The sequence below is a fragment of the Vibrio sp. Vb1980 genome (assembly GCF_033338615.1).
Classification (GTDB): Bacteria; Pseudomonadota; Gammaproteobacteria; order Enterobacterales; family Vibrionaceae; genus Vibrio; species Vibrio alginolyticus.
The window spans coordinates 56,146-171,488 of the sequence record NZ_JAWOSZ010000001.1 but is presented as its reverse complement, the minus strand read 5'-3'; the positions used below and the strand labels follow the sequence as shown (position 1 = coordinate 171,488).

107 protein-coding genes and 1 pseudogene (2 of these 108 only partly in view) are annotated in these 115,343 nt (G+C 45.2%); 58 read left to right on the top strand and 50 right to left on the bottom strand.

The genetic code is table 11. From position 1 onward, the window contains the following. The 3 genes from R7F64_RS00830 to R7F64_RS00820 all read left to right on the top strand — a co-directional run. Window positions 1-1,009: the 3' end of an ABC transporter permease gene (locus R7F64_RS00830; protein WP_318071371.1), read on the top strand. Its footprint begins 1,523 nt before the window's first position; the window shows 1,009 of its 2,532 coding nt (coding positions 1,524-2,532); its start codon lies beyond the left edge, outside the window; it ends in the stop codon at window positions 1,007-1,009. After that, a complete protein-coding gene (locus tag R7F64_RS00825) occupies window positions 1,009-2,118 on the top strand; it encodes a lipocalin-like domain-containing protein (protein ID WP_318071370.1) in 1,110 nt (369 codons plus the stop codon). Before R7F64_RS00830 ends, R7F64_RS00825 begins: the two co-directional genes overlap by 1 nt. Window positions 2,119-2,221: 103 nt before the next feature. Next, window positions 2,222-2,488, top strand: a complete 267-nt coding sequence (locus R7F64_RS00820; RefSeq protein WP_004746427.1) for a DUF2999 family protein — start codon at window positions 2,222-2,224, stop codon at window positions 2,486-2,488. A gap of 110 nt (window positions 2,489-2,598) precedes the next feature. Here R7F64_RS00820 and R7F64_RS00815 read toward each other — a convergent pair whose 3' ends face one another. Together R7F64_RS00815 and R7F64_RS00810 are read right to left on the bottom strand one after the other, a co-directional pair. Then, a complete protein-coding gene (locus tag R7F64_RS00815) occupies window positions 2,599-3,186 on the bottom strand; it encodes a GNAT family N-acetyltransferase (protein ID WP_258458134.1) in 588 nt (195 codons plus the stop codon). Window positions 3,187-3,277: 91 nt separating this feature from the next. Next, window positions 3,278-4,140 (bottom strand): annotated as a pseudogene (locus R7F64_RS00810) (helix-turn-helix domain-containing protein). Between the two features lie 184 nt (window positions 4,141-4,324). On the opposite strand from R7F64_RS00810, the gene R7F64_RS00805 reads away from it, so the two are divergent. Both R7F64_RS00805 and R7F64_RS00800 read left to right on the top strand, forming a co-directional pair. Continuing rightward, entirely contained in the window at window positions 4,325-5,224 is a 900-nt protein-coding gene (locus R7F64_RS00805; protein ID WP_020195560.1) for an AraC family transcriptional regulator, read from the top strand. 298 nt (window positions 5,225-5,522) lie between these two features. Further along, window positions 5,523-6,620 (top strand): YdcF family protein, encoded by a 1,098-nt coding sequence (locus tag R7F64_RS00800; protein WP_318071369.1) that lies wholly within the window; start codon window positions 5,523-5,525, stop codon window positions 6,618-6,620. Between the two features lie 53 nt (window positions 6,621-6,673). On the opposite strand, the gene R7F64_RS00795 is transcribed toward R7F64_RS00800, so the two are convergent. From R7F64_RS00795 to R7F64_RS00785, 3 genes are all read right to left on the bottom strand, one after another. Next, window positions 6,674-7,009, bottom strand: coding sequence for a type II toxin-antitoxin system RelE/ParE family toxin (locus R7F64_RS00795; RefSeq protein WP_132936218.1), 336 nt, complete (start codon window positions 7,007-7,009; stop codon window positions 6,674-6,676). 13 nt (window positions 7,010-7,022) lie between these two features. Beyond that, window positions 7,023-7,265 carry a type II toxin-antitoxin system Phd/YefM family antitoxin gene (locus R7F64_RS00790; protein ID WP_005383516.1) on the bottom strand — a complete coding sequence of 81 codons (243 nt, stop codon included), beginning with the start codon at window positions 7,263-7,265 and terminating at the stop codon, window positions 7,023-7,025. A 264-nt stretch (window positions 7,266-7,529) separates the two neighbouring features. Continuing rightward, a complete protein-coding gene (locus tag R7F64_RS00785; protein WP_239932323.1) occupies window positions 7,530-7,952 on the bottom strand; it encodes an organic hydroperoxide resistance protein in 423 nt (140 codons plus the stop codon). Window positions 7,953-8,089: 137 nt separating this feature from the next. On the opposite strand from R7F64_RS00785, the gene R7F64_RS00780 reads away from it, so the two are divergent. The 4 genes from R7F64_RS00780 (at window position 8,090) to R7F64_RS00765 (ending at window position 12,654) form a co-directional block, all read left to right on the top strand. Further along, entirely contained in the window at window positions 8,090-8,548 is a 459-nt protein-coding gene (locus R7F64_RS00780; RefSeq protein WP_318071368.1) for a MarR family winged helix-turn-helix transcriptional regulator, read from the top strand. A gap of 304 nt (window positions 8,549-8,852) precedes the next feature. Further along, a complete protein-coding gene (gene ahpC / locus R7F64_RS00775) occupies window positions 8,853-9,410 on the top strand; it encodes an alkyl hydroperoxide reductase subunit C (RefSeq protein WP_005374632.1) in 558 nt (185 codons plus the stop codon). 335 nt (window positions 9,411-9,745) lie between these two features. After that, window positions 9,746-11,314 carry an alkyl hydroperoxide reductase subunit F gene (gene ahpF, locus R7F64_RS00770; protein WP_045406638.1) on the top strand — a complete coding sequence of 523 codons (1,569 nt, stop codon included), beginning with the start codon at window positions 9,746-9,748 and terminating at the stop codon, window positions 11,312-11,314. A gap of 920 nt (window positions 11,315-12,234) precedes the next feature. Further along, window positions 12,235-12,654, top strand: coding sequence for a VOC family protein (locus R7F64_RS00765; protein WP_005374615.1), 420 nt, complete (start codon window positions 12,235-12,237; stop codon window positions 12,652-12,654). A gap of 77 nt (window positions 12,655-12,731) precedes the next feature. Here the strand turns inward: R7F64_RS00765 and R7F64_RS00760 are convergent, their stop codons facing one another. Then, complete coding sequence (locus R7F64_RS00760; protein WP_169644596.1) at window positions 12,732-13,271, bottom strand: CAP domain-containing protein; 540 nt, start codon at window positions 13,269-13,271, stop codon at window positions 12,732-12,734. A gap of 127 nt (window positions 13,272-13,398) precedes the next feature. Beyond that, window positions 13,399-14,355, bottom strand: a complete 957-nt coding sequence (locus R7F64_RS00755) for a LysR family transcriptional regulator (RefSeq protein WP_017634524.1) — start codon at window positions 14,353-14,355, stop codon at window positions 13,399-13,401. Between the two features lie 126 nt (window positions 14,356-14,481). On the opposite strand from R7F64_RS00755, the gene R7F64_RS00750 reads away from it, so the two are divergent. The 3 genes from R7F64_RS00750 (at window position 14,482) to R7F64_RS00740 (ending at window position 16,681) form a co-directional block, all read left to right on the top strand. Continuing rightward, a complete protein-coding gene (locus R7F64_RS00750; RefSeq protein ID WP_005374612.1) occupies window positions 14,482-15,168 on the top strand; it encodes a DJ-1/PfpI family protein in 687 nt (228 codons plus the stop codon). 120 nt (window positions 15,169-15,288) lie between these two features. Further along, a complete protein-coding gene (locus tag R7F64_RS00745; protein WP_255209459.1) occupies window positions 15,289-15,819 on the top strand; it encodes a sigma-70 family RNA polymerase sigma factor in 531 nt (176 codons plus the stop codon). 166 nt (window positions 15,820-15,985) lie between these two features. Further along, window positions 15,986-16,681 (top strand): VC0807 family protein, encoded by a 696-nt coding sequence (locus R7F64_RS00740; protein ID WP_005383527.1) that lies wholly within the window; start codon window positions 15,986-15,988, stop codon window positions 16,679-16,681. Between the two features lie 73 nt (window positions 16,682-16,754). Here R7F64_RS00740 and R7F64_RS00735 read toward each other — a convergent pair whose 3' ends face one another. Then, the gene (locus R7F64_RS00735; protein WP_054575377.1) at window positions 16,755-17,747 is read right to left on the bottom strand and encodes a zinc-dependent alcohol dehydrogenase family protein; all 993 of its coding nucleotides are present in this window, start codon (window positions 17,745-17,747) and stop codon (window positions 16,755-16,757) included. Between the two features lie 88 nt (window positions 17,748-17,835). Next, window positions 17,836-18,651: an AraC family transcriptional regulator gene (locus R7F64_RS00730; RefSeq protein WP_054575376.1), complete on the bottom strand. Its 816-nt coding sequence runs from the start codon at window positions 18,649-18,651 to the stop codon at window positions 17,836-17,838. Between the two features lie 111 nt (window positions 18,652-18,762). Between R7F64_RS00730 and R7F64_RS00725 the strand changes: the two genes are divergently transcribed. Then, window positions 18,763-19,455, top strand: coding sequence for an MOSC domain-containing protein (locus tag R7F64_RS00725; RefSeq protein WP_318071367.1), 693 nt, complete (start codon window positions 18,763-18,765; stop codon window positions 19,453-19,455). A gap of 66 nt (window positions 19,456-19,521) precedes the next feature. Here R7F64_RS00725 and R7F64_RS00720 read toward each other — a convergent pair whose 3' ends face one another. Together R7F64_RS00720 and R7F64_RS00715 are read right to left on the bottom strand one after the other, a co-directional pair. After that, on the bottom strand, window positions 19,522-20,760 hold the full coding sequence (locus R7F64_RS00720) for a DEAD/DEAH box helicase (protein WP_054575374.1): 1,239 nt from the start codon (window positions 20,758-20,760) through the stop codon (window positions 19,522-19,524). A 264-nt stretch (window positions 20,761-21,024) separates the two neighbouring features. After that, a complete protein-coding gene (locus R7F64_RS00715) occupies window positions 21,025-22,026 on the bottom strand; it encodes an arginine deiminase-related protein (protein WP_033906610.1) in 1,002 nt (333 codons plus the stop codon). A 404-nt stretch (window positions 22,027-22,430) separates the two neighbouring features. Here R7F64_RS00715 and R7F64_RS00710 point away from each other — a divergent pair, with 404 nt between their 5' ends. Further along, complete coding sequence (locus R7F64_RS00710) at window positions 22,431-24,281, top strand: ABC transporter ATP-binding protein (RefSeq protein WP_054578587.1); 1,851 nt, start codon at window positions 22,431-22,433, stop codon at window positions 24,279-24,281. Window positions 24,282-24,873: 592 nt separating this feature from the next. Beyond that, entirely contained in the window at window positions 24,874-25,581 is a 708-nt protein-coding gene (locus R7F64_RS00705) for a DUF445 domain-containing protein (protein ID WP_005374596.1), read from the top strand. A 103-nt stretch (window positions 25,582-25,684) separates the two neighbouring features. On the opposite strand, the gene R7F64_RS00700 is transcribed toward R7F64_RS00705, so the two are convergent. Together R7F64_RS00700 and R7F64_RS00695 are read right to left on the bottom strand one after the other, a co-directional pair. Continuing rightward, window positions 25,685-26,161: an Lrp/AsnC family transcriptional regulator gene (locus R7F64_RS00700; protein WP_005374595.1), complete on the bottom strand. Its 477-nt coding sequence runs from the start codon at window positions 26,159-26,161 to the stop codon at window positions 25,685-25,687. A 292-nt stretch (window positions 26,162-26,453) separates the two neighbouring features. Next, the gene (locus R7F64_RS00695) at window positions 26,454-26,702 is read right to left on the bottom strand and encodes a hypothetical protein (RefSeq protein WP_005374593.1); all 249 of its coding nucleotides are present in this window, start codon (window positions 26,700-26,702) and stop codon (window positions 26,454-26,456) included. Window positions 26,703-27,060: 358 nt separating this feature from the next. Between R7F64_RS00695 and R7F64_RS00690 the strand changes: the two genes are divergently transcribed. Together R7F64_RS00690 and R7F64_RS00685 are read left to right on the top strand one after the other, a co-directional pair. Beyond that, complete coding sequence (locus R7F64_RS00690; protein WP_085569453.1) at window positions 27,061-27,594, top strand: GNAT family N-acetyltransferase; 534 nt, start codon at window positions 27,061-27,063, stop codon at window positions 27,592-27,594. A gap of 18 nt (window positions 27,595-27,612) precedes the next feature. Then, window positions 27,613-28,047 (top strand): hypothetical protein, encoded by a 435-nt coding sequence (locus R7F64_RS00685; RefSeq protein WP_017820067.1) that lies wholly within the window; start codon window positions 27,613-27,615, stop codon window positions 28,045-28,047. Between the two features lie 91 nt (window positions 28,048-28,138). Here the strand turns inward: R7F64_RS00685 and R7F64_RS00680 are convergent, their stop codons facing one another. Continuing rightward, a complete protein-coding gene (locus R7F64_RS00680) occupies window positions 28,139-28,378 on the bottom strand; it encodes an RNA recognition motif domain-containing protein (protein WP_005374587.1) in 240 nt (79 codons plus the stop codon). A 148-nt stretch (window positions 28,379-28,526) separates the two neighbouring features. Here R7F64_RS00680 and R7F64_RS00675 point away from each other — a divergent pair, with 148 nt between their 5' ends. Further along, window positions 28,527-29,060, top strand: a complete 534-nt coding sequence (locus tag R7F64_RS00675) for a GNAT family N-acetyltransferase (protein ID WP_042522265.1) — start codon at window positions 28,527-28,529, stop codon at window positions 29,058-29,060. Window positions 29,061-29,184: 124 nt separating this feature from the next. Here the strand turns inward: R7F64_RS00675 and putP are convergent, their stop codons facing one another. The 4 genes from putP to R7F64_RS00655 all read right to left on the bottom strand — a co-directional run bounded on the left by putP (window position 29,185) and on the right by R7F64_RS00655 (window position 35,884). Beyond that, the gene (putP, locus tag R7F64_RS00670) at window positions 29,185-30,678 is read right to left on the bottom strand and encodes a sodium/proline symporter PutP (RefSeq protein WP_005374582.1); all 1,494 of its coding nucleotides are present in this window, start codon (window positions 30,676-30,678) and stop codon (window positions 29,185-29,187) included. A gap of 136 nt (window positions 30,679-30,814) precedes the next feature. Further along, window positions 30,815-31,522 carry a 1-pyrroline-5-carboxylate dehydrogenase gene (locus tag R7F64_RS00665; RefSeq protein WP_005383557.1) on the bottom strand — a complete coding sequence of 236 codons (708 nt, stop codon included), beginning with the start codon at window positions 31,520-31,522 and terminating at the stop codon, window positions 30,815-30,817. Between the two features lie 11 nt (window positions 31,523-31,533). After that, window positions 31,534-34,665, bottom strand: a complete 3,132-nt coding sequence (putA, locus tag R7F64_RS00660) for a bifunctional proline dehydrogenase/L-glutamate gamma-semialdehyde dehydrogenase PutA (RefSeq protein WP_158155584.1) — start codon at window positions 34,663-34,665, stop codon at window positions 31,534-31,536. Between the two features lie 406 nt (window positions 34,666-35,071). Further along, window positions 35,072-35,884: an AraC family transcriptional regulator gene (locus tag R7F64_RS00655; RefSeq protein ID WP_025768702.1), complete on the bottom strand. Its 813-nt coding sequence runs from the start codon at window positions 35,882-35,884 to the stop codon at window positions 35,072-35,074. Window positions 35,885-36,856: 972 nt separating this feature from the next. Here R7F64_RS00655 and R7F64_RS00650 point away from each other — a divergent pair. Then, complete coding sequence (locus tag R7F64_RS00650) at window positions 36,857-37,576, top strand: PAS domain-containing protein (RefSeq protein ID WP_017820063.1); 720 nt, start codon at window positions 36,857-36,859, stop codon at window positions 37,574-37,576. A 73-nt stretch (window positions 37,577-37,649) separates the two neighbouring features. Here R7F64_RS00650 and pdxH read toward each other — a convergent pair whose 3' ends face one another. Next, window positions 37,650-38,285, bottom strand: coding sequence for a pyridoxamine 5'-phosphate oxidase (pdxH, locus tag R7F64_RS00645; protein WP_005374570.1), 636 nt, complete (start codon window positions 38,283-38,285; stop codon window positions 37,650-37,652). A gap of 115 nt (window positions 38,286-38,400) precedes the next feature. Between pdxH and R7F64_RS00640 the strand changes: the two genes are divergently transcribed. The 8 genes from R7F64_RS00640 (at window position 38,401) to R7F64_RS00605 (ending at window position 49,710) form a co-directional block, all read left to right on the top strand. Continuing rightward, on the top strand, window positions 38,401-40,275 hold the full coding sequence (locus R7F64_RS00640) for a sensor histidine kinase (RefSeq protein WP_318071366.1): 1,875 nt from the start codon (window positions 38,401-38,403) through the stop codon (window positions 40,273-40,275). Next, window positions 40,268-41,491 carry a sigma-54-dependent transcriptional regulator gene (locus R7F64_RS00635; protein ID WP_053308003.1) on the top strand — a complete coding sequence of 408 codons (1,224 nt, stop codon included), beginning with the start codon at window positions 40,268-40,270 and terminating at the stop codon, window positions 41,489-41,491. Before R7F64_RS00640 ends, R7F64_RS00635 begins: the two co-directional genes overlap by 8 nt. Window positions 41,492-41,664: 173 nt before the next feature. Next, window positions 41,665-43,056 carry an HlyD family type I secretion periplasmic adaptor subunit gene (locus R7F64_RS00630; RefSeq protein ID WP_005374562.1) on the top strand — a complete coding sequence of 464 codons (1,392 nt, stop codon included), beginning with the start codon at window positions 41,665-41,667 and terminating at the stop codon, window positions 43,054-43,056. Window positions 43,057-43,170: 114 nt separating this feature from the next. Beyond that, a complete protein-coding gene (locus R7F64_RS00625) occupies window positions 43,171-43,854 on the top strand; it encodes a transglutaminase-like cysteine peptidase (RefSeq protein WP_005374561.1) in 684 nt (227 codons plus the stop codon). A gap of 5 nt (window positions 43,855-43,859) precedes the next feature. Then, window positions 43,860-45,773, top strand: coding sequence for an EAL domain-containing protein (locus R7F64_RS00620; RefSeq protein ID WP_005383568.1), 1,914 nt, complete (start codon window positions 43,860-43,862; stop codon window positions 45,771-45,773). Window positions 45,774-45,788: 15 nt separating this feature from the next. Then, a complete protein-coding gene (locus R7F64_RS00615; protein ID WP_005374556.1) occupies window positions 45,789-47,903 on the top strand; it encodes a type I secretion system permease/ATPase in 2,115 nt (704 codons plus the stop codon). A 492-nt stretch (window positions 47,904-48,395) separates the two neighbouring features. Next, a complete protein-coding gene (locus R7F64_RS00610) occupies window positions 48,396-48,989 on the top strand; it encodes a mechanosensitive ion channel family protein (protein WP_318071365.1) in 594 nt (197 codons plus the stop codon). 136 nt (window positions 48,990-49,125) lie between these two features. Continuing rightward, complete coding sequence (locus R7F64_RS00605; protein ID WP_017821885.1) at window positions 49,126-49,710, top strand: flavodoxin family protein; 585 nt, start codon at window positions 49,126-49,128, stop codon at window positions 49,708-49,710. A gap of 62 nt (window positions 49,711-49,772) precedes the next feature. Here the strand turns inward: R7F64_RS00605 and R7F64_RS00600 are convergent, their stop codons facing one another. Beyond that, window positions 49,773-51,398, bottom strand: a complete 1,626-nt coding sequence (locus tag R7F64_RS00600; RefSeq protein WP_318071364.1) for an ABC transporter substrate-binding protein — start codon at window positions 51,396-51,398, stop codon at window positions 49,773-49,775. Window positions 51,399-51,539: 141 nt separating this feature from the next. Here R7F64_RS00600 and mpaA point away from each other — a divergent pair, with 141 nt between their 5' ends. Further along, window positions 51,540-52,250 carry a murein tripeptide amidase MpaA gene (gene mpaA, locus R7F64_RS00595; protein WP_176311376.1) on the top strand — a complete coding sequence of 237 codons (711 nt, stop codon included), beginning with the start codon at window positions 51,540-51,542 and terminating at the stop codon, window positions 52,248-52,250. A gap of 19 nt (window positions 52,251-52,269) precedes the next feature. Here mpaA and R7F64_RS00590 read toward each other — a convergent pair whose 3' ends face one another. After that, window positions 52,270-53,121: an SIS domain-containing protein gene (locus R7F64_RS00590; RefSeq protein WP_005383578.1), complete on the bottom strand. Its 852-nt coding sequence runs from the start codon at window positions 53,119-53,121 to the stop codon at window positions 52,270-52,272. A 242-nt stretch (window positions 53,122-53,363) separates the two neighbouring features. Here R7F64_RS00590 and murQ point away from each other — a divergent pair, with 242 nt between their 5' ends. From murQ to R7F64_RS00575, 3 genes are all read left to right on the top strand, one after another. Then, the gene (murQ, locus tag R7F64_RS00585; RefSeq protein ID WP_017635657.1) at window positions 53,364-54,266 is read left to right on the top strand and encodes an N-acetylmuramic acid 6-phosphate etherase; all 903 of its coding nucleotides are present in this window, start codon (window positions 53,364-53,366) and stop codon (window positions 54,264-54,266) included. Between the two features lie 77 nt (window positions 54,267-54,343). Further along, window positions 54,344-55,762 carry a PTS N-acetylmuramic acid transporter subunit IIBC gene (gene murP / locus R7F64_RS00580; RefSeq protein WP_318071457.1) on the top strand — a complete coding sequence of 473 codons (1,419 nt, stop codon included), beginning with the start codon at window positions 54,344-54,346 and terminating at the stop codon, window positions 55,760-55,762. A gap of 148 nt (window positions 55,763-55,910) precedes the next feature. Next, window positions 55,911-56,966 (top strand): porin, encoded by a 1,056-nt coding sequence (locus R7F64_RS00575; protein WP_318071363.1) that lies wholly within the window; start codon window positions 55,911-55,913, stop codon window positions 56,964-56,966. 89 nt (window positions 56,967-57,055) lie between these two features. Here the strand turns inward: R7F64_RS00575 and R7F64_RS00570 are convergent, their stop codons facing one another. Together R7F64_RS00570 and R7F64_RS00565 are read right to left on the bottom strand one after the other, a co-directional pair. Beyond that, window positions 57,056-57,721: a peptidase E gene (locus R7F64_RS00570; protein WP_318071362.1), complete on the bottom strand. Its 666-nt coding sequence runs from the start codon at window positions 57,719-57,721 to the stop codon at window positions 57,056-57,058. Window positions 57,722-57,758: 37 nt separating this feature from the next. Further along, entirely contained in the window at window positions 57,759-58,670 is a 912-nt protein-coding gene (locus tag R7F64_RS00565) for a LysR family transcriptional regulator (protein ID WP_318071361.1), read from the bottom strand. An 88-nt stretch (window positions 58,671-58,758) separates the two neighbouring features. On the opposite strand from R7F64_RS00565, the gene catC reads away from it, so the two are divergent. Continuing rightward, a complete protein-coding gene (gene catC / locus R7F64_RS00560; RefSeq protein WP_025516497.1) occupies window positions 58,759-59,418 on the top strand; it encodes a type C chloramphenicol O-acetyltransferase in 660 nt (219 codons plus the stop codon). 56 nt (window positions 59,419-59,474) lie between these two features. Here catC and R7F64_RS00555 read toward each other — a convergent pair whose 3' ends face one another. The 4 genes from R7F64_RS00555 to R7F64_RS00540 all read right to left on the bottom strand — a co-directional run bounded on the left by R7F64_RS00555 (window position 59,475) and on the right by R7F64_RS00540 (window position 65,738). Then, a complete protein-coding gene (locus R7F64_RS00555; RefSeq protein ID WP_167415796.1) occupies window positions 59,475-61,154 on the bottom strand; it encodes a DUF342 domain-containing protein in 1,680 nt (559 codons plus the stop codon). Between the two features lie 251 nt (window positions 61,155-61,405). Continuing rightward, window positions 61,406-63,433 (bottom strand): tRNA(Met) cytidine acetyltransferase TmcA, encoded by a 2,028-nt coding sequence (locus tag R7F64_RS00550; protein ID WP_225495784.1) that lies wholly within the window; start codon window positions 63,431-63,433, stop codon window positions 61,406-61,408. A gap of 105 nt (window positions 63,434-63,538) precedes the next feature. Continuing rightward, window positions 63,539-64,513 carry a ParB/RepB/Spo0J family partition protein gene (locus R7F64_RS00545; RefSeq protein WP_005374504.1) on the bottom strand — a complete coding sequence of 325 codons (975 nt, stop codon included), beginning with the start codon at window positions 64,511-64,513 and terminating at the stop codon, window positions 63,539-63,541. Window positions 64,514-64,520: 7 nt separating this feature from the next. Then, window positions 64,521-65,738: an AAA family ATPase gene (locus tag R7F64_RS00540; protein WP_005374503.1), complete on the bottom strand. Its 1,218-nt coding sequence runs from the start codon at window positions 65,736-65,738 to the stop codon at window positions 64,521-64,523. A gap of 1,238 nt (window positions 65,739-66,976) precedes the next feature. On the opposite strand from R7F64_RS00540, the gene R7F64_RS00535 reads away from it, so the two are divergent. After that, window positions 66,977-68,947 (top strand): replication initiator protein RctB domain-containing protein, encoded by a 1,971-nt coding sequence (locus tag R7F64_RS00535; protein ID WP_053308016.1) that lies wholly within the window; start codon window positions 66,977-66,979, stop codon window positions 68,945-68,947. Window positions 68,948-69,236: 289 nt separating this feature from the next. On the opposite strand, the gene R7F64_RS00530 is transcribed toward R7F64_RS00535, so the two are convergent. Genes R7F64_RS00530 through R7F64_RS00520 form a run of 3 tightly spaced genes read right to left on the bottom strand, consistent with a single transcriptional unit; the run spans window position 69,237 to window position 71,487 of the window. Further along, entirely contained in the window at window positions 69,237-69,704 is a 468-nt protein-coding gene (locus R7F64_RS00530; RefSeq protein WP_047102478.1) for a hypothetical protein, read from the bottom strand. Then, window positions 69,704-70,636: an ATP-binding cassette domain-containing protein gene (locus R7F64_RS00525; protein ID WP_017821873.1), complete on the bottom strand. Its 933-nt coding sequence runs from the start codon at window positions 70,634-70,636 to the stop codon at window positions 69,704-69,706. The genes R7F64_RS00530 and R7F64_RS00525 overlap by 1 nt, the downstream gene beginning before the upstream one ends. Before the next feature lie 2 nt (window positions 70,637-70,638). Further along, window positions 70,639-71,487 (bottom strand): ABC transporter ATP-binding protein, encoded by an 849-nt coding sequence (locus tag R7F64_RS00520; RefSeq protein WP_005374497.1) that lies wholly within the window; start codon window positions 71,485-71,487, stop codon window positions 70,639-70,641. Window positions 71,488-71,848: 361 nt separating this feature from the next. Between R7F64_RS00520 and R7F64_RS00515 the strand changes: the two genes are divergently transcribed. Next, window positions 71,849-72,046, top strand: a complete 198-nt coding sequence (locus R7F64_RS00515) for a PA3496 family putative envelope integrity protein (protein WP_005374493.1) — start codon at window positions 71,849-71,851, stop codon at window positions 72,044-72,046. A gap of 238 nt (window positions 72,047-72,284) precedes the next feature. After that, window positions 72,285-73,346: a GTP cyclohydrolase II gene (gene ribA / locus R7F64_RS00510; RefSeq protein ID WP_005374492.1), complete on the top strand. Its 1,062-nt coding sequence runs from the start codon at window positions 72,285-72,287 to the stop codon at window positions 73,344-73,346. Window positions 73,347-73,414: 68 nt separating this feature from the next. Here the strand turns inward: ribA and R7F64_RS00505 are convergent, their stop codons facing one another. After that, window positions 73,415-74,170: a substrate-binding periplasmic protein gene (locus R7F64_RS00505; RefSeq protein WP_005383196.1), complete on the bottom strand. Its 756-nt coding sequence runs from the start codon at window positions 74,168-74,170 to the stop codon at window positions 73,415-73,417. A gap of 68 nt (window positions 74,171-74,238) precedes the next feature. On the opposite strand from R7F64_RS00505, the gene R7F64_RS00500 reads away from it, so the two are divergent. The 3 genes from R7F64_RS00500 to R7F64_RS00490 all read left to right on the top strand — a co-directional run bounded on the left by R7F64_RS00500 (window position 74,239) and on the right by R7F64_RS00490 (window position 77,299). After that, window positions 74,239-76,137, top strand: coding sequence for an ATP-binding protein (locus tag R7F64_RS00500; RefSeq protein ID WP_042522309.1), 1,899 nt, complete (start codon window positions 74,239-74,241; stop codon window positions 76,135-76,137). A gap of 100 nt (window positions 76,138-76,237) precedes the next feature. Continuing rightward, window positions 76,238-76,447: a DUF3283 family protein gene (locus R7F64_RS00495; protein WP_005374484.1), complete on the top strand. Its 210-nt coding sequence runs from the start codon at window positions 76,238-76,240 to the stop codon at window positions 76,445-76,447. A gap of 135 nt (window positions 76,448-76,582) precedes the next feature. After that, window positions 76,583-77,299, top strand: a complete 717-nt coding sequence (locus R7F64_RS00490; RefSeq protein WP_005374482.1) for a YebC/PmpR family DNA-binding transcriptional regulator — start codon at window positions 76,583-76,585, stop codon at window positions 77,297-77,299. 72 nt (window positions 77,300-77,371) lie between these two features. On the opposite strand, the gene rodA is transcribed toward R7F64_RS00490, so the two are convergent. Next, a complete protein-coding gene (gene rodA / locus R7F64_RS00485) occupies window positions 77,372-78,454 on the bottom strand; it encodes a rod shape-determining protein RodA (RefSeq protein ID WP_017821057.1) in 1,083 nt (360 codons plus the stop codon). A gap of 393 nt (window positions 78,455-78,847) precedes the next feature. Between rodA and R7F64_RS00480 the strand changes: the two genes are divergently transcribed. The 7 genes from R7F64_RS00480 to R7F64_RS00450 are packed head-to-tail and all read left to right on the top strand — an operon-like array spanning window position 78,848 to window position 85,480. Further along, window positions 78,848-79,516, top strand: coding sequence for a hypothetical protein (locus tag R7F64_RS00480; RefSeq protein ID WP_005383200.1), 669 nt, complete (start codon window positions 78,848-78,850; stop codon window positions 79,514-79,516). Between the two features lie 9 nt (window positions 79,517-79,525). Beyond that, the gene (locus R7F64_RS00475) at window positions 79,526-80,224 is read left to right on the top strand and encodes an ABC transporter ATP-binding protein (protein ID WP_005374479.1); all 699 of its coding nucleotides are present in this window, start codon (window positions 79,526-79,528) and stop codon (window positions 80,222-80,224) included. Next, on the top strand, window positions 80,212-81,480 hold the full coding sequence (locus R7F64_RS00470; protein WP_017821056.1) for an ABC transporter permease: 1,269 nt from the start codon (window positions 80,212-80,214) through the stop codon (window positions 81,478-81,480). The genes R7F64_RS00475 and R7F64_RS00470 overlap by 13 nt, the downstream gene beginning before the upstream one ends. Then, on the top strand, window positions 81,473-82,258 hold the full coding sequence (locus R7F64_RS00465; RefSeq protein ID WP_017821055.1) for an outer membrane lipoprotein-sorting protein: 786 nt from the start codon (window positions 81,473-81,475) through the stop codon (window positions 82,256-82,258). The genes R7F64_RS00470 and R7F64_RS00465 overlap by 8 nt, the downstream gene beginning before the upstream one ends. Window positions 82,259-82,303: 45 nt before the next feature. After that, complete coding sequence (locus R7F64_RS00460; protein ID WP_318071360.1) at window positions 82,304-83,650, top strand: hypothetical protein; 1,347 nt, start codon at window positions 82,304-82,306, stop codon at window positions 83,648-83,650. Beyond that, window positions 83,651-84,673 (top strand): sensor histidine kinase, encoded by a 1,023-nt coding sequence (locus tag R7F64_RS00455; protein ID WP_017821053.1) that lies wholly within the window; start codon window positions 83,651-83,653, stop codon window positions 84,671-84,673. A gap of 15 nt (window positions 84,674-84,688) precedes the next feature. After that, entirely contained in the window at window positions 84,689-85,480 is a 792-nt protein-coding gene (locus tag R7F64_RS00450) for a LytR/AlgR family response regulator transcription factor (protein ID WP_047102486.1), read from the top strand. 140 nt (window positions 85,481-85,620) lie between these two features. Here R7F64_RS00450 and R7F64_RS00445 read toward each other — a convergent pair whose 3' ends face one another. The 4 genes from R7F64_RS00445 to R7F64_RS00430 all read right to left on the bottom strand — a co-directional run bounded on the left by R7F64_RS00445 (window position 85,621) and on the right by R7F64_RS00430 (window position 89,279). Continuing rightward, window positions 85,621-86,115 carry a peptidylprolyl isomerase gene (locus tag R7F64_RS00445; protein ID WP_005374458.1) on the bottom strand — a complete coding sequence of 165 codons (495 nt, stop codon included), beginning with the start codon at window positions 86,113-86,115 and terminating at the stop codon, window positions 85,621-85,623. Between the two features lie 121 nt (window positions 86,116-86,236). Then, window positions 86,237-87,898 (bottom strand): methyl-accepting chemotaxis protein, encoded by a 1,662-nt coding sequence (locus R7F64_RS00440; protein WP_318071359.1) that lies wholly within the window; start codon window positions 87,896-87,898, stop codon window positions 86,237-86,239. A gap of 175 nt (window positions 87,899-88,073) precedes the next feature. Beyond that, on the bottom strand, window positions 88,074-88,460 hold the full coding sequence (locus R7F64_RS00435) for a thiol-disulfide oxidoreductase DCC family protein (protein WP_213969214.1): 387 nt from the start codon (window positions 88,458-88,460) through the stop codon (window positions 88,074-88,076). A gap of 24 nt (window positions 88,461-88,484) precedes the next feature. After that, window positions 88,485-89,279 (bottom strand): DUF4344 domain-containing metallopeptidase, encoded by a 795-nt coding sequence (locus R7F64_RS00430; RefSeq protein ID WP_053303983.1) that lies wholly within the window; start codon window positions 89,277-89,279, stop codon window positions 88,485-88,487. 862 nt (window positions 89,280-90,141) lie between these two features. On the opposite strand from R7F64_RS00430, the gene gltS (R7F64_RS00425) reads away from it, so the two are divergent. Continuing rightward, the gene (gene gltS / locus R7F64_RS00425) at window positions 90,142-91,377 is read left to right on the top strand and encodes a sodium/glutamate symporter (protein WP_005374448.1); all 1,236 of its coding nucleotides are present in this window, start codon (window positions 90,142-90,144) and stop codon (window positions 91,375-91,377) included. A gap of 99 nt (window positions 91,378-91,476) precedes the next feature. On the opposite strand, the gene R7F64_RS00420 is transcribed toward gltS (R7F64_RS00425), so the two are convergent. Genes R7F64_RS00420 through R7F64_RS00410 form a run of 3 tightly spaced genes read right to left on the bottom strand, consistent with a single transcriptional unit; the run spans window position 91,477 to window position 93,532 of the window. After that, window positions 91,477-92,307, bottom strand: coding sequence for a hypothetical protein (locus tag R7F64_RS00420; protein ID WP_318071358.1), 831 nt, complete (start codon window positions 92,305-92,307; stop codon window positions 91,477-91,479). Beyond that, window positions 92,307-93,164, bottom strand: coding sequence for an ABC transporter ATP-binding protein (locus R7F64_RS00415; protein WP_005383221.1), 858 nt, complete (start codon window positions 93,162-93,164; stop codon window positions 92,307-92,309). Before R7F64_RS00415 ends, R7F64_RS00420 begins: the two co-directional genes overlap by 1 nt. Continuing rightward, the gene (locus R7F64_RS00410) at window positions 93,161-93,532 is read right to left on the bottom strand and encodes a GntR family transcriptional regulator (protein WP_005374444.1); all 372 of its coding nucleotides are present in this window, start codon (window positions 93,530-93,532) and stop codon (window positions 93,161-93,163) included. Before R7F64_RS00410 ends, R7F64_RS00415 begins: the two co-directional genes overlap by 4 nt. A 413-nt stretch (window positions 93,533-93,945) precedes the next feature. Here R7F64_RS00410 and gltS (R7F64_RS00405) point away from each other — a divergent pair, with 413 nt between their 5' ends. Together gltS (R7F64_RS00405) and R7F64_RS00400 are read left to right on the top strand one after the other, a co-directional pair. Then, window positions 93,946-95,172 (top strand): sodium/glutamate symporter, encoded by a 1,227-nt coding sequence (gene gltS, locus R7F64_RS00405; RefSeq protein WP_318071357.1) that lies wholly within the window; start codon window positions 93,946-93,948, stop codon window positions 95,170-95,172. A gap of 154 nt (window positions 95,173-95,326) precedes the next feature. Next, a complete protein-coding gene (locus R7F64_RS00400) occupies window positions 95,327-96,193 on the top strand; it encodes a hypothetical protein (RefSeq protein ID WP_005374442.1) in 867 nt (288 codons plus the stop codon). A gap of 90 nt (window positions 96,194-96,283) precedes the next feature. On the opposite strand, the gene nagB is transcribed toward R7F64_RS00400, so the two are convergent. Further along, the gene (gene nagB, locus R7F64_RS00395) at window positions 96,284-97,084 is read right to left on the bottom strand and encodes a glucosamine-6-phosphate deaminase (RefSeq protein WP_005374441.1); all 801 of its coding nucleotides are present in this window, start codon (window positions 97,082-97,084) and stop codon (window positions 96,284-96,286) included. Between the two features lie 374 nt (window positions 97,085-97,458). Here nagB and R7F64_RS00390 point away from each other — a divergent pair, with 374 nt between their 5' ends. Further along, window positions 97,459-97,710 carry a DUF3081 domain-containing protein gene (locus tag R7F64_RS00390; RefSeq protein ID WP_005374440.1) on the top strand — a complete coding sequence of 84 codons (252 nt, stop codon included), beginning with the start codon at window positions 97,459-97,461 and terminating at the stop codon, window positions 97,708-97,710. Between the two features lie 147 nt (window positions 97,711-97,857). Here the strand turns inward: R7F64_RS00390 and R7F64_RS00385 are convergent, their stop codons facing one another. Next, a complete protein-coding gene (locus R7F64_RS00385; RefSeq protein ID WP_005374439.1) occupies window positions 97,858-98,211 on the bottom strand; it encodes a DUF413 domain-containing protein in 354 nt (117 codons plus the stop codon). A 149-nt stretch (window positions 98,212-98,360) separates the two neighbouring features. Here R7F64_RS00385 and R7F64_RS00380 point away from each other — a divergent pair, with 149 nt between their 5' ends. Then, window positions 98,361-99,254 carry a LysR family transcriptional regulator gene (locus R7F64_RS00380; protein ID WP_005374436.1) on the top strand — a complete coding sequence of 298 codons (894 nt, stop codon included), beginning with the start codon at window positions 98,361-98,363 and terminating at the stop codon, window positions 99,252-99,254. Window positions 99,255-99,335: 81 nt separating this feature from the next. Here R7F64_RS00380 and R7F64_RS00375 read toward each other — a convergent pair whose 3' ends face one another. The 3 genes from R7F64_RS00375 to R7F64_RS00365 form a co-directional block, all read right to left on the bottom strand. Further along, window positions 99,336-100,031, bottom strand: coding sequence for a pirin family protein (locus R7F64_RS00375; RefSeq protein ID WP_318071356.1), 696 nt, complete (start codon window positions 100,029-100,031; stop codon window positions 99,336-99,338). Between the two features lie 9 nt (window positions 100,032-100,040). Next, window positions 100,041-100,484 (bottom strand): DoxX family protein, encoded by a 444-nt coding sequence (locus R7F64_RS00370; RefSeq protein WP_005374434.1) that lies wholly within the window; start codon window positions 100,482-100,484, stop codon window positions 100,041-100,043. Window positions 100,485-100,809: 325 nt separating this feature from the next. Continuing rightward, the gene (locus R7F64_RS00365) at window positions 100,810-101,013 is read right to left on the bottom strand and encodes a hypothetical protein (RefSeq protein ID WP_017633816.1); all 204 of its coding nucleotides are present in this window, start codon (window positions 101,011-101,013) and stop codon (window positions 100,810-100,812) included. Window positions 101,014-101,207: 194 nt separating this feature from the next. On the opposite strand from R7F64_RS00365, the gene R7F64_RS00360 reads away from it, so the two are divergent. The 3 genes from R7F64_RS00360 (at window position 101,208) to R7F64_RS00350 (ending at window position 103,973) form a co-directional block, all read left to right on the top strand. Further along, the gene (locus R7F64_RS00360; protein ID WP_064354445.1) at window positions 101,208-102,575 is read left to right on the top strand and encodes an AlkA N-terminal domain-containing protein; all 1,368 of its coding nucleotides are present in this window, start codon (window positions 101,208-101,210) and stop codon (window positions 102,573-102,575) included. Then, entirely contained in the window at window positions 102,572-103,054 is a 483-nt protein-coding gene (locus R7F64_RS00355; RefSeq protein WP_005374431.1) for a methylated-DNA--[protein]-cysteine S-methyltransferase, read from the top strand. Before R7F64_RS00360 ends, R7F64_RS00355 begins: the two co-directional genes overlap by 4 nt. Before the next feature lie 100 nt (window positions 103,055-103,154). Continuing rightward, complete coding sequence (locus tag R7F64_RS00350) at window positions 103,155-103,973, top strand: hypothetical protein (protein WP_318071355.1); 819 nt, start codon at window positions 103,155-103,157, stop codon at window positions 103,971-103,973. Window positions 103,974-104,045: 72 nt separating this feature from the next. On the opposite strand, the gene R7F64_RS00345 is transcribed toward R7F64_RS00350, so the two are convergent. After that, entirely contained in the window at window positions 104,046-104,654 is a 609-nt protein-coding gene (locus tag R7F64_RS00345) for a YitT family protein (protein ID WP_005374427.1), read from the bottom strand. A 201-nt stretch (window positions 104,655-104,855) separates the two neighbouring features. On the opposite strand from R7F64_RS00345, the gene R7F64_RS00340 reads away from it, so the two are divergent. Further along, the gene (locus R7F64_RS00340) at window positions 104,856-105,251 is read left to right on the top strand and encodes a GFA family protein (RefSeq protein ID WP_053308033.1); all 396 of its coding nucleotides are present in this window, start codon (window positions 104,856-104,858) and stop codon (window positions 105,249-105,251) included. A 37-nt stretch (window positions 105,252-105,288) separates the two neighbouring features. On the opposite strand, the gene nhaD is transcribed toward R7F64_RS00340, so the two are convergent. Then, window positions 105,289-106,719 carry a sodium:proton antiporter NhaD gene (nhaD, locus tag R7F64_RS00335; protein ID WP_318071354.1) on the bottom strand — a complete coding sequence of 477 codons (1,431 nt, stop codon included), beginning with the start codon at window positions 106,717-106,719 and terminating at the stop codon, window positions 105,289-105,291. A 420-nt stretch (window positions 106,720-107,139) separates the two neighbouring features. After that, window positions 107,140-108,165: an acyltransferase gene (locus R7F64_RS00330; protein WP_053303987.1), complete on the bottom strand. Its 1,026-nt coding sequence runs from the start codon at window positions 108,163-108,165 to the stop codon at window positions 107,140-107,142. A 250-nt stretch (window positions 108,166-108,415) separates the two neighbouring features. Between R7F64_RS00330 and R7F64_RS00325 the strand changes: the two genes are divergently transcribed. Further along, a complete protein-coding gene (locus R7F64_RS00325) occupies window positions 108,416-109,006 on the top strand; it encodes a TetR/AcrR family transcriptional regulator (RefSeq protein WP_005374416.1) in 591 nt (196 codons plus the stop codon). Between the two features lie 129 nt (window positions 109,007-109,135). Then, window positions 109,136-109,993 (top strand): alpha/beta fold hydrolase, encoded by an 858-nt coding sequence (locus tag R7F64_RS00320; protein WP_065275584.1) that lies wholly within the window; start codon window positions 109,136-109,138, stop codon window positions 109,991-109,993. Between the two features lie 168 nt (window positions 109,994-110,161). Here R7F64_RS00320 and R7F64_RS00315 read toward each other — a convergent pair whose 3' ends face one another. Beyond that, complete coding sequence (locus R7F64_RS00315; protein WP_054578566.1) at window positions 110,162-112,708, bottom strand: glycosyl hydrolase family 18 protein; 2,547 nt, start codon at window positions 112,706-112,708, stop codon at window positions 110,162-110,164. Between the two features lie 369 nt (window positions 112,709-113,077). Beyond that, window positions 113,078-113,581, bottom strand: coding sequence for a DUF2850 domain-containing protein (locus tag R7F64_RS00310; RefSeq protein ID WP_213886365.1), 504 nt, complete (start codon window positions 113,579-113,581; stop codon window positions 113,078-113,080). Window positions 113,582-113,909: 328 nt separating this feature from the next. Between R7F64_RS00310 and R7F64_RS00305 the strand changes: the two genes are divergently transcribed. Together R7F64_RS00305 and R7F64_RS00300 are read left to right on the top strand one after the other, a co-directional pair. Beyond that, a complete protein-coding gene (locus R7F64_RS00305) occupies window positions 113,910-114,194 on the top strand; it encodes a pyrimidine/purine nucleoside phosphorylase (protein ID WP_005383244.1) in 285 nt (94 codons plus the stop codon). Window positions 114,195-114,326: 132 nt separating this feature from the next. Next, the gene (locus R7F64_RS00300) at window positions 114,327-114,608 is read left to right on the top strand and encodes a hypothetical protein (RefSeq protein ID WP_025768744.1); all 282 of its coding nucleotides are present in this window, start codon (window positions 114,327-114,329) and stop codon (window positions 114,606-114,608) included. Window positions 114,609-114,611: 3 nt separating this feature from the next. On the opposite strand, the gene R7F64_RS00295 is transcribed toward R7F64_RS00300, so the two are convergent. Further along, window positions 114,612-115,343, bottom strand: partial view of a GGDEF domain-containing protein gene (locus tag R7F64_RS00295; RefSeq protein WP_017821033.1) — the 3' portion only. 417 nt of this gene lie beyond the right edge of the window; the window shows 732 of its 1,149 coding nt (coding positions 418-1,149); its start codon lies off the right edge, out of view; it ends in the stop codon at window positions 114,612-114,614.

The window sequence follows — 115,343 nt, the reverse complement described above, 5'->3', positions numbered from 1 at the left end:
GCTAGTTGGTAGCTTTGAATCCACCCTAAAGCAGTGGTTAGAACAAAGGTTACACGCCGATATTTACGTCAGCCCTGCGCAAGGGGAAATCGCAGATGTAGAGCGCGCATTAGGACAGTTTGACAATGTTGAGACCGTCTACAAGCAATACTACGTCGACGATAACCTGCAAGGCTTACCGATTTTGCTTGGCACCAAAGACAAAGACACCTTAGAGCAAACAATGGTGTTCAAATCGCGTTTGGAGAACTTCTGGTCACGCTTTTACCAAGGTGAGTTGGTCGCTATCAGTGAACCAACCGCGGTCAAACTGGGTTTATCTCTGGGTAGCGAGCTCACGCTTGATGCCGTTCCAAATAAGAACCTCCTTGTGGGTGCGGTATTCCATGATTACGGCTCACCTAACGGTGAAGTCTTATTAGCACCAAAGTTATGGCAAGAGAGTGGCTTTACCGACCTGCCAACAAGCCTTGGCATTAAAGTCTCAGGGGACCCACAAATCGTCTACGAGCAACTGCGCGAGCAATTGAATCTGCATCCGAGTCAACTCTACGACCAGGCGCAAATCAAATCCATCGCGTTGGATATTTTCTCGCAGACCTTCGCCATTACACGCGCACTCAACGGCGTGACGTTGATGGTCGCGGTGATTGGTTTGTTCAGTGCTTGTTTTATGTTGCTCGACGCGCGCAAAGCCGCCATTGCAAGGCTGTATGCACTTGGCGTCAGCCGTCGTAAATTAATGACCATGGTGGTCGGGCAGATCGCCGCTTTAGTCAGTTTTACTCTGGTTGTCGCCCTGCCCCTCGGAGCCATGGTGGGTTATGTGCTGACAGACATCGTCACCTTACGCGCTTTTGGTTGGAGCTTAAATTATCTGTGGAATTGGAGTGACGCCCTCAGTATTGCGGCGATCACCATCTTGGTGGCGGTGATTGCAACCTTGATTCCGCTGTGGCGATTGGTCAGCAAGCCTGTCGTATCCAGTTTGCAAAGCGAGGTGTTGTGATGGTTCGATTAGCAAGCACACTTACTCTATTCATGAGCAGTCTGTTCCTGTTCGGTTGTGAAGATCCCCAACAACAAAATATGGGCACTTTGCTGGGCAGTGGAGATATGCAAAGCGAGAGCAACCTATTCACACCCGTAGAAAAAGGGGTTGAACTCACCTTTCCTACCGATCATCAAGCACACCCGGATTTTCGTCATGAATGGTGGTACTTAACCGCTAACTTAATCGATGCAAACGGCAACCCACTTGGCGTCCAGTGGACACAATTTCGCTTTGCTGCTGCGCAGCCAACAGGCGAAGATGACGTAAAGAAAACCGAATGGCAAGCTCAACAAATCTACATGGCGCACAGCGCAGTCACGACCGCGGACAAACACTACGCCGATGAAAAATGGTCACGTGACCAAGCCTCTCTAGCTGGCGTCGACACTTCACCATTTCGAGTTTATCTCGATGATTGGCAGTGGACTTCTTCAACCACCGATCTCTTCCCTGCCACATTGAATGCAAACTCCGAACAATTTGGCTATTCGCTGACGCTTAACAGCCACGTGCCTTATCAAAAGCAAGGCGAACAAGGTTACAGCACCAAAAGTGCCGATGGCCGTGTGGCTTCCTATTACTACAGCCAACCGTTTATTGATGTCTCCGGTGAAGTCACGATCGACGGCGAAACCCATCAAGTATCCGGCAAAGGTTGGATAGACCGAGAGTGGAGCTCGCAATTCTTACTCGACTCACAACAAGGCTGGGACTGGTTTGCCCTAAGGTTGAGTGACGACACTAGCTTGGTGGTGTTCCAATTGCGGGATTCCAAAACCGGAGCAGCCAGTTACTCCAGCGCAAGGCTGATGCAGCAAGATGGTTCTGGCATTGCTATCCCACAGAAAGACATTCAGCTAGAGGCGACTAAGCAAACAGAAATCCAAGGGCGAAAGTATCCAACCCAGTGGCAAGTGTCGATTCCTAAGCAGCAAATCGAGCTAACCGTTTCTGCACTCAACCCGAACGCGAAAATGCCCCTTTCAGTGCCTTATTGGGAAGGCCCTGTGCGCATTAAGGGCTCTCATTCTGGGACAGGTTATATGGAACTAACGGGGTATTGAAAAGTTGAGTGATTACCCCAATTATTCAGCTAGTACAAACACAGGTAACCGAGTGATACACTGCACCTCAGTGTCATCCAATGAATGATTAAAAGGAAATGCGATGAACCCGATTATTGCGCTGCTAAAAGAGAACAACATCAGCGATGAGCAAATCAACGAGATTTTTCAGACTCTGACGCAAAACCCTCTAGCGGCAATGGCAACAATCAGCCAACTAGGTTTGCCACAAGACAAGCTACAAATGCTGATGGCGCAAGTGATGCAAAACCCTGCGCTAATTAAAGAAGCCGTAGACGAGTTGGGATTGGATTTCTCAAAGGTTGAAGAAGCAAAAGAGAAGCTTCAAAGCCAAAACCAAGGCAACTAAGTCTTAGCCATCTAGCGCTGAATATAGAAAAGGCCGTTAACCCAAACATCTGGGTTAACGGCCTTTTTGTTCACTACTTTGTTGTTAGCTACTTTTTTATCAGCTAATTATTAGTGATTTAAAGACGCGAATTGCTCTGCTGTCATGCCGTAGTAAAGTTTATCGTCAAAGCCTTGCTCTAGTTTGTAGTAGTCTTTCTGACGGCCTTCTTGAGTAAAACCATTTTTCTCTAAAGTCTTGTAAGATCCAACATTAGAAGCGTAGCAATCCGCACTGACTTTATGGGCGTTTAGCTCAGTAAATCCAATCTCGGTCATCATTTGGCAAGCGCGAGTCGCAACGCCTTTACCCCATGCACAAGTTGGTAATTGATAACCTACTTCGTAGTTGCCAGTTAAGAACATCACTGCGGTCACCGCACACATTCCCATGTACTGACCTTGCTGGTCACGAATCACGAACGTTGGGCTGTCTGGCCAAACACCTTCTTTGATCGCTTGTGCCGTATTTTCGATAATAGGGCCCAAGAAACCCTCATATAAGCTGTTGTCAGCAGGTGCGAAGAATAGATACTGATTGACCTTATCGTCGTTCAACATCTCGATAATATCTTGTAGATCAGAGCCTTGAATCAGTTGGATAGTCAACGATTCGTTAAATGGGATGGCTTCGCCTTGTTTTAGTTTTTGATATGACATGTGTTACCTCGTTATCTGCTGAAAATAGTAGCCCAGCGGATAAGAGAAAAATTGGATTTTTGCGACAACTTTCAGGCTGATTAGCATTGTATTACGACTCAAAATCACCATAGATATCGATGGTTAAGTCGCGCTTTTTCAAGTATTTGCTTGGCGTTTTTCTTAGCTGCTGTTTGAGGGTACGAATCAAATGCGATTGGTCACTGAAACCAAATTGCTGTGAGAAGCTTGCCCAATCAATCGCCTCTTGTTGCTTGTAGAGGGTCAAAATCATCTGCTCCAGACGTGCCATTTGTTGATATTGCTTAACGCTCAACCCCACCACCTGCTTGAAACTGCGCTCAAGCGTTCTGCGAGAACAGGCGCACTGTTTGGCTATCTCGTCAATATCCATCGCTAACTCAGGTGAACGTAGCGCTTGAGCATCCATCACGGACACCGCTTTTTGTGATGCCAAAAACGGTTTGGTACGGCAAGCTTCGATATCTAACGCATCTAGATGTTGTTTGATGTAGTTCAGCAAACATTGCGGTGAATCTTGCAACTCTAGCTGCCATAACCCTTGTTGAAAGCGCTCATCAAAGGCCGTGTTGAGCCAATCAAACCATTCGCATTGGTTAATTGCTGCAACTTGGGATGCCTCAGTAAACCGTGACTCATGGCATACAAACCCTCTGGGCGAAAGGTGATACCAATACGCTTGATGGGTGCCGTATCTTCCAACAACAGCAAGTGTTCGTTAGCCGTTAATAAGTGGCAGCCTTTGCCAGCAAGCTTTGTGTCTCCCGTGTCGTAGCTGTAGCCTTGCTCTGGTGGCGTAAAGAGTAAATGAGCACGCGGGTTTGGGATAAGGTGCGGCTTGGGGTCAATGACTTCACCCTCTGGCACTTCCAAGTACCAAACTTGATGAATGAGCCATTCATACTCTGGCAGAGACTGTTTCCAAGCTATCATGATTGTCCTAGCGGTTAGTAAAGATAATAAGCGCAACGTTTTTGCTTAAACACCAGCTCGTTGAGTGTGACTGATTGACGCGCATCTCGCCACGCATTTCTCACCCTGCTCCCTTGCAAGCTTGTTGGATTGCGGTAGGCTTTGAGCAGAGAAAACAAGCTGAACAGAACAAGGAAATACCCCGATGCGCGTCGACTACCACCAACGACTGGTTCCTGTGATTCGTTATTTAGAACAACACTTTAATGAACCACTCAACCTACCAGAAGTGGCTGCGCTGGCGAACCTTTCCCCTTATCACTTTCATCGCACCTTCAAAGCCGTGCAAGGCGAAACACTGGCCGACTTCATTCGACGTTTACGTCTAGAAGCCGCCGCCGATGACTTATTCAAATCCAAGCAACCAGTATTAAACATTGCCCTAGAGTACGGATTTTCTAGCTCACAAAGCTTAGCCAAAGCCTTCAAACAACATTATGGCGTCACACCTACAGCCTTTCGTGACTGCGAAAACTATCAGCAGTTTTCTGAATTAGCACGAAACAGCAAGATTGGACACACGTTGCGCAAGAATGGAAACGAAGTAACACCAAGCGATTCATATACTGGCTCTGAACTCACCAAATGGAGCACGACAATGGAAACGCAAAACTTTGAAAAAGCAAAACTGGCTTACATTCGCGTAAACGGCCCTTACGGCCAAGGCTATGAAGAGCCATCAGGTCGCCTGTATCAATGGGCAGGAATGAAAGGTTTGGCAGGCAATACCTGCATCTTCATCTACCATGACAATCCTGAAATCACGCCAGACGAGAAGTGCCGTACTGATATCTGCTTGATGGTGCCAGAAGACACGGAAGTTCCGAAAGGCATTGAGCTGCAAGACTTCCCCGGCGGTCAATATGCGGTGATGCGCCAGCACATTACTGACCCGAGCCAATACTCAAAAGCGTGGGATGATGTCATGAGCAAGGTAATTGAATCCGGTATTGAGAACGACGACCGCCCTTGCTTTGAGCTTTACCACAGCTTCGACCCACAAACGCACCATGCAGACGTTAGCTTCTGCACTGCCATCAAATAAACCAAAAGCCTGCATCGTTGCAGGCTTTGTCATTTCTTACTCTGGTTGCTTAAATCCGTTCTTCCAAACGCCGTTTATCTTTTAATCCAATTACTTAGAACACGAACGAATACCTCAATATTTTCGTGATCCTACTTCGCGTTTTGACCACGCGCATTCATTCGCTCGGCTGAGTTGGGATTCATTTCACAGATTATTCATGAAGCGAACCTAGACTGAAAAAATTCTATCGACCCCGTTCGACCTACAACGCTAGTCACAATAAAAACTAGGTACTACAGCACCTCTAGGACATTCCATGAAGAAGAACTTACTTGCCATTGCTCTTGGTAGCGTAATTGCGCTGACTGCTGCCCCATACTCTATCGCGGCTAACGATGCTGCCGTCCAATCTTCCGCCGATTACTCACAAATCGTCACTAAACGTCAGGTTGTCGACCAACTTCTCAACGACGCGGTACAAGCATTCAAATCCCCTGCGCGTATCTCACATGCGGGTTTTACCGCCAAAATGCCGAGCAACATGGAGATTGTTACCGACCGCTTATTAGAAGCGTACAAACTTGAGCCGTACCGTACTGACCTACAGATTTCTGCAGCAAACGCGCAGATCTACAACAAGAATGCAGACCGCGCGATTGAACTGTTTGAACAAGCCCTTTCTGTTGCACCAGATGATGTGGATTTGCACGCTTACTTAGCGGTATGGCAACGCTTTGAGGGCAACCAAGCGGAATCAGCGAAACACATGGCGACGCTCACTAAGCTCAATGCAGGTAAAGCCGCAGACATCCAACGCATCTTCGACACCGTAGACCGCGTACTTGCCACGCCACTAAAAGAGAAAGCCGACAAAGGTAAATTGGATGACAAAGGCGCAATCGTCACATTGGGATACGCGCTGAACCCAGATGGTTCAATGCATCAAATCTTGGTTGAGCGTTTGGAAACCACGCTAGCCATGGCAAAAGCAAACCCAGACGCGTTGATCGTATTGACGGGCGGCGTACCAAAGAACCACAAAACCGAAGGCAAGTTAATGGCGGATTGGCTGATTGAAAAAGGCATCAGCAAAGATCGCATCATTGAAGAAAACTACGCCACCAGCACGGTAGGTAACGCTCTATTCAGCAGCTACGCATTGGCACGTCATAACATTAAACACGCGACCATCATCAGCTCAGCGAGCCACGTACGCCGTGGTCAAACCTTGTTTGAAATCGCAAGCTGGCAAACTGGACCACAAGACATCACTTTTGACACAGTGAGCTACCCAGACAAGCCACTGAAAGACTTAGCCAAAGCCAGCGATGGCGAACTGCTTGGTATCTACCGCGATGCACTGCGTACTTACGGCATGTGGAGCTACCGCTCTTACCCGCTAGAGTCGCGTTAATACACTAGAGCCAGAAAGCAAAAGAGACCGCGTTAATGCGGTCTCTCATAGAATCATTTGAACATGATGCAATGGTCAATCAATGCGTTTTGTAGGTTTTGTTTGTCACTCAGAATCACTAGAGCATAGATAGTATTTTTGTCACCAATTCGGTAAAGCAGCTTGAATCCATCAAAGCTAAATTGCCGAATGTCGTACACACCGATTGTTGTCAGTTCATAACAAGAAGGATAGATAGACGGGTTATTCAAAACGTTGAGTTCAAACCTCTGCTGAACCGCAATTAATCTATCAATCACATCGTTGCGAGCGCTCCAGTTCGATAAATAGTTAATACTCTGAATAGCTGTATTTTCAAAGGTTTGTGTATAGAGAACTTTTGCTTCCATGCTCTTATCAAACTCAATCTTTGAGTGCTGCTAACGTGCTCTTCATATCTTCTGATGACTTTACACGTTCATTCGCAACATCATTTTGAGCAAAGCTAACAAACTTCATTAAAGCAATGGCTTCATCACGCTTCTGACGTTCTTCATAAGACTCAACGACATAAATAGGCTTACCATTTTGCGTAATCGTCATTGGTTCATCCAGTTCAAGCTTCGCAGCATTCTTTTTTAGATAACTTACCGTTTCAGTGCTCATCACATGACTCCTATCGGCAACCTCGCTGGTGTAACAACAAGCGAAACCAGCCGAGCTATACTGCAGGTTTGACCGAAATATTTGAATCAATAGAAAGTGCTAATCACATTCTATTTTTCGTTTAGATTTTGACCTAATTTTGCCAACTATACCTATGCATTTCGAACAAACCAAATTAAGTTTAAATTTAGACTCCTACTTCAAATATAGAAAAAGCCTGCGTACTTGCAGGCTTTCTTGTCTTTGTAACGTGGTAAGAACCGCTTAAATCGCTTCGCCGTTTACCGTTACTGCTACATCAATGTTGCCACGAACTGCGTTTGAGTATGGGCAAACTTGGTGTGCAATGCGCGTTAGCTCTAGCGCTTGTTCTTGTGGCATGTCTAGCTCTACCGCTAGGCTCACTGTTAATGCAAAGCCGCCGTTATCGTTCGGACCAATGCCCACTTCCGCTGTTACGGGTGCACTTTTCAGGTTTACTTTACCTTCACGTGCTACATGCAGAATCGCGTTAGAAAAACATACCGAATAACCCGCTGCAAAAAGCTGTTCTGGGTTAGTTGCTGCGCCTGTGCCGCCCATTTCCTTCGGGTATGACAGCTCTAGATCGAGAAGACCGTCATCAGTTTTTACTTGACCATTACGACCAGCCAAAGCGGTAGCTTGAGTTTTGTATAGAGTAGTCATGCGAGTGTCCTTCTTAATTTAAGTTGCGCACAATTTAATTGCTTGCAATCTTATATCGAAGTAAAGATCGTTTGCAACTATATTGTGCACAATTTATTTTATGACTCTCTTTCCCTGTGAGCAGGTAGGCAACGCCAATGAGCCAGTGTTACACCGACAACACCATGACCGACGACGATAAACTCTTACTCGAAAACCAAGTCTGCTTCCCGCTCTACAGCGCAGCAAATGCAGTGATCCGAGCGTACCGCCCGTTGCTGGACGAGTTTGATCTGACTTATTCGCAGTACTTAGTGATGATGGTGTTGTGGGAGAAAGATGGTGCCAGTGTGAAAGAGTTGGGGTCACAACTGCATTTGGACTCAGGCACACTCACACCGCTGCTTAAACGCTTAGAAGCAAAAGGCTATGTAGAGCGCGGCCGAAGTGAAACTGATGAACGCGTTCGTGTACTCAATCTAACCGAGCAAGGTCGTGCCCTTAAAGAGCAAGCTAAGTCAGTGCCAAACGCCATGATGTGTAAAATCACCTTAGAGCTAGATGAAATGATCATGCTGAAGAAGTTGTGTGGCAAAGTGCTCGACAATCTGAGCTAACAAAATAAAGCATCCGCTTCCCCACTTCCTATTAGAAAGAGCCTGCCGAGATGCAGGCTCTTTCGATCTTAGCTAGAAGATCTACTCAAAGTAATCATCGGTATTCTCTATTGCTACTCTGCCTTCATCTTCAATAAAACCTATCAAAGCAAACCCACTTACATCAGATTTCCCTATCAAGTGAAATAGGAAATGGCTATCAATAGGATAGCTACAAGCGATTTTCCTTAAACACACTCCGATGAGAATATACTTTCCGAAAGCAACAACAGCTCAGCTTAAAACATTCAAAGGAAAGTAAATTATGATTAATACTCAAATCAAACCATTTGCAGCTACAGCGTACAAAAACGGCGAATTCGTTGAAGTAACAGAACAAGACGTTCTAGGTAAATGGGCAGTATTCTTCTTCTACCCAGCAGACTTTACGTTTGTATGTCCAACAGAACTGGGCGACCTAGCAGACCACTACGAAGAGCTTCAAAAACGTGGCGTAGAAGTTTACTCAGTATCAACTGACACACACTTCACTCATAAAGCATGGCACGACAGCTCAGACACAATCGGTAAGATTCAGTACTACATGCTTGGCGACCAAACAGGCAACATCACAAACAACTTCGGTGTGATGCGTGAAGGTCAAGGTCTTGCAGACCGTGCAACGTTCCTAATCGACCCAGAAGGTACTATCCAAGCAATGGAAATCACTGCTGAAGGTATCGGTCGTGACGCAGAAGACCTACTACGCAAAGTGAAAGCAGCTCAATACGTAGCAGCGCACCCAGGCGAAGTTTGCCCAGCTAAATGGAAAGAAGGTGAAGAGACACTAGCTCCATCACTAGACCTAGTTGGCAAAATCTAAGCCACTGAAATTTAAGTTCTAATCAGTTCCCGATTTCCTTTTTCTGATTAGAACTGAATTAGAGAGCACTTCAGGTTAGATACCTTGACGACCTTCTGCCTGATTTGCTCTCTCCCCCTCAGGTTTTATCTACAGTAACCACTTTTTATTACCTATCTGAATAAGTAGGTGTGCAGTAATTGCGTAGAAAAAATCGTTTAGAACCAGGCATAGATTTTCGATAGCTAGTTACTCTAACTACAAAATCTATAACGCAGTTATCAACGATTTTAGCTAGCAAGAATGAACAAATACTTGTTTTGATTGGTAACTATTTAATTAAGGTAGTAACAACTATGTTAGACCAAGCGATCCAACAACAACTCAAACAATATCTGGCTAATGTAAAAGAAGAAGTTCGTTTAGTGGTTAGTCTAGATGAAAGCAAAGCATCGAATGACATTTTGTCTCTAGCGAACCAAATCGCAGAGATGAGCGACCTAATCACTGTTGAACGTGACGACAACGCAAGCGCACGTAAACCATTGATGGCGGTAACTAACCCAGCAAAAGGCACAGCACTACGCTTTGCAGGCTTGCCAATGGGTCACGAATTTACCTCTCTAGTTTTGGCACTGCTTCACTCTGGCGGTCACCCAATCAAACTAGAACCAGAAGTGATTGAGCAAATCGCAGCACTAGACAAAGATCTAGACGTAGAAATCTTCATTTCACTGTCGTGTCAAAACTGTCCGGACGTGGTTCAAGCGTTCAACATGATGGCGGCGATCAACCCGAAAGTAAAAGCAACCATGATCGACGGTGGCTTGTTCCAAGATGAAGTGAAACAACGCGACATCATGGCAGTACCAAGTGTATTCGTGAACGGCGAGCTATTCGGTCAAGGTCGTATGTCTCTGACAGAAATCCTAAACAAAGTGGATGACGGCGCGAGCGAGAAAGCCGCGAAAGCACTGAGCGAAAAAGACCCATACGACGTACTTGTTGTCGGCGGTGGTCCTGGTGGTAGCGCAGCTGCTCTATACGCCGCTCGTAAAGGTATTCGCACTGGCGTTGTTGCTAAACGCTTTGGTGGTCAGGTTATGGACACCATGGCAATTGAGAACTTCATTTCGGTAAAACGTACTGAAGGTCCAAAACTGGCAACTGACCTAGCAGAACACCTAAAAGAATACGACGTAGACGTAGTAACTGAGCAACAAGCTGAGAAGCTAATGGGCGCAGCACACACAGAAGATGGTTTGATTCACATCCAACTTGAAAGCGGCGCAACGCTGAAGAGTAAGAGTGTCATCTTAAGCCCTGGCGCACGCTGGCGTGAAATGAACGTTCCGGGTGAGCAAGAGTACCGCAACAAAGGTGTCGCGTACTGCCCACACTGTGACGGTCCACTGTTCAAAGGCAAGAAAACCGCAGTTATCGGTGGTGGTAACTCAGGCATCGAAGCAGCTATCGACCTTGCTGGTATCGTAGAGCACGTAACGGTTCTTGAATTCGCAGACGTACTTCGCGCAGACCAAGTGCTTATCGACAAAGCGAACTCACTACCAAACGTAGACATCATCACGATGGCGCAAACAACAGAAGTAGTAGGCGACGGTACTCGCGTAACAAGCTTGAAGTACAAAGACCGCAACACAGATGAGATCAAAGAGATTGAACTGTCAGGTATCTTTGTTCAAATCGGTCTAGTACCAAACACAGAATGGCTAAAAGATTCAGAAGTAGCGCTATCTGAGCGCGGCGAAATCGAAGTCGGTAGCCGTGGCGATACTAGCCTAGAAGGTGTGTTCGCAGCCGGTGACGCAACAACCGTTCCTTACAAACAGATCATCATTGCGATGGGTGAAGGTGCAAAAGCAAGCTTAGGCGCATTTGACTACCTAATCCGTAAGCAAGGTTAATCTCCAATTTCTTGAGCACAAAGCGTATGGTGCTGTGTTTTCTTCCCCGGAAAACCAATCGGGGCACCGTGACAGCGATGAGTAACAAGAAATAAAATCAAAAAACCTAGAAGCCCAAAGACTTTGCCAGCAGGTATTAACTGCTGGCTTTTTTTGTTTGGGGAGAGGTGTAAGCAAATCTCTCAGCGCTCCGAGTTCAAACTGGAGGGAATGGCTCTACAATCACGGATAATTCAGTTCACTCCACCAGCATCACAACGCGCTGCGAATAGATTCTGAATACTCGCTTAGGCTCCTTCAGAATGACGCTGTTCGTTTAGCGTTCTCTCCCCGTCATTCCCGCGAACCTAGGTGAGACTCGGAATCTACTCACCGTAAACTCGATCGAAAATGAGTAGCACGAACAAACAAAAGGTGAAACAAGGTTGCAAGCACCTTACCCAACATTCAACCAGCAACCCCACCTAACCTCCCCTTGTATCAAACTCCGAAGCTCTCAACACGCAGAGCTCAAAAGGGAGGAACTGGTTCTGTGCTCGCGGATAGTTCAATTCACAACGCAACATAACAACACACTGAAAGTAGATTCTGAATACTCGCTTAGGCTCTTTCAGAATGACGCTCTTCGTTTAGCACTCTCTTTCCGTCATTCCCGCGAACCTAGGTGAGGCTGGGAATCTACTCACCACAAACTCGATCGAAAATGATTAGCAAGAACACGAACAAACAAAAGGTGAAACAAGGTTGCAAGCCCCTAACCCAGCTCTCAGATTCAAAGCACCAAACCCACCGAATCTCTCAATGTATCCAGATCCAAAGATATCAACCCTAAAAAATTTTAAAAAAGCCCTTTACCTCAACTTTACTTGAGGTTTTAGCATATTCATCGTTGGCTAGAAAATGACAAAAAGGAGCACATCATGATCCAACTAGAACATATTAACTTAGTCGTGAAAGATATCCCTGAAATGCTGAAGTTTTACCAAACTGCATTTCCACATTGGTACGTGCGTGATGAAGGTAAAGGCGAATGGAGTGGCAAGCCAAGAAACTGGCTACATTTTGGCGACGAGTATCAATACATAGCCATGAGTGACCATGGCGAAGGAGAAAACCGCGAGTTGAGCGGGCACCAAGTTGGGCTAGCGCATTTTGCTTATGTGACCAACAACGTCGATGCAATCATCAAAAGACTAACCGATGCAGGTTATCCGATTGCCCAACCTGGTGCTGATGAACCATACCGCAAAAATGTGTATTTTGTTGACCCTGCCGGTTTTGAGATTGAATTTGTTGAATACCTGGCGGATGACCCAAAACTTCGTAACCTGACAAGCTAAAAGAGATGTAAATAATAAAACGCCAGCAGATAGTGACTGCTGGCGTTTTATTTTATCTATCAGGCTTCTTTATCGCATTAGCGCTGTTTGGCAAAAACCTGAGTCCAGTAATATCCGTAGCGTGCAGAGTGATTTTCGACAAGCGACGCGCCCATCTGATCAAAATCCACACTCATGATATTAAGGCAGTGACCTTCACTCGATAACCAAGCATTAATGACGGCGTTAATGCTGCTTTGCCCTACGGCGACATTCTCACCAATGGCGCTCCAAGCATAACCCGTTGCGTTAACTCGATCTGACATTTTGCTGCCATCAGAGCCTGTGTGGCTCATGAAATCGCTGTTCGCCATATCGCTTGAATGTCGATAAGCGGCGCTTTCCAAATCGTAGCTCCAAGTCAGGGCCCCAACAGGTGGCATGGTGGTTGCGCCACACTGTTGTGTAGTAGAGCGGGCGCTGTTGACCGCTGCAAGCATCTGCTCGGCAAATGTGCCTTGTGACGATGTGGAACCTGTGTTTTGTGAGCCGCTTTCTGCTGGGGCTGACGACTCCCCATCGCCGCCACATGCGCTGAGAAGTAGGGCCAAAGCAGGCACTAAGATCTTAGTTGGCATTGTCTTTCCTTTATGAGTGACGAAGAGCAAACTGCGCTTTTCGATAATAACGCCCAATAAACTAACAAAAACCAATAAAAGCACCATATAGCTTAGGGGTTTTTAACCAAAGACTCACATGAAGTTTTCAATCACCTTGGTTCGGTCGATAAATCGGCAACGTTTCAGCCCAAGTATGGAATGGCGTTTCATCCATATCCTGTATTGATTGAGTGATAAAATCGATGAACACCCTAACTCGTGCAGGCACATATTCCCGGTTGGCATAGAGAAGATACACGCCATTTCCTGCTTGGCGCATGCTCGGAAATATCGGCACTAAACGCCCCGCTTTAAGCCAGTCCCTCGCGATAAAATGAGGGATCTGAGTCAATCCTAAACCTTCTGCGCAAAGCTCTGCCATAGATTCACCGTCATTTACAATGTAGTTTCTTTCGGGGTCATATTCACTCGCACCGTCTGGTTCTGGCATCCGAATCGGCAACAGTTTCCCCGTTTGTTTAAAACGAAAACGAACCCAAGAATGGTCATTGAATACATCCGGGCCACTCGGAACACCATGGCGCGCTAAGTAATCCTGACTGGCACAAATGATAAAATCGATAGGGCTCAGCTGACGCACAATCAATTGACTATCGTGAACGACACCAGAGCGAATCGACACATCAATACCTTGCTCAATAATATCAACGTAGGCGTCATCGTAATGAATATCGATAGTGATGTTAGGGTAGCGGCGACAAAACTCTTTTAATAAAGGACGAATATAGAGGCGACCGTACGAGACTGGCACATTAATCTTAAGCTGCCCTGAAAGCGCATCATTGTGACTTTTTAATGAATCCTCACATGCCGCCAGCTCCTCCAGTACAAACCTAGCAGTATTTGCGTACCTACGACCAGCTTCTGTCAGGCGGCTCTGTCGCGTAGAACGTTGAAAAAGCTGTATACCCAAATCGCTTTCAAGACGATGTATGGCTTTACTCACGGTCGAAGGGTCAGTGCCATACACTTTGGCAGCCGCAGCAAAACTACCGCCATCTAAAGTGGCAATAAAAAATCGTAGGGACCGTATCTTATCCATATAACCAATGAACTCTATTCATGAATTTTATTCACTTTAGTAAAGACCAAGTGGCTCTTCAATCACTAATTAGCCTAAATATAATGAACCTCAATAACTTGATGCTCTGTTAGCGAGGAAAAAACCATGGGTAAAAACGGATTGAAGAATGCACTACAACTATTGATAGCGACACTAGTCCTATTCTTTGGGGTGCTTCAAACAGCACATGCCGCAGATAAACGAATTGGTATTCTGGTTTACGATGGCGTACTGACCTCTGATGTTACTGCGCCTTTAGAGGTTTTTGGCGTCGCAAGTCGTCTCACTTGGTTTAGTGATTATGACGTGCTCACCATTTCCGTCTCAGATCAGAAAACCATCACCACTGAAGAAGGATTAAAAATTGGTGTGGATGCTTGGATTGGTGATCTGCCGGAACTCGACGTATTGGTTTTAACATCCAGCTATGACATGGATGCACTAATCGAAAATAAAGATCTCATTCACTTTATTAAAACTACCTCAAAGGCGGCAGATTGGATGGCAAGTAATTGCTCTGGCGCGTATTTGTTAGCCGAAGCTGGCCTTTTAAACGGCAAAAAAGCAACAACTTGGGCCGGAGGTGAAAACGGCTTTCAAAGAGATTACCCAGCAGTCAAAGTACAAGTCGACCAGAATTTTGTCATTGATGATGGCGTTATCACTTCGAACGGTAGCCTAGTTAGCTATCAAGCTGCTCTTAAGCTACTTCACCTTATGACTTCAGAGTCTAAAGCTCAGGAAGTCGCAGATGCCATCCAGTACTCACGCTTTTCCAACCAACCATTTTAAGCGTGTAAGAAAGAAATCAGAGTCACCCTTCGATATTTGGAAGGTTAACTCTTCGAATTTGTCTTCCTAATCGAACAACCCTTTTTATCACTGTAAAAGCGATAAAAAGGGTTGTCGTTCATCTGGCAGACACAACGTGCTCTCCAAACTTTTTATCTTAATGCTATGGAAAAACATAAACGTTACGAAGCACTGACGAAAGATCGATACCAAGAGATTTACCGTCTCGCGTATTGGTTATGCAAAGATCACCACCTTGCTCAAGATTTAGCGCAAGAAACCTTTCTGAAAGCGTGGCGATTCTTTGATAAATTAAATGACCCCAACGCCGCGAAGTCTTGGCTCATTACTATTTTGCGTCGTGAGAATGCTCGGCGCTTTGATAGAAAACAGTACGATTTTGTCGACATTGATGAGTGTGCAATACAGACAAAAACCTACCCTGGCAGTGACTACGACATGGCCCAAGATTGGCTTCAAAAACAAATGATGATTCTCGAACCCAAATACCGAGAGCCGTTGCTCTTGAGCTTAGTGGCTGGGTTGAATCATGATGAAATTGCCCAAGCCTTGAGGCTCAACCACAACACAGTGGCGACTCGATTATTCAGAGCGCGTAATCAGATCATCGCACAGAAGGAGAGTCATTAAGACACAAAAAGTAGTCAACCATGTAAACTAACTGGCTATGCTCCGGTCTATTTCATAAGTCGTTACACAACTCGACGCTTTAACGCTTTACATCAAGCGCGACTAGATGAACACTTCTTGTCAAAGTACAATAACAGCCGACATAGAGTAGAGTCAGTAAAACATTATGAGTAACACGACGGCGAAAAAGCCGAATCCCTTATTTGAAATCCTTTTCAACGTATTTATCCCTTCCTTCATTTTGATGAAGTTTAGTGGCGATGAGCATCTAGGGACAGCAATGGCGCTGGTTGTCGCTTTGCTATTTCCTATCATTTATGGCGGTATGGACCTTGTCCGTAACAAGAAATTTAACTTTATTTCTGCTCTGGGCTTTATCAGTGTTCTACTAACTGGTGGCATCGGCTTGTTAGAGCTTGATACACGCTGGTTAGCACTAAAAGAAGCCCTGATTCCTGGCCTGATCGGTTTAGCGGTTTTGGGTTCAACGTTTACCCGCTACCCACTGATGCAGAAGTTAGTACTGAATGACACAGTGTTGAATCTCGCGTTGATTAACCAACGTTTAAAAGAAAATGGTAAAACCGATGCGTTCGAACGTTGCCTTATGTCTTCTAACTACTTGTTTGCAAGTACTTTTGCGTTCTCATCTGCAATGAACTACTTCCTTGCGACTTGGATTGTGACTAGCCCTTCTGGTACTGCTGCCTTTAACGAAGAGTTAGGGAAAATGACGCTGTACAGTTACCCAATGATTGCCATCCCAAGTATGTTGATGATGTTCGGTATTTTTTATTACATTTGGCGTCAAGTACGTGCGATGACATCGCTCGAAACAGAGCAAATCTTCCATCTAAAATAGCCCAATCATTACAAGTAAACCCATAAAAAAGGGAGGATTTTATCCTCCCTTTTCTCAACAGGCTCACTGTAATTCACAGCGTCAAAATGATTTTTCCTGACACTGCTGACAAGCGTCGCTCAACCATTTCAATCGCTGTTTGAAAGTCCTCTAACGGCAGATCATATGCAACGTTTAACTTTATGTCGCTGCTAATAAAGTGTTCTAACATTTCAGCGAACACCGTCTTTCTCCCGCCTTTACCTACCGATTCTTCCCAATACCGCAAAAAGAATGTACTAAAGTCGATGTTGTTGGCCTTCATCGATTCAAAAAACTCAGGCGTATAAGGCGTTAACGACAATGTTCCGTAGTTGATGTATTGGCCATTTTCTTTCAAGGTACGAATGAGATCCGTGCCAGCCTCACCACCTATCGCGTCCAGAGCGAGCGTTGGTTGTGGCAGTTGGCGCGTTTGCAGCTGCGCGTGTAAGTCTTGTTTTGCGTCCAACACTGGAATCGTATCGTACGGATACTCGTCTGGCTTTGAAGTCACAGCAATCAGTTTAAAACCCAGTGAATGGGCGAGCTGGGCAAATATCTTACCGATCGCTGACCCTGCTGCATTGATGATCACCACATCATCTTTGTTCAACTTAGCCACTTTAGTGGTGATCACCCACGCGGTTAGCGCGTTGATGTACAACTGGCAGGCATAGCCGTTATCCAAACTTTCAGGTAACGGAAAAAGATTCTCGGGCGAAGCATCGATGTAGTATTGCCAAGTCCCACTCATCGCCACCAACACTTTTTGCCCAACTTGAAAGCCAGTTTGACCAACAGCACTGACTTCCACCACACGCCCAACCGCTTCAAACCCCGGCACGCGAGGTGGTACGTGAACGCGGCGGTATTGCCCAACACCATGAATGGAAAGCAAGTCACTTGGGTTAATATTGGTGGCTTCCAGTCGCACCCGAACCTTGCCCTGAGCAAGCGGTTTGAGGGGCTCTTTTTCCAACGACAGCGACGTTTTGGGTTGACCAAAACAGAATTGATTCACTCGAGTATTTATCGTTGGTGCCATTGTTATTCATACCATGTAATTGAAATTCAAGAAGGAAGTTTCGTAACTTCTACTCAAAAGCATTAAGTGAAGTCGAAACTCTGTACTTCTACCTGCGCGATGCGCCGTTCACTCTAAACTGTTGTGGCGTCATATCAAAATAGGCTTTAAATGCTTTGATGTAGGATGAGTCGTTTTGATAACCCACTAGGTCTGCAATGGCTTGGATTGACAACGATTCATCTAACAAAGAAAGCGAGTAAATTAGCCGAATTTGTTGCCGCCAAAGTAGAAATGAAGTGTTGAATTCCTTGGCGAACAGCCGTGATAAAGTACGCTCAGACGCCCCAATTTTCTCCCCCCACTCTTTTAGCGAACAGCTCAACGCTGGCTCGTCAGTCAGTCGCTCGAAAATCAGTTTTAGTCGTCTGTCTTGTGGCAGCAATAACTGAAATGTCTGCACGTTGCGTTTCAAAATTTGATCATGCAGCACCGCCAGCAAATGCAGCACTTCTTCGTGGCTTGTCTCACCTTCACACTGTCTGCGGATCTCTTGTAAAAGCTCATTTAAAAACGACGTTAAAGCAATGGTTCTCACTTGTGGCTCGTACGTTGCGCCAAACTCAGGGTTGAGGTAAATACCAACAAATATCGTGTTGCTTAGAGCAATCGACTCGTGTTGAACACCCGCAGGAACAAATAACGCAGAGGTGTGCGGAACCAAATGCTGATAATGCTCCGTTTGTGTTTGCAATAACCCTTTGATAGGAAAGATGATTTGATGCCAAGTGTGTTGATGCAGCGCATCAATGTAACCTTTTGGCATGTCGATGGTTTTCACCAAAACAGGAGAATGGGGATTCGCGTCCATCATCTTATTGGAGGTGACGACGCCTGACTTCGAATCAATTTGGCGAGTTAGCATTGTTAGTTGTCTTTTCATCCCTACACCGACACAAGTTTACTAGGCTATCATGCTCCGCATCGCGAATGAAGGTAAACACTTTATCTCTCATTCAAATAATAAGGAGGTTACATGAAGAAAATCGGCGTCGTAAAAGCAGTGCTAGCAGGGAAAACCGTCCCTTATGCTCATGGTGCGCAAAGCGCAATCAACAAACAAGTGCTGCCTGAGCGCCAGCATGCAACAGAGCTCGGTTTTATCAGTGATGAGCAAGGTGATCCGCGCTTTCATGGTGGCATTCAAAAAGCGCTTCATATTTACCCAAGCGAACACTACCCAATCTGGCAACAAGAATTAGGCGAAAGACCAATTTTCCAATCCGCCGGCGGCTTTGGCGAAAACATCAGCTCCGAAAGCGTCACCGAACCCACGATTTGCTTGAAAGATAAAATTCGCATCGGCTCAACACTACTGGAAGTGTCGCAAGGTCGCATGCCTTGTTGGAAACTTAACGTACGCTTTGACCAACACGACATGGCGAGAAGACTGCAAGATACGCTTCGAACAGGCTGGTATTTCCGAGTGCTGGAAGAAGGCGATATCGGTGCAGGTGACGAGATTATTCTGTGCGAAAGACCTTATCCAGAATGGCCATTGGCTCGTATCATGGGTGCGGTTTTCACTGGCTGTTTAGATAGAAAAGAACTCACTAAGCTGTCTGAGCTGCCGTTAGTCGAGTCTTGGGGCAAGCTGGTCGAGCGCCGCCTAGAAACCGGCGAAGTTGAAGATTGGGAAATGCGCTTGGTTGGCCCAACTGTGAGTTAACACCCCAAAGTAAAATTTTAAGCCACGCTCTGAACCAACTATGCCGCCAGAGCGTGTTTTTTTGGTTTACTTCGCACTCGGGGCTGGGCGTTTCGACTTACCTTGGAACTGCTTAATGCTCTTCTTAGCATGAGTTCGGCGGTTGGCTTTTTTATCGCGTGGCGCGCGTTTGCTCTCGCCAGTTGATGGCTTATCCGTTACTGGAAAACCAACCAGATCTTGCACTAGCAATGCACGTTGAGTCAGGTGACGAATCGCGTTTAGTGCGTCCATTTCACCATGACAAACCAATGACACCGCCACACCTTGTTCGCCTGCGCGAGCGGTACGTCCTACTCGGTGAACATAAGTTTCTGCATGCATTGGCAGTTCAAAGTTGATCACTACAGGTAATTGCTCAATGTGAATGCCGCGCGCTAGTAGATCAGTGGCAATCAACACCTGAATTTGCCCAGATTTAAACTGCGCCAGTGCTTCTTCTCGCTCTGCTTGGCTCTTGTCACCATGCAGTGCATTGGTTGAGATGCCCGCTTTGTTTAGCTTTTTCGCTAAGCCATCAGCATTCTCTTTCGCACCAATAAAGACTAACGCCTGAGTCCACGCGTTTTTTTGAATCAGTTCAATCAATGCCTTGGTTTTACTGCCTTTATTGACCATGTACAACGTTTCAACGATGTCTTGATTCGTGCTGTTTTCTTGATGCGCTGCAACTTGCTTTGGTGCCTGCATAAGCAGCTTCGCTTTACCCTTCAAATCATCTGAAAACGTCGCCGAGAACATTGCGGTTTGACGCTGGTTTGAAATCAGCCCCGCAATATTTTGCACGTCAGGCCAAAAGCCCATATCCAACAGACGATCGGCCTCATCCAACACTAGGTAATGGATATTGCTTAAGTCTAAACCGTTGTTTGCCAGATCAACCAAACGACCTGTCGTCGCGACAAGGATATGAGGATTTGTCGCTAGCGCCTGCTGTTGTTGCTCTTTATCAACGCCGCCACACAAACACACTGCGTTGAGTTCAAGAACTTGACCAACTTGGTTAATTGCTTCACTCACTTGCATTGCCAGCTCACGAGTTGGCACAAGAATCAGCGCTTTTTGCTCTGGATTGACACCCAGCTTTTCCAACAAAGGCAAACCATAAGCAAGGGTTTTGCCGCTGCCTGTATTTGCCAAAGCCAATAGATCTTGACCAGCCAACAGCTCAGGAATGGCCAACGCTTGAATATCGGTCGGTTTCTTGAAGTCTTTTGGCAGTGCGTGAATCAGCTCAGAACTCAATGAGAGAGTAGAAAATGGCATTAGCGAAACCTTGTACTTTTGGTTGAAGAGGCAATAAAAACAATGAAGATGCGGTAAAACGCAGGCGCGGACTTTACCACAATCTGTTAGGTGAACCATCCTATTTTAGGCGCTTAAACCAAGCGTCGCCTACGCAAATCGTCAGAAAACTAAAAAGCGCAAAAAAGCCGTTAGTCTGTACTGCCACAGAGCTAACGGCTAAAAACCCTTGAAGAGAACGCTTCGTCAGCCTTTCACTGTGGCTGAAAAGAAATGTGCAGTTTATTAAAGCACAGCTTTACGATTAGGTAAGAACACTTCACCCAACATGCAACGAACCGAGCCACCACCAATAGATTCTATGGTAGAAACGTCGAATGGCAGCAATTTACCGTGCGTTGCCAATTGCTTTCTTTGTGCTGGTGAGAATGCATCATACGCCGATTGCGACATCGCAATCACCTTGTCGCCGTTGATCGTTTCCAGTTGCAGAATGTTACCGCAGAACTGGTTCATCTGATCAAGCGAAATTGAGATGACTTGCTTGTCTTTGGCGAGTGACTTCATTACAAAACGACGCTCAAATTCTGGGATCACTTCGTCACAAATCACGCAAAACTGTTCGCCAACCGCCATCATCACATTGGTGTGATAAATCGGCGCACCAGACGGCAAACGAGTTTGGAAAGAAATCACTCGTTCATAGCCAATACGATCGGCGTAATCTTCTAAAACCAGACGATCACAACGTTGTGAGAGTGCGGCGTAGACCGTTTTATTTAGGTGGTCAAACACCATCACACCCGTGCTTTCTAAATACGCTTGCTCGTCAAGATATTCAGTTAGACTGCTGCGTCGATGAACTTCTCGCCCTGCTTGCGCTAGTGCTGCCACAAGTGCATCGGGACGTACTTCTTTTTGACGGTTTTCACAGGCCATTGGAAAGGTGTACAACGTGCCATCTGGCGTAGTGCTAAACCAATTGTTTGGAAATACCGCGTCTGGCGTTGCAACATCTGAAGTTGGATAATCAAATTCAACAACTTGAACGCCCTCTTGACGCAGCGTTGCAACCATACTCGCGAACTCGGCCATTACTCGACGTGAGACTTCTTCTTGGCTGAGTGACACTTTATGTTGGAACTCATTATCTTGTGCGGTTTCTTCATTAAAACGAAACTCTTTCGGTGGCACCATCACTACGCAGTTCGCGGTTTGGCGCTGAGCACTTTGCGTGCTTTCTTCTTTCCCATTAGCAAATTGGGTCACTGATTCGTGTAATAGCATCCAATACATTCCTTATCACTAGAATGAGGAGATTGTAAATTTATTGTTAACTTCAGTTTTGCTGTTTTGACAATTAATTTAATTGCCCAAAAGTAATTTTTGCTGCATTAAGTTCATTTTTCCCTAAATTTTATTGTCACTTTGCAGGTTTAAGCTTTTATTGCACCGTGATGAACATGATAAGAATTCATCATAAGAATCAGAACCATAGACAATCACACTCATAACCAACTAGTTACATTTAAGACACAATCGGTTAGACTATTTTTTCGCCCCTCTCGTCAATCGGTCTGCTTTATCGAGGAGCAGGCAAGAAACTCTCATACACGCGGTTTCGTCCAAAGCAGCGTGAATCGATGGATTTAGCCACCCCAAATGGCACTGTTTTAACTTTAGGATGAGTTATGTTTAAACGATTTGAAGGCTTTACAGAGCCGTTCCCCAAATCTACACCGGATCAGCCTCCTTCAGGGATGTTCGCTTTTCTGCGTTATTACACTCGTGGTTATGAAAAGCCTTTGATCATCATGTCTTTGATGGCCACAATTGTGGCTGTTGTTGAGGTAATGTTGTTTGGCGCCATGGGACAACTGGTTGATTGGTTGTCTACCAGCAATCCAGAAACGTTCTTACAAGACAATAAATCGGATTTGATTTTCTACGGAGCCTTATTGCTGGTTGTCATGCCTATATTGGTGATCTTGTACTCGTTGCTCGTTCATCAAACGTTATTGGGCAACTACCCAATGTCTATCCGCTGGCTTGCACACCGGTATTTGCTCAATCAAAGCTTGAACTTCTATCAAGATGATTTTGCAGGTCGAGTCGCAACGAAAGTCATGCAAACCTCATTAGCTGTGCGCGAAACCGTGATGAAAGCTATGGATGTGTTTGTTTACGTTACGGTTTACTTCACCAGCATGATCATTATGTTAGCGACGGCAGACTGGCGTTTGATGATCCCAATGATCGTCTGGTTACTCGCTTACATCGCTATCCAAATCTATTTTGTCCCTAAGCTCAAAGACGTCGCTTCAGCGCAGGCCGATGCACGTTCGACAATGACAGGGCGCATCGTCGACAGTTATACCAATATTCAAACCGTCAAACTGTTTTCTCATAGCCAGCGCGAAACCCAATATGCCGAGCAAGGCATGAAAGGATTTTTGAATACGGTCTATCGTCAAATGCGCCTAGTGACCGGCTTCGACGTCGCTGTAGAGATCTCAAACTATATTTTGGTGTTTTCCGTTGCTGCTTTATCGATTTACCTGTGGTTGGATAGTGCCATTAGCGTTGGCGCGATTGCGATTGCTGTTAGTCTTGCATTGCGCGTAAACGGTATGTCGATGTGGATAATGTGGGAAGTTGGCGCCCTCTTTGAAAACATGGGAACCGTTGTCGATGGAATGAAAACGCTCTCTAAGCCTATTGATATTAAAGATAAACCAGGTGCAAAAGACTTGGTTGTCACTGAAGGAGGCATTCACTTTGATAACGTCAGCTTCCATTACGGTGAGAACAAAGGCGTAATTAGCCATCTCGATCTCAACATCAAACCAGGAGAGAAAGTCGGCTTGGTTGGGCGCTCCGGCGCCGGAAAATCAACTCTGGTGAACTTGTTACTTCGTTTCCACGATGTCGAAGACGGCAGCATTAAGATCGATGGACAGAACATCTCAGAAGTCACACAAGACTCTTTGCGTTCAAAGATCGGTATGGTGACCCAAGATACTTCTCTGCTACACCGTTCAATTCGAGACAATATTTTGTATGGCAATCCAGATGCGACAGAAGAAGATTTGCTGAAAGCCACTAAGCAAGCGCATGCCCATGAGTTTATCGAAACTCTGACCGACCCATTTGGTAATGCCGGATACGATGCGCAAGTTGGTGAACGTGGTGTAAAACTGTCTGGCGGCCAACGTCAGCGTATCGCAATATCTCGTGTGCTACTCAAAGACGCACCATTGCTGGTACTGGATGAAGCCACATCGGCTCTGGATTCAGAAGTCGAAGCAGCGATTCAGGAAAGCTTGAATGAATTAATGCAAGGGAAAACGGTTATTGCTATCGCTCACCGATTATCGACCATCGCACAAATGGATCGCCTCATCGTGCTAGATAAAGGCAGCATCGTTGAACAAGGTTCTCATCAAGAACTCATTGCGAATAACGGCATTTACGCCCAGCTTTGGGCGCATCAAACTGGCGGATTTATCGCTGAAGAACTAGACAATCAACACGCTTCTTAACGAGTGATAAGCTCAATAAAAACGGCGCTTTAAGCGCCGTTTTTTATTTAAATCCATGGCTAGATGCTCATATAGCCATTGTGGTTTCTCATATATGAAACACTCTCCATGATAAAGCTCACACTTTTTCTGCTAATATACCGCCTCGTTGCGTATCCATTGCAATGAACACAATACAGAGTATTGAGCCGTCTTCATTTGTCATTTCACTTTTTGAGAAACAGCTATACTCAATAGATGGCTTAGTTATTATATTAACAATAAGGTAATTAGCTTATGTGTAAATGTGGTTCAATGCAGCTCGTACAACTCAAACCAAGTTGGGCTGACAAGCTATTTGGCTACTCAGAAAGATGGAAATGCCAACTTTGTTGTAAGATCTACCGCATCTAAAATTAAAAATAGAATCTTAGTTTTTCTAAGAAAAAGCAGTGGCCCGACAATGATTGTCGGGTTTTGTTTTTCTGAACATTCATTTTTTGTCCCTTCTCTACAAGACTACCCATCACGGCAAAACCTAGCATCTTAATGTGACTTAGGTATAGAATCAGGCCCACTTATTCTTTCCGATATTCATATATAACTGGTCACTATGAACAAAAGTTTGCTAACGAATGTCCTCGCTATCGCTTTGATGGCTGGAGGTCATCAATTACAAAACGACTATCTTTGGTATGCAGGGCTGTTTGCGTTCTCAGGCGCCATCACCAACTGGCTTGCCATCCATATGCTGTTTGAGAAAGTGCCTGGATTATACGGTTCTGGCGTGATCCCCGCGCGATTTGAAGAGTTTAAACTGGCTATCAAAAACCTGATGATGGAACAGTTTTTTACTGAAGCGAACATTGACCGATTCTTGAATAAAGAAATGGCGGGCGGTGTGAACATCGATCTTCAACCAGTAATTGAGAAAGTAGATTTAAATCCAGCATTTGATTCCCTAGTGGAAGTAATTGAAGGCTCTCAGTTTGGTGGCATGCTAGCGATGTTTGGCGGCTCGGAAGCGCTACAACCCATGCGCCAACCTTTCGTCGAAAAGATGCAAGAATCCATCATTGAGTTGAGCAAGAGCGATAACATCAAAGAAGCACTGAAAGAGCAATTCGAATCTCCTGCAATGATGGATGAGATAAAGCAGAACATTGAAGGTATCATCGATCAACGTTTAAGCGAATTAACACCGGCATTAGTTAAAGAAATGGTGCAAAAGATGATCAAAGAACACCTTGGCTGGCTAGTCGTTTGGGGCGGTGTTTTTGGTGGTTTAATTGGCGTTATCAGTACCTTTATCGGGGCATAATCGCTCACCGATTTATTAAAAAAGGAGCTTCGGCTCCTTTTTTAATCGAGAAAAAGTAATACACCAAGCCACGCTAAATAAGGAGGCTCAACACATGCCTCGCCTAACCAAGGAGCTCGGGATTAACACCAAATCCCGTTTTATGTTCTTCAATGACCACTTCACTACGAGTTTGAATCACGCCCGGAAGCGTGCCTAACTTGCTCGACATAAACTCCTGATACGCTTTCATGCTCTTAACACGAACTTTTATCATGGTATCGAAATCTCCAGAGAGCGAGTAGCACTCTTCAATTTCAGGCATCAATTCCACCGCTTTCGCAAACTTTTCAAAAATAGAAAAACTGGTTTGGTCTAAACGAATATGGATGAATACTTGCACATCCAGCCCCAACTTTTCCGCATTCAACTCTGCATGGTAACCATTGATATACCCTTCTTTTTCTAGCCGCTTTACACGGTCAGAACATGGAGAAGTCGTTAAGTTAATCAGCTTTGCTAGTTCTACAACTGGAATTCTGCCTCTCGAATGAAGCACTCTCAAAATATGTAAATCAATCCGGTCCAATTGATAACTCATTAACCCACTTCCTTGTAACCACTTAGAAAGCATCACATTAATCGTTGCTCAAACAATTGCAAACCATCAAATGCACAGCATGTGAAATTCAGCAGAGAATAACCAGAAAACAACGAAGGAGGGAAAGAGCTATGATTATTGCCGCTCACTTAGTAACCGTGATATGAAGAGAAAAAGCAACCTAGCGGCTCCCGCGGAGTCGCAAATTTGAAAGCGCATGACACGCCTGTACAGATATGTCGTTCGGGCAACACTGCCCTATTTAGCCATTAATCATGGCTATCACTCAGAATTAGAGTGCGGCCGATGTATGCCGTGTAGGATGTGGAACAACCTCTCCAATTGCACGATGATTACAACAACGGCAGTAGTATTGAGGCTCCATCTCGTAATAATGTTCACCTGATACAAATTTCGCCATCAGCTGTGTAAAACTCACCATTTTGCCTGTTAACGAGTCAACAGACTGAGGCTCGCAACGCTTCATAATCACTTTATGTTGCGTTGATTTTCTACAAGCTGCGCAATATATATCCGGCATTTCTCTTCTCTCTACTTTTTCGTCCTACTGACAATTGACATATTTTGTTCAAAATAATTCCACAATTAAAAAGCTCCTTTAATTTTTTGTGCCCTATCTTCAAAAAATTGAACGAAAATATCAAAAAACTGAGACATTGGTCAGACCTCAACTTTTGTACCATCAATATGAGCAAACGTGCTTATGTGTGTAATAATACGACACATTACACATAAGCAATTGTTCGGGCTTATTATTTAGTAAGGCGCATGACAACTACACGCCTGGCTAGATCGAGCTTTCGAGACGCCTTGTTATCTCAATTTACCCCGCAAACCAGTTGCTAGCAGCTATAGCCGTCTCATCAAGGAAGAAATGCATGACGATACAACCGATTCTCACTACCGAAAGACTCGTCCTCCGGCCATTCAATATCGATGACTGCCAACAAGTGGCTTTACTCGCTGGAGATAAGCGAATTGCCGACATGACAGCAAACATCCCTCATCCTTATGAGCGACCGATGGCGCAAGCATGGATAGATAGGCACGATCCGATGTATCAGCAGCATCAAGGCGTGGCGTACGCTATTACCTTGCGAAACACTGGGGAGTTACTTGGTGCAGTGAGTTTACCGCGTATCGAAGAGGGCTACGGTACATTAGGCTACTGGGTTGGCGTGCCACATTGGGGGAAAGGCTATGCATTCGAGGCCTCCAAAGCCTTACTCGAATTTGCTCGAATGCACTTTGAGTTAAACGGAATAACCGTGATGCATTTGGTGGACAATCAGCGTTCTAAATCGGTGATCCAAAAACTAAATATCCCTTACATCGGTGACAAAACATTGCGCATGCAAGGCAAAGAACGAAAGGTTTGTGTCTACCAACTCACGTTTGTCGCTTCTGAATAAAGTCGAGGAATATGTCGGATGATCATCCATGAAACTTCACAAAATCTGCCCAAGAACAACCCTTTCTTGCTAGGAACTGTATTGTTGTCGCTGTTCTATTTTTCCTACCTAGCAGACAAGATCGTCGAGTTTGGACTCGTAGCACTCACAATAATAGGATTGAAACTGCTCTCAACGTACTTCACGCGCCGCGCGTTCAATCCTAAAACGCTAGATATCGATGCAAGCACCAACACCTTGAAGTACCGCCAGGGCTCAACGGTTTACTTCCGTCTACCTCTTGATGACATTGTCAAAGTCCAAATACAGAAAGAGTTCTTCTCTAGCAAAAGTTTGATGCTCTACACAGTCAACGACGCTTACCAAGTGCCGAATTCAGACAATTTCGATTCTCTACAGTTAAAGGATTTAATGAAACAACTTGAAGAGAGAATTGATGATCAATCTCGCTAAAACGAAAAGAGAAGACATTCTAGAATGTTGCCAATTTGGTCTCTAAATAGAAAGACAAAAAAGCCAGCAATAACGCTGGCTTTTCTCTGTATTAGTCTTGTGCGACTTTCACGCGAATTTTGCTTTTTTCTACGTTCGTCAAATTCAGTGCTTCAAGAGCAGAAATGGCTTCTGCTTCGTCCGGCATGATGACAAAACCGAAGCCTTTCGACAAACCCGTGTCTTGATCAAGCACTAGCGAACACAGTTCTACTTTGCCGTACGCTGAGAATAATTTGCGGATATCTTGCTCGGTCATGTGACGAGCCAAGTTTCTTACTAAAAGTTTCATAATGAACCTAGTTGGTTTGATAACGGTTCGATTCTCTCAGTTTCTCTCTGGCAAACCAAGTGAATAATATGACGGCGTTGACTAGATCATTCTAAGTACATCTGTTTAAATGATTTTCCGTTCATTTTTCACCCATAGGAGAGTCGGCATGGAAACGAAACGTCTCAAACTCATCCCTGCTTGTTTAGAACGAGCCGAAGAGGCGCATCAAGCTGTCGTTCGCAGCCAAAAAACTCTCGAAGTCTATCTGCCGTGGGTGCCTCATGTGCTGACATTAGAAGCGATGATAGAAGGGACAGAGAAAGCCATCGCAAACTTTGAAAACTTCGAAGAAGAGCTGCGTTACTACATGATTGAAAAGGAAAGCGATCGCTTACTGGGTGCGGTCGGCCTGATGATTCGAGATCCCGACGTACCGTCCTTTGAGATAGGTTATTGGTTAGATAATGCTGCCGTTGGCAATGGTTATGTTGCCGAGGCTGTGCTCGAAGTTGAGCGCTATGCGTTTGATGACTTGGGCGCAAAGAGAATCGCAATTCATGCTGATAGCACCAACCAAAAGAGCAGGGCTGTAGCCGAGCGCTGTGGTTATGAGTTCGAAGGTGAGCTCAGAAACGAACGTCTGACTACATCGGGAGAGCTGAGTAACACCGTTATTTACGCCAAAATTCGTCGCGACTAACACTCCAATCTAACCGAGCAATGCTAAGCTCTGATCTCAAGCTACCGCCACTAACGTTAATTAAGTTTCAGATAAAACAAAGCCCGCTAAAATAGCGGGCTTTGTGTTCATATACGGGAAGTTACTAGTCTAGTTCAACCAGTTTTTTCTCGAACGACTGGTGTTGGTCTAACACGTCTTGCGCAGCACCGCCCGTTGCTTTACTTACCACAATGATGGCAAGCGTAGAGAAGATGATGCCCGGTACGATTTCGTACACATCAAACCAACCGCCAGTTAGCTGCTTCCAAACTACGATAGTGATACCACCAACAAGAATACCTGCTAACGCGCCGTTACGGTTCATACCGCTCCAGTAAAGGCTAAGTACAACCGCAGGACCAAATGCCGCACCAAAACCAGCCCAAGCGTAAGATACAAGACCAAGTACTGAGCTATCAGGCGTCATCGCTAGGAATAGCGCAACAAGCGAAATAACGATAACACCGATACGACCAATCATTACGATTTCTTCAGAAGACGCTTCTGGCTTGAATACTTGCTTGTAGAAGTCTTCTGCAAGCGCTGAAGATGAAACAAGGAGCTGTGAGTCAGCGGTACTCATTACCGCCGCTAGGATTGCTGCTAACAACATACCCGCAACGACAGGATGGAATACTGCGTTAACCAATAGCATGAAGATCTTCTCACCGTCCTCTAGTTGAGTACCCGGATGACCCGTAACCCAAACCAGACCAACAAGACCAACAAGCATTGCACCAACCATAGATAGTGCCGTCCAAATCACTGCGATACGACGTGCAGTCGTTAGATCTTTGTTTGAACGAGACGCTTTAAAACGCGCTAGGATGTGTGGCTGACCAAAGTAACCAAGGCCCCACGCCGCTAGAGAGATAATGGCAATCGCAGACAATGGTTCGCCTTTCGCGTCATTCCATAGCGTTGCAAGTTCTGGGTTGATGTCATGTAGATCAGAACTTAGCTGACCTAAACCACCGTCCATTACCGCTATAGGAACAATCATTAGCGCAGCCGCCATTAGCAGACCTTGCACTAAGTCAGTCCAAGATACCGCTAGGAAACCACCGAATAGTGTGTAAGAAACGACACACACCGTACCGATGATAACAGCGTAGGTATAATCTAGACCGAATACCGTCTCAAACAGTTTGCCCCCTGCGACCAAACCTGAGCTGGTGTAGAAAAGGAAAAATAGAAGAATGAAAAACGCAGAGATTGTCTGAATCAGTTTCGACTTATCGTTGAAGCGACGTGACAGGAACTCTGGCAACGTTAGCGCGTCAGTTTGGATACTGTAGGTACGGAGGCGTTTTGCACTGATGAGCCAGTTTGCCCATGTACCAAGAAGTAGACCGCCGGCTAACCAGAAGGCCTCGATACCCGCAGCGTACGCATAGCCAGGCAAGCCTAGCAGCAGCCAACCACTCATGTCTGAAGCACCTGCAGATAATGCAGCAGGCCACGGACCTAGGCTACGGCCACCTAGGAAGTAGTCAGATGAATTGGAAGTCCTCTTATACGCGTAAACGCCAATAGCAACCATAATCAGTAAATACGCCACAAAAGTGGACGTGATAGCAAAGCTATTTTCTATCATTAGATAGTCCTCGTTATAATTATTTCCTTCCTTGCCTGCCCTGATATTTTACCGTCTCAGCAATACATCAGAGTATAAAAAACCAATCTGGACCGGCTCTCAGTCCAGTTACTCCAGATTGGCATTACAAGTCAGGTTAGTGAGTTTCGTTCCCCAACTCGAGTAGAGTTGCGTTACCACCCACCGCGGTAATATTTATCGTTCGAGTGCGCTCAGTAATGAAGCGCAACGAGAGATGAGGATCATGAGCCAATTTCGGTGACTCTAAATCCGTTTCAGAAACTAAGCCGACGATTGCACCGTCACGCTTAGCTAGTTGAAGATTGAGCGCATGCTCAACCTGTGAACGCCCAACATAACCCACACTACGTACATCGCTCTCAAGCAACGGGGCAGACGCATCGTACGCAACAACCTGGACTAAGTTAGATGGGAAGTTTGCCAACGCTACAGCTTGCTTAACCAATTGGTTTAGCTCTGCATTGTCACTGCAAACGACCACACTGTTGCCGGCAATTAAGGCACAGGTGATCATCGCAAAAGCACTGTATAACGCATTATCAGCAGGCTCGATGTTGTTTTCACAAATCACCAAAGCCACACCGCGTCCTGCGGCATACAGTTCGTTAGTTTCCCCTGTAGGGCCAACTAACTGGTGAGTTTCTGCAAGAAGAGCTGATGCTTGTTGCAAGTGGTAAGAAACCACTTTGGCAACGGTAGACTGCTGCCCTTCTAGTGCAGATTTAAATGCCAGAACATGCTCGCATTTGTAATCAAAATCAGTCAGATTCCACTGCTCCCACGCAGAGAATGCATCTTTAAAATAGGTGATCTGATGAACCATAATGCGACTCCTTATGCGTTTTCTGCTTGAGCAAGAAGATGTTGAGTAAATCGGAATAGGTAGTGTGGACCACCAGCTTTCGGGCCAGTACCTGACAAGCCTTGACCACCAAACGGCTGTACACCAACCACAGCGCCAACTTGGTCTCGGTTGATGTAGCAGTTACCTACTCGTGCATGTTTCTCAATCCAACGGTACGTGGTTTCGTTACGGCTATGGATACCCATCGTCAAGCCAAAACCCGTTTTGTTGATCTGCGCAACCACGTTCGGTAATTCAGACGCTTTAAAGCGAATAATGTGCAAGATTGGACCAAATTGTTCTTCTTTCAGCACATCGATGCCCGAGATTTCAAACGCACTTGGTGAGACAAAGTCACCATGCTGGCACGATTCATCCAGCTGTAGCTGAGCGACTTTAGTCTGTGTTTTGCTCATTTGCTCAAGGTGAGCGAGGAGTTTTTGTTTTGCATTGCTGTCGATAACCGGACCAACATCTGTTTTGTGTAGGTAAGGTAAACCAACATGCAGTTCATTCATCGCACCCTGAATCAGGTTGATCATACGGTCTGCTACATCTTCTTGTACAAATAGAACACGAAGGGCAGAACAACGCTGACCAGCAGATGCAAACGCCGAACGAATCACATCACGCACCACCTGCTCTGGCAATGCAGTACTGTCCACAATCATTGCGTTTTGGCCACCTGTTTCCGCAATAAACGGAACTGGTTTCGCGCTGCGCTCCGCGAGCGTGACGTTAATGCGTTGCGCCGTTGCCGTTGAGCCAGTGAATGCCACACCAGCAATAGCATCATGAGAAGTCAGTGCATGACCGATCTCAGCGCCGCGACCAGTAAGTAACTGAATCACACCAGCAGGGAAACCCGCATCAAGCATTAATTCAATAGCACGAGCGGCAATTAAGCTTGTTTGCTCAGCAGGTTTTGCAACCACAGTGTTACCTGCAATCAGTGCTGCCGTTACCTGACCAAGGAAGATAGCCAACGGGAAGTTCCAAGGGCTGATACACACAAACACACCAAGACCTTCACGGCTAGAAATGCGTTTCACACCGTCAAAGCCTTCTAGCTCAAATGGCTGTAGGTTTTGCGCTTGTTTCGCGTAATAACGACAGAAATCCACTGCTTCACGAACTTCATCAATACTATCGTGAATCGTCTTGCCCGCTTCTTTGTGACAAATCGCCACCAGCTCAGCCAGATTTTCTTCCATTAAGTCAGCAAGCTTTTCTAAACAAGCCGCTTTTTGCTCAACAGGAACGGTTTTCCAATCAGAGAAAGCAGTTTGCGCCGCATCAATTGCAGCGGAAACATGATCAAGTGTTGCAAATGCCACTTTGCCGACTTCAATTCGGCGATCGTACGGTGCGGTGATGATCTCAGCCGCATTTTCCTTGATCATGCTTTCGGCAAAACGCTCACCATTGATCATCGGGCCTGCAACCCACTGATTGTCCATGAAGCTTTCTACCTGCGCTTCAAATGGCTTCGCCTCACTGTCGATATCAATGTTGACGCCATATGAGTTCTTACGCTCAGGGAAAATATCGGCAGGCAATGGAATTTTGTCGTTGTGTAGCGTGTCAAAACCCGTCAACACATCCACAGGGTGATGGGTCAACTCATAAATCGGACAACGCGCATCAACTAGACGGTGTACAAACGAGCTGTTCGCACCATTTTCAAGCAAACGACGAACCAAGTACGGAAGAAGATCAGCATGGCTACCGACAGGAGCATAAATACGTACTGGCTGACCGTACATTTTCATAACATGGTTATACAGTGAATCACCCATACCATGCAGGCGCTGGAACTCGTATTCTTTGTGCTCCGCCATGACAGCAATTGCCGTCACCGTGTGAGCATTGTGGCTTGCAAATTGTGGGTAGATATTACCGCGAACACCTTCGCTAAGTAGGAAACGAGCACAAGCTAGGTATGCAACGTCCGTCGCTTCTTTGCGAGTGTATACTGGGTAATTTGCATAACCCGCTTGTTGAGACCACTTGATTTCGCTGTCCCAGTACGCGCCTTTAACCAAACGCAGAGGAATAACGTCACCTTGTTCTTTTGCGAGTGCATTTAGCCACACCAAGACTGGTAGCGCACGTTTTGAGTAGGCTTGAATAACCAAACCAAACTTGCCCCAACCCTTCACAAGATCGCTACGGTATACTTTCTCAAATAGCTTCAGGGAAAGCTCAAGGCGATCCGCTTCTTCTGCATCGATTGTGATTGCAACGTCGACTTCAATTGCACGTTTCAATAGCTGCATTAGTGAGTCATACAACTCTGTCATTACACGTTCTTCATTTGCGACTTCGTAGCGCGGGTGTAATGCAGAAAGCTTGATGGAAATCGAAGGCGCAGGGCTGGTGTCGTTACCGTAAGTCTCGCGACCCACCGCTTCGATCGCCATTAGGTAATCTTTGAAGTACTTGTTCGCGTCCGCTGTAGTTAACGCCGCCTCACCCAACATATCAAACGAGTAGGTGAAACCTTTGTCGCGCATTGGACGACCGTTCTTCTGCGCTTCTTCGATCGTACGACCACGAACAAACTGGTGACCCATGATCTTCATTGCCTGATACATGGCTTTACGAATCACAGGCTCAGAGAATTTATTTACCAGACGGTTTACAGCCTGACCTGGGCTCTGGGTGCCTTGCTCACCAAGACCAACCACTTTACCTGTTAGCATGAGGCCCCATGTTGATGCGTTAACAAACACAGAGTCAGAGTTCTTCAGGTGAGATTTCCAGTCTGCGACACTCAACTTATCTTTAATCAAAGAATCTGCTGTCGCGGCATCTGGGATGCGCATTAATGCTTCTGCAAGACACATCAGCAAGATACCTTCTTGAGTATCTAAGCTGTATTCCAACAATAAAGCATCAATCATCTGGATTGACTTCTTATCGGCACGAATGGCTTCGATAAGGTGGGTCGTTTGGGTAGTGATCGCCGATTTTTCATCCTCTGTCGGCGTCGCTAGTGGCAATAGTTGCTCTAGCCATTGAGACTCGTCCACCATATATAATGGCGAGATCAGTGACCACAACTTATCAAGCGGCTGCCCGATAAATTCCGGTGTCAACACGTTCGTAGCTGTAAACATGTGTGTTCCTCAATCTCACTCCTCGAAAACCGCTTCGAGGATTATCAATGGCTGGCAGTGTATTTTGAGGCCGATAAGAATACTTGTCAAAAACTACGACATTTTTGCCAAAAACTCGCTTTTATAACAAAACATCCACATAGTCACATTCAAATAGGTAATATTTTGTGTTGTAAATTTTAATTTTTTCATTGCATTCACAACAAAATATCAAGAATATCAATAAGATTTTTGTGAAGAGCTCGTTCTAAGAGAAAATGTAGGATCAAGTGGCATATCAACCACTGCAAAGAACAGAGAATTTAAAAAAACGAGAGATAGGTCACGTGAATAAAACATAAAAAAACCATGCATAGTGCATGGCTTCATTCTGATTGATGATTATTTGACCTAAAAAAACGCGTTGTTATCCAACTTGTTTTTTATAACGGGAAGGTGATATTCCCTGTAAGCGAGTAAAAGTATGAGTAAAAGTACTCTGGCTTGAGAAGCCAGTAAACTCGGCAATTTGCCCTAAAGAAAGGTGCCCTTGCTCGATTAATTCACGAGCCATGTCGATTCGCTTTCCGAGAACATATTGATGAGGTGTAATCCCCATCTGCTCTTTAAACAAGCAATGGAACTGACTTTCCCCAAGAAACACTCGCCCGGCCAATTGAGCCACACTAATCTTATGACTCAGGTGCTGCTCAATGTAACGATCAATCGCCTCCAAATCAAAGCGCGACTCTTTTCGACTGGTCTCAAATGCCGAGATATGGCGCTGCATTAACGCAATCACAGTGTCGTTACACGCACGACTTAACAGCAGGTCATCCGGATGGTTTCGCATTTCCTGAACCAACATCTGTATCAGCTTCTGAATTTGACTATCTAACTGGAAGTAGACATGGTCTCTCTCCAGGTTATTGATTTTTTGAAGCATTTCGGGATCATCATTTGTCGGTTTGGGCATATTCAGCACCAAAATATCCGATTGATTGATGACGCCACCGAAAGCATGATCAGAGCATGCGGTAACCACACAACCTTGACCAGGGCCGACAAGATTACCTCGCCCGCGCACTTCAAATTCGGCTTGCCCTTTTAAACCAATCACGATCTGCGTATAAGAATGATCGTGGCAATCCATATAAGACGGAAGTGTGATCAGCTCCGCCGGCTTTGGCAGCATAATCTCTTGATATGAAAGGATTTTTTGGTTATCTGAATCACTCATTTTAAACAGTCGTCTTTACACGGTCAGCTTACGTCTTCGCATCATATACCTTCTTTGTTGGGTTGCAACTTTTACCCAACTCAATCGACAAGATCAAATCAGCATGATCAATTTCATTTACATGATCATAGTTCCGGAACGATGATCATGCGAGGTTAATTTACGGTCAGTGAGCAACCAATTTTATTAACAAAAACGGATAGATAGGCAACACCTTACGTATACATAATCAATCAATGTAAAGATCCTTATTACCGAACAATCCGTTATTTTGTAAAACATCGTGCTCCATATTAGATAGGTCGTCCCTGAAACGGATCGAAACCCACGCTTAAACTCAACATAGAGGGATTTCCCCCCTTACTAATATGCTTCTGATTCAATACATTAGTTATCGAGCTTTAAGATGCATACGATCTAAAGCTCTCGGTATCTCATTGATACCTCTAACTTACTTAGCAGACCCTCGCTAGGTAATTTAGAACCTCTTCTACACGTCGACAAGATTATATCTTGTGTTGCCAGCCCGTCTTCAGGCTGGCTTTTTTTTCGCTTCTCAACAATGAAAACAATGGCATAAGCTGATATCATAGCTTTTGTCTCACTGTCCCTCTCATATGCTTAGGTGCTGCTCTTTCACTCACAAGTGATATGAACGTCAACCACATTACAACTGAGTTGTAGGAAGCATGATCAAGGACGATACGAGTTGTAAGCCGAACATTAGGCGGACATCCGTGAGCGCACATATCTGTAATGAAACAGACCATTTTCCCAATTAAACTCTTCGTTCCATTTCGTCGTTGTCTATGACTACCTGACGAAAACATCGAACACCATGAATTTAATTGGATTGAGCGCCAATCAACGAACGTGTTCTAGCAACGTAACTGCCTACTTGACAACATCAATACGAGCCATGTAACACGGACGTCTCTGTATTGGTAAAAGCAGTATGTAGTGAGTCCTTTTGTGAATATTTCAGTCGATACCATAGAACAATCCCTCCTTAAACAGCTACCAGGTTGTTGGGGATGCAAAGATAAAGATTCGGTATTCCTATACGTAAACCAGGAATACGCAGAACTGTTAGGGCACACGTCGCCCGAGGAGTGCTTGGGTAAAACTGATTTTGATATGGCCAGCCCAACCACTGAATGCGCGCAAGAATTTCAACGCCAAGATAAACACGTTCTCGAAACTGGCGAGTCACTAAAAATTCTGGATATCCACCCTTATCCAGATGGCCGCTGGCGAGCACATATATTTACTAAAACACCGTGGCGAGATGACAAAGGCGACATCGTAGGCACCATTTTCTACGGAAGGGAACTCACCGACACCGCCGTGATTGAAGTCGGGTATTGGGTTTGTCGTGCAATCAGTACCAACCCAAATCAACAATCCATCTTTCGTTTTTCTGACTTACAACCAAAACCAGAGAAGCTCACATGCCGCGAGCAAGAAACGCTTTTCCTCTTGCTCTATGGCAAAAAGCCTCAATTTATCTCTCAGGTCATGGGCATATCAACAAAAACCGTTGAAGGTCACGTCGCACGCTTACGTAATAAGTTTGCAGCGAACAGCAAGAACGAACTAATAGATAAAGCAATGGAAGCAGGCTACGGCTCTGTTGTACCCAAAACGCTGCTTAAGCATCAATTATCGGTTGTGTTGAATGGAGAGCGATAATTCGCATCGCTTCCACCTACAAAAACACCGCCCCAATTCGGCGGTGTTTGTTTATTCATGAGGGACCATAAGCCTATGGCGCTAAACGATCAATGTCCCAACTTCCATCATGCTGGGAGAAAAGAAAACGATCGTGAAGGCGATGTTCGCCACCTTGCCAAAATTCGATGCTCTTTGGTTTTACGCGAAAGCCACCCCAAAAGGTTGGTACTGGTATTTCACCCTTAGCAAACTTCTGTTTTAGCTCTAAAAACTTACCTTCCAACACACCTCTGGCAGAAATACGGCTACTTTGTTTGCTCGCGATTGCGGCCAACTGGCTCTCTTTAGGACGAGAAGTAAAGTATTTCATATTCTCTACGGCGGTAAGCTTTTCAGCCACACCAGTAATATGAACTTGGCGCTCTAACGGGTGCCAAGGGAAGTGCAAACTAATATTGCTGTTATGCTCTAGCTGCTGGGCCTTGCGACTGCCTAGGTTGGTGTAAAACACAAAACCATCTTTGTCGACGTTTTTCAATAGAACAATGCGTTGAAACGGCATGCCATTTTCATCAACCGTTGCAACTGTCATCGCAGTCGGGTCCGTTAAACCCGCTTCAACTGCTTGCTCTAGCCACAGATTAAATTGATCAATAGGATCAGCTTTCAAATCTTTACGACGCAGCCCACCTTTGGTGTACTCACGACGAATATCAGCAAGTTCCATCTTTACTCCTTCACTCGTTTTTGTCGATTGTGCTCCCGATACTGAGGAAATACAAGGACATCATTGTGCTTGTTATCGTTGCCGCTCACAGCATCACAGTGCGTCATTTGATACCATGACACAAAAAACCAGTGAGCCGATCGTGAACTTACTCAACCCCAAAGCCCTACGTCATTTTTTACTGCTACTGTGTGCCGTCGGCATTTCAGGGCTTGCGCTTACTCATCATTACGCAACTCAATACCAACATGATCAATGGCAACAAAAGCTAGAGAGACAAGCCGCGCAAGTGTCACAAGAAGTGGACTACGAACTGGCAAAGTTTGAACAGATACCAAACCTATTAAGTCACGACCCAAGACTACTCAAAGCAGTAGAGCGCGGAACGCCCTCTCAAGAGCTCAACCTACTGTTATCAGATTGGTTGAAGCAAAGTTTGGCCGATACGATTTACGTTCATGACCGCACCGGGTTAGTCATAGCCTCAAGTAACTTTCAGCAAGAAGATACGTTTGTTGGCTCTAGCTTTAGCTATCGCCCCTATTTTAAAAATGCGCGACGCGGTGAGCCCGCTCAATATGTTGGATTAGGCGTGCGCTCGAATAAACGTGGGTACTTCTTCTCATCTCCGCTGTGGGTAAATGAGGAAGTCGTTGGCGTGATCACAGTAAAAGTGAACTTGGAGCAATTAGAACAGCGCCTTTCGCAAACCACGACTGACGTACTCATTACAGATAAACACAATGTCGTGTTTATGAGCAATTTACCAGACTGGCGCTATCGTGCACTTTTCCCACTGTCATCGAGTGCAATAAATGAACTTACCGAAACGCGTCAATATGGCGATACCTTACCCGAATATTTTGGTGAGTTAACGGCACACAGTGGTGTCACGGAGTTTGATGACAATCAATTGCTTCTATCACCGAATTACCTCGCATACGCAACACACTTATTGGATAAAGGGTTTCGCGTCGTTGCCTTAATTAACCACAACAGCGTTCTTGCCGCCGTTTTACAGGCCGATATCGTCTTCCTGATCTTATATGCGCTCATTGCTCTAATTGCGTTAGCGTGGTTCCAAACCCTAGTTAACAAAGCGCGCCTTGCTCATCTCAATGTGAACCTAGAAGAAAAAGTAGTGCAACGGACACTAGTTCTGAGTGAAGCCAACCAAAAGCTACAACAGACCATCCGCCAATATGAACAAAGCCAACAAGAGCTTAAACAAACACAACAAGAGCTGACGCAAGCCGCGAAATTGGCACTGTTGGGCGAGCTGTCTGCCAGTATTAATCATGAGATAAATCAGCCACTTTCCGCACTAAGAACCTATACCGAAAACTCGCAGCGTTTGTTGGCAATGGAAAAATACCCAATGGTCGCCGACAATTTGGGAAAAATGCTGACACTTAATGACACCATTTCGGAAGTCATTGCCCGCTTAAAAGTCTTTACTCGGAAAACCACGCACGATTCACACAATGAAATCTCAGTACTGCACGACGCGGTACATACTGCCACCAGCATTTTGAGCAACAAGCTTATTAAGCAAGGAGTAACACTAAAAGTTCCGGCCATCGACTATGATGTGAAGCTGGCCATTCACAGCGTTGAATTAGAACAAGTGCTGATAAACCTCTTCCACAACGCGGCACAAGCGATGGAAAACCACTGTATCGATCCGCAAATATCCATTGCTGTTCAGTGTCATGATGACAGTTGCGACATTCTTGTTTCCGATAACGGGCCTGGCATGTCGGACGAAGCCCTAGCAAAAATCTTTGATCCATTTTTTACGACTAAGCCAGAGGGCTTAGGATTAGGTTTGACCATCTCCAAACGCATTTTAGAGAGCTATCACGGCTCCCTCTGTGCCTATAAACATCAGAGCACAGAACAACAAGCAGGAGGGATGACCTTTATCGTGACGCTACCAATAGTCAATCAGAATAAACGTACCCCAGAAGTGGAAAACGACCATGAATAACCCAGTTTTCTTTGTTGATGACGAACCACACATTCGTGATGCCGTGTCTCAAGCCCTGCTGATTGAAGGGATAGACGTCACCTGCTTACCAAACGCAGTAGAAGCCTTACGCGTAATCGACTCAAATATGCCTGCGATTATCATTACCGATATCCATATGCCCGTGATGGATGGCTTGGAGTTTATGCGAACTTTGCGAAGCAAAAACGATCACTTTCAATTCATCGTACTTACTGGACATGGAGATGTGAAAACCGCGGTAGATGCGATGAAAAGCGGCGCGTACGACTTTCTAGAAAAACCGTTTTCAACGGAACAGCTCATGAAATCGCTCAACAATGCCAGCGATAAACTGAACTTGTTGCAAGAAAACATCTGGCTTAAGAAAGAGCTCGACATGCAAACTCATGTTGGTCCGAAAATGATTGGTCACAGTAAGGCCATGGTGAGCATTCGTCGCGCCTTGATCAGTGCGCCCACAAGCCAGCCGCTCATTTTTGTAGGTCAAGATGGTACGGGTCGGCGACTCGCTGCACAATTTGCCCACGACATACATGCAACACCGGACAGTGAGCTAATCGCCGCTTCTGGTGAAGACCTCTATGAGCTTTCATTAGAAGCGCTCGACAAAGCCATACACCGCTTAAGTGAAGGAAAACGCCACTGCAGTTTGTACTTACATAGCGCAGAGCATGTATCATTTGAGCAATGGGAATACTTATTCAAGCACCCAAAACTTGAGCGTGTTTTTGGCGCGACCACCCAAGCCGAGCCACCTCTAAAATCCCTGGCGACTCTAATTCACTTACCGACGCTCGATGAAAGAAAGGAAGATATAGGGCCTTTATACAAGCACTTTGTGCGCCACACAGCGAGCCGATATCAGTTACAGCCGCCACATATCAGCCTAGAAGAGGTCAAACACCTCACCAGTCTCGAATGGCCAGAAAACGTTAAGCAGCTACGCCAATTTGCTGAACTTCGTGCCCTCAAGCCAGATACTTTTAGAATGGAAGATTGGAACAGTGAGAAAAGTCTTGAAATTCAGAGTATGACTCAGCGCACAGAATACTTTGAATATTGCTTGTTATTCGATGCATTGCAAAGACATCGCGGCAGACTCAAAGAGGTTCAACTAGAATTACAGGTATCACGCAAAACCTTGTACGACAAACTAAAAAAACATCAGTTGGATAAAGCCAAGTTCAAGGCGTAATAGCTATACTCCGGCGCTAATTATGCTTTTGTTTGATTTAGAAAGTGTAAGAAAGCTCATTTGAAGAGAGAATAACCCTCTTCTCATATTTTATTAGCCGAGCATGCTGACACGATCGGTTAATAATAATAAGATCAAAAAGATAATCCGTAATTATATAAGCAGGGACTGTGATGAGCCGAGATAACTACAACAAACTCAACGATGAAGAGTTGGATTTTGTTGATGACAAAACTGCAGCATTGCTCCTCAATACCCCCAACAGCGCGCGTTTTATGCTCTGGGTTATGGTGCTATTTTTCATTGCAGCAATAGGTTGGGCATCTTGGGCTGAAATCGACAAAGTCACGGTTGGTCAAGGCAAAGTGATTCCCTCCTCACAGATACAAGTAGTCCAAAACTTAGAAGGTGGCTTAGTCAAAGAAATCTTGGTCAAAGAAGGTCAGTTGGTTGAAAAAGGCCAACAGTTACTGCTTATCGACGACACCCGCTTTCGCTCGGATTTTCGTGAACGTGAGCAACAAGTTGCCAACCTTACCGCATCTGTGCTGCAACTATCCGCTTCTATTAACAGTGTTGCCGTTAATCGTGATTTTGAAACGGAAAACTGGCGTCAAAGTGTACTACTTGATTACGGTAAACTGACCTTCCCACCAACCTTGGAAGAGACTCGACCTCAACTCACACAGCGTCAAAAAGCAGAATATCGCGAAGATCTAGATAATTTACGCAACCAACTTTCTGTTATTGACCAACAAGTGCAGCAAAAGCAGCAGGACTTGGTAGAGATCCAAGCACGAGTAAGGAACTTGCGTCAAAGCTACCAATACGCGAAAAAAGAACTCGATATCACCAAACCTTTGGCAGACGAGGGCGTTGTTCCTCGTATTGAACTGCTCAAATTACAGCGCCAAGTCAACGATACCCGTCGTGAAATGACGTCCAGTGAGCTCAAGATTCCCGTATTGCAATCAGCGATTCGAGAATCCATGCTCAACCGTATTGATGTTGCACTCAAATTCCGCTCTGAACAGCAAGAGAAACTCAACAGCGCCCAAGACCAGTTATCTGCCTTGGTTGAATCAGCGGTGGGCTTGGAAGATAGAGTAAACCGAACGGTTGTGAATTCGCCAGTAACAGGCAAAATCAAAACACTGAACATCAATACTGTCGGTGGTGTTATCCAACCTGGTATGGATATCGTCGAGATCGTACCAACAGAAGACACACTATTGGTAGAGGCGAAAATTGCGCCAAAAGACATCGCATTTTTACGCCCAGATCTTCATGCTATCGTGAAATTTACAGCTTACGACTTCACAAAGTACGGCGGTTTAGAGGGAGAGTTGGAACATATCAGCGCGGATACCACTCAAGATGAAGAAGGCAACAGCTTCTACATTGTTCGTGTACGCACCGAAAAAACAAACTTTGGTCAAGATGCAGATTTACCAATCATTCCAGGAATGACAGCATCGGTCGATATCATCACAGGGAAGCGAACCGTTTTGGAATATCTACTTAAACCGATTTTAAGTGCCAAAACGAACGCCTTGAAGGAGTAAACCACATTAAGATACTCGCGATAGGGAGTATTGAGCGATAAGTAATTAAATAAAAAGCACTTATTTCTCACTGACGAACTCTCTAGAAGAGTATACTTGTGATACGAGTCGAATATGCGATCCAATTTGCAGCGTAAAGTTACATTATTAATCAGCTTAAGTTGTTTGTCGTTCCAACTTGGTGCGCTGAACAGTAAAGAACAACGATGGGTCAATACGGTCACAGCGGTGTACGGCGAACGTGCGGGATTGCGCGTAAATACATGGCGAAAGAACCTCGACTTATTTAAACAATTAGAGACTCATGAACAGCTCGCTGGCGTTAACGACTTTTTTAATCAGCTGTATTTCGTTGACGACATAAAACTGTGGGGAAAGACAGATTATTGGGCTACGCCACTCGAATTTTTAGGGAGTAACGCAGGAGACTGTGAAGATTTCACTATTGCTAAGTACTTCTCTTTACTCGAGCTAGGAATACCAGATTCAAAGATGCGGTTAATATACGTAAAAGCCATCGAACTGAATCAGTTTCACATGGTATTAGCTTACTACCCTACCCCAAGTTCTGAGCCGCTCATTCTCGATAATATCAATCCTGACATTGTCCGAGCCTCTAAGCGTAGCGACTTGCTACCGATATACAGTTTTAATGGTACAAACCTGTGGTTGATGAAGTCATCTGCTAGCACTGGAGAGCTGGCAGGGAAAGCATCACGGTTGAGCCTTTGGAATGACTTACGCTCGCGCGAACGTAAGTTGCAGTTAAATAAACCTAAAATTAACTATGACGAGTGAGAAACATGACCCTATATAAGAAGCTTGTGGTGGGGATGGTTACGGTCTTTATACTCTTGTTGGCATCAGTATTCGTAATCCAATTCAACACGACTCGAGACAGCTTGGAGCAACAGCAACGTTCAGAGGTCAACAACACTATTAACACCGTAGGTTTGGCACTGGCTCCTTACCTAAAGGACAAAGATAAAGTAGCGGTTGAGTCCGTGATTAATGCTCTGTTTGACGGCAGCACCTACTCCGTTGTTCGTCTTACAGCATTAGATTCTGACTACCAGATCGTGCGTACCTACCCAGTTAAACCAAGTACGGTGCCACAATGGTTTATCGACATGAATCTATTTAAAGCGATTCACGATAAGCGTGTTGTGACCAGTGGTTGGATGCAGCTCGCCGAAGTAGAAATCATTAGCCACCCAGGCGCAGCTTACGAGCAGCTCTGGCAAGGTTTTATTGGCTTGCTGTCTGTATTCAGTGTCATTTTTCTGGCTGGTTTAGTGGCAATTTCATACATCCTACGTCGCTCGCTAAAGCCGTTAACGGCCATCGTGAATAAAATGCATGAAATCGCGAATAACCAATTTGGTGAACCGCTTGCTCGTCCAAGAACCAAAGATCTTATCGCGGTGGTAGATGGCATTAATATGATGTCTGCTCAAATCGAGCTATCATTCAAAGAGCAAGCCAAAGAGGCTCAACGTCTGCGTGCTCAGGCTTACCTCGATCCTATATCTAAATTGGGTAACCGCTCATTCTACATCAACCAAATCGACCAATGGCTTGCAGAGCAAACGCAAGGGGGTATCGCGCTACTCCATGCTGAATACATTGGCGACATTTACGAGACCAAAGATTACCAACGCGCAGATGCCCACGTTAAAGAACTGTCTCAACGTTTGAAAAACACCATTGATGTACCGGGTGCCACTATTGCTCGCTTGTCTAGTGATGAGTTCGGCTTGCTTTTCCCTCATATGGATGAGAGCGAGTTACGCATTTTATCGGACAGCATCGTCAATTGTGTGAACGGCCTAAATACTGACCCAACAGGCTTAGCAAAACCTAAAGCGTCACTAGGGGTTGCACACAGCAAAGATCAGAAAACGCGCTCTGAAATCCTCTCGATGGTGGACAACGCACTATCGAAAGCCAAAGCGCAACCAGACAAGCCATACGGCTTCATTGGCAGTGATACACCTTCTAGTTTGATGGGTAAACAGCAATGGAAAGCGTTGGTTGAAGAAGCCATTCATAGTGATTGGGTTAAATTCCGTTTCCAAGCTGCGAAAAACACATGGGGTAAAGTATTCCACAACGAAGTATTTTCAAGCATCGAAAAAGATGGTGAAACGTATCGTGCGAATCAATACCTATTCGCACTAGAACAGTTAGACGCCACCAACATCTTTGACCAGTATGTCATTGAATCAATGATTAAGATGCTAGAAAGTGGTGAACTTAATGACCCAGTCGCGATTAACATCGCGCAAAGCAGCTTGTCTCAACCATCGTTTATTCGCTGGACAACTAGCATGCTGGAAAAACATGCCAAAGTGGCCTCTAAGCTACACTTTGAAATTCCAGAGGAATGCTTTATCGATCAGCCTCACCACACAGCACTGTTATGTAATGCCATTCGCCAATCAGGTGCTGAGTTCGGCGTAGATAACTACGGACGTAACTTCCAATCTTTGGAATACATCCAAGAGTTCCGTCCGAACTATGTGAAGCTCGATTACCTATTCACACACAACTTGCACGACGAAAAACAGAAATTCACGCTAACGTCGATCTCTCGTACTGCCCACAACCTTGGTATTACGACTATCGCATCGCGTATCGAAACTCAAATCCAGTTGGATTTCCTCACTGAACATTTTGTTGAGGTATTCCAAGGATTCATCGTCGACAAGGAATAAAAAGGTTTATCAACGATGAAAGACCCTTTACTGAATTCGCTCATCTACGTTAGCCGTTACTATGGGTTAGCTAACTCGCCAGAAGCGCTAGTCAACGGACTACCGCTATCTGACGGTAAACTGACCCCATTTTTGCTACCAAGAGCAGCGGAAAGGGCCGGATTGGTTGCCAAGGAAAACCGCGCAGAGCTGGAGAGCATCTCCAGCCTAATTCTGCCGGCAATCTTAGTTCTTAAAGGCGGTGACTCTTGCGTTCTCAACAGCATCAATATGGAGAAACGCGAGGCCGAAGTCACCACCCTAGAAAGTGGAATGGTGCCGATCTCTATTCCATTAGAAGACCTACTTGAGCAATACACTGGTCGGTACTTTTTAGTTAAAAAGCAATTCCGTTTCGATGAGCGCTCTCCCGAAGTGCTCAAAACCAACGAAGGCCACTGGTTCTGGTCAACCTTGTGGCAGTCAAAACGCATCTACCGCGATGTTTTAATCGCATCACTTCTCATCAACCTCTTTGCGGTTGCCGCTCCGCTATTCACTCGCTTGGTGTACGACAAAGTGGTTCCGAATCTTGCGTTTGAAACCCTATGGGTACTAGCAAGTGGCATCTTTGTCGTGTTCCTGTTCGACTTCATTCTCAAGTCGCTGAGAAATTACTTCATTGATGTGGCGGGCAAGAAGTCTGACATTCTGATTTCATCCAAACTGTTCAGCAAAGTGATGGGGATTAGAATGGAATCGAAGCCGCCTTCGGTCGGTGCCTTCGCTCGCCATTTACAAGAATTCGAATCTATTCGAGAGTTTTTTACTTCAGCGACCGTCAGTGCTCTCATTGATTTGCCTTTTGCCATTTTATTCTTAGTGATTATATGGCTAATGGCTGGCGATCTTGTGTATGTTCCAATGGTGGGCGTGGTCATTTTGATTATTCATTCGCTACTGATACAAGGGCCGCTGCGCCGCTCCATTGAGGAGGGTTCACGCCTAGCATCGCAAAAATATGCCAATTTGATAGAGAGCCTGGCTGGGTTAGAAACCGTAAAAATGCTCAGTGCGCAAAGCCAATTCCAATACCGCTGGGAAGAGGCAGTTGCACACATGGCGAACTGGAATATAAAAAGCCGCCGAATTACGGATAGCATTCAAAACGCAGCAGGTTTTGTGCAGCAAAGTAGTAACGTAGGGATGATCATCCTAGGCGTTTACTTGATTGCAGAGGGCGACTTAACCATGGGTGGTTTGATTGCCGCAACCATGCTTAGCGGCCGCGCGATTGGTCCTTTGGTTCAGTTATCCTTACTCTCTACGCGCTACAACCAAGCGAAGTCTTCTATGACAATTATCAATCAAGTCATGGAAATGCCGGATGAACAAGAAGAAGGTAAACGTTACATTCACCGTCCAATAGTACAAGGCAAAATTGAACTTGAACGCGTGACCTTCCACTACCCAGATTCACCGGTGGCGTCGATTCGAGATTTGAGCTTGACCATTAACCCAGGCGAAAAAGTAGCGATCATAGGCCGTATCGGTTCGGGTAAAACCACGTTAGAGCGTCTCATCATGGGCTTGTATCAGCCGACGGAAGGTCATGTTCGCATTGATGATACCGACATCGCACAGCTGCATCATGTCGACATTCGCCGTAATATTGGTTGTGTGCCGCAAGATTCGAATCTGTTCTTTGGTTCTATCCGCGACAACATTACGCTAGGTCGCCCATTAACCGATGACCGTGACGTACTAGACGCAGCGAATCGTGCCGGTGTTACTGCGTTTACGCAATCTGACCCAGCGGGCTTAGAACGCCAAGTTGGTGAAGGTGGTGCAATGCTTTCGGGGGGTCAACGTCAAGCAGTCACGATCGCTCGTGCATTTTTGGGTCGTCCTCCTGTTCTACTCATGGATGAACCAACCAGTGCGATGGATAATCGCTCAGAGATGCACATTAAACATCAATTAGCACAGTTGAAACCTAGTGAAACGCTGATTCTGATTACGCACAAAACGTCTATGCTCGACATCGTTGATCGCGTAATTGTGATGGAGAAAGGCAGCATCATCGCAGATGGCCCTAAAGCGCAAGTGCTGAACGATTTGAAACAAGGCAAAGTGCGTGCGGTTAGCTAGCCTGAATTCACATTGATAAAAGCAAAGGCCCCGTTTAACTTGTGTTTAACGGGGCTTATTTTATTGGGAGCCCGAGATAATTAAGTTCTTCAAGCGCGACCCAAACGAGTACAAGGCCAACAATCACGAATAAAATCATAATCGCCTTTTCATCTTCTTCCATTTTTCAACGCCCTAAAAGCTATTTCAATTAATACACCTTAGGTTATCAGGACAAAAGTCATATTCAGCTCGTTTATAAGGAACTAGCGTCATAGAATGTCGGATATGGGATACAGCTCAAAGATTGCTCTCTTCAAAATCACGTCAGCTTTGGTTGAATATAAGTAATGAAGCCAAAGAGTTCGCAATGCTCACTAAGTCTTTGATTAACCAATATAGTACTCTGTGGTACCTCAACACAGAGACAAATGGTGTAAAGAAAAATTGTGATTACTTACAGCAAAAAATCAGCTATAAAAGCCGCTTTCTAGATATCGTCGAGATGAAGAAATGAATGATTGGATCCAATTAGAGCAAGTGAGCCAGTATTTCACTACGGGCTCCCTCGGTTACAAACTATTGATGGGCATTTTTGTCCTGATCGCGTATCGCATGCTGAAGAGGATTGTAAATAGAGCCATCCTAAATTTGGCAACAACGAAAGGTGTAAAAAAGGCTCGTTTGAGTTTTATTCAGCGCTGTTTCAATGTCGCGCTGCTATTTTTGACCGCCTCTATTTTTGCCATTATCACAGGTATTGGCTATGGCGATGTGTCTTTGTTCCTATCGTCCATTTTTGCCGTATTAGGTGTGGCGTTTATTGCGCAGTGGTCAATTCTGAGCAACATCACTGCCAGCTTTTTGATCTTTTTTGTCTTCCCATACCGAGTGGGTGACCGAATTAAAGTCGTAGACAAAGATGAAGACATCTGCGGTGAGATTCAAGAAATCAGCATGTTTCACGTGTTAATTAAGCACGACAACGGTAACTTGATCACTTACCCAAACAACCAGATTTTGCAAAAAGCAGTGCTAAAGCTGGCAAAAAACAAGCCAGAGCCAAGTAAAGCAAAATCTCGGATTTATACTCGCAGAAAGAAATAACCCACTAAAAAGCCGATGTATCTACATCGGCTTTTTTAATGCACTTCTTTTTAAGTTTTAGTGTTGACCTCAACTTGGCTTGAGGTTTTAGCCTTAGTCGCACGATTAAAAATCAACAATGAAAAAAGGAACCATTGTGTCCAAAATTGCGATTATTTATTTCTCTAAAACCGACGTTACTGGTCAACTTGCTCGCGCGATTGCCGCAGGCGTTGAACAACAAGGCATTAAGCAGCAAGATGAATGTGAAATCCTCTCTCACCGAATTGAAGGCAGTGAGATTATTGAGGGACGTTTTGTGAACCCTAAACTAATGGATGAACTTGCTGAGTGTGATGCGATTATCTTTGGCTCACCGACCTATATGGGCGGTGTAGCAGCGCAGTTTAAAGCATTTGCAGATGCAAGCAGTGAATCTTGGTATTACCAAAAATGGGCGAGCAAAATCGCGGCTGGCTTTACCAGTGGTGGGGCAATGAATGGCGACCAATCTTGCACATTACAATATCTACAAACGCTCGCTAACCAACACGGCATGATGTGGGTCGGGTTGGATAAGATCAGCAATTCTGGGGAGCAAAACCTGAATCGTTATGGTGTACAAGGTGGTATTGTTGCACAAGGTGGTGAAGGTGGTCAGTTGCATGCTTCTGATGTTGCAACGGCGGAGTATCTTGGCAAACGAGTCGCTATGCTCGTGAATAAGCTATCCACTCGCTAACAATAAAAAGAAGCCCCGTAAGATACATCTTCGGGGCTTCTGTTTATCGCTTGTTTTGAGCGCTACTTCTTGATGTAGAGGTCTTTCGAGTAGATACGACCTTCTACGTTGTTCTTGGCAAAACCGCCAACCGTAGGACGAACCAAACGCGCTTGCATGTAATAATAGATTGGCGTGATGGGCATATCTGTCGCCAACAATTGCTCGGCTTGATCATAGAAACCTTGGCGCGCTTTCTCATCGGTTGCGGCCAATGCACTGTTCATCGCGTTGTCGTACGCTTCATTGCTGTAACGTGCAAAGTTACCCGAAGAACCTGAGCGAAGTAAGCTCAGGAAAGTAGACGCTTCATTGTAATCACCACACCAGGAAGCGCGCATCACATCGAAATTGCCTTGTTTACGCGCCACTAAGTATGACTTCCACTCTTGGTTTTCTAACTCCACGTGTGCACCGAGATTTTTTTGTAGCATCGACGCTATCGCAACCGCGATCGATTTGTTTGCCTCACTGGTGTTGTACAGCAATTTAAAATCGAGCGGCTTGTCTTGGCTGTAACCCGCTTCTTTTAACAACTGACGCGCTTTCTCGTCACGTTGTTGCTGACTCCACTTACTGTATTCAGGCGGCGTCGCATCAAACCCTGCGGTGTACTGATGCGCAAAAGTATAAGCAGGAAGGTTGCCCACTTGCGTGACACCATTCGTAATCACATCGCGCATGATGGAGTACGACACCGCTTGACGCACTCGCACATCATCAAATGGCGGACGAGTGGTATTGAACGCGTAGTAATACGTACACAATAATGGCACCACCGTGTAAGCCTGCTTGTAATTTTGTTTAAGCTTCTGCGCCATATGAGTCGGCACATCTGACGTGATATCCAGCTCTCCTGCCGCATAGCGATTGATAGACGCGTTTTGGTTTTCAAACGGAATGTAAGTCACTCTGTTTAGATGCGTATCTGCGCTGTCCCAGTAACTTGGACTCTTAACCAGTTCAATGCGCTCATTCACGACCCACTTATCCAATGTGAATGCACCGTTGCTAACAAATTGGTCTGGATCGCTCCACGGCTTGTCGCGGTTTTCCACTGTCGCTTGATGCACTGGCATCATGGACGTGTGCCCAGTCATGGCAACAAAGTACGGCACTTGACTGTCCAACTCAAAACGTAGGGTGTATTTATCCACTGCCTTGATACCGAGATCGTCCAAAGGCTTTTTGCCCTCTGCTACATCGGCGATGTTTTTGATCTTGGTGAGTTTGAGATACCAAACATTTGGAGAAGCGGTTTTCGGATCTACCGCTCGGCGCAGTGAATAGACAAAATCATCCGCTGTCACAGGCTCGCCATTCGACCATTTCGCGTCTTTGCGCAAGTGAAAAGTAAAGGTTTGGTTGTCGTTGGTTTCCCATGATTCTGCCACACCGGGAATAATGTATCCGTCACGATCTTGAATCACAAGCCCTTCAAATAAGTCACGAATCACATGCATTTCTGGCAGACCTTCGGCTTTCGCTGGGTCAAGCGTCGCCGCCTCTGCGTCATTCGCACGTACTAAATGCTGTTCTGCGGCAAGTTGAATGCCTTTAGGTAAGGTCTCCGCAGCAACTGATGTAGCAAGAAAAGGGGTGAATAAAGAGGAAATCAGCAACGCCGTTGAATGTTTTTTAAAATCCATATCGTTTTTCGTTCTCCTAACGCGTCTTGTGAAGCAAGTGCCACAATTAACATTTCAACCGTTGACGAGTTTAAACGGTTCAGTTTAGCTAGGTGTAATTAGCTTAGATATTGATACTACTTCATCAATCAGGAGATTACGGTGAGTCTAATTCCAAGAACGGAAAGAGCGGCATTTTTAATTCGGCCAACATCATACGGTCAATCCGTGCTTGGTGCGCCATTACTGTATTTTCCGGCTCAAGTCGAAAGTGCTTCGCGAGGTTTGATTTTGGCAGGCACTCACGGGGACGAGACGGCCTCGATTGCAGGTTTGTCCTGCGCGCTAAGAAGCTTGCCTGCTGAAAACTTACGACATGATGTGATTCTGTCAATGAATCCTGACGGCAACCAACTAGGCACACGCGCAAATGCAAACCAAGTGGATCTCAATCGCGCGTTTCCAACCCAAAATTGGACTGAGCATGGCACAGTGTATCGATGGAGCTCTCACACACCCGTTCGAGACGTAAAGGTGAAAACAGGCTCTAAAAACCAGCTAGAGCCAGAAGTTGGCGCATTAATTAACTTGATTGAACTACGTAGGCCAAAGTTTGTGGTGTCATTTCATGAACCGCTTGCGTTTGTGGATGATCCCAAACATTCCGACCTTGCCAAATGGCTCGGCGAGCAGTTCCAACTGCCAATCGTTGACGATGTCGACTACGAAACACCCGGCTCATTCGGCACTTGGTGTAGTGAACGTGATTTACCTTGCATCACGTTGGAATTACCCGCGATTTCTGCCGATCTCACCATTGAAAAACATCTCTCTGCTTTTATTGCTTTGCTGAGGCACGATCCGGATCTTTAGTCCGCTGTTGGTTAAGCGATCATGTGAGGATCTGTTTGATGTCGGTACTGATATCGCTGATCAACTGACGGGCACTGTCGTCTCTTTGTTGAACCAAGATGATAAACAGCAAATCGGTGATCACGTTTTGCGCGGTACGCGAAGCAATGGATGAGCTGCGATGTTCCGTTTCATTGGCAATCGTATCAAACGTAATATCGGCAATACCGCGCAAGCGACTTCTTCCAGGCGCAGATAACGCAATCACCTTCGCGCCCTGCTCTTTTGCCGCTTCTGCCGCGACGAGAATTTCTTTGCGCTCACCCGAAAACGAGATTGCGATCTGAACATCTTCTGGAGAGAGCGTGCGGGCAACAGCAATCTGCACGTGGCTGTCTTGTTCAGAAAGCGCCGTAATACCAAGTTTAAGCAGTTTAAAGCTTAAATCCTTCGCGGTCAGTGCAGAGCCCCCAATCCCGACCACTTGCACTCGACGCGCTTCACTCAACCATTTCACCGCTTGGTGACACGCTTCGTAAGACAGCGTATTGGTGGTTTGAAACATAGCGTCGGTTTTCGCTTTCACCAGTTTCTGTGAAATAACCGCAATGGGGTCGTCAGCCAAAATATCACTGTGCAGCGGTGTCGACTGCATCGCATGCTTACGGCCAATCTCTTCATTCAGAGCTAACTTAAACTCGCTGTAACCTTTAAAGCCGATACGCTGAGTAAATTTCACAATGCTCGATTGACTCACTTTTACTTGCGCCGCAAGTTCTTGGCTGGTGAGCAGCGCCGCCTTTTCTGCGTTTTCAACAATCCAATCGCCAACCAAACGACCGCTTTGCGAAAGCTGAGTACGCCTCGCTACTATCCTATTGATAACTGACACAACAAAAACCTCAAAAATTTTAAATAAATTATTCCAAAACAGAAATAATAGGCGTTTGATTTAACCCCCTGATTATTCTAACCAAGACAGTTAATCCCGGATGTAATAGACGTATATTTTCTCTCATTATTCCAAATTTCTCCTGCATAAAGAATAACCTCAAGTGTGATTTTTATCACCAAACCTGAATATTTTATTCCATAAAATCGCCCTCAGATTGAACATTACAAAGAGTGCAAAACATGAAAATTGATTTAAGCAGATTGGTGACAGAAAGCCGTAACCCAGCCAGTGCCGAGATCGATACGCTTTCGACAATCGAGATGCTGCAAGTCATTAATGAAGAGGATCAAAAAGTCCCGCTCGCGGTAAAAGCGGTGCTACCACAAATTGCAGAGACAGTTGACGCAATTACCCAAGCTTTTGCAAATGGTGGCCGTTTAATTTACATGGGAGCTGGTACGTCAGGTCGCTTAGGCATTCTTGATGCAAGCGAGTGTCCTCCTACCTACGGCACGCATCCAGATATGGTGATTGGCTTAATTGCTGGTGGACATCAAGCAATTTTAAAAGCGGTAGAAAACGCAGAAGACAACGCGAAAATGGGTCAAGACGACTTAAAAGCACTTCACCTCACCAAGCATGACGTGGTTGTAGGCATTGCAGCGAGTGGCCGTACACCTTATGTACTAGGTGGTTTGGACTACGCTAAATCCATCGGAGCCACGACCGCATCTATCGCCTGTAATCCAGAATGTGCCATGGCAGAAGCGGCCGACATCGCGATTCTGCCGATAGTTGGCGCAGAGGTTGTCACTGGATCTTCTCGCATGAAAGCCGGCACCGCACAAAAACTGGTGCTAAACATGCTCACGACAGGCGCAATGATTCGTAGCGGTAAGGTATTTGGCAACTTAATGGTGGATGTAGAAGCCACTAACGCCAAGCTCATACAACGCCAAACCAACATTGTTGTGGAAGCAACCGACGCATCAAAAGAAGAAGCAGAGCGAGCATTAAATGCCTGCGGTCGCCACTGCAAAACCGCCATCTTAATGATTTTGGCCGATTTGGATGCCGAACAAGCCAAATCACGCCTCGCCGCGCACAACGGTTTTATTCGCGCAGCACTAAATAATAACTAAATAATCCGAGTTCTGAAGGATAGACCCTATGGCAAAAATAACTTCAAACACAGTATCGCAGTTGCTGTCCGCAGTTGCTGTCCGCAGTGGGTGGCAGCAGCAACGTAAGCAAATGTGGTAACTGTATGACGCGTTTGCGTTTATCGCTCGCCAACAATGGCTTGGCTGATCAGTCAGTTATCAAGCAAATTCCCGGCGTAATGGGTGTGGTGGAAAGCGATGAGCAGTTTCAGATTATTCTCGGTCCCGGAAAAGCTCAACAAGCGGCTGAGATGATGAATCAACTGATCGACAGCTTAACCTCTGGTGACAGTGAAGAAGCAGATATGCCTCAACAAGATCTTTCTGCCGTCGCGGCCGAGCAGAAAAAACAGATGAAGAGCAAACAAACCAGTGCGGTTCAGCGTTTTTTAAGCAAGTTTGCTACCATCTTTACGCCGTTGATCCCTGGCTTTATTGCCGCTGGTTTGTTGCTAGGTTTTGCGACGTTATTGGAACAGATGTTTGTTCTCGACCAGACACCAAGCCAATTTATGTTGGATTTGATCGCCTACATGAAAGTCTTTGGTAAGGGTCTGTTTGCTTTCTTAAGTATTCTGATTGGTTACAACGCGCAGCAAGCGTTTGGCGGCTCAGGTGTTAATGGTGCCATTCTCGCCTCTTTGTTTGTACTGGGTTACAACCCAGAGGCTACATCCGGCATTTACTCTGGCATGAACGAATTTTTCGGCTTTGCGATTGATCCGCGCGGCAACATTATCGGCGTACTTTTGGCGGCGATCATCGGTGCGCAAGTCGAGCGTAAAGTTCGTCAATACATGCCAGATGATCTGGACATGATCTTAACGTCCGTTATCACTCTGTTGATCATGGGCGCGGTAACCTTCTTGATCATCATGCCAATCGGCGGCGAGCTGTTTAAAGGGATGTCTTGGTTGTTCCTCAACTTGAACGATAACCCATTAGGCGCTGCAATCTTGGCAGGTTTGTTCTTAATTTCTGTGGTATTTGGCATCCACCAGGGTTTTGTTCCCGTGTACTTCGCATTGATGGAAACACAGGGCTTTAACTCGCTATTCCCTATCCTGGCGATGGCTGGTGGCGGTCAGGTTGGCGCGTCAATGGCGCTGTATTTCAAAGCCAAAAAAGACGCTCTACTGCGCACTCAAGTTAAAGGCGCTATTATTCCGGGTCTTCTAGGCATTGGCGAACCATTGATTTACGGCGTGACATTACCACGCGTAAAACCATTCGTTACAGCTTGTATTGGTGGTGCTGCGGGCGGCTTCTTTATCGGTTTAGTTTCTTACCTTGGCTTACCAGTTGGTCTTAATACGGTGTTTGGCCCGTCCGGTATCGTGGCAATTCCTCTCATGACATCAGAAAATGGCATCTTCCCGGGCATGATGGTGTTTGTTGCTGGCCTGCTTATCTCTTACATCGTCGGCTTCCTCGCGACTTACTTCTTTGGCTGCAAAGACGTCGATTTAAGCTAAATCATTCTTCCCCTATAGGAATGGACTAGCTCGCGCCCTTGGCAAACAAGGGCGCACCCTCTCTCTACTTCACGACAATTTTTCTTATTCCGTTACTCGGAAGGGGCTTTGTCGTACCTAAAACAATAGAAATGAAAGGTCGTTAATCATGAAAAAGCACATTTTGACTCTACTTCTCCCTACATTGATGGCATCAAACGCAATGGCAGCGGAGCTGTATCAAGCGGAAGATGGGTCAGTTTTAAATATTTACTCTCGTCTTGGTTTCAATGTCACCAGTAAAAATGATGAGCATGGCGATGCAAATGGCGAGTTTGATGGCCGTATTGGTTTAAACGGTTCACAAACCATCAACGAGTACGCGTCGATCATCGGCCAAGCGCAATACCAAGTGGGTGCCGCTGAATACGCAAACCAAGTAAACGACAAACCGTCTCTGACCGCACGTTATGTATGGGCGGGTATTGATGCGAAAGATTATGGTCGCATTACTGGTGGTCGCGTGGCATCTGGGTTGATTATGTTTACCGACATTGGTGATGTGTTCGCCTCTTCCGATGTTTCTATGGCGCGCCAAGCGAATAAAGTCGACAAAACCGCAACGCAAGTTTTTCGTCAAGATGGCACGCTGCAATACCAAAACAGCCTAGGTAATGTCGATTTTTCTGTCGCGTACATTTTAGGAAACAACACTTCTGAGCTCGACTACGGTTACAACGCTGCACTGCGTTATACGCTAGACATGGGGAATTTGGGTACCTTGGCACCAGTGATAGCGATGCAGAAGAATAAAGGTGATGCACGTGAAAGCAACGACACCGATTACACATTCTGGGGCGCAGGTACGCGTTACTACCTAGGTGATTTAATGTTGGGTGCGTTGTACTCGGAAGATGAACTAGAGGGCTATTACTCACAAACCAGTACCGACAAAGTGATGGAACTAACGGCGGTTTACAGTGTAAATGACAAATGGGCACTGCGTGCTGGTTATCGTTCTTTAGAAAATAGTGATGGTGACGAGCTAGAGCTGAAAGATACAACGCTAGAAGTGCAATACAAACTGACGCCTCGTTCTTCTATCTACACAAACTACGTTGATCGTAACGGCTCACGTGGCTACAGCAATGGACAAGAAGTCTCGTTTGGCGGTGCACACGCAGACGAAAGCTACTACCACTTAGGTCTCCGTTACGAGCTGTAAGCACGATACTTAATGTAAGTTAGCTGAATCCATGAGCTTCTTCTATGTCCGGTCAGTAGTTATTGCCTTTAATGCTGATTTGAAGAAGCTCACCCTCGCAATATGTTTTCTTCGTTACCTGTTTTAACCAACACGCCTGCATCAGGGAGGCTGGTGACAGTAGCTAACAATTTTCCATCAACAAAGTGCAATGCCGCATAATCGTGAATGCCATAACAAGTGATGCTCGGTTGAGAACGAGCAAAGGCTTGGAAAACCTCGAACTTCTCACCTACATGAGAAAAATGCGCCGCAGCCAAACCGTCAATAAATGCAAGACAACGCATAACTTGGTATGCTTCGGGATCACTGTCTGTCACCGCAAACTCAAACCAACAAATTGCACCTGCGCTCATGCCACAAATGATGATGCCTTGTTCATAACACTGCTTGAGTATTCTATCGATTCCCCATTCGCGCCAAATGGCCAACATCGAACGCGTATTACCGCCACCTACGTAAATGATGTCTTGTTCAAATAGCGTTTCTTTCCAACCAGCTTCAAACTTAAACAGCGGAAAATGGGTCACGTTTTCACTAAGCTTCGCATCGTAAAAACGTTCAATCACTTCATCGGCATCTCCCGTGGCTGTAGGTATAAAACAAATGTTTGGATTCTCCTTACCAGACAAAGACAAAATGTATTGATCGAGCGGGCTCGGATTCTCTCCCATCATCCAGCCCCCACCGCCAATCGCAATACAGTGTTTTCGCATTCCTTTGCTTCCTCAATTGTTGCTAAGTTTGTTGTCGCTATTCGCCGACAGAATATATGTTCCTAAAGTGATCAATGAACGCTCGCGTTCTTCTTGGTAAGTGCTCACGTTTTGGGTAAAGCAGATAAAGCGGCAAAATCGCATCCGTTTGCCATTCTGGCAGCAAACTCACGAGTTGTTCTTTTTGTGCAGGGTCGAGTTTAGCCAATGCAAATTCATCTAACATGGCTACACCACAGCCAGCCAAAGTAGCATCCAACATGGACTGGACAAGATTAAAACTCAGCATACTTTCTAACTCAATGCTGCACTGCTGTTGAGTTTGCTTATGCCTAAACGTCCACTTATCTAACACCAAGTCGCGACTTATATAAAGGATGTGCTCTAAGTCACCAAGCTCCTCTGGCGTACTTACATTTGGTTTATCAGCTAAATACGAGCGATGAGCGATCGGTTTACAGTGTAAAGTGCGTAGCTGATGGCCGACGTATCCCTCTGGAGGAGTATCGGTAAAGTAGAATGCGATATCAAACCCAGCCTCAATCAAGTCGAGAGGTGTCTCTGTGAAGATCACTTCGACGCTCACTTGTGGATGTTGCAATCGAAACTCGATCAATGTTTGGCTGAGTAACGCGGCTCCGAAAGAAGCAGACGCCGCTATTCTCAATTTTCCCGATACGATCTCGTTTGCCATGACTTGCTCATTGATCTGCTCAGCGCCTTCGAGCAGTTGCTTTACCTGCTGATAAAACCGCAAACCATCGTAGGTCAAATTAAACTGGCGCGTAGTTCGCTGAATAAGCTGCACCGACAATATGTCTTCAAGCTGTTTAAGTTGCCGACTTACATGCGCATTCGAACAATTCAGGCGCTTTGCTGCGCCAGCAATACTTCGCTCCTCGCACAAAGCGACGTAAAGTGGTACGTAGCTGAGCCATTTTATTTCCATACAGTAATTCTGAATCTCTAAAATCAAACTACTGGAAATAATAGAAAGCCTCTAAACTCTGTACAACCTAAATTTGAAAGGATGAGTTATGAGTGTTTTCGACACGTGGTTAAAAGGTCAAGTCATTAAAGATCACATCACTAATCCCAATATCATCGTTGGCGATTACAGCTATTACTCGGGCTTCTATCATCAAAAAAGCTTCGAAGAGCAAGCAGTACGCTACTTGTTGGGTGACCCCGTCACACTTCAAGAATGGCAAAGTAGAGAACCCGATAGCATCGACAAATTAATCATTGGCAAGTTTTGTTCCATCGCTTCTGGAGCCACCTTCATGATGGCAGGAAACCAAGGTCATCGCATTGACTGGATTTCGACCTTCCCCTTCTCTCCTGAAGAATTTGGAGAAGGCGTGCAAGACGGTTTCGAGCGTGCCGGAGACACGGTGGTGGGGAACGATGTTTGGATTGGCAGCGAGGCGATGATCATGCCCGGAGTAAACATCGGCGATGGAGCCGTCATCGGAGCACGCACCGTAGTGACGAAAGACGTGCAACCTTATTCGGTGGTGGTTGGAAACAACCAAGTCGTACGTCAACGATTCAGCGATAAAGAGATTGAAACTCTACTCAATATCCAATGGTGGAACTGGCCAATAGAACACATTAAACAAGCAATGAAAGTAATGTGTAGCAGCCAAGTCGGTGCGCTTGCGGACTACTATCAAGAGCACATTGTCGATTTGTAGATAAACAAAAGCCCACACATCTTGTTGCGACGTGTGGGCTCAGTGAGTAAGAAAGCTTAAACCGCAGCGACGTCCTCTTCTTCCAAGTTCGCCGAGACTTTAATTTCGTATTGATTGAAACGGAACGAACAACCGCCATGAGTGCGCTTTGTCGTTACTTGTTCGTCGCCAAACTGCACCGTCACGCGAGTGAAGACACGCTCTTTGGCTTCGACAATATTTTCTTCTAACGCGACTTCAAAGTCATGTTCCGTTTGTTCTAGCTTTTGCTTTATCGCTTCAAGCTGCTCGTTGTTTTGTGTTTTCATCACGTCAATCTGAGCTTGTTCTTCGTCGGTACGTTCGGCTTTAGGACGTTTCTTAAATTCGAGCTCTTTACGAATCACATCCATCGTGCCTTCTTGAGCGCGTTTGTATTGTTCTTTAAGCTCTGCTAATCGTTCCTTAAATGCAGAATAGCGTGCGAACGCTTCTACCTTAGTGGCGGTGTCGCCTTCTACGCCCAATTGTAAGCACACCACTTTGCCACCGACTTTTGCATCTCCGCCGCTGAGCGTGCCGTTCCTACCGTTCGCGTCTAGCACCGTCAGATTGCGCCCACAAACAATATCGTTATTCATGCTGTGCACCGCCAACTCAATATCTTCGCCGGCTTGCAAATCACAATATTGGGCGTAGCTGGCACGAATCGAACCTTTGGCTTTGACGTGACAACTCTTTGGCTGGCCATCACTCACGGTGTGGCCAATGATCCCTTTACCAACTTGGATGTCGTCTTGCGCTTGTACGTCAGCCGATTCAATGAAGCCGCCTACAGTAATAGAACCCGTCGCTTTAACAATCATGCCAGATTCAATGTTGCCACCGATAATCACATTCCCTTTGAATTTCACGTGGCCTGTATTCACGCCAACGCTATTGAGGCAGAGTGCGTTATCAACTTCGATGGTTTTGTCTTTAATCAGAGGCGTACCGGATACCGATGCAATCAATAGGTTTGGGTCTTGCTTGCTTATCTCGGTGCCCTTGCCTGGCTTCATTGGGCTGTCTTTTCCGGCTTGTGGAGGAATCACTCGCCCTTGAACAGTAAAACCAGGCGTACCTTTGGTCGCAGGCGTGCGGCGCATCACCTCATCGCCTACGTCAACCGCGATAGTTTCACCGAGGTTACGTAAATCAATTTTGTCGCTAGCAGATTGGCCGTCTTTGGGTTTGAGGATGCGTTTGGTGATGTCTTTAACAAGAGGAGTAAAAAGAGCGTCTTTGCCTTTGATAGGTTGCTTACCAACCGCTACAGGTTGAGAAAAAGTTTCGCCGGGTTTGAGCTGAGTGCTGACAACCAACACTTTCTTCAAAGCCAGTTTGTTGATGCCTTTCGAAACTCGCGCTTGAGCAAGGGCTTGAACAATCTCGGGGCCACGTAAACCTCGGCCTCCGTACGCGCCGACAACGTTCATACTGGCGAGCATGTCATTATTCGATAATTCAACCTCAACTTGCGCGTTGCGTTTTTCCGCAATGACGATGCCTTCGTAGGCCTCGGCTTTACGTTCTTTGGCGCAGTTAATGAATCTCACGACTTCCCCCTCAACAACAAACATCTTTTCAGCGTTCATTGCGACGAGCTGCTCGTTTAATTCATTTTGATTTAGCTCACCACCGAGGTCCACTTCTCCCGGAAGACGGGCTATCACCTTGGTCTTATCTTCAGATAACTCAAGACACAGCTTCCACATACCCTTACCACTTTGCTTCCCATCAACACTTTCAGTCTACCCAAATCCGTTTTCTGAACAAACCTCGCATTTCTTATTATAGGGCTCACGTCACTAAAGAAAGTAATCCATCAATAACGGTTAAACAGATATTAAGAGAGCATTTCGATTTAACCTAAAGCTCAATCAAAATACACGCCGAAATAAAAAGGAGCTGGATTTACAGTGTAAAATCAGCTCCTAATAATTTCATTTACAGTGTAAATTTCCCTTTAGTGTTTACAGTGTAAATCGTTCCAAATGTGTCTTACTTCGTCCCTTAACTGCTGCTCAACTTGCCTTCTTCCAGGTAAACCAAATTGCTGAGCACATTCAGTCCAACTACGGTTAAGAAAAAGCTTACTGATCATCAAGTCGGAAGCGGAGTTCAAACCTAAGTTAAGTAACCACTGCTGAAGCCAAGCAGAGACGGACTCATAACTGTTACCACCATCAGCATAGCATTCAATTAGTAATAACTTAGCGGGATGAAGTGGACTCATTCCCAAAGGTTGCGGTAATAGAGCTCGAAAAATAGAGGCTTCTAATTTTGGATAGACGTCAGCCACATTGTTAGACAACACTTCTTCAAATAGCGCCTGAGATTCATCGACCCAAGCCGTCTGTTGGGAATCACAAGGTTTGACCATCAAGACTGAATAACAACCGCTAGCAGCATCGCGCATTGACCCTAAACGAATTGCACGGAAGTTCGATTGTAGCCAGAAATGGACCAACTCTTCCGTCGCACCGAAACTCGTGGATAAGTAAGCAATGTGTTTAGCCGCCATTTGATCAAGTTGCTGCAGCATTTTTTGACCGATGCCTCTTCCTTGCAATTCCGGATGAACAGCAATTCTCATGACTCGCAGCGTCGATAGATTCGCGACATTCGGAAATCCTAGGTGGTTTGCAATCGTAACTGGGGCTAAGTGTCCTTTAGGACGACGCTTACCAAGCTGAATTTCTTCAACCAATTCAGCGTCAAGCCCACCCTCTTCGACCGCTAATATTACCCCCACAACCGCATTATCTTGCTTAGCAAAATAGAGCTGACTGTTGTCGTCTTGCAAAAGGTGAATCAAATCATTCGGCGAGGTCTGATAATGAGCATTAACCAAAAGAGCGAAGCACTCGCGCAGCAAACTAGGCTGCGATATCAAATCGTCCTTATCGGCTTTAGAAAGGGAAATTGAGTCGACCTGGTTAAGTTGATGGTGCGTTAACTCCGCATCCAACAAAAACGCGTCATAGAGCCATGATTCGAGCGCATCATTCATGCTCCAGCGGATGGGCTGTGTCATGTGCCACGTTTTCATTCCCGAACGCTGTTTCTGAAGCCAATCAACAAATTTAATCGTAAAGCCCCGGCCACAACCTTCATAACCGTGAATAGTCGTAGAAAAAATGAGTCGATGATAATGTTCGGTAATGCTCTTGAGCATAGGAACTGGAATTGCAGCCGCTTCATCGACAAGTAACAAATCACATTCAGGTCGACTCAATAATAGTTCATCTGGAGCAATAAATTGAATGGCTCCCTGCCCTGATTCTAATCTGTCCTTCTTAATACGCTGTGCGCTAGGGAGTAAACGTAAAGCATGTTGGTAAACAGGCTCAACGGCTTTTATAGATGGTGCCGTAATTAAGATTCTAAGCGGCTTCTGCTGTAATAAGTTCGCACACGCAATTCCGAGGGCACTTGTTTTTCCACGTCCACGATCAGCGGTCAAAATTAATGGTCGCTTTCGATGTCCTGTCACCACCTTTTCAATTAGAGAAATGGCATGTTCTTGTTCCGTGTAGTGGCTTTCTTTTTCTGCTTGCTTGATGTCTGGAGCCGTTGGCAATGGTTTGTCTTGCTCAATAACAACGAGCTTCTCCCATTGTTTGTGCATCCATTGCTGAGCAAAATTCGCATTTTGTCGCAGCTCAGTAATGACAATAAGAAAACCGCCGCCAACCAATGAGCCAAGCGCGGCGGTAAAACTATTGGCGTCAAAGCCATTTCGAGCATCAAACAATAGAACGTCACACTCTCTGCCTAGCAACATGTGCCCTTGTTTAGACGAAACACTGGATACGTTTTTCAAACCAAAATCACCAACAGAAAACCAACGTTGATGGCGCTGCGTTTTATGGAACTCTGACATCAACGCATTTTGCCAAGAAGCCTCGCCTTGAATGACTACACCAATCCTTTGGAAAGATTGGTGAGCTTGATGTTGAAGTGATGAAAGGAAATCAGATTGTGTCTGCATTTTGTCTATCCAACGTTGAACTGACGTAATGGTATCACATCTTTAATTTGACGCTTCTCAGATATAAAAAAACCGCCCGGAGGCGGTTGATTCAATCATCATTTGTTATTGCAGTTTGGTTTGTACAAACGCAAGAATCTCTTCCATTAAGCTGTCGTCAACTTTCTTCAAGTTCAACGCCAGGCTGCTACCTTTTCGGCTATAGCTTGCTCGACCTTTTACTAAGTCGACTTTTTCCGTCTTCTTGCCAGGTTTTGCTGGTGCAAGTTCAGTAATCCAATTTTCGATGCTTTCCGTGACTTCTTTTGTCAGACGAGCAACGCCTTGAGCTGTGCTTCGCTGCCATAAAAACCCTTCGCTAGAGCGACATTTATCTAACAGCTCTTGCTGCTGCTCTGGCGTCAGCGTTGAAAACTGTTTGTGCAGTTTCACGATAGTTGGACGACCGAGATCGCCAACATTCGGATACGCTTGAAGCAGTTCTAACGGTAATGCTGCGGCTTTTAAAGCGCCACTTACCAACGCTTCACTGCACTGGAACATTTTTGCCAATGCTTTCTGATCTTCAGCTTCACCACTATCAAGCTTAGCCTGCATCTCTTTCCCTTTTTCATATAAAGAGAGCGGCTTGTGAGCATTTGCCACATCAGACAAAAACTTAGCATGGTCAGTATTAATATTGTCAGCAACATAAACCAAAAAGTCTTGTTCAGCGAGGATACAAGACATGCGACGACGGCTACCATCTAAAACTTCAATCTTGCCATCTTCAGTTCTACGACCCACTGCTGGATATTGTTGGCCACGCTCTTTGAGTGTGACTAAAACATCAGATAAAGCATGTTCGTTTAAGAACGATTGCTCACGAGCGTTATCAACAAATACTGTTGTTTCTGTCGCAACTTTATTTGCAGGAATACGCACAAGTTCAAACTGAACAATATTTTCACCTGCAACTGCTAGTTCAATCGTTTGAGCTTTCTCTTTTGCCGCAGTTTGCGCCTCTTGCGGAGTCACAACACGACGCTTATTCGTTTTGCCAAATAATTTCGCGTTTAATTCAGACGTTTTCAAAGCCATTTACTTATTACCCCTGATTCAATGACGGCCAATTAGAGTGCAGCACACGCTCTAATTCCAGTGCGCTTTTATGAACAGCGTCTTGCGCGGTAGCTAGTGTCTTCTTACCGCCTTCAAAATCGCTTACTGTCAGATCAAATACTGTGCTGTAGGTATCGGCACAGGTTTCAAACGCACGGCTACGAGGAATAGTAGCCATCATAACTTGGTCACCTAGAAGATAGTTCATTTCAGTTAAAACAGAAACTTGCTTCTTATTGTCGTCCTCAAACATGGTTGGCATCAAGCGAACAAACTCAAGACCATTCCAGTCCTCCGGGAACATTTCATATACCGTAGGCAAATGCTGGAAGAAGTTTACTGTTGAAGCCCAGTCCAGACGCTTAGCCGCACAAGGAATGAGCAAGGCATTTGATGCATACATCGCATTCCATACTAATGGGTCAACGTGTGGACCGGTATCAATCATAATGATATCGAAGTCATCAGCAATTTTATCAATCAGTTGCTCTTTCAGCAGACGGACGATATCGAGTGATGGGTCTTCAGATAGCGTTTGCCATGCTTCCGCATTAAACATCGCGTCTTCTGGAAACGCTGAAATCGACTTTAAGTTCGGATATTGCGTTGGCAGCAATACGTTTTTACGTAAAAATTCACTGTCAATTTCCACACCATCAGGCACGTTACCCAACATAATGTCTACCGCAGAATAGATATTATCATGCTCTGCCATGCTGATTTGCGGGTTGAGGAATAAACGTAGCGAGCCTTGTGGGTCTAAGTCGATTAAACAAATACGGTATCGTTTATCCAAATTTAGCGCTAAACATGCCGCTAAATGAACCGCGGTCATTGATTTACCTGTACCGCCCTTTTGGTTCTGCACATTAATAATCCAAGGTTTGTTACCTGAATTCTTTTTACGCTCATGAAATTTAGGCACTTCAGCCGCATCCATGAGCATGTGTGCTTCTTCTAACGTAATTGAATAATGATTCGCGTTGTTTTTAGTAAATTGATGCCCAGCGGCTTCCATTTTACCAATCGCGTCGTCGAGCTTACGGCGAGTTAGACCAGAACGGGTTTCCATCATCGCTTTCGACATTGGTGGGAAGTAGTTATCGCTTCGCTCTTCTAAAACAATTTCAATACGGTCAGCTTGAACCTGCTGAGTCAGCTCCGCTAACTCAAGAAGGTTTTCAATCGTTTTTTCTCTTTTCATGCCAAATTCCGTTGGAAGGATTTATAATTGCAATTGTACAGCAGTAAAGACCAAAAACAACAAAAAGGTGCACGAACATTTTGAATTACCATCACATAAAAAAACACCCAAATCGACGCTTTTATGATTTATGGTCAAAAAGATAACTATTTTTAATCAAATAATCTTCTCATAAGTGGACACCTAAACTTAAAAATAAAAAGTGTTACAGCGTCACTCATTTACAATGTAAATCAATTTTCTACCGGAACGATTATAATCTTAAGCTAAATTACGGATTATGTTAGACCAACCTAATTTAAACGAAAAATAGTAAGTAATATCGGAGCAATAAAGACCTGAACACCTTGATCATGTCTCCGAGCAAAATAGGGCAGTTCCAGCGAAACATCTATGGAAGTATGATCAAGGTATACTTATGATCATGCTTCCGTGTTAATAAACAAATCCGAAAGCATGATCATGGAAAAATTGAGCAGAGTACGGTGTAAACACGCAAATAAAATAAGATCCATTAATCGGAAATATGATCAAGCCTTAGAATCTCTCGGAAGCATGAGTTTTCTTCTCTGATTTACGGTTGAGTGCAGACAGAATGGGGGATTGAGCAGAAATTGACGGTATAGAAGCCGGAACAATGAAATTGCTCAAGTTGCTATGATAAATCACGCTCTCATGATCATGCTTCCTGTAAATAAGCAGAGACTAGTATTTACTTCTAAATATGAGCGACTTGAATGTATTTTAATCAGATGAGTGATATCTCATCAATATGGGCGCCAGAACGATAGATATATTGGCTCTTGATCATCGATCCGAGTATAAATAACATCACCAATGCACAATATAATCATCGTGAAGATCATTATTAAATACTGCATCTGTGGATAACCTGTAAAAACATCATGATCATCGTTTCAAGACTCTTTTGATCATCTTTTCATAACCTTAATGATCATGCTTACGAATAAATATGATCATGCTTTCAGGTTATTGTTGATCATACTTTCAGACTTCTTATGATCATAGTTCCGAAATACATGAAAATAATAGCCTTATAGAACAAAAGCTTAGCGAGAAACTTCAAGCCAGATCATTAGATCATATAATCAATTAAGATCAGATTAATCAAAAAGATCAGTTATTTAAAAAACAATCTTTTTTCTTTATTTATGATCTGTTTTTCTTTATTCTTCGGAACCATAGCACAACTACGGCTAGTGTGATCTGGATCTAAAATGACGGCTGATGAAAAAATTCTGATTAAAGCACCGAGAAGCCACAAAGATGGCCATCTTTTTGAGGTACATGAATCCTCTGCGGATTGGGTAGAGCAGTACCAACATTTCAAAGGGGTGACCAAAAGCATCTTAGAGTTGCTTAATCTGATCTCATTACGAGGCTTCAGCAGCAAGGATGGTTTGGTTTCAACCACAGAGATTGTGGAAGCAACAGATGGGCAACTCACACGTGCAGCTCTGCAACAACGTCTGCGCGCGGCAGTAAATATTGGTTTATTTACTCAAACACCAGTGCGTTTTGAAGAGGGACTTGCTGGTAAAACGATGCTACATAAATTTGTGAATCCCAATCAGCTTATATCTGTGTTGGGAGCAACAAGTCTTGTTACCGACAAAGTTCGCCAGAACGAGAAACAAAAACGTTCGAAAGCATTGGCTCAGACTCAAGTAAACAAACGTTTGTTGAATGAGCACGGGTTAAACACACCTCCCACGATGAAAGATGAAGCCGATCAATTTGTTGTATCTCCAACAAATTGGGCTGGGATCATTGACCAAGCACTTGCGCCCCCAAGAACTCGAAAAAGTTATCAGAAATCCATGGTGTCGATCTCTGGCACAAAAGCCGTTATCGAGACGCGATCATCCAAAAATATCATGACTGTGGATGATCTCATGACCCTGTTCGCTCTCTTCACGTTAACGGTTCAGTATCATGATCATCACAAAGATCAGTATCAGCTTGATGCGGCTCACGTACCAAACAAAACGCCGCTATACATCACTGATATTTTGTCGCTCAGAGGCAAAAAAGACAGTGGTCCAGCTCGTGATTCCATTCGCGATAGCATTGATCGCATTGAATTCACTGATTTTCAGCTCCATGAACTTACTGGACGTTGGCTAAGTGAAAACATGCCAGAGGGCTTCAAAAGTGATCGTTTTCGTTTTCTTGCACGAACCATCACAGCCTCTGAAGAGGCACCAGTGGAGGGTAGCGATGGTGAAATTCGTATCAAGCCAAACTTATATATTTTAGTTTGGGAACCTTCGTTTTATGAAGAGCTGTTAACACGCGATTATTTCTTCTTGTTTCCGCCAGAGATCTTGAAACAACATACTTTGGTGTTTCAACTGTACTCTTTCTTCCGTAGTCGCATGGTTCGTCGTCACACGGATTGCATGCTACTGAGTGAGTTAAACCAAAAACTTGCACGTAACATTGAATGGCGACGTTTCTCCATGGATCTGATCCGAGAACTAAAGCGTTTGTCTGATGGAAAAGGGAATGATGAGCTATTCGTCGTTAATTTGTGGGGTTATCACCTGACGATCGAAACCATGATCGAAAATGACAAAGTGATGGACTACCAGATCGACATCAAATGTGATGTCGAAGAGGTCTTACGTTACTCGCGAGCGCGAACGACCAACGCAGGAAAGCGTAACATGGCGCCTACGCTGCCAAATCCACTTCGTAATGAGATGGTAACCCGACAACAGCTTGAGGAGCTCTCAGGCATCATAGACGGCGAATTTGAGCCTATTCAACGCAAAGCACCGTCTCCAAGAGGAAATTTAGGGAGACGCGTGAAGCAAAGAAAGCATTTGGTAGAGATCAATGCTGATGAGATCACCATTACTCTATCTAAATACACCTCACCAGAGGCTCTAGAACGCAGTATAACGGCTTTGTCTGCGATGACAGGGCACTCGTATGCCTCAATCAAAGAAGAGTGCTCAGATTACATAGAGAAGCTCGATTGGCTAAGGGTGGGGGATGAGCCGATTCCTTATGAGACATTAAGTAAAACCGTCGAGCTGTTTAACACCCAGAACGATGTTAAGCATCTTACCATCGAGCGCTTGATTGCGGGGTTAGCGGTGCGTCGGAAAGTTTGTCGTCAAATCTTCGATGGTCACATGGATGAAATGGTATTTCGTGCCTTGGATGAAATGGCGATTTAAAAGTGTCGCTTGATGTGTATCAAGCTATAGGTGTGATGTATCGGTTTGAAATGTAACAATGTCTTTCGATGATAAAAAACAGACTTAACTCTTACAAACCACTGACATTAGAAGCCAAGCCTAATACTACTATTTATCCCGAATAGACAACCTTTTGTCCTTTCTGATGATTAATAGATTGGCTCATATTGTTACATTCATTCTGAATAGACTTCGCGAGTTTCTCCTCAGGAAACTCGCTTTTTTTTGCCTAAAATTCCGCTAATTAAGCCTTGATCATTTTTCCGGACTAATGAGGTAAACCTTGATCATGCTTCTTGGGTTCATTCCAATGTAATGAACGCATCAACGCAACATGTGATTCGATTAAGCTATGGGCTTGTTCCTGCCACTTGTTTTGATCACACTGCTGATTACAAAACTCTAACGCCACAACGGTGAGATGCTGAAGTCGTCTCAAACACCAATCTTTGATCAGAATATCAGTCGAGACTTGGCATGCTGCTTGTTCAAGCTTTGCACTCGTATAAAGCAAGGTTTGATATGCTTTCTGAGGGTCTTGGTAGCTTGCATGTTGAAACACGCGTAAACATCCATCCAACCAGCAAGCAATCGCTTTACTTTGAAGATCACTCAATTCGGGTCCAAACACGTCATCAGGCACCTGATATAAGATCGTTTCCAATTTTTCTACTTGATCATGTTTCCGCTGTTCGTACCACATGGCGATTTGATCTTGCCAAGTACTCAAATCCATTACGCTGCCTCAGTCCATTGTTTTACATAGTGATTTGGCCCTATTTGATCAAATTCGTCGACAATTATGCTGCTACGTTGACGAATTTCATCGGCATCTATCGAATAGTTTGGCTCATTTTTCACTAAGTTACCAAAAGGTAAGTCAGGATCAGGAACGGCAGAAATCAACAGCTTAGTATAAGGATGCTGTGGATTCTTAAGTATTGAATGAGTGTCGCCCCATTCAACGATTTGCCCTTTGTACATTACTGCGGTTTCTTCCGCGATGTAGTGCGCAGTCGCCAGATCATGTGTGATGTATAAAAAACCAATTCCCAGTTCTTGCTTCATTCGTTGCATTAAATTCAACACTCCCAAGCGAATAGAAACATCCAGCATAGACGTAGGCTCATCCGCAAGAATGATTTGCGAACCTACCGCTAAAGCCCTTGCTAAGTTTACTCGCTGACGTTGCCCACCACTGAGTTCGTGAGGGAACTTATTCAATGTCTCTTCAGGTAGTTCCACCAGCTTTAGAAGCTCTTCCAAGCGGGCTGGGATGTCGCGCTCGTTTTTGACTTGTTTATGAATTTTTAAAGGACGTGTTAGGTGATGGCGAATGGTATGAGTTGGATTGAGAGAGCCAAACGGATCTTGAAACACCATTTGTACTTTACTGCGATATTCTTGTAGAGCCGATCGTGACGTGATCTCATTTATGTCAGTGCCATTGAAAAGGATCTCGCCTTCCGTTGCAGGATAGACTTTGGTTATTAAACGAGCGCAAGTACTCTTACCGCAGCCTGACTCTCCAACCAAAGCCAAGGTTTTTCCTGCGTACAGATCAAAAGTCACTCCTTGAAGCGCACGAAAGGTTTCCTCTTTCGCTAAACCACCGCCCACTTTGAATTCTTTAATCACATTTTTCATTTGGATGATAGGCTGGCTCATGGTTACGCTCCTTGTAACTCTGGTTGTTTGTGGACGTCATGGATGTTTGGGAAAGAAGCCCATAGCTTTTGCGTGTAGGGGTGTTGAGGATGATTGCGTATATCGTATGCTCGATTGACTTCGACGATTTCTCCGTGACGCATGATTGCAATTCGATCACATAGTTGGCTCATGAGTGCCAGGTCATGAGTGATAAAGAGGACTGAAAAACCGAACTCATCTCTAAGCTGATAAATTTGCTGTAAAATTTCTCTCTGTACCACTACATCTAATGCTGTTGTGGGTTCATCCATAATGATCAGTTTTGGATTTAGAGACAAAGCAATGGCTATCACCAAGCGCTGACGCATTCCTCCTGAAAATTGATGAGGATATTCTGCTAAGCGTTCTCGAGGAATATTGACCAAGTCCAACAACTTTTCTGCTCTATCTTTTGCTTGAGCGTTAGTGAGGCCTTGATGGTGTCGTAACACATCTGCAAATTGCTCTTGTATCGTTAAGACAGGGTTGAGTGAGTTCATCGCGCTCTGGAACACCATGGCGATTTCACTCCACCTTAGAGCGGTCAGTTCAGAGTCTGAGATACTAAGGATATCTTTGCCATCAAACCATATTTTACCGCCAGAAATGAACGCTGGCGGCTTATGAAGACGATTTATTGAGAATGCGATTGTGCTTTTACCACATCCAGATTCACCGGCAAGACCAAATACTTCGCCTTTGCCGATATCAAAGCTGACGGACTTTACCGCATTAAAATCACCATTATCAGTGATGTAATCGACGCACAAATCTCGGATCTGGATGACCGGGTCATTGTGGTATGCATGACTTAAGTTAATACCATCCATATAAACACCTTATCAATCTAAAAGATAATTATTATCATTATCAGGTGTGGCGGTTTTTAGAAAGTATCAAGCTATGAATCAGTGAAGTGACTCGAAAGTTAGGTGAAACAGGAAGTGGTGTAATGCGTCGTTGATAAAACTAAAGAAGAGCAGAATTGAGAGCTAGATCAGCACACTTTTCGTAGGGGTAATTACTCAAATTTAATCGTAAATTTGTCCCTTGGCAAAACTTAAATGATGAATCTATTAAGGAGTTAACGAAAGGGCGGGAGGGGTCACATTTCCCTACAGTTTTTCTTACCACCTTGTTCCGGTTTTGCTATAGATTACGCATCGAAAACATGGTGTGTTCGGAGGAAATATGTCCATTAATTCTATCGACCATGACGAGATGACCAACATCGCTCACAAATGGGAATTACCTGATGAGGAAACCGTTGTGAAGCCAGAGAAAACAGTGAAATCAGCAGAAGCCAGAAGACGCATTGAAGCGTTACGTGAGATCCGTGAAAGTGGGTTGACCATTGAAGAAGCAAGGGAGCTTGGCTTGATACACTGATCGCCTCAGGTTGGTTTAGCAACCCATAGGGTAGTCGACGGACTGCCCTTTTTATTTTTTCACTCTATTACTCTCTTATTCAAAACCTCCATTTATCTGTCTTGCGCCTCAAAAGCACGAGTTTCACACTCACGTCCCGTCCCGAAGAAGTTTGACAATCTGACCTTGTGTTACTAGATATATCAGTAGCGATATGCTTTTTGTTGATTATCGCAACCACAAAGCAAGGAGCGCAAGTATGGTTGATCAAATCCTTTTTTATGAGCCCGATGAGCCCCACGGTTTTCTCTCAAATTTTTGCCATGCCCCAGTCAATATCTCCTCCCAAACTTGGCCCACCAGCGAACATTATTACCAAGCCCAAAAGTTTCTCGATGCTCAGTTGCAAAGTAAAATTCAGCACGCAAGCACCCCTGATGAAGCGTTTGCTTTAAGCCGTAAATACGAACACTTTGTCAGAAGCGATTGGGACGATATAAAGTTGGCTGTTATGGCTTTCATCGTTAGGGAAAAGTTTCTACAAAATCCACCATTAGCGCAGCAATTAATGAGAACGGGTAACGCTTGCCTAACAGAGCATTCTCATAAAGATGCCTTTTGGGGAGACGGGGGAGATGGTAAAGGAGAAAATCATCTAGGAGAGATTCTGATGAATGTGCGGGCAGAGCTGAGACATGTTGAGCCTTACAATCTCGTGAAGTTTATCGATAAAGCCAAATTGCCCACCCAGTGGGGCACATTTATGATGTACGGCTTTATTGAAGCCGCGACAAATAAAGAGCATCTTGCTCTGGTCTATGGTGAGCCAACAAAAAGTGCAGCTCCACTTATTCGGTTGCATTCGGAGTGTCTTACCGGAGATGCTCTATTTAGCACGCGTTGTGACTGTGGTTTTCAGCTTAATAGAGCGCTACAAAACATCGTCAAAGAGGGATGTGGCGTGCTGCTTTATTTACGTCAAGAAGGGCGTGGAATCGGCTTGATTAATAAAATTCGTGCCTATCACTTACAAGATGATGGCGCAGATACCGTGGAAGCAAATGAGCGTTTAGGTTTTGCCGCTGATATGCGTGATTACGCGTTCTGTAAAGGAATGCTAGAGCATTTGGGGATTGACGCTGTGCGTCTAATGACGAATAACCCACGCAAGCTCGCCGCCTTAAAAGCGGTTGATATTAACGTCATTGAACGAGTGCCATTACAAGAAGGGAATAACCCAAGTAATCAACATTACCTGCAAACCAAGGCGAGTAAATTGGGGCACATGTTTGATCCTAAGTTTGTTAACCACATTAAGTAAGTGCTACAGATTTCCCAGAAACAAAAACGCCAACGTATCATCGTTGGCGTTTTTGTTAATGAGTTGATTCATTGATACTTTTGAATGATTTCATCAATTTCCCCTGAGGTTTTTAATTCAACGAGTCGTGTATTGATGTAATTTTGAGTTTCTGGTTGCATTTGAGGTGAAAAAGCCAGGTAGATTGAGTAGTCAGGAATAACCGAGCTGAAAGGCTGTATCTGAAAATTCTCTAACGGCAAATTGAGTCGCTTTAAGTTGTAAAGGACTCGGGATTCCATCTCGACAAAAGCTGTATCTCCAGGGGTTCGGCTTATCACTCGGTATGCGGCGTTGTAGTCTTTCACACGCATTTCATTGACACTGCCATTTTCAAAGAACGGTGTTAAATTTGGATAATCAAACCCCAGCAGTAATACAATAGAACGACCATGCATGGTATCCATATTTTTGAATTCTAAAGGCTTCTCGCTACTCGACACCAGTACATGTTTTACAGTGTAAATGGGCTCCTCAGATAAATTTTCCGACTGCACCTTGCCCCAGTTCGGGCTGCCATAAGTTAACCAGTTTGGCTCAGCGCCTTCTTCCAATATGGAAATCATACGTTTAAATGGATAAGTATGATAATTCACTTGGTAATCCGACTCCGCGAAGATAGCGCTGACGATATCGGTCACAATTCCGGAGTGCATTTGTCCCTGTTGTTCAATTTGAAATGGTCGAGCTTGTTCAGCAATGACGTAATAGTTCACTTGATTTGCGGTCACATGAGAACTTACAACAATTAAGCTAAAAGCCAATCTAAGTAGAAGTCTTTTCATCGTATCCTCGATTATTATTTGTGCGTAGCTATATTTAGAGTAGCGCAAGTTTATCGGAGCGGTTTCATATGGATGAAAAAGAGCGATCTCAACGTCGTTTTAGTATCGGCAACCAACTTATGTTGGCGGTATTAACGTTGAGTTTAATCTTTACGGTCATCATTTCTACAGTGAGCTTATATCGAGTTTTTCACGAAGATTTAGCCCATTTAGATGTTGAATTAAAGCAGGTTGAGTCTAGCTATTTATCGAGCTTTTCTGCGAGTTTGTGGGTAGAGGATAGGGAGCTGTTGCTGACACAAGCTCAAGGTGCAATGCGTATGCCCTCGGTGGACTACTTACGTATTGCTAGTGAAGACGAAGTTATCATTGAATTAGGTTCGGCGCTTTCTGAGGATGTTGTCGAGAGAAGCTGGCCGATGCAGTATCGGGTCGGCGATAAAACGTATGATCTCGCGATATTAACGGTTCAATCGGATCTTAGCGCGATATATGAAGATCTTTGGCAGCAGTTCTTTTTTCTACTTACGACAGAAGCGATCAAAATTCTTGTCCTCATCATTGGTGTTCTTTGGGTGGCGTTTCGCTTGTTGGTCAATCCGTTACAATTGCTGTCTGGTGCGGTGAGCGATTTTCGTGGCGGTACAGTGCCGAGTAAAGTGACTCTCCCTAAACGATGGTGCTTTGATGAAGTGAGTGTTTTGGCAGAGAAATACAACCGAAGTGTTGAGAAAGTGAAAGAGCACCAGACTGAGTTAGAGGCTGAACGCGATAGGGCAGAAGTCGCTAATCGTAAGAAAAGTGAGTTTCTTGCCACTATGAGTCATGAGATCCGCACACCGATGAATGGCATTATTGGTGTGTCGTCGTTGCTCAATGACACCGACCTCGATCCCCAGCAAAAAGAGTTTGTAGAGATCATTGACAGTTCTTCTCACTCACTAATGACGATCATCGACGACATTTTGGACTTCTCTAAAGTTGAAGCTGGCAAAGTAGAGCTAGAATACACGAGCTATGATCTTCGCGAGCTACTTGACGATGTCATCAGTTTACATAGTGTCAAAGCCAAGCAGAAAAACTTACAGCTGCTCAGCGATATTGATCCTCACTTGCCAACGGAAGTGCAAGGTGATGCCACACGATTGAAACAAGTTCTGAACAATTTGTTGAGCAACGCGATTAAATTTACCGAGCGCGGCCATGTGAAGCTTCTTGTAGCGTTATCTCGACTTGATGGAGAGACCGCTCATATCCGGTTTCGAGTTGTGGATTCTGGTATTGGTATTGCGAAAGAGCACCAACAAGCAATCTTCGAACGCTTCCAACAAGCTGATGGTAGTACCACCAGAAAGTATGGTGGGACAGGGCTTGGTTTGGCGATAGCTGCACAGTTGGTTAACTTGATGGGAGGGGAAATACAACTAACAAGTGAGCTTGGGCTGGGAAGCTGTTTTGAATTTTCGATTCCTGTTGCTGTAATAAATGCGCAATCGACCTATACCGACCAACTTAATGTATTAGATTTCCGGAAAGCGGAAGACAACGAAATCAGCCCTCAAGATAATGATAAACCTTGGGTATTGGTTGTTGAAGATACCATCGTCAATCAGAAGGTAGTTCGCATCATGTTAGAAAAACTGGGTGTGCGAGTGAGTGTCGCCAACCATGGCGAAGAAGCATTGCAGCTGTGTGATCAGCAGCCTTTCGATTTGATTTTTATGGACTGCCAAATGCCTGTGATGGATGGGTTTATTGCTACGGAGCGAATTCGAAAAATGGGAGAGTGGGGGAAACACGTTCCAATTATTGCGCTAAGTGCCAATGTCATTAAAGAGGATCAGCAACATTGCTTCGATGTCGGGATGAACGAGTTCGTGGCTAAACCCGTTACCAAGACTCGATTACAACAAATATTCGAACAGCATTTACCAAAAGCACTGAAAATCAGCGCTGTGCCTAAATAGTTAACTTGAAATCGATCAAGTTAAGTGCGTTTCTATTCTGTAATTGTAACTCTGTGTGATATAGTGCCCGGCTAGTATTTAAAGTACCTTGAGGCTGTGAATGTCGTTTAATCTATCCCTATTGCCGCCTGACGAAAAAAACAAAATCGAACTGGATAAGCAGGCGTCGTTTTTGGTTTGGAAGCTCAGAGAGGCCAAATCTGGTCCTGAAGCAATAGAAGAACAGTTGTCCAAGATTAACGATGCTGATGAAAAGGCGTTTTTCCAGCAATCGGTCGAAAAGTACAAACGAGTAATGGGTGTCGCTTAACGCGAACCGTGGCAATGGTTCAATCCAATGCGACGAATGAGGTAACCTCCCTATTCCTTTGCTAAGCGAAATTGAAAAGGTTTCGCTTTTTGCTAAAATCCTTCGCATTAAATTTGAATTTAGAGAGACATCCCGATGGGAAGAAGTTTTGAAGTGCGCAAAGCCTCTATGGCGAAAACTGCAGGCGCGAAAATTAAAGTTTATTCCAAATACGGTAAAGAAATTTACATGTGCGCGAAAAACGGTGGTGGTGATCCAGACATGAACTTGTCTTTGAAACACCTGATCGCAAAAGCGAAAAAAGACCAAGTTCCTGCGCACGTTATCGATAAAGCGATCGACAAAGCGAACGGTGGCGGTGGTGAAGACTACACTCCAGCACGTTACGAAGGCTTCGGCCCTGGCGGTACTAGCGTTATCGTTGACTGTCTAACAGACAACGGCAACCGTACTTTCCAAGATGTACGCCAATGCTTTGTGAAAGTCGGTGCGAAAATTGGTGTTGAGGGCTCGGTTTCTCACATGTTCGATCACCAAGCGGTATTCCAGTTCAAAGGCGACGATGATGAAATCATCCTAGAAACGCTAATGATGGAAGACGTAGACGTTACTGACGTTGAGCTAGAAGACGGTGTTATCACTGTATTCGCACCTCACACAGAATTCTTCAAAACAAAAACTGCGCTTAACGGTGCATTCCCAGATCTAACGATCGATGTTGAAGAAATCACATTCGTTCCGCAAACTCATACGCCTGTATCGGGTGAAGATGCTGAGAAATTCCAGAAATTCCTAGATCTTCTAGATGACTGTGATGATGTTCAGCAGGTTTACCACAACGCAGAGCTGTAATTAATTCGCTCATATCGTTGTAAAAAGGCTTCCTTAGGGAAGCCTTTTTTGATCGCTTTTTCTCAAGCAACGCTATGCGTTACGATATTTGGAATAACACAGCGACATGATTACACCAAAACAGATACCTTGAGTTAGCATCGCCGTGCCGCCATAGCTAAAGAAGGGAAGTGGGCTACCCATTACTGGCAACAAGCCACTCACCATGCCCGTATTGATAAAAGCATACAGAAAAAAGCTCATCGCTAATGCGCCACTTACCAGCCGACTAAAAAAGTGGTCAGACTGACATGCAAGCAACATAACGCGTGCAGTAATAAACAAGTACAATGCGAGTAAGACTAAACTGCCAACAAAGCCCCATTCTTCCGCATAGGTCGAAAAAATAAAGTCCGTATGACTTTCTGGAATAAAGCCAAGTGTTCCCTGCGTTGCATTCATCCAACCTTTGCCTTTCATACCGCCTGAGCCAATCGCAATCAAAGATTGGATGATTTGGTAGCCCGAACCCAGTGGATCGGACTCAGGGTGCAAGAACTGTGTTACACGGCTCTTTTGATAGGTTTCCATAACGAAGAACCATAAAATAGGTGCTAACGTTAAAATGCTCGCAATAAACCCGCATATTATTTTCCAGCTCATGCCAGCCAAAAACAAAACGAACAATGCATAAATGACGGTAAAAACTGCACCGTCTAAATCCGGTTGTAGCGCGATTAACCCGGCAGGAATCATTGTAATAAGTAAGCAAAACGCAATTTTCCGACTGTCTGGTCGACCTCCTTCAATATGCAGCATCCAGGCGATCATGATTGGAATGGAAAGTTTGATTAGCTCAGACGGTTGAAAGCGGAAGAAGCCGATATCGAGCCAACGTTGAGAGCCATTGGTGCTATCACCAAATAAAGCGACAGCAAGTAGCAGAGCAACCGCAATAATGTAGAGATATGGAGCTGAGCGCTGATAGCTGGACGCTGGAATCGAGGACATGACCAAGATACAAACTAATGTCAGTCCGCAGCGCGCCAAATGTTTGAAGAGCATCGCCTCATTAAAGCTACTGGCACTCCAGAGAGTGAGCGAACTTAACAGCATGATCGGAATGATCGCCATTAGCAGTGGCAAATCAACTCTTGGGAAATAACGCTTATTCATTTTCAACGACCTAATAACGCACCTATTTTGAGTGCGAAAACAACTAAAACTCGAAGAGTTCAAACTATTCCGATGCTAAGAATCTCGATTTCGAAACAACAGACACCATGCAAAGGTGTGTAAGAAAGGAGAGTGCGACACTGTCTGTTATGGGTAGCTGTGGGATGGATAAATACACTAGCCTCAGATTTTAAGCCAGTGTTTTTATTGTGACTGCCGTAAAAATGTAGAGTTACGAATGAGCGGAATTGTATTTTCTGTTTAAGTGAATGTCATTCATCCTCTCTCAATACCATTCACTCTGCATAACTGCCATTGGTCGCATGCAAAAGCAGCGTGCGATCTTCTCCCTTAATCTGAAACCATCAAATCACGTTCAACTAAGGACAGTACATGATGGTTTCTCAATCTCGCTCAATCAAAGCTCTTAAACTGGCAAGTACGTTTATCGCCGCATTTGCACTTAGCAGCAATCTGGCTCTGGCTAACCCAAGCGAGCGCACACTCAGTCAATTCAACCAAGCAGCACAGGGTGACTCTGGCTTAGTTGATACTGTTTATGGCGAACTATCCAAACAACTCGAAGAGCAGGGCGCAACGCCGGTGACCTTGGTTTACTTGGGCAGTGCGGAGACGTTGCAAGGTCGTGAGGCGTTTATGCCTTGGAACAAGATGAAGTTCACCGAGCGCGGTCTTGCCACAATCCAAAAAGGCTTGGATTTAATGGCGAATCAGCCAGTACCACTGCAAGAGCAACAACGCTTACAAGGCTTGCCGGAATACCAGCTAGCTACCGCCATGGCAGCTACTACGTTTACCTCTCTGCCTGACATGTTCAATCACTTTGAGCGTGGCTACGAGCTGTACCTTTCTCTGCTCGATGAACCGAGTTTTAGCCAACAACCTTTCGCGGCAACGTCTTGGATTTATCGCTACGCCATTGAAGCTGCATTGCGTGCTGAAGATGTTCAACAAGCCAAAATATGGTTAGCGCAAATGGAGCAGTTAGGTGATAGCAATCTAGAAACGCAAACCGCGAAAGCGTTGCTAGCCAAGTATTAGGGAGGCGTCATGATCGTTTTTAATCAACTTAGCCGCGATTACGCCCTTGGTAGCCAAACCGTGCGTGCATTGCGAGACGTGTCTGGTGAAGTGTTTGCCGGCGAAATGGTGGCATTATGCGGGCCGTCTGGCTCAGGCAAAAGCACCTTACTTAATGTGCTTGGCATGCTGGATACTCAATACCAAGGTCAGGTGACATTTGCAGGCAGCCCATACCCAACCGGACAAATGCAGGCGGCGAAAATGCGCCGTGAAAAGCTTGGCTTTGTGTTCCAAAAATTCAATCTTGTGCCTGTGATGACAGCGTTGGAGAACGTGGCGTATCCGCTGCATCTCAACGGTTTTTCAAAAGCGGAACAAACCGAGCTCGCCACACAAATGCTAGAGCACGTTGGCTTGGGCGAGTTTATTCATCATATGCCCGATAACTTGTCGGGCGGTCAGCAGCAGCGTGTGGCAATTGCACGCGCCTTAGTGCACAAACCAGCACTGGTGATTGCTGATGAGCCAACCGCAAGTCTTGATAGCCAAACTGCCAACAAGGTCATCGACATTATGAAAGGGCTCGGACACGAGCTAGGCACCACTTTTATTGTCGCCACACACGACCCTCGTATGGCATCCCGTTGTGACCGCACCATTGAGTTGGTGGATGGCAAAATCACCCAAACGCACGCAAGTGTGGAGGAGGTTTCATGGGCAAGCTAATTCCAGTTTCCGTTCGCCTTGCTTGGTTGAACCTGCAACGCAATCGCCGTCGCAGTTTGTTGTCGATGCTGATCATTGCCATTGCCGTGTTTGCGTTAACCAGTGCGGGCGGTTTTGGTCTATACACCTACGACAGTTTGAAAGAGTCGACAGCGCGTGACACGGGGCATCTGACGTTAACCACGCCGGGTTATTTCGCTAAAGAAGAAGAGATGCCGCTGAGTAACGGGTTAACTCATGCCGACGACATCACCAAGCAATTGATTGGGTTGAATGAAGTGCGAGGCGTGCAGCCACGAGTTGAGTTCAGCGGTTTGATTTCCAACGGCAACAAGTCATCGATCTTTATCGGCATTGGTGTTAACGAGCGCGAATTCGATATGAAAGGACCGTTTTTGGATGTGCGCGAAGGGCAGACGTTGTCCAACATTCATGCATCGCGTTATGACTCAACAGAGCCAGAAGTGATGCTTGGCGTTGATTTGGCGAACAACCTAAGCGTGCACGTTGGCGATTGGATTACCTTGCTGGCGACCACAACCGACGGTGCATTGAATGCGTATGACTTCAAAGTTCGTGGCATCTATTCAACCGGCGTGCCTGAGCTTGATAAACGCCAGTTGTACGTGCACATCAACAGCGCGCAATCGCTGCTCGGTTCAGACAAAGTCAGTGCGTTATCTGTCTTCCTATTCGATACCAGTTTAACTAACCAAGTCGAGCAACAAGTGGCTTCGGTTTTGAGTAAGCAAAAGCAGAACTTTGGTGACCAAGATATTGAGATTACGCCTTGGCAAGAACGTGCGTTCTTCTACCTCAAAGTGAAAGATTTGTACGACCGTATCTTCGGCATCATGGGCGCAGTAATGGCGTTGGTGGTCTTTGTTGCGCTGTTCAACACCATGACCATGTCGGTCACCGAGCGTACACGTGAAATCGGCACCTTGTCAGCACTTGGTAGCTACCCTCGCGAAATCATTGCTGGGTTCTTGCGCGAAGCAGGGTTGCTTGCGGTTATTGGCAGCTTAATTGGCGCTTTGTTTACTGGGTTAGTTACCGTCTTACTGATGGTCGTGGATGTGCAAATGCCGCCACCGCCAGGACGCACAGAAGGTTACCCATTAACGATTTACTTCTCTTGGGAGCTAGTAGCTATAGCAGGATTTGCAGTATTGATGATTTGTTTGGTTGCGGCGTTTTTCTCGGCACGCAAAGGGGTGAACAAGCCAATTACGGAGGCACTGATTTATGTTTAATTTCAAATCACTATTACCAATTGCATTGCTGACGGTAACTGGCGTTGCAAGCATGAATGTCAGTGCGAATGAAACAGCACTAGATGCACAGCAAGTTGCGCAATTGATTGAAAAAGCCGACAGCTACCGCTTGCAAGATGATTCCTCCAAAGTGGTGTCACTGGTGCGCTTATATCAAGACCAAGAGTTAGATAAAACCCGTCTTTACCACGTGTACACGCGTCCAAATCGTGAATCGCTGGTGGTGTTCAAATCAGCAGTCGAAGCTGGGCAAAAGATGCTGATGATGGGCGACAACTACTGGCTGCAAATGCCAAAGAGCCGCCGTCCGATTCGCATTACGCCAATGCAGAAGCTGCTTGGTGAAGCGTCTATCGGCGACATCTCAACCCTGACGTGGAGTCAAGATTATCAAGGTGAATGGAAAGCGACAGAAACCGTTTCGGTGAACGGAGAGAGTGTTGCGGCTTATCACCTTGCCTTAACCGCGAAAACCAAAGGGGCAAGCTATCAGAAGATCGATTTGTGGTTGTCTGAGCAAGATGCGTTTCCAATTAAAGCTGATCTTTACTTGCGCTCTGGCAAACTCGCCAAGCAAGCGCAATACGGACGTGCAAGCGATAACGGTGAAGACTACGTCAGTGAGATGACCTTGCTTGATAGCATTCAGCCGAGCAAAAAGACCGTTATCGAGTATCAAGAAATCGTGCCTTGGCAGCTGGATAACAAGTTCTACAACCCAAGTTATTTGCCAAAAGCTAACACGACTCAGCTTTAGTCTGAGCTTCGTAAATAGAACCATAAAAACGAGCAAGGAAGTCACATGAAACCGCACCAGCCTAACCTTAACAAAAGCACCAGTTTGTTGATTGCTGCGTCGTTGTGTGTGGGCGCAGCAGCCCCAGTTTTTGCCAATGATGAGCTGAGTTTTGAGTGGGATTGGGCTGTCAGCTACGAAACTGCCAAGCAGCGTGATAGCTCATTTATGCAAGCGCAGGGCAGTTCTCGTGATTCACTTAATGCACTGTTGGATGTACAGGTGAATTATCACAACTTCAGTGGCTTGTTTGCTCTGTACAGCCAAGGTTTGTACCTCAATCAACAAGGAAAGAGTGATTGGTGGAGTGAAGCTGATAACCAATTGCTGATTCGAGAGCTGGCTTGGCTAGGGGAGTGGCAAGTCGGTGATACCACTCTTGATGTGAGCTTAGGTAAGTTGCGCGTGGATTGGGGCGTGGGTTATGGCTACCGACCTTTGGATCTGTTTAAGCCTTATCGACAAAATCCTGTTGGCATAGTCGCAGAAGAGGGTGCGGGTGTGTTTTCACTCTCTCGCTACGATATGGCAGGCGAGTGGACGGTGATTGCAACGGATTCAAGCTGGGGGCAACAAGACCAGAGTGCTCTTGATCAAGCCGCAGAGCAGCAAGGTGTTGGTATTCGTCGTTATGCACTGGTGGGTGACACCGAGTATCAACTTATTGGTTATTACGATGATGTGCGCCGAGGTTTACTCGGAGCCAGTGCCATTGCCGTGTGGGATGAATCCATCGCTATGCACGGTTCCATGCTGTGGCAAAAGCAAAGTGTCGGCTATCAGTTTCAGCAGGATGATCTTTACCAACCCGTTTCGGTTGAGGAGCAGGGCAGCGCATTCCAAGCCTTAATTGGGTTGAATTGGGCAAACCAAGCCGGGCACAACGTGATTGCTGAATATTGGTACGACAGCCGTGCATGGTCGAAAAGCGAATGGCAACAAGCAATAGAGCGTGGCGAATTACTCTCTCAGATCCCTGATCCTAACAACTCTCTGTTGGCTAGCAGCGCTCTACTTGCGACAAGCTACGCCCAAGGGTTTCAGCATGCCAATATCGTTCAGCATAACGTAATGTTGCACTGGAGTTGGGATTTGGAAGCATGGGCTGCATGGAACGGCAAAGCGGATATGGGCTGGCTAAGTGATGTAACCCCCACGTTGGATGTGATGCTGTCGCCACAAGATGGTGGTGTGATTGTCACGCAGTGGCTTAACTACCAATGGATTGATACTGGCGATCAAAGTGTAGAAGTGGAAGTTGCCGCACGCTTTTTAACCGGAGACGACCAATCTGCTTACGCACAAATCAATGATAAGCATATGATTGTATTTAACATCAAAGGGAAATTCTAAATGTGTTCAGCAAAATCAGTGGTGAAAAGTGGATGGCCGCGTAGCTTATTAGTGACCACGGCATTTTGTCTCTTTATCGCAGCAATGACGCTCTCGGTTTGGGGCGGTCCATTTTACATTCATGTAGCGGTTAGCTTTGGATTTGGCTATTCGGCTATCTTCTTCTCATGGTTGATTGACCGTTTGTTTCCAACCATCCCGCGTATGATAGAAGTGGTGTGTTCGCTTGTTGCCTGTTTATTGTTTGGGGTGATTAATGCGCAATTTTGGCTCGGAGAGTATTTTGGTATCTCCGATATGATCCCTGTTGGCTTAATGGGATTACTGTTTAGCGGTATGTGTTATTTCTATTTTTACTCGCGTGAGAAAGAGGCGGTTGCTCAACGAGAGTTGGAAGCCATCAAGCGCGAGAAAGCAGAGCAAGATCGTGCGCTGTTGCTGAGTCAGCTTAAGCAGATGCAAAGCCAGATTGAACCGCATTTCTTATTCAATACCTTGGCAAATATCAGTGCGCTCATGTCGCAAGATGTCGATAAAGCCAAGCTAATGCTAGAACAGTTAACCGCGCTGCTGCGTGCGACGCTCAAAAGCTCACGCGAAGAACACACCACCATAGACAATGAAACGGCGTTACTTGAGGCTTACTTAGGCATCCAACAAACTCGTTTGGGTGATCGACTCAGTTACAAGATTGAGGTGGAAGAAGGGCTAGGCAGAACCGAATTACCGCCGATGATGCTCCAACCTTTAATCGAAAACGCCATCATCCATGGTATTGAGCCGAAGCGAGAAGGCGGCGAAATCAGTTTGCTCATCAAGCGTGAACGACAGAACTTGAAGATTGAAGTCAGAGACACGGGTGTTGGCTTGAATCATGTTAGTGGGCACATGGGCTCTGGCGTCGGTTTAAGTAACCTCAAGCAGCGAGTTGAAGCTTTGTTCGCAGGGCAAGGAGAGGTTTCTATCAGTGAGTCTGCTCAGGGTGGTGTTTGTGTTCGCCTGAGTTGGCCAATGGAATCGTAATCAAGGAAGAAAGGAATGAATACAGGGTTTACTGCCATTATTGCTGATGATGAACCGCTATTGAGGCATCATCTTGATAAAAGCCTAGCTGAAGTGTGGCCAGAGCTAGAGGTGATAGCCAAAGTCGCCGATGGTGAACAAGCGTTGCAAGCCATTGAGCAAAGCCAACCTGATATTGCGTTTCTCGATATTCGTATGCCAGTTTTGGATGGCATGACATTGGCGCAAAAACTCAATCAACTCGCCAATCCACCTTTGATTGTGTTTGTTACTGCGTACGATGATTACGCCATCAAAGCCTTTGAACAAAATGCCGCCGATTATTTGCTTAAGCCTATCTCGGATGAGCGCCTCCTGACGACGTGTGAAAGAGTGAAAGCACGCCTTGCTAAGCGAGAGCAACAAAGCAGTAATGTGCAGATGAGCAGCCTGTTAGAACAGTTGCAGCAATTATCCGCGCCACAAACGCCGCAATATCTTCAGTGGATCAAAGCGACGCAAGGGGAAGATATTCATCTGATTGCTACGTCTGATGTATTGTATTTCAAAGCGGAAGAAAAATACGTTTCTGTGTATGCCCAACAAGGACAAGGCAAAGTGCAGGAGTATTTGATTCGCACCTCGTTGAAAGAGTTGATAGGGCAGCTTAACCCAGAACAGTTCTGGCAAGTACACCGTTCAAGCGTTGTGCAAGTGTGCAAAATTAGCAAAGTAAACAAAGACTTTGCTGGAAGAATGTTTGTTCACGTTGGAGAAACTAAGCTCGCTGTGAGCCGTGCATCTCAAAGTTTGTTCAAAGGGATGTAATCGCTAGAACTGCTCACTCTTTACACTGTAAACTCGCTGCTCATTTGTTTCAGCAACAAAAACAAAAAGCGCCTAAGTCATCTGACATTAGGCGCTTTTGTCGTTTTATAGCGACGATTTCTCCGAAGAGGCGAATGGGCTTATTCGCTGATCGTCACTTTCTCGATAATGATTGGATCGCATGGCACATCATCGTGACCAAGTTTAGAGGTCGTTTTCACTTTCGCGATGCGATTTACGACATCCATACCTGCGGTCACTTTACCAAACACGGCGTAGCCCCAGCCTAGGTTGGTGGTTGCGGTGTGGTCTAGGAAATCATTGTCTTCCAAGTTAATGAAGAACTGTGCCGTTGCAGAGTGCGGTGCATCGGTACGTGCCATTGCGATAGTGCCAACAAGATTCTTTAGACCACGGTTTGCTTCGTTCGCGATCGGTGCGCGTGTTGGCTTTTCTGCCATGTCTTCGGTATGACCGCCACCTTGGATCATAAAGCCGTCGATAACGCGGTGGAAAATGGTGCCGTCGTAGAAGCCATCTTCACAGTATTTTTTGAAGTTCTTTGAGCTAACTGGCGCTCGTTCTAGGTTCAATTCAATTTCGATGTCACCGAAATTGGTGGTCATAATAATCATCTTGTTTGCCCTTGTGGGTGCTAAGTTGGCGGCATTATAGCTAAGTCGCATTATGATAGCAGAAATAAAAACAGCGACGTTTTGGCGTCGCTGTTTGCATGTTGAGTGTTTGAGGAAAGCTCTAGACCGTAAAGCGACCGACCAAGTCGTACAGTTCGTTGGCTTTGTGGTTAAGGTTGCCACTGCCTGCTCGGTTTTGGTTGGCAAGGTGTGCCGATTGGCTGCTTTGTTGAGAGATGACTTCGATACGTTGTGAAATCTCTTGGCCAACTTGGCTTTGCTCTTCAGTTGCCGTTGCGATAAGCGTGTTCATGTCCATGATGTTAGCAATTGCGGCTTGGATTTCTTGCAGTGCGGCAGAGGCTGCTCGTGCTTCTTCTACCGTTGCTTCACCACGCGCTTGGCTTGAACCCATGGCTTTCACTGCCGCATCCGAGCCAGACTTCAACTGCTCGATCATTTGGTGAATTTCGCCTGTGCTGTCTTGAGTGCGACTTGCCAGTTTACGGACTTCATCGGCAACGACTGCGAAGCCGCGACCTTGTTCACCAGCACGGGCTGCTTCAATGGCTGCGTTCAGTGCCAATAGGTTGGTTTGCTCGGCGATGTCTTGAATAACCTCTAGCGAAGAAGAAATGTTTTTTACGTCGCTCTCTAAACGAGAAATCACCGTGCTGGCTTCTGACACTTCTAGCGCGAGCGCTTCGACAGAGTTCGCTGCTGAATCAACAATGTGTTTTGCTTGTTGTGAGTTTTCATCGGCGTCTCTGGCTGATTGCGCTGCTTGGTTAGCGTTGTTTGAAATCTCGTGCGCCGTTGCTGTCATCTCGGTCATTGCCGCAGCGACCTGTTCGGTTTCTTCACGTTGACCTGAAGCTAACTCGTCCACTTGCGATGCACGCTGTGACATCTCGTTGGTCTCTGAAACCACTTCTTGTCCGACATGGCTAACACTCTTGATGATGCCTTGCAGGCTTTCAACGAAGATATTGAAGTTGCGGCTCAGCTGCGTGAACTCCGGCACGCTCGATTCTTCCATGCGCGCGGTTAAATCTGCATCGCCTTGTGCGAAAGAGTGAATTGAAGCATCAAACTGCTCAATAGGCTTCATGATACTGCGGTTAACAAACACGGCAAAGACTGCAACTATCGCTGTAATCGAGGCACAAAACAGGGCTATCGCAGTTAGTGTGGTGTTGAGATCTTCGTGTGCGGCTTTTTCCATGTCTGCCACAATGGCGTCGATATCGTCCGTGTAGAAACCCGTTCCTAACATCAAGTTCCATTCAGGAATAAAGACTGAGTAGCTGAGTTTCGGTAGTGCTTCACTCTGACCGAGTTTCGGGAAGTAATAAGTCGTGAACTCGCCAGTTTTGGCATTTTTTAACAAATCCTGAATCAGGTAATTGCCTTTCTTGTCCTGCAAGTTATAGAAGTTTTCCCCGATGCCTTTGGTGTTTTTACCCACCACGACGCGAACGCCTTTTGAATCATAACCAAAGATGTAGCCGGATTGACCAAACTCTAGTTGTTTCAAGATAGGCAGAGCCTCTTCCAGTGGGGCATTTTGTGCGAGTAGCGGCTCGACAGCGGAACGCGCCATTTGTACGTAGCTTTTGAGTTCGGCTTTTTTCATCTCCATCATTCGACTTCGAGTTTGCTCAATCTCGTGCTCGTTGTAGGCTGTGGTTTGTACGTAGGTGAACCACATCATGCCTATTGCCATAGTTAGAATTGGAATTATTGAAAGGATATATAGTCGTTTTCTGATCGTCAGATTCATAGAGACGTCCTTCTCTCGGCGCAGCGTTACAAGTGACAAGCTGAATAAGCTTGCCTGATAAAAGTGTTAATACTTATTGTTGTAATGCTTAGAGATTAACCGAGTTACTCAATCAGAAGTACTGGAAATTTGTAAATCTAGACGAAGGTCGTAGCATTTTTAAGCGGGATCACAATTAACGTGAACACGACCCACTATTGCAACGAGAAGTCCCTGTTAACCAATATGAGACGCGATACCTATTCTTTGCGAATTTGAGGTAAAGCCAGTCAGCAACAGGTTTAACGAGGCGCCAACGCAGTGGAGCGTAGAGCCAACCGCGACCAACTAATTGCCACGCACGATGAGTCACGTCCAACCCAAGCAGAAGCTCCCCCTTTTCGTTGAGGGCGTGCAAAATGGTGTTGGCTTGTTCAGGATCGATCTGCGGATAATCTGCGAATGCATCACTATAGATATCGACGGTTTTGATGTGCTGCTTGGCATCGCGTTGTTTTAGCGCCTTCATCTCTTTGGCACAAAGCGGGCAGGTTCCGTCATAAAATATGGTGAGTTTTGTCATTGCGGTTTTCTTATTTGAGATTTTCTAATCGCTTTTACGTGGCGAATTTTCTTTTGGTTCATTGTTTTGCAAGTAATGCAGCCAATTGTCGCGAATGTTGCCGTAATTGAATTGGCAGAACTCTTTGCGATCACGCAGGTAGTCTTTTTCTACTTCATCGAGTAAGGCTTTGTATTGCTCAGGATCACTACCGTACACCAAACATAACGTTGAAAAGTAACGCTGCAAATCAAAGCTGTGTTCGTCAATGTACTCGCCAAAATCGTAGTAGTCCGGTCTGTCGTCGGATTCGAATGCGAACATGTCGGCGGCGCTAATGGCCATATCTGCGCCATCTTCTAGGAAGTCAATCATTAAAATAGTGGCAAAATTATCGACCGCATCTTCTTCTTTTCCGAGAACAGGGATGCTTTGATCTTCGATGTAAGCATGTCCAGCTTCATGAAGTAAAGTGTGCAATAACGTATCTAGCGCCCCTGTTTTTGGGGATTTTCCGAAGCGTTCTTCATACTGATTATTGGAGAAGTAATTGAGCGACTCCAAATAAAAAGTGTAAGGAACGTATATTGTGTGTGTATCAGGATCATACATTGGACCATCTTCTCCGCCGTAAACCAGCGTGAGAGCTTGATCAAATGGAAAGTAGGCCTGAGACAGCTCAACAAAGATGGTGTTTACATCGCTGCTTTGAATAGATTGTTGGGCGATTTTTTCATGAGTTGTCTCTATGGGAGAATATTGAATACGAATGTTTTCAGCTGCTGTAGCTGATGAGACGATGCTGAGTAATAGCGCAGCGCAAAGCGAATGAATGTTCATGTGGGACTCTTGTTATTGAATAACTTGTATAAAAAATTATACATGTTTTTGTCTGATGCATAGTTGGGGGTGTACTCATTAGCCAAAGTCGGGACGTCGGTCTCGAAAAGCAATCATGATAACATCGCATATTTCGGCTGCTTGGTTCTCTAGGGCGTTTATCAAGACCTCTTGGATAAGAACGGCGGTGAAGTTATTAGCTATGCATCGTATTCTAAGAAGCTTACTGAGTAACTGTGCTTCGATTTTTATCTGTGAAAATGATAATAGGCAGTTAATCATTGCAAGGTTTAACTATGGGGGTGGTGAATGTCACTGAATTGAAGAAAATTATCAGCGATATGTTATAATCCTGCTCCGTTGTGACGAAAACGTTTGTTGCAGCCTGAGAGTTTCCTTGGATTCGGCTCGTTTATACACCATGAGCCAGAGTTGAAAAGCTACGACAGGAACAGGCAAACCCAATTGTTTTGAACGCGCTCTCGGCGTTTAGCGGTTACAACGGGAAGGAACTTTGTTTGATAGTAATTGACACATTCTGTTTAAGTAAGGGAGCCCGAAGTGGTTCAGAAAGTGTCACCCAGAATTTACTCACAACACAACACCCCAAGCGATAACGCACAGGTATTGCGAGGGGCCATTTGAAGGAGCTGTATCAGCTCCTTTCACATTTAAGGGCTTGCTAACAGCGTAAAAACTGACACATCGCTTAAGGAGCGCCCCTTAAACTAGCCTAAGGCGCATCTACACCAACTTTTTGAGTATTTTCGAAACAATAAAGCGAGAAAATTTGCTATTGAACGAAGGTTAAACTAACACTCATTCATTACGGAGAATGAAGAGAACAATAATAAGAGGCGATATGAATCATTTAATATCTGTAGGTGCACTGGAGTCCTTCTTGGTCGCAATCAGTGTGCTTTTCCTGGGGCATTTTATTAATGCTAAGCTACCGATTTTAAAGAAATTCAACATACCTGAGCCGATTGTAGGTGGTCTTATTGTGGCCTGCATGATTACTGCTCTTCATTTCAACGGCATCGACTTAGAGTTCGACTTGCCATTACAAAATACGTTTATGTTAATGTTTTTTGCGACAGTTGGTTTGGCCGCAAATTACACTCAGTTGATGAAAGGAGGTGCGAAGGTTTTTATCTTCTTAGCTGTCGCATCGTTTTACATCATCATACAAAACGGCGTTGGCGTTTCACTTGCGGCGGCGCTCGGTTTAGATCCTTTGATGGGGTTAATTGCTGGCTCGATTACTCTGTCAGGTGGTCATGGTACAGGTGCTGCGTGGTCACAAACCTTTCAAGACGTGTATGGATTGGATAACGTCTTAGAAATTGCAATGGCATCAGCGACTTTTGGTTTGATCATCGGCGGTATCATTGGTAGCCCTGTAGCGCAGCGTCTGGTGGAAAAGAACAGCATAGAGTCTGAGTATGGTCGTGGTGGTCGAGATGCCAAAACTCACGAGAAATTCCCGGAGTTGGTGACTTACAATGAATACGAAGAAGATAAAGTAACGGCGAAAAAAGTGGTGGAGAAACTCTTCTTCCTACTGATCTGTGTTACTGGGGCCAAGTATGTCGAGCAATGGGTAAGCACGTATGAAATCTCATGGCTGATGATTCCAGACTTCGTATATGCGCTATTCATTGGTGTGATCATTACGAATTTCTTGGAAGTGACCAAGATTCGTAAGTTAGATGCCGAAACGGTCGATATGTTAGGTACGGTATCGCTATCTCTGTTCCTAGCGATGGCTCTGATGAGCTTGAAGTTATGGAATATCTTTGATCTAGCGATTCCATTCTTGGTTATTTTAGCTGTGCAGTCTGTCGTCTTAGCTATCTTTACGTACTATGTTACGTTCAAAGTGATGGGAAGCAACTACGATGCTGCGGTTATTGCAGGGGGGCACTGCGGTTTTGGCTTGGGTGCAACCCCAACAGCCGTAATGAACATGGGTTCAATCGTTAACCGATTTGGCCCGTCGCCACAAGCATTTATGGTGGTGCCAATTGTGGGCGCTTTCTTTATCGACATCGTCAACTTAATTATCTTGCAAGGCTACATTTCATTCCTTGGTTAAAGTTAAGTGGATGAGCTCCTAGAGGCGAAATAAAACGGTCACAACACTGGTTGTGACCGTTTTTTTATGACTTGGTTTGGTCGTTTATTGAACGAAGCATTATTGGATAGTTCGGCGGAACTTGAGGCTAGCTGTCCAACCAAGAATACCAATGAAGGCGTAAATGCCAACGTTTAACCAACCCGCTTGAGGAATGGCATTGAATGGGTTTGGTGTAATAATGGCGTGCAGCGGAAGGTAAAGCACTTCGGAGAAAAACTGATCTAGCCCGTAGAAACCAAAAAGTGCGATAGGCATCCAACGCAGCGCATAAATGGCGATAAACAAAATGACCAGTGGTGAGTTCACTTTTTGTGAAATAGCCATCGCAGTTAATGCCAGCGGTAACAGCAGAATACCGGCGAACAACATTCTGATTAAAAACTCTCCCCAATGCAGCAGCACGTAACCTAACGAGGCTTGGCGGTACAATAAAGCCAATTGGTGATCAGTAGAGATGTTCAGCAACCACAACATTAAATTTGCAGCGAGTACGAGCACCGAGCAGACAAGCGGAATCACCAATAAGCCAAATCCTAGCTTCACTAAATGGGTTTTTATGTCACTGACAGGCATACTGCGCCAAAACATAATGCTGCCTTCCGCCCGTTCTTTGCGTAGCGTTCTTGGGAAGTACTGAACGGCTAACAAGATAGACAGCAGCCCTGCTCCTCCGGTAATCAACGTATTGACATCATCACCAAGCTCTTTGTGAATGTCACTGACATCGCCACCAAAGCTCATTTGGAAAAACATATTGTGTTGTAGAGTGTCGTTACTCATTAAACTCACAAAGAGAATAACTCCACACGCCAACACAAACAGTGGAATACGTAAAACAAGAGGGTTCTCTAACCACTCTTTTTGCAACATCGCGACAACTGAACGCATTACGCTGCCTCCTTCTGCAATGCTAAAAATAGATCCGCTAACTTCACCCCATGGATGGAGCCCATTGTTTCTGCTTGTTGGGCATATTGGGCTTTGAGTAACCATTTCGTTGAACCGAGGCCTTTTTGTGACGAGAGTGGGTTCATCGCTTCAATTTGTGTGCGGTGCTCGTCGTTGGCTTCAAGAATGAAATAGTCTTCACTGATACTGTCCATCGAGGTTTGCAGAACGGGGCGACCATGCTTAAGAATCAGAACATCTGTCAGCAAGTGCTCAATCTCTGATACTTCATGACTGGCGATGATCAACACGCGCTCGCCGTCGTGAAACCATTCCAATAAGTGACGATAAAACGTCTCGCGATACACGAGATCTAACCCGAGTGTCGGTTCATCCAATATGAGGATTTGGGTGTTGGTCGCGATCACAATCGCGAGGTGTAATTGCACCTTCATCCCTTTGGATAAAGATTTGATACGCGCACGAGGTTTGATGTCCGTTTGACGAAGTAGCGTATCTGCTTGGGCGCGATTGAACCCTGGGTGCACGCCCTCGGTATAGTTAAGCAGTTGAGCAACGGTCATCCAATCTGGCAGAACGTTGACATCCGAGATGTAGGATAAGCTCTGCATTATCTTGTCGCGTTGCATAATGGGTTCAAATCCGTTGATACGAATAGTGCCCTGATATTCATGTGCACCGAGTAGGGCATTAATAAGCGTTGATTTACCTGCGCCATTATGGCCGAGTAAGCCAAGTACTTGTCCTGCATGTAGGTCGAAACTCACTTCATGCAGTGCTTCTCCTTGTTGCTGATATTGCTTGGAGACGTTGTTTACACTGACTAATGCGCTCATTGGTCACCTTTCAAGTGTGGTTTTAGTTGTTGAATGAATTCGTCGAGTGACATATCCAGACGCTGTATTGTGTCGGCTATCTGCGGAATTTGTTGCTGAAGAAAACGTGCCTTCTCGTCTGCGAGTAATTTGAGCTTTGCTCCTGAAGCGACAAACATACCTTGACCGCGTTTTTTCTCCACTAGCCCGTCATCAACAAGCAATTGATAGCCTTTCATAACGGTGAGGTGGTTAATTTTCATATCTGCAGAGATGCTACGGACGGAGGGCAGAGCATCGCCTTCTTGCCAGACACCTTGCAGTATTTGCTGCGTGATCTGGTCTGCCAACTGTCGAAATATCGGTTGGCGATCATGCCAATTAGTCATGAGTGAATCTCTTGGTTGAGATGGTGTTATATATATGTATAACACCTAGTGCATTAGAGAGAAAGTAATAATTTAAAACCTAGTGTATCCGCCTGTCTCATTCGCTCTAAATATCCACCTATGTGGTCGTTGTTTTGAGGTTTTGTTTTATATGGAAATTAATTGCTTCTCATAAGTTGAGAAGTGTTGTTTTTCTCGTCCCATCAATACACTTATCGCCTGTTCTAAATGAATATTCTCACTGAATGATAATTAGCATAATTTTAGGTCTGCCTATTTCTTACTTGATGAGAATTGATGGTCAAAGAGGCCTAGAAAACAAAAGTTTCGAGAGGCAATCTGACTGGCTTAGGCACCTATCTCACGTTGAGCGCGTGCTCAATGAATGAGAAAGAGTAGAGTAAAGAGGTCTCATGAATCAGGTAATATCTATCGGCCCACAGGAGTCGTTCCTCGTCGCAATTTGCGTGTTGTTTTTAGGGCAGTTCATCAATACCAAGTTACCAACCTTAAAAAAATTTAATATTCCAGAGCCAATTGTTGGGGGTCTAGTGGTCGCTTGCGTCATCACGACGATGCACTTAAACGGTGTGGATGTATCCTTTGATTTACCACTGCAAAACGTCGTTATGCTGATGTTTTTTGCAACCGTTGGCTTAGCGGCAAATTACACCCAACTGATTAAAGGCGGTGCGAAGGTTTTCATCTTCCTAGTTGTGGCATCGGTCTACATTCTTATCCAAAATGCGGTCGGCGTGTCCTTAGCAACAGCGTTGGGGTTAGATCCACTCATGGGGTTGATCGCCGGATCCATTACGCTTTCTGGCGGACATGGAACTGGAGCTGCGTGGTCGCAAACTTTTCAAGAAATGTATGGTTTGCATAATGTTCTAGAGGTGGCAATGGCTTCTGCTACATTTGGCTTGGTGATGGGAGGGATTATTGGCAGCCCTGTTGCACAAAAGCTACTAAACAAACACAACTTGGAATCGGAATACGGACGCACCAATCAAAGTCATCAGAGTTTCCCTGAACTGGTGACGTACAACGAACATGAGGAAGATCGTGTCACAGCGAAAAGAGTCGTTGAAAGCTTGTCCATCATTCTACTTTGCGTGACAGGCGCGAAGTATCTCGAGAGTTGGGTAAGCAGTTTTGACATCAAGTGGTTAATGATTCCCGATTTTGTTTATGCGCTGTTTATTGGTGTTGTTATCACTAACATCATGGAAGTGACGAAGGCGCGCAAGGTTGATTTAGAAACCGTTGATATTCTTGGCACGGTTGCACTATCTCTATTTCTTGCCATGGCCTTGATGAGTTTGAAATTGTGGAATATTTTCGATCTTGCGATCCCATTCCTTATTATTCTTGCTATTCAGTCGGCTGTGTTGGCGATGTTCACTTACAACGTAACATTCCGCATGATGGGAGGCAACTACGATGCGGCGGTGATCGCTAGCGGACACTGCGGTTTTGGGTTAGGTGCTACACCGACTGCAGTCATGAATATGGGCTCCATCGTGAGTCGATATGGTCCATCACCACAAGCATTTATGGTGGTTCCAATTGTCGGTGCATTCTTCATCGACATTGTGAATTTAGTGATTTTGCAAGGATGCATCGCTTTTATTAAATAACATTCGCTTTTTTACCGAAATAACAAAGCCAGCACCTATACGCTGGCTTTGCTATTTGTAACACGAAATCTTGTTTGCCTGACTTCAAGCCGTGAAATCAATGCGTTACTATGACGACATAGTGTTCAATTTTGCAGCAGCATGAGGTACCCACATGTCTGAAAAAATATCGACGTCGGCATTAGCGAAAATGCGCAAGGTAGAAGCTAAGCTGCTGTTTGCCGATCTCAAACGTGCAGGCTACATCGTTCGCCAAGATGAAAAGTGGATTTTGACCGAAGAGGGGGCAAAGTTTGGCGGTGAGTATGTGGATCACCCTAAATTTGGCCAGTTCATCGTCTGGCCGACCAACTTACATATTGAGCTGACTCCCAGCTCAGGGAAAACATTGAGCGCGACACAACTGGGTGAAAAGCTGAAATTGAATGCGAAGCGCATGAATCAGCTTTTGAGTGAACTGGGTTGGTTGACCAAATCCGAAGAGGGATGGAGTGTCACTGAAGCTGGTGTGCGCGCTGGTGGACAGCAAAGAACCGATAAAGAAACACAAAATACCTTTGTCGTATGGCACGATGTGGTGCTGCGTAACAAGCGTCTTAAGCAGTCTGTCATTGAGTTTTTAGGGCAAGACGCGGAGTCACATTCTACGGATAAATCGTACTCAAGCTTTCGCCAAAAATTTGAAGCCAAGCACCGAACATTAGATGGGCATTACGTGCGCTCTAAGGGGGAGTTGCTCATCGACAACTGGCTGTACTTGGCTGGTGTTGTGCACGCTTATGAGCGTCAGTTGCCGATTGACCAAGATGTCACTAGCGATTTTTACTTGCCAGGTGGCAAAGTCTATTTGCAATTTTGGGGAAGTGACGATGGGGAGATGGCTCAGGCCGACCGTGAGACCATTCGTACTGTTTATGAGCAGCATCATTTCAATCTTATCGAAGTCGAACCGAGTGAACTAGACAAGTTGGATGAAGTGCTTCCTAAGCGTCTTCGTCAGTTTGGTATTAAAGCTTATTGACGACTTAAGCCCGCTGTTCAGATAAGAAAAAACCCGTGTTCAACACGGGTTTTGTATTTTTAGTGTGTTTCTAGGCTGCCATCCTATGGGTTAAAAGCCTTTGATGTTTTCTGCTTCTAGCTCAGAGAAGTACTTCACTGTCTTCACTTTCAGTTCTTGTTGAGCTGGTTCGTCGCATACGATCACCGCTTTAGGGTGAAGTTGAAGAGCAGAAACTGTCCATAGGTGGTTTACACAACCTTCCACGGCTGCTTCAAGTGCCTGAGCTTTGTTATGGCCAGTGACCAAGATCATCACTTCCTCTGAGTCTAGAAGCGTACCAACACCGATAGTCAGCGCGTATTTAGGCACTTGGTTGATATCGCCGTCAAAGAAGCGAGAGTTCGCAATGCGAGTGTCTTCAGTGAGGGTCTTGATGCGAGTACGAGAAGAAAGAGATGACGCTGGCTCGTTGAACGCGATGTGACCGTCGTTACCCACGCCGCCCATGAACAGGTTGATCTTGCCGTAAGACTTAATTTTGTCTTCGTAACGCTTACATTCTGCGTCGTGATCGTCTGTGTTACCGTTCAGTAGGTTGATATTTTCTTCTTGAATATCAATGTGATTAAAGAAGTTGTTGTACATGAACGAGCGGTAAGATTCTGGGTGATCCGCAGGGATGCCAATGTACTCATCCATGTTAAAAGTCACGACGTTTTTGAAGCTGACTTCGCCGGCTTGGTAAAGCTCGATTAGGGCTTTGTAGGTTGCTAGAGGAGTGCCACCAGTTGGTAGACCCAGAACGAATGGACGCTCAGCAGTAGGTTTAAAGTCGTTGATACGCTTAGCGATATGCGCAGCTGCCCACTTACCTACTTGTGCTGCTCGAGTTAACGGGATAAGTCTCATTTTGTGCCCCTAGTTATTGGAATTGACGATGTACTGAAACATTAATTCGCATTATAAAATAAGCAATGGCGAACTGCTATTGTTTTAGGTCAAAATTTTGCTTTTTCTTTAACCAATGTTGGTTTTGTCGACGATTTTTATATCTAAATGCTTTTATAAGACGACTTTTCACAAAGAAATTGCATTATGAAACTGACGAATCAATAGATAAAATTTATGATCTAAATTAAGTTCTGCCTTCGCACTTAACCTTGTTTTTTAACAACCTACAGAGTGCGAAATCGCACACGAACTTCAAATATTATGGGTTAGATATGGCATGGCGCTCATTCTTTAACCATAATTGAAATGTGTAAACCAGTGAGGAATTCGGTATGAAAAATGAGTTAGATCCGAGCAAAGTACTACAGGCTTACGAATGTGTGATGAACAACGGTACACCAACCGAATTTGGTAAAATGTATGAAGGTGTAGAAGCCTTTTCTGACTACGATGGGTACAACGTTTTCTTGAGAGGAAATGGTGTTGAGCTAAAAATTGGCTTCCACAACACCTATCACTTGGAATATGACCAAGAGCATTTGAAAGAGAGCTTTCTGAAAAAGATTGCGACGCTCGCCAAGTAAACGGTCATCACCCAAATATTAAAAAAGCCCTTGGGAGAATGCCCCCTTGGGCTCTAGGAGAAGAAATGAGCTTGTCTTGCTCGCTCAGTAAAGTCAAACGAGCTTTCGCCTACTGCTAGAAAAAGGCGAGAACTAGGTTATTGGTTATTAATCGTCTTCAACCAAACTCTCTTCAATGTATTCTTCTGTGGCGTCAGGCTTGTTACGACCATTTAGCGTATGGAAGCGCTTGCGACCACGAGCAAGTTGGGTGTACTTTAGCCACGTACGCTCAAGTTTTGTTTTTGCTTTGCCCGGGTTTTCTAACACCTTGATGAAGTGTTTCTCTTCGCTGTTTTCAGGTGTTAATTCGCCTGACTCTAAGCCAAGCATTGTATCCCCATAAATTGTTAGGATTTCCTCTTCTGAAAGAGTAAAATCGCCAGACTTTGCAAAGCCGCGTGGGAATTTTACGTTATCGTAAAAACGTTTTTTGCCATGACGGAATTCAGTGTCAGACATGTCAACAGCCTCTGTAACCGTTATTGATGAATGTAGTGAACTTACGGCGAAAATTAGGCTTAAATCTAACAAAAGAAAAACAAAACTTTTTTGTCGTCATGATTTTAATTAGTTGTTAATCTGGTTTTATATTAACCAGGAGATGGTTTATGGATGTAAAAGTCTTTCGAACATTTTTAGAGCTGGCAAGAGTTCGTCACTTCGGACGTGCTGCTGAGAACCTTTATATTACCCAAGCCGCTGTGAGCGCACGTATCAAACAATTGGAAAGTTACTTCGATACGCAATTGTTTATTCGTGATCGAAATAACATAAAGTTGACCTCTGCAGGTGAGCGCTTAATCAGCTATGCCGAGGTAATGGTCACTACATTGCAACAAGCGAAGCTAGAATTATCGCTTGAAGATGGCAAAGCGCTGCAACTAACGTTAGGTGGCACGCCAAACATTTGGGACGCTTATTTACAGAATTGTTTAAGTGTCGTCACAGATTCGTTTGGTGGTTATGGCTTCATGGCAGAAGTGATGGGACGTGAGATGCTCAGTCGTAGCTTGCTAGAGCGCACGTTAGATATGGCATTTGCGTTCGATCAGATCAAAGCTGATGAGCTTAACTGTAAAAAAGTGGCAGATGTTGTTCTCGTTCTGGTATCAACTGAGAAAGATTCTTTAGACACCGTTTTCGAAAACAAATATGTGTACGTTGACTGGGGGACGCGTTTCTCCTCGGAGCATTCTGAACGTCACCCTAAGATTCCGGCTCCATATTTACGCACTTCAACAGCGCGTATCGCATTGGACTTTATTTTAGAGAAGGGTGGAGCCGCGTACTTACCAATCTCTCTCGTGGAGCCATTTATCGCTAATGGGCAGCTTCACAAGGTGTCTGGAGTAGAAGATTGGTGTCGCCCTATCTATTTGAGCTATCGTAAAGCTAGCTCGTCTGTAGACGCAATTAAGCAAGTGGAAGAAATTGTCAAAGAGATCGATCCACTGACCGCTTACAGTTTTCAGCAAATTGGTTCTGGCACTTCCGACGAATAGCGTTGAATGAAAAGTCAGAAAAACGAAAAAGCCGCCTTGAGAAATCAAGGCGGCTTTGTTTTTATCTCGATGAATCGATAGTTATGGTAAGTCAAACAACAGGGCTGTTGTGCTTTCGTTTGATGTATTGCGCAAAACAACCTTACTCTGGTGTTCAATCTTCACGCCGTCGCCAGCCGTCAAAGTGGTATTGTCGACACTAAGGCTCCCAGTCACTTGATGGATGAATAGATTTCGGCCTGACTCAATCTCAAAGTTTAGTTCGCTACTTGGCTCAAGAATTAACTGATGCAAAGTCGCATCTTGCTTAATAAGTAGCGTGCCGTTTTCTCCAGTTGGAGTTGCGATAGTCGTTAACCCAGGATTGCGCCCAAAATCTTTTTGCTGATAACCTGGTTTGGTTCCAAATGTGTTTGGTTGAATCCAAATCTGTAGAAACCGCAGCGTATCTTGGTTCGACGCATTGTACTCACTGTGGTAAATCCCTTTCCCTGCCGACATGAGTTGGAATTCACCTGCAGGTAGTGTTTTGACGTTACCTTCACTGTCTTTGTGTGCGATAACACCTTCCAACACATAGCTGATGATCTCCATATCACGGTGGCCATGTGTATCAAAACCCGCGCCAGGCTTGACTACATCGTCATTAATGACTCTCAGCTCAGAAAAGCCCATATGTTGAGGATCGTAGTAGCTACCAAAAGAAAACGTATGTTTGCTATCAAGCCAGCCAAAGTTTGCTCGACCTCGGTCTGCTGCATGTCTTACCGTAATCATAAGGCCTCCTTAAGAGAGCTTTTTGTTTAAAAAGTTATCTAACGCTGCTTTACCTGCGCCAGAGAACGCCAGAGAAACGCTTGCTGCCAGTAATGCTAAGCCAAACTCGTAACCGTTGTTTGCCATGAATAGGCCATTTTCAAAGTGGACAGAGAATATCGCTACCACCATCGTGAACGCCAAAGCAACCGCTGCTGGTCGAGTTAGCAGACCAAGTAAAATGAACAAGCCGCCAAAGAACTCTGCGCTGCCCGCAAGTAACGCCATGAGCACGCCAGGACCTAAACCGATAGATGCCATCCACTGACCTGTGCCTTCTAGCCCGTAGCCACCAAACCAGCCAAATAGTTTTTGTGCGCCGTGCGCCATAAAGATAATGCCGATTGGAACGCGAAGTGATAGTGCGCTGTAACCTGCGTTTGACGTGGTAATTTTCTGTAATAGTGCTTTCATGATTCTGTCCTCTGACTCTTTTCAATGAGTGGGAAGCGTGTGCTCCCGTGCTGTTGAGAACAGTTTAGGTAGAGGCGAACATAAAAATAACGGGAGGATTTTGATAAACTCGTTCTAAAAAGTTGAATAGTTGGTTTTTATTTATTTAAATCAATGCCTTGATTTTTATATTCGAGTGTTTATTTGCAGATTATTGTCTGTTTTAAATCAAGGTCTGTCATTATTTTCGATAAACATTTTTTCTGTTAAACAAAAAAAGAGCACATGTACTGTGCTCTATTGCTTTCGCTTTTAACAAGGGAGAAAGGTGTGTTAAAGAAAACCGTCAGAGGTTCATTAAGCTCTCTAATGACTCCTCTACATTGTTGTAGTGATAAGTTCGAATATTACGTCCATCCGTCGCATTAATCTGAATTTCTGAGATCTCGTTATCTGAGTCTCGTTCGATAATTCCAATAGAATGATCTACGGATTTACTGGTAATAACCTTTTGGTTTCTTAATACAATTACGCAAGTATGTAAGTCCATGCCAATTCCCTTTAGCCGACGTTGTTGTGATGTTCTGGATCTAACTTTAGTGTACAAAAGCGCTAATGCCAATAAATCTCAATATTGAGTTCCGAAAATGGCTAATTGTGGGCGCTTAAGCAAGCTACAATAACACTATATTGAACGATGCCTATGAACAATAAATGACAAAAGGCATGAGCAAGGAAAGCACTATGTTTATTCACCCCCATACCTCACTGACCTTCGAGCAGTGTCACAAGGCGCGAGTCGCGCGAGACAGTCGTTTTGATGGGCGATTTTATGTGGCGGTAAAAACAACGGGAATCTTTTGTCGTCCGATTTGCCCGGCAAATTTGCCTAAAGAAGAAAATGTTGAGTATTTCGCTGATAAGACGCAAGCCCTTCAAGCAGGGTATCGTCCGTGTTTACGCTGTCGACCTGATAGCGCGCCTGGATCTTGGGCATGGAAAGGTGTCGAGACGACCTTTCAACGAGCGATTTCGTTAATTGATAGAGGGGAGTTGCATCACCATTCGGTGTCTGAGTTGGCTGAGCGTGTTGGGATTTCTGACCGTTACTTACGTATGTTGTTTGAGCAGTATTTAGGTATGTCACCCAAGCAGTATGCGCAATATCAGCAATTAATGTTCGCCAAACAGTTGCTTCACTCCAGCTCTATGTCGGTCACCGACGTGGGGTTTGCGTCAGGTTTTAACAGTACGCGCCGCTTTAACGATGCTTTTCAAAAGTTTCTCAAACTAACGCCTTCTCAAGTACGCCGTAAAGAGTTTGATGGTGCGGGTTGCAATCGAATTGCCTTACCTTATCGAGGTGAGTTGAATTGGTCGCACATGTTGGACTTCTATCGTTTGCGAGCGGTTGAGGGAGTTGAGCTGGTGAGTGATGAGAGTTATCAGCGCAACGTTTTTTTGGATGACAGCAAAGCCTGGTTTAAAGCGACAAAAGGTGAAGGATACTTAGAACTGGTGTTTGAAATTGAAGACGTAACGAAGCTGCAAAACTTGGTGTCTGACATTCGTCGTATGTTCGATCTTGACGCTGATATTTGTACTGTTGAGCAGCATTTGGAGTATGTTGCGCCTGGGCTCGTGTCGAGTAAAGGTATTCGTATTCCTGGTGTATGGAGTGCATGGGAAGCAGGGGTTAGAGCGATTTTAGGCCAGCAAGTGTCGGTTAAAGCTGCGATTGGTCAACTTAACTTATTGGTGGCCACACTTAGTGGAGAGTCAGAAAAACGTTTTTTCCCGACTCCCAGTGATATTGCGAACTCCGACGTGAGCTTTTTGCGCATGCCGCAAAGCCGTAAAGAGACGCTAGTGCGCTTCGCCCAGTTTATGCAGGACAACTCAGAAGCTGACCCCCAGCAGTGGCTAACTTTGAAAGGCATTGGACCTTGGACCGTCAGTTATGCTCAACTGCGAGGGCAATCTCAACCCGATTGCTTTCTAGATAAAGACTTAGTGGTGAAAAAGGCGATGCAGCGTTACCCATCACTGAATACGCACACTGCGGCCCCTTGGGGAAGCTACGCGACGTTTCACTTATGGAATCAATCATGAAAACATTTTATACCGAAATGCCGAGTCCACTAGGAACGGTGACTATCCAATCGAACGCTGAGGGCTTACTTGGCATTTGGTTTGAAACATGCACCACTAAGCCGAGTGAGCTGGGAGTGCGAGACGAGCAGCATCCGGTTTTGCGCCAAGCTGTCACCCAACTGGATGAATACTTTGCTGGTCTGCGCAACGAATTCGACTTGCCCCTTGCAGCGACAGGCACTGATTTTCAAAATCAAGTTTGGCAGGCACTAACGACCATTCCATATGGGGAAACGTGGAGCTATCAAGATCTTGCGAATGCGATAGGTAACCCTAAAGCTGTGCGTGCTGTTGGGTTAGCAAATGGGAAGAATCCGATTTCTATCGTGGTGCCTTGTCATCGCGTTATTGGCAAAAGCGGAAAACTGACTGGGTATGCAGGTGGAGTGGAGCGCAAGCAACGTTTGCTCGCGTTGGAGCAAGGTACACCGCTTTAAGTGAGGCGATTCTCATATTGGGATTAAGCGTGCTACACAGGGGGAACGATAGTGTAGAGTTTCATATTCGTTATACGAACAGAAAAAGGACAATAAGGACATGCCTTTCAAAACGGATTTTGATGCCTTCATGAGTGAGTGTTGGCAGCATCACGAGGAAAATCCCGAACAAGTTTATGCTCAGCTAGAAACGGCTCTGAGCGAGGTGGAAGACGTTACCCAAATCGAGCGAATATTCGCATTGATGCTGCATACCGCTATTGGGCATCTCCAGTGCCCAGAACAGTTTCTTACTTGTTTAGAGCACTTTGATGAACGCAAGGTTGCTGAGAGTTTGGCATTTCAACGCAGTATTGCCGTTGCGCGCTATTTCGTAGATGGCACTGACAATATGGAATTATTGGAAGAGCAAGAACAACGCCGAGTTTACGCTTTGATTTCGAATGAACTTTCTGCACTTGCTCAGCTTGAACTGGCGAGTCAATGGTTGGTGAAAGCAGCGTTAGGAATGACGCCGAACGATGCAGAAGGGCCATTAGCGCGCGCTATAGCGATCACTGCAAACAACTTAGCATGTCAGTACGAAGCGCTGGCTGAGCGCACGTCCATGGAAAAATCGAAGATGTTAGAAGCAGCAACACTCGCGCTAGACTATTGGAAAGTGGCTGGGGGTTGGATGCAAGAAGAGCGCGCAGAGTATCGCTTAGCGATGAGCTTGCTTAAAGCGGATAAACCGCAAGAAGCCAAAGTGCATGCTGAGCGCTGTGAAGATATTTGTCAGCAACATGGTAGCGACGCGCTTGAGCTGTTCCACGCACATGACTTGCTGATGCAAGTACACTTCCATCTTAGCCAGAAATATAAAGCTAAATTGGATGAAGAGATGCAGCAGTACTGCAAAACGAGCTCGTTGACGTGATCTTAGCGTTGAATGAAAAAAGCCCCGAGCGACTGGCTGGGGGCTTTAGGGTTGTTGACTATGCAGCGATGATTATGCTGCTTGCGCTTTTGCTTGGTATCGTCCTGGTTTATGGTTCATCGCCAAAATCAAGTTCGTAGCGATGGCACCTAGAACAGATAGAGCGATAAGGTGCACATCTACAATGAACAGTGACATCACCACAATGGCACAATCTAACGCCATTTGAACTTTACCCGCTCGAACTCCAAAACGTTCCTGAAGGTACAACGCTAGAATGTTAAAGCCACCCAAACTCATTTTGTGACGGAAAATTACCAACATACCGATTCCAATCAGTCCACCACCCAAAAGTGCCGCATAGAAAGGTTCGATTCGTGAAATCTCAATCACATGATGCAGATGATCGACTGCAAAAGAGACAATCGAAACCGCAATAAAGGTATTGATAGTGAAGCGCCAACCCATGCGCATCACAGATAAAATATAAAAAGGGAGGTTAAGAGCGAAAAATATCTGACCAAAACTGAAGTCACTCACTTTGGTTAGGAAGATCGCCAAACCAGCCGTACCGCCAGTGAGCAATCCTACTTTGCTAAAAAATATCACCCCAAGTGACACCAACGCACTGCCGAGCGTCAGAGCCAAGAGGTTCTCTCTTAGGCTATGATCTTTGTCCATAAATTAATTTCCTTGGTTTAAAAACCGCGCCGGAGATAACACGTCTCACGGACGCGATAGACAGTCGCCAAAATAGCAACTAACAAATCGGCCAATAAAATGTCGCGAAAAGTGATGGATGTCGAGTTTTTGGACGAGATTATGATGATATTAACCTGTTTAACATAATGTACACAGATAGAAAAACAACAAGGAAAAGTTATGATTAAGAAAGTTGGCAACACCCAAATCAACACATTACATCGACTGAGTTGTCACTGTGGAAAAGTTGAGTTGGAACTGGCGTTACCCAATGGTATTGAGAAACCGAGACGGTGTGACTGTTCTATGTGTCGACGTCGTGGCGCGATTGTCGCATCTGTACCTTTGAACGGTATTCGTATTATGCAAGGCGAAGACGTCTTGAAGCAGTATCAATTTAATACACACACTGCGAAGCACTTTTTCTGTGGCGAGTGCGGTATTTATACGCACCATCAGCGTCGTTCTGACCCGAGTGAGTATGGCTATAATGTCGGCTGCTTAGAGGGTGTCAACCCATATGAGTTGGGAGCGATTGAAGTGATGGATGGCGTTAACCATCCATCCGACCGCTAGGTTGTGTTGCAAGTTAAGCACCTGATTGTCAGTGCTTTTAAGTAAATAAACCGCTATTCATCCACAAGTGTACCGCAATACTGGCGGCATAACCCAAGGCGATGACGGGAGCCCACTTTAAGTGGCCAAAGAAGGTGTATTGCCCACGCGCGGCTCCCATTAAAGCGACGCCTGCCGCGGATCCGATGGAAAGCAAACTGCCCCCGACACCTGCGGTTAATGTGACCAGTAGCCAGTTGCCCATCGACATGCTTGGTTCCATGGTCAGTACAGCAAACATAACCGGAATGTTATCGACGATTGCAGATAGGACACCAACCATTACGTTTGCCCAGACTGGGTTCCATTGCGTGTACATGACGTTTGAAACCAGTTCGAGGTAGCCAAGTAAACTTAAACCGCCAACACACATTACAACACCGTAGAAGAACAACAAGGTGTCCCATTCGGCTCGAGACACACGATGAAACACATCAAACGGAACCACTGAGCCTAAGCGCTTCAATGCCTGATCATCGCCATTGGCAATTGCCATAGCTGCTTTTTTTGCGAGTGAGTGTTTGAGAGTTTGGCGCAAAAAATATCCGAAAAACTGTAAGTACGCCAAGCCCATCATCATGCCCATAACGGGTGGGAAGTGCAGCACAGCATGGAAAGAGACTGCGGTGGCAATCGTCAGAATGAATAATGCGACAATACGCCTTGCCCCGCGTTTTAGCTCAACGTGTTGGTGAATCGTATTCGGTTTTGTGTTTGGAACAAACCGTGACATCAAAAACGCGGGAACCAAGTAGTTCACCAATGACGGTACAAACAACGGAATGAACTCAGCAAAGCTGACATGACCGGCTTGCCACACCATCAGGGTTGTAATATCCCCAAATGGGCTGAATGCACCGCCAGCGTTGGCTGCGATAACAATGTTGATACAAGCAAGATTGACGAACTTAGGATTATCACCAGAGACTTTCATCACTACAGCGCACATCAATAGGGCCGTAGTTAAGTTATCGGCAATCGGTGAAATGACAAAAGCGAGAAACCCCGTCAGCCAGAACAACTTTTTGAATCCAAAACCTTTACCGACCATCCACGCTTGTAAGGCATCGAAGAGTTTGCGTTCTTCCATTGCGTTGATGTAAGTCATCGCCACGAGCAAAAACAGCAGCAACTCGGCATATTCCAACAAGTTGTGTTCTAGTGCGGATTTGGCGATTTCAGGCTGGTTGTGCTGAGCAAAGGTGTAGCCAATCAGAATCCAAATTAACCCTGCAGCGAGCAGCACTGGCTTGGATTTTCTCATTTTCAGATACTCTTCCAACATAACCAGTATGTAAGCGATCGAAAAGATAATCAGAGCCGCGTAACCGACACCAGAATTAACAAGGTTCAGTTCATTGGTTGATGCAGCAAAGGTGGCGCTAGAGAACAACAAACAGCAGAAAGCCACAATTGGATAGATTGGCATAGACATTTCTCCTTTGTCTGGTTGGAGAAATATTAGCCACAAATGAATGAGTTAGTTGTGAGAGAGCTCGAATTAACAGTAGGAGTTAGGAAATGATAGTGTGCGCCACTATTTTCTGAGTGACGCAATGCTTGCTGCGCCGAATAAAACCGCAGCGGCATATAAACCGTAAGTTAACCAGTGACTAATCTCTAAAAAAGGAACGAGTCCTTGACCTGCCCACATACAGCCTCCGTTTAATGAGCAATGTTGTAATAGTCGAGCCAATTTAAAGGAAATGAACAATGTTTTTTGTGAGTGAAAGCAAATTCTGAAGGATTAGAAAGTCAAAAATTGGTCAGTGAGAGAGAAATCTCATTTTTAACTGGCTAGCTCTAACCCTTTTGAGTTAAAGCTAGCTATATCTAGAGCTGAATGCATTTAGCGTAGGAGCCATTTTTTCAACGGTGAAGTGTCAATTGCTTTCACAAGCAGTATGGTTGCAACAATCGTTGCAGGATAAATAAACACATCTTTCGCGAGGTGTTGCAGCCCGATAAATCCAGCGACATTCATCATGACAATTATGATAAGCAGATGGCTAACATATATTCCTAACACGCTAGGAGATAGTTTGAAGACCCAAGGCATGTCGCCAAAATGAGGGTGAGCCAAAAGCCACATAAAGACACCTACAGTCCAGATAACGGTACCGAATAGGAAGTCGTGCGAGTTGAAAGCGATGTCATGTTGCATCAGCCAGTAAGCTTCACCAAAATGCAGTGCCATGCCAAGAATAATGCATCGAACCGTATTGTTTCTCGACCACCGCCACTGCGCTTCTCGTGCGAAATAACCTAGAGCAACTAGCAACGTGCTGAAAAAAGGCCCGTTACGAGTAAAGAAAGGCGCTGGCAGGTCGGTAATGGTCGCGTAACTGCCAGCAAAGACCCCGTATATGTATAGCAATACTGCGGTTGGCAGTATCAGTTGCGCCATATTGATATGCACGAGAAAGGCAATTAACGCTACGGCAATGACCAGAGCCGGAATAAACCACAGATGAACGAGTCCGCCTTCGATGAGTGAATTGATCGGGGTTGACATTAAGTACCCCCAATAACCTTGCCTTTCGGCGAGATACCCAGCCTCAGCGACCGTCTGCCATTGGAATGGCATCAGTAAACTGATCATGCTCCAAATGAGCCAAACCTTCATTAACGGTTTGGCGTAGTTCTTAAGAGTATCAATAGGTGAGTGACTCAACTTCGGCTGGATTAGATAACCCGAGATGAGAAAGAACAACGGAACAGCAAAACGAGCCAGTTGGTTGAGCATATAGCCAACCCATGGTATCCCATCCCACTGCCAGTACGTCAGTGCCATCTGGCAATGCAAACCCACAATCGCAAGCATCGCAATGATACGTGCAAACTCTAAGCTGGCTATTTTTTGTTTCTTTGCCATTACATTGTTTACCTAAATAAAAAACTTAGGTGAAAATAGCAGGTTGTTACTGAAGTAATACGTGAAAAAGTCAACAGACTTGCGCTTACATTGAAGCTGTTTTGAAAATTAAGACTTACTTCAAACTTCTTAATTATTAACCTATTAACGCAATCAATACCTGATTCGTGAGTCGAAAATAGCACTGAATAATGGTTAGACCAGTTAACTCGAGATTGCAAAAAAGAACGATCGTGCTAAAAATAAGACTATGCAAAAAGGAAAAGTGACAAAAGAGTTTATTCTGCAGCGGGCTTTTGAGATCGCCAGCGAAGACGGATTAGAAAGTCTTACGATTGGAGAGTTAGCCAAGCAATGCGGTATGTCGAAAAGTGGTCTGTTTGCCCACTTTAATTCGAAGTTGAATTTACAGCTATCGGTGCTTGATCACGCCAATAAAGTGTTCGCTGATCGGGTTATTGAGCCTGCTCGAGAACTCGGGGATGGCAATATCGAGCGTAAAATTCGAGGGTTGCTCGACTCTTGGATGACTTGGAATCACGCATTCCAAGGAAGTTGTATGTTTCTTGACGCTTGGAATGATACGGCAGATAAAGATTGCCCGCTTCAGGCCGGACTGCGTAAATCCATAGACACTTGGCTGAGCTATTTGGAGATCCAAATAGCGAAAGGCAAAGAGAAGCAAGAATTTGCAGCAGACTTAGATACACGCCAAGCAACGTTTGATTTGTACGGTCTTTATTTGAGTGCGCATGTTTTTTACTCAATTAAAGGTGAGCAAGAAAGCTTGCGTCTGTTTTGGCAAGGGATCGACAACTTATTTTCTCGCTGGAAAGGCTAATATCGGTTATTCGCTTCCCAGATTCGTAGACATAAAATCACAAAGAGCGGCTGAGTTCGCTCTTTCTTATCAGCGTAAAAAAGCACGACCGTTCTATTTTGTGCAAAGCTGATAGTTAAGGACATGATTATGAGTGAAAAAATTTACTTTAATACATCGCAACGTTTCAGTATTAAGCGCAGTTTGGTGAACATTAGTACTCGGTTACACCATACACTGGCCCCGTCACATGCAAAGAAGACCGCGCGCAAGCTTCTTCTGACACCTGCTCGTACGCAACCTAAAAATATTGAACCTCAAGGGCTTATCAAAGGTGAAATTAAAGGGCATGCAGGCATCATCAAAACCTATACTTTGGGCTCTGGACCTATTTGGGTGCTAACTCATGGTTGGTCTGGCACGGCAAGTCAGTTTTATCCACTGATGGAACATATTGCGTCGAAAGGGTTTACTGCTTTGGCGTACGATCATCCGGCACATGGTGAGAGTGAGGGGCAGTATGGGCACATTCCGGGGTTTGTCAGAGGATTAGAAGATGTGTTGGATACGGTCGAGGATGTTGTTGGCCTAGTTGGGCACAGCATGGGCACCGCTTCTGCTCTTGAGTGCCGACACAGCAAATTAGAAAACAAGCCTTTGCTGCTTATTGCTCCGGTATTAAATTACGTAGAGAACTTATTCGGTAGCATTGCGCGTTCCGGTTACTCGATGAAGCTTTTTAATGCTGTGGTTTCAGAAGTTGAAGACCAATTTGGCTATCCGTTACAGTCCATTGATCCGATGAAGCGTTTGTCTGAGCGTCCGTCTCACACCATTATTATTCATGATGAGCAAGATAAGTTCACCAAATACAGTGTCTCGGCAAAAGCGGCTGAAGAGATTAAAAACGTTGAGTTAGTGACAACACAAGGTCAGGGGCATGGTCGAGTGATGAAGTGTGAGCAAGTCTTCAGTAGTTTTGACCGTTTGCTCGATAGTGCTTGGTAACCCTTACTTTTACTGATTGACTCGCTCCGTTTTGGGCTAAGTCGATTTGAAAGTAACACCTCAGATTTTTTCGTCTCTGGTGTTGCTCTCCTCGTTAAGAGGTTAAATCCAAAAAGGACAGCCGAAGCTGTCCTTTGTTTATTTAGCAGAACGTCTGCAAGGCTGAAATTAGTTACAGTTAGCTACGCCAACTTCTTTCCAAACGCCCCATTCGCCAGATTGGCTAGGATCGTCACCCTGAGTCCACCATTTCGCTTCCCACGTTTTACCTGCGTGAGTCACTTGGTTACCACCTGTGTACACTGCGCTCGCATCCCATGCGTTGTCACAAGTACCAGGGTTCGGATCGGTTGTGTGCTGTGCAACAACCACTGTCGCGTTTGCCGATGAAGACGCTTTACCGTCGCTCACACTTACAGTGAAGCTTAAGCTTGTGTCTTGCGGGTATTCCGCAGCAGTGAACGTGACTTTAGAGCCTTCAACCGTTGCATTCAGACCTTGAGGTAGAGTCCAGTTGAATGTCAGGGTATCGTTGTCAGCATCGCTAGACGCAGATGCATCTACAACCACAACGTCACCAGCGTTTGCTGTTGCTGGAGCAACAACTTGTGCTACTGGTGCGCTGTTCACTGGGTCAACAACACCTGCTGGTTTCACTGTTACTACAACGAGGTCAGATGCCGTTGCACCCTCGTTATCAGTCACCGTCAGCTTGAAAGTTAATTGCTCTTCAACAGTAACTTCTGCTGCATCAAAGCTTGCTTTCGCTGTGTTTGCACCTGTTAGTACCACTGCTGTGCCAGATACTTGTTCCCAAGCGTAGCTTGCGATGGTGCCGTCAGAGTCTTTTGACAGGCTGCCATCTAGAACCACATTTGCAGGACCTGTTACCGATTGATCTGCGCCAGCTGCGGCTGTTGGTTTACGGTTTGGTTGAGGAACAACACCACCAGCCATACCTTCGTGCATCGCGTTTAGAATGTCACCGTTATCCGCGTCAATTTCCCAAGAGAATAGACCAGCAAGACCAAGAGACTTCGCGTAGCTACCTTTTGCTAGCACTGAACGGTGGTCATCAAATGTGATCAACTCGCCCGTAGTACGGTTCCATACCCATGGTGCTTCTGCTTGTGCATCGTAGCCGTACTCGAAGCCGTTAATACCAGTGTTGTTTGCACCTAGCATGAATGACTTAATGCCTTTGTAGTCAATTACGCCATCTTCCCAAACACCTTGCGCTGTGCTGCCCTTCAGTTTACCTGTAGCAGTACCTGTCATTGGGTCGTTTGGATCGGTTAGCGTATCTGGAGTTACGCCTTCCCAGCCACGACCGTACATTGCTGTACCAAGTACTAGCTTGTTCGCAGGAACGCCTTGAGCAAGAAGAAGTTGGATGCCGTTATCTGCTGTGTAAGCAGGACCTTTGTACGGTTCGCCGTTCTCATCAACGCCACTACCGTCACACTGACCAGGACGCATGAATGAACCACAGTAAAGCGCAGTCTGGTGACCAGGAACGTTGTTCCAGCCGCCGTAGAAGTCGTAAGTCATTGCGAAGATGTAATCCATGTACTGAACCGCATCTGCGTAGTCTACGTCTTCAATCTTGTCGTAACCGACACCGATAGCGGACGTTAGCTCGTAAGTACGGCCTGTCTCAGCTTCTAATTCATCAAGCATTACGCGCAGTTCACGCATCAGTGCGATGTATGCTGGGCCATCGTTTACAGGGTCGCCCTTATCGGCTGCTGCACCGCCGCCGCCAGGGAATTCCCAGTCGATATCAACACCATCGTAGAATTTCCAAGTTTTCAGGAACTTCTTAACTGATGCGACGAATGTGTCTCGGTTTTTCTTGTCCACGAAATCGAAGAATGGGTCAGACAGTGTCCAACCACCGATCGATGGGATGATTTTTAGATCAGGGTTACGTTGTTTCAATGCCATTAGCATTGCGTAGTTACCCTTGATAGGCGTGCTGTATTCATGACCAGCTTGTGGGAAGCTCTTCTGATAAGCAGCCCAAGGGTCATGGATAACGACTTCATAATCAGGCACACCTGTACAAGCAGTTTGTAGCGCGTTGAAACTGTTGCCGCCAACAGACTTCACAGACTCATTTGGGCCACAAATTGGGATAAAACCGTAAAGGATGTGAGTCAAGTTGTCGACCGGCATATTATCGACGGTGTAGTCACGGCCATAGATGCCCCATTCAACAAAATACGTACCCATCACGACGCTTGGATCGGTATTGTAGGTTTTGTTGTTTGGATCAACATTCATCGTTAGTGGCTTCAGGTGAGAACCATCGGTATCTGCAATTGTGATTTCAGCTGGTGCGCTTTTCGCACAACCTGTCGCATCACATGCTTCGATTTCCATTTGGTATAAGCCACCTTGGCCGTATTCAAACGAAGCTGTTGTTTGGCTACCAGTGATAGGGCCGCTTGCTACTTTTACACCATCAAAATAGACGTTGTAAGTGTCACCAGGTGTGCCACTCCACTGGTTAAATTTAACAGTGATCTTCGCTTGCTCATGGTATTTCACCATGTCGTAGTAGCCTGACGTGGTTTCCATCGCGAGTTCAATTTTAGAAAACTGAAGGTTGTTGGAACCGTACATATCGATACTTGGTGCGGTTGGAGCCGCAACTGCAGCACCTGATAGCGCTAAAGCAACTCCAGCTGCACATAGGTTAAATCGAATCATAACTTCTCTCTCAATCCTTGGATTCATGTTCTACCTAGAACATAGGCTGCTCTTGCACCAGATAAGATGATTGGATTTACTCCACGTGCAAAAGCATCACACTCAGCATTTCAGAGAGTTTTTTTTCGTCAAAAAAAATTAAGACGGTTTTCGAGGCACTTGAGAGAACTTAACTAAAACTCGCACTCTGTTACACAGAAAGTGTCAGACTGAGTCAATAATTTATAAAATCTCAGCAGAAACTAAAATTATTGTTTACTCAGTAACGAGTTAGTTAAATGCGATGAAGGCCTTATTTTGTTGTTTATTTAGGTTTTGTTTCATTGATATAGAAAGAGAATTGAAAGGAAAAATAGCCGTGAAGACGTATTAGTCACGGCTGAAGTGTTCACTCAACGCGGCGCGACGTTTAGAGGCTGCACCGGTTTCTGAGCCCTGAACGGTATGCTCAAATCCTTTACGAATGAATCGCTGATCTGGAATAAGAGGCTCAATACGGCGTATTTGAGGTGAAAGATGAGAGCCCGAGATCTGATACGCTGTCTTTCCTAATCCGGTATTCAACGTGATGACCTTGCCATCGAATTCAAATTCCGTCGTAATAAGTCGATGGTTTCGGTATACCCCATCTTCAGTGAAAACGAGACGTTCTGTTTGGTAGGGTGGCGCGCCAATCTCAATCCATTCGCCGTACACCTTTTCCGGATCAATGTGCTCTTGATAGGAGAGGTGGATTTGATAGCCAAAAAACGTCAACAGACCCATCCCGAAGCAGACAAATGTACTCTTGAGGATTTTGGATTGGTGGCGAGCCAAAAATGAAAGTTTTGGTTCTTGTCGTGCTTTTCGCCTTCGGCGAGTCGAGTCCGTCATAGATCTAATTTTCTCCACTTTTTTAACATGGTGGAAACCTTCCTTTTTAAAAACAAACAATCCCGCCATTGAGACGACGAAACTATGATCTAATGTCCACTTTTACATTCAGATACACATCTTATTGATGGTTTTGTTGTTTGCTCACATTCATTACTTCGCAGTTTTTCTTGCTCGGTTTAGGTCGCCTGATTAATCCTCGCGAAAAGAGGTTCTCGCTCAGTAGCAAAGGATGTGCGTTATTACGTTGAGTTTAATGGCTTTCAAAGCTTGAGTAACGGAAAGAAACAAGGTAAAAAAGAGCGGACTTTTGATAAGGAAACCAATAATGAATATTAAGGAAAATAGCTATTTTGCTGGTAGTGTAAAATCACTAGGCTTTAACCAGAAAGATCAGGATGTTAGCGTTGGTGTGATGCTTCCTGGTGAGTACACGTTTGGTACTCAAGCACCAGAGCGTATGACGGTTGTAAAAGGTGCGCTTGTGGTCAAGCGTGTTGGCGAGAGCGATTGGACGACTTATCAAAGTGGTGAGTTTTTTGAAGTGGAAGGTAATTCTTCATTTGAGCTTCAAGTGAAAGAAGCGACTGCGTATTTATGTGAGTACTTCTAGCGTTCATTTGTTGCTCGTCATAAAACCACCTTCGGGTGGTTTTTTCGTCTATGTGCTTCACTTATAACGCATCTTTTTGGTTATTTGGGTATATACTTAATAAAAATGTACCCATCGACCAGGGAGGAAGTGATGGCAGTACAACGCAAGCATTCTGATCTCCCTCCTCGTTACGAGGACAAAGATCTCACCAATGAGCAAAGACAGCGCTTTACCGAAGTTGCCAATGCCGCTCATAAGAGACGTGAATTTTATCGACGTGCTCTAGGAAAGAGCTTAATGGGCAAAATGAAGGGCCGTGCGTTTAAAGATTACCCCACTCGTCAGCAAGACAAGCCGAACAGAACGTTGCAAGTAGTGTGGTTAATCGTATTCCTCGTTGTGGGGCTTTGGGTGATGCATGTGTTCGCTTAGTCATTAGCAAGCTTCTGGTACAGCTGGTGCATCAGATGTTGACTGTTCTTCCGTATTGCAGTGCTCATAAAAGGCGTACTGGTTTTTACCAGTATGTTTAGCTGCGTACATTGCTTTATCTGCACATCGAGTCAATTCAGACAAATCCTTTGCATCTTGCTTATAGATAGCAGCACCTACACTCATCGTTAACTCGTTAATCATATCGTAGCTTCGGTAACCTGTCGGAAACAGATTTACGATCCGTTTTAGGATGCTGTCGAGGTCATCTTTACTTTTTACATCGTAAAGCATGATTACAAACTCGTCGCCCGCAAATCGAGCGATGGAGTAGTCGTGTTTATCTGTTTTTCTGTCTTTGTTGCGAATGTTATTTTTTAATCGAGTGGCGAAGGCTTGAAGTACTTGGTCACCAATATCGTGCCCGTAGGTGTCGTTGATGTGCTTGAAGTTATCGATATCGAGAAAGACCAATGCGGTGATGCTGTCATCAGATGAGTGCTTGATTTCATCGAGCTTTGCGCGCGCCCAAGTCTCAAAGCTCCAGCGATTGGCAAGCCCAGTGAGCTGGTCAAAATATGCTAACTCCTCAATCCCCTCACGATACAGTGTTTGAATGTAATTGAGGACTTTCGTGTAGTAATACGAGAACGTGTGACACACAAACGCGGTCGCTATCAGGGTCAGCATCAATCTCCGCTCTATGATTTCTGTGGCTGTTGGCAGTCGATCTAA

Excerpts from the sequence above, each read along its gene's own strand:
- R7F64_RS00465 (WP_017821055.1), top strand. The coding sequence starts at position 81,473 with ATGTTTAATTTCAAATCACTATTACCAATTGCATTGCTGACGGTAACT.
- R7F64_RS00755 (WP_017634524.1), bottom strand. The coding sequence starts at position 14,355 with ATGGATAAGATACGGTCCCTACGATTTTTTATTGCCACTTTAGATGGC.
- R7F64_RS00610 (WP_318071365.1), top strand. The coding sequence starts at position 48,396 with ATGAATGATTGGATCCAATTAGAGCAAGTGAGCCAGTATTTCACTACG.
- gltS (WP_005374448.1), top strand. The coding sequence starts at position 90,142 with ATGAATCATTTAATATCTGTAGGTGCACTGGAGTCCTTCTTGGTCGCA.
- R7F64_RS00445 (WP_005374458.1), bottom strand. The coding sequence starts at position 86,115 with ATGATTATTATGACCACCAATTTCGGTGACATCGAAATTGAATTGAAC.
- R7F64_RS00385 (WP_005374439.1), bottom strand. The coding sequence starts at position 98,211 with ATGTCTGACACTGAATTCCGTCATGGCAAAAAACGTTTTTACGATAAC.
- R7F64_RS00600 (WP_318071364.1), bottom strand. The coding sequence starts at position 51,398 with ATGGATTTTAAAAAACATTCAACGGCGTTGCTGATTTCCTCTTTATTC.
- R7F64_RS00360 (WP_064354445.1), top strand. The coding sequence starts at position 101,208 with ATGTTTATTCACCCCCATACCTCACTGACCTTCGAGCAGTGTCACAAG.
- R7F64_RS00380 (WP_005374436.1), top strand. The coding sequence starts at position 98,361 with ATGGATGTAAAAGTCTTTCGAACATTTTTAGAGCTGGCAAGAGTTCGT.
- R7F64_RS00435 (WP_213969214.1), bottom strand. The coding sequence starts at position 88,460 with ATGACAAAACTCACCATATTTTATGACGGAACCTGCCCGCTTTGTGCC.
- R7F64_RS00725 (WP_318071367.1), top strand. The coding sequence starts at position 18,763 with ATGAAGAAAATCGGCGTCGTAAAAGCAGTGCTAGCAGGGAAAACCGTC.
- R7F64_RS00710 (WP_054578587.1), top strand. The coding sequence starts at position 22,431 with ATGTTTAAACGATTTGAAGGCTTTACAGAGCCGTTCCCCAAATCTACA.
- R7F64_RS00320 (WP_065275584.1), top strand. The coding sequence starts at position 109,136 with ATGAGTGAAAAAATTTACTTTAATACATCGCAACGTTTCAGTATTAAG.
- R7F64_RS00505 (WP_005383196.1), bottom strand. The coding sequence starts at position 74,170 with ATGAAAAGACTTCTACTTAGATTGGCTTTTAGCTTAATTGTTGTAAGT.
- rodA (WP_017821057.1), bottom strand. The coding sequence starts at position 78,454 with ATGAATAAGCGTTATTTCCCAAGAGTTGATTTGCCACTGCTAATGGCG.
- R7F64_RS00805 (WP_020195560.1), top strand. The coding sequence starts at position 4,325 with ATGCGCGTCGACTACCACCAACGACTGGTTCCTGTGATTCGTTATTTA.
- R7F64_RS00330 (WP_053303987.1), bottom strand. The coding sequence starts at position 108,165 with ATGGCAAAGAAACAAAAAATAGCCAGCTTAGAGTTTGCACGTATCATT.
- R7F64_RS00535 (WP_053308016.1), top strand. The coding sequence starts at position 66,977 with ATGACGGCTGATGAAAAAATTCTGATTAAAGCACCGAGAAGCCACAAA.
- R7F64_RS00480 (WP_005383200.1), top strand. The coding sequence starts at position 78,848 with ATGATGGTTTCTCAATCTCGCTCAATCAAAGCTCTTAAACTGGCAAGT.
- R7F64_RS00310 (WP_213886365.1), bottom strand. The coding sequence starts at position 113,581 with ATGACGGACTCGACTCGCCGAAGGCGAAAAGCACGACAAGAACCAAAA.
- R7F64_RS00760 (WP_169644596.1), bottom strand. The coding sequence starts at position 13,271 with ATGCCAACTAAGATCTTAGTGCCTGCTTTGGCCCTACTTCTCAGCGCA.
- R7F64_RS00530 (WP_047102478.1), bottom strand. The coding sequence starts at position 69,704 with ATGGATTTGAGTACTTGGCAAGATCAAATCGCCATGTGGTACGAACAG.
- R7F64_RS00520 (WP_005374497.1), bottom strand. The coding sequence starts at position 71,487 with ATGGATGGTATTAACTTAAGTCATGCATACCACAATGACCCGGTCATC.
- R7F64_RS00440 (WP_318071359.1), bottom strand. The coding sequence starts at position 87,898 with ATGAATCTGACGATCAGAAAACGACTATATATCCTTTCAATAATTCCA.
- R7F64_RS00340 (WP_053308033.1), top strand. The coding sequence starts at position 104,856 with ATGATTAAGAAAGTTGGCAACACCCAAATCAACACATTACATCGACTG.
- R7F64_RS00370 (WP_005374434.1), bottom strand. The coding sequence starts at position 100,484 with ATGAAAGCACTATTACAGAAAATTACCACGTCAAACGCAGGTTACAGC.
- R7F64_RS00345 (WP_005374427.1), bottom strand. The coding sequence starts at position 104,654 with ATGGACAAAGATCATAGCCTAAGAGAGAACCTCTTGGCTCTGACGCTC.
- R7F64_RS00430 (WP_053303983.1), bottom strand. The coding sequence starts at position 89,279 with ATGAACATTCATTCGCTTTGCGCTGCGCTATTACTCAGCATCGTCTCA.
- R7F64_RS00615 (WP_005374556.1), top strand. The coding sequence starts at position 45,789 with ATGAAAGACCCTTTACTGAATTCGCTCATCTACGTTAGCCGTTACTAT.
- R7F64_RS00665 (WP_005383557.1), bottom strand. The coding sequence starts at position 31,522 with ATGGTTCATCAGATCACCTATTTTAAAGATGCATTCTCTGCGTGGGAG.
- R7F64_RS00705 (WP_005374596.1), top strand. The coding sequence starts at position 24,874 with ATGAACAAAAGTTTGCTAACGAATGTCCTCGCTATCGCTTTGATGGCT.
- R7F64_RS00475 (WP_005374479.1), top strand. The coding sequence starts at position 79,526 with ATGATCGTTTTTAATCAACTTAGCCGCGATTACGCCCTTGGTAGCCAA.
- R7F64_RS00300 (WP_025768744.1), top strand. The coding sequence starts at position 114,327 with ATGGCAGTACAACGCAAGCATTCTGATCTCCCTCCTCGTTACGAGGAC.
- R7F64_RS00500 (WP_042522309.1), top strand. The coding sequence starts at position 74,239 with ATGGATGAAAAAGAGCGATCTCAACGTCGTTTTAGTATCGGCAACCAA.
- murQ (WP_017635657.1), top strand. The coding sequence starts at position 53,364 with ATGAAAATTGATTTAAGCAGATTGGTGACAGAAAGCCGTAACCCAGCC.
- R7F64_RS00390 (WP_005374440.1), top strand. The coding sequence starts at position 97,459 with ATGAAAAATGAGTTAGATCCGAGCAAAGTACTACAGGCTTACGAATGT.
- R7F64_RS00400 (WP_005374442.1), top strand. The coding sequence starts at position 95,327 with ATGTCTGAAAAAATATCGACGTCGGCATTAGCGAAAATGCGCAAGGTA.
- putP (WP_005374582.1), bottom strand. The coding sequence starts at position 30,678 with ATGATAGAAAATAGCTTTGCTATCACGTCCACTTTTGTGGCGTATTTA.
- R7F64_RS00825 (WP_318071370.1), top strand. The coding sequence starts at position 1,009 with ATGGTTCGATTAGCAAGCACACTTACTCTATTCATGAGCAGTCTGTTC.
- R7F64_RS00545 (WP_005374504.1), bottom strand. The coding sequence starts at position 64,513 with ATGGCTTTGAAAACGTCTGAATTAAACGCGAAATTATTTGGCAAAACG.
- R7F64_RS00790 (WP_005383516.1), bottom strand. The coding sequence starts at position 7,265 with ATGAGCACTGAAACGGTAAGTTATCTAAAAAAGAATGCTGCGAAGCTT.
- R7F64_RS00515 (WP_005374493.1), top strand. The coding sequence starts at position 71,849 with ATGTCCATTAATTCTATCGACCATGACGAGATGACCAACATCGCTCAC.
- R7F64_RS00680 (WP_005374587.1), bottom strand. The coding sequence starts at position 28,378 with ATGAAACTTTTAGTAAGAAACTTGGCTCGTCACATGACCGAGCAAGAT.
- R7F64_RS00820 (WP_004746427.1), top strand. The coding sequence starts at position 2,222 with ATGAACCCGATTATTGCGCTGCTAAAAGAGAACAACATCAGCGATGAG.
- R7F64_RS00800 (WP_318071369.1), top strand. The coding sequence starts at position 5,523 with ATGAAGAAGAACTTACTTGCCATTGCTCTTGGTAGCGTAATTGCGCTG.
- R7F64_RS00495 (WP_005374484.1), top strand. The coding sequence starts at position 76,238 with ATGTCGTTTAATCTATCCCTATTGCCGCCTGACGAAAAAAACAAAATC.
- R7F64_RS00750 (WP_005374612.1), top strand. The coding sequence starts at position 14,482 with ATGGGTAAAAACGGATTGAAGAATGCACTACAACTATTGATAGCGACA.
- R7F64_RS00365 (WP_017633816.1), bottom strand. The coding sequence starts at position 101,013 with ATGGACTTACATACTTGCGTAATTGTATTAAGAAACCAAAAGGTTATT.
- R7F64_RS00700 (WP_005374595.1), bottom strand. The coding sequence starts at position 26,161 with ATGAGTTATCAATTGGACCGGATTGATTTACATATTTTGAGAGTGCTT.
- R7F64_RS00375 (WP_318071356.1), bottom strand. The coding sequence starts at position 100,031 with ATGATTACGGTAAGACATGCAGCAGACCGAGGTCGAGCAAACTTTGGC.
- ahpF (WP_045406638.1), top strand. The coding sequence starts at position 9,746 with ATGTTAGACCAAGCGATCCAACAACAACTCAAACAATATCTGGCTAAT.
- R7F64_RS00795 (WP_132936218.1), bottom strand. The coding sequence starts at position 7,009 with ATGGAAGCAAAAGTTCTCTATACACAAACCTTTGAAAATACAGCTATT.
- R7F64_RS00570 (WP_318071362.1), bottom strand. The coding sequence starts at position 57,721 with ATGCGAAAACACTGTATTGCGATTGGCGGTGGGGGCTGGATGATGGGA.
- R7F64_RS00740 (WP_005383527.1), top strand. The coding sequence starts at position 15,986 with ATGAGTAACACGACGGCGAAAAAGCCGAATCCCTTATTTGAAATCCTT.
- R7F64_RS00355 (WP_005374431.1), top strand. The coding sequence starts at position 102,572 with ATGAAAACATTTTATACCGAAATGCCGAGTCCACTAGGAACGGTGACT.
- nhaD (WP_318071354.1), bottom strand. The coding sequence starts at position 106,719 with ATGCCAATCTATCCAATTGTGGCTTTCTGCTGTTTGTTGTTCTCTAGC.
- R7F64_RS00450 (WP_047102486.1), top strand. The coding sequence starts at position 84,689 with ATGAATACAGGGTTTACTGCCATTATTGCTGATGATGAACCGCTATTG.
- R7F64_RS00720 (WP_054575374.1), bottom strand. The coding sequence starts at position 20,760 with ATGCCATTTTCTACTCTCTCATTGAGTTCTGAGCTGATTCACGCACTG.
- R7F64_RS00675 (WP_042522265.1), top strand. The coding sequence starts at position 28,527 with ATGGAAACGAAACGTCTCAAACTCATCCCTGCTTGTTTAGAACGAGCC.
- R7F64_RS00785 (WP_239932323.1), bottom strand. The coding sequence starts at position 7,952 with ATGACTACTCTATACAAAACTCAAGCTACCGCTTTGGCTGGTCGTAAT.
- R7F64_RS00350 (WP_318071355.1), top strand. The coding sequence starts at position 103,155 with ATGCCTTTCAAAACGGATTTTGATGCCTTCATGAGTGAGTGTTGGCAG.
- R7F64_RS00420 (WP_318071358.1), bottom strand. The coding sequence starts at position 92,307 with ATGCGTTCAGTTGTCGCGATGTTGCAAAAAGAGTGGTTAGAGAACCCT.
- R7F64_RS00550 (WP_225495784.1), bottom strand. The coding sequence starts at position 63,433 with ATGCAGACACAATCTGATTTCCTTTCATCACTTCAACATCAAGCTCAC.
- R7F64_RS00415 (WP_005383221.1), bottom strand. The coding sequence starts at position 93,164 with ATGAGCGCATTAGTCAGTGTAAACAACGTCTCCAAGCAATATCAGCAA.
- R7F64_RS00565 (WP_318071361.1), bottom strand. The coding sequence starts at position 58,670 with ATGGAAATAAAATGGCTCAGCTACGTACCACTTTACGTCGCTTTGTGC.
- R7F64_RS00630 (WP_005374562.1), top strand. The coding sequence starts at position 41,665 with ATGAGCCGAGATAACTACAACAAACTCAACGATGAAGAGTTGGATTTT.
- R7F64_RS00460 (WP_318071360.1), top strand. The coding sequence starts at position 82,304 with ATGAAACCGCACCAGCCTAACCTTAACAAAAGCACCAGTTTGTTGATT.
- R7F64_RS00305 (WP_005383244.1), top strand. The coding sequence starts at position 113,910 with ATGAATATTAAGGAAAATAGCTATTTTGCTGGTAGTGTAAAATCACTA.
- R7F64_RS00325 (WP_005374416.1), top strand. The coding sequence starts at position 108,416 with ATGCAAAAAGGAAAAGTGACAAAAGAGTTTATTCTGCAGCGGGCTTTT.
- putA (WP_158155584.1), bottom strand. The coding sequence starts at position 34,665 with ATGTTTACAGCTACGAACGTGTTGACACCGGAATTTATCGGGCAGCCG.
- R7F64_RS00730 (WP_054575376.1), bottom strand. The coding sequence starts at position 18,651 with ATGCTAACTCGCCAAATTGATTCGAAGTCAGGCGTCGTCACCTCCAAT.
- R7F64_RS00540 (WP_005374503.1), bottom strand. The coding sequence starts at position 65,738 with ATGAAAAGAGAAAAAACGATTGAAAACCTTCTTGAGTTAGCGGAGCTG.
- R7F64_RS00620 (WP_005383568.1), top strand. The coding sequence starts at position 43,860 with ATGACCCTATATAAGAAGCTTGTGGTGGGGATGGTTACGGTCTTTATA.
- nagB (WP_005374441.1), bottom strand. The coding sequence starts at position 97,084 with ATGAGACTTATCCCGTTAACTCGAGCAGCACAAGTAGGTAAGTGGGCA.
- R7F64_RS00625 (WP_005374561.1), top strand. The coding sequence starts at position 43,171 with ATGCGATCCAATTTGCAGCGTAAAGTTACATTATTAATCAGCTTAAGT.
- R7F64_RS00765 (WP_005374615.1), top strand. The coding sequence starts at position 12,235 with ATGATCCAACTAGAACATATTAACTTAGTCGTGAAAGATATCCCTGAA.
- R7F64_RS00715 (WP_033906610.1), bottom strand. The coding sequence starts at position 22,026 with ATGCTATTACACGAATCAGTGACCCAATTTGCTAATGGGAAAGAAGAA.
- R7F64_RS00455 (WP_017821053.1), top strand. The coding sequence starts at position 83,651 with ATGTGTTCAGCAAAATCAGTGGTGAAAAGTGGATGGCCGCGTAGCTTA.
- R7F64_RS00525 (WP_017821873.1), bottom strand. The coding sequence starts at position 70,636 with ATGAGCCAGCCTATCATCCAAATGAAAAATGTGATTAAAGAATTCAAA.
- gltS (WP_318071357.1), top strand. The coding sequence starts at position 93,946 with ATGAATCAGGTAATATCTATCGGCCCACAGGAGTCGTTCCTCGTCGCA.
- R7F64_RS00735 (WP_054575377.1), bottom strand. The coding sequence starts at position 17,747 with ATGGCACCAACGATAAATACTCGAGTGAATCAATTCTGTTTTGGTCAA.
- R7F64_RS00410 (WP_005374444.1), bottom strand. The coding sequence starts at position 93,532 with ATGACTAATTGGCATGATCGCCAACCGATATTTCGACAGTTGGCAGAC.
- R7F64_RS00490 (WP_005374482.1), top strand. The coding sequence starts at position 76,583 with ATGGGAAGAAGTTTTGAAGTGCGCAAAGCCTCTATGGCGAAAACTGCA.
- pdxH (WP_005374570.1), bottom strand. The coding sequence starts at position 38,285 with ATGGAACTTGCTGATATTCGTCGTGAGTACACCAAAGGTGGGCTGCGT.
- R7F64_RS00555 (WP_167415796.1), bottom strand. The coding sequence starts at position 61,154 with ATGTGGAAGCTGTGTCTTGAGTTATCTGAAGATAAGACCAAGGTGATA.
- R7F64_RS00685 (WP_017820067.1), top strand. The coding sequence starts at position 27,613 with ATGATCATCCATGAAACTTCACAAAATCTGCCCAAGAACAACCCTTTC.
- R7F64_RS00640 (WP_318071366.1), top strand. The coding sequence starts at position 38,401 with ATGACACAAAAAACCAGTGAGCCGATCGTGAACTTACTCAACCCCAAA.
- catC (WP_025516497.1), top strand. The coding sequence starts at position 58,759 with ATGAGTGTTTTCGACACGTGGTTAAAAGGTCAAGTCATTAAAGATCAC.
- R7F64_RS00635 (WP_053308003.1), top strand. The coding sequence starts at position 40,268 with ATGAATAACCCAGTTTTCTTTGTTGATGACGAACCACACATTCGTGAT.
- R7F64_RS00780 (WP_318071368.1), top strand. The coding sequence starts at position 8,090 with ATGAGCCAGTGTTACACCGACAACACCATGACCGACGACGATAAACTC.
- R7F64_RS00470 (WP_017821056.1), top strand. The coding sequence starts at position 80,212 with ATGGGCAAGCTAATTCCAGTTTCCGTTCGCCTTGCTTGGTTGAACCTG.
- R7F64_RS00315 (WP_054578566.1), bottom strand. The coding sequence starts at position 112,708 with ATGATTCGATTTAACCTATGTGCAGCTGGAGTTGCTTTAGCGCTATCA.
- ahpC (WP_005374632.1), top strand. The coding sequence starts at position 8,853 with ATGATTAATACTCAAATCAAACCATTTGCAGCTACAGCGTACAAAAAC.
- ribA (WP_005374492.1), top strand. The coding sequence starts at position 72,285 with ATGGTTGATCAAATCCTTTTTTATGAGCCCGATGAGCCCCACGGTTTT.
- R7F64_RS00815 (WP_258458134.1), bottom strand. The coding sequence starts at position 3,186 with ATGTCATATCAAAAACTAAAACAAGGCGAAGCCATCCCATTTAACGAA.
- R7F64_RS00655 (WP_025768702.1), bottom strand. The coding sequence starts at position 35,884 with ATGAGTGATTCAGATAACCAAAAAATCCTTTCATATCAAGAGATTATG.
- R7F64_RS00575 (WP_318071363.1), top strand. The coding sequence starts at position 55,911 with ATGAAAAAGCACATTTTGACTCTACTTCTCCCTACATTGATGGCATCA.
- R7F64_RS00695 (WP_005374593.1), bottom strand. The coding sequence starts at position 26,702 with ATGCCGGATATATATTGCGCAGCTTGTAGAAAATCAACGCAACATAAA.
- R7F64_RS00690 (WP_085569453.1), top strand. The coding sequence starts at position 27,061 with ATGACGATACAACCGATTCTCACTACCGAAAGACTCGTCCTCCGGCCA.